This window comes from Mangrovibacterium sp., assembly GCF_041596335.1.
Taxonomy (GTDB): domain Bacteria; phylum Bacteroidota; class Bacteroidia; order Bacteroidales; family Prolixibacteraceae; genus Mangrovibacterium.
In genome coordinates this window covers 57,672-173,014 of record NZ_JBFHIT010000005.1, presented here as the reverse complement: position 1 = coordinate 173,014, position 115,343 = coordinate 57,672, and the positions used below count along the sequence as shown (strand labels likewise).

The following is a 115,343-nucleotide window of genomic DNA, read 5'->3' as shown; positions in this document are numbered from 1 at the left end:
TTGCCGCAGGAAGTAGAAAAGCGGGTCAATGTGGAAATCTTTGTTTACAATGAAGAAAACCCATCTCCAGGTGCATCGATGCCCACCTCGCCCGATAAAAACGGCTATTACGACATTCCCTACTATGTGAACTGCCGCTACAAAGTAGTTGATCAACGCGGAAACGTGATCCTGGAAGAGAACCTGGGAGTATTGGAGGGAACAGCGAAAACCAAGAAATACAAACCGGCGGCTCCGGCCACTTCCCTGAAAGGAAGTATCGGTGCAGGTTTCGCCGCAACAAAAAAAGATGCTGGAGAACAGGCACAGGCTTTAGCTTCCGGTGATCTGGAAGATGAAGTGCCAATTCACTACCAAATTGGTACCAATGCAGCCTACAACGCGGTTCGTACAGCGGTTTATGCTCGCTACGGTTTTGGACAATTCTTTGCGCCCATTAAACTGGCGGTGATCAAAGCATCAAAAGACTCGAAAAAGATGATTGAACCTACACTGGCGGCTTTCGAAGGTAAAAAAGGGTTGGTACTGACCACAGAGGAGAAAGAAGTCGTAAAAGCATTTGCCGATGAAATGGAAAAAGTGTTGCCATCGGTAGATGAAAAAGAGAGATGGGCTGCGCTGCATAACCTTTCGGTTTGTTATGCATGGCTTGAAGATGCCGCAAAAGCAGCCGATTATTACAAGCAATATACCGGGCAAATTCAGACTACTCTTGGTAAAATGGAATACTGGAATAAGTTTCTGAAAGCCGGAATGAAAGAACGGATGGAAATCCAAAAGGAAATGAAGGCCAAATTTGGTTCTTCTACGTTGGGAACTGCCGAGCTGAAACAGTACCAGGAGTACAACAATATCAAATGCTTCGTCAACTATTATCCGAATGGAGCCAATCGCTACCCGGCCATGTTAACGGCCATCAACCGCGACCTGAAACGTTTTGTTGATTTCTACGCTGTTAATGACTTGTTGTGCCAAATGTTTGAGTTTGACTACCCCTACCAATTCTTCCCGCTGAACGATTTTGCCGGATCGCCCAAAGATATGAAGGCAACTGTTGTGAAAGAAGGAATGGCTCCTATTGAGTATCGCGTCAAGTTTAATTCAAAACGCCAGATCAAAGAATTGGCGGCCGACCAGGAGGCTGTTGCCGACGACGGAACGAAAGTGAAAATGGAAACCCGAGACATCATGCCCCAGTATGATGAGAGCAACAAATACACCGGCATTTCAACCGACGCAGGTATCTGGGCCCAGATCATGTCTGAAGCTCGTTTCACCGGCATTAATTCAATCAACGATCCTTTATCCGAACAAACCTTCGGGCTAGCCAATAATATCACCAAGAATGCCGGTTTCTTTGGCAATAAAGGTTCCGACGAAAAGGTGCAATTGAAAGTTGACCTCGACGGTAACCTGTACTTTACCGGAAAAGCCGCCTACTACCGTACCAATTCCTTCTTTAAAGAAATGTTGAGTTCAGTGGGAGTAGAACCTAAGCGGGTTGATACGCACAGTAATTTCCTTGTAAAAGCAAATATCAATGAGCAAGGCGTTATGACTTCTTGGGACTGGCAAGGCGATGTAACCACCTCTTTTGGAGCGGCATTGTCAGGACGTGTTCAACGTCTGAGCGCAAAACCAATGGTACGCAGTATCAATTTTGCAGCAATGGATGACAAAGGCAACCCATCAAAGGTTGACTTCAAGTTCAATATGGATGGAAAAATTGAGCTGGAAGAAAAAACAAAGAACACCATGTCTTTTGTTGATAAGTATGTCCTTGCTTTGAATGGTCCAAAACCAACCATTTCAACCGATACGTTCAAATTCAATGTTGGTGCAGCCTGGGATTGTCAGTTTGAATACGACGATCAGGGTAACTGGGTGAAGATGAAAGTCGGCCCTTACACCGCAGAACGTACCTTTAAATATTAAGCCTTTCGGCCTATGGAGAGTGGAGCACATGGTTCTTCACTCTCTTTTTTTAATAACCATTCCTTAAATTTTATACAATGAAACGATTTGTTGTATTGATTGGCCTGCTGGTTTATGCCTTGGCTGGTTCTGCACAAATGAAAACAATTGTGACCACCCTGGCCGACGAAGCACTGAATAATCTGAAACCGTTTGTCCTGGTCGATCCGGCAACCGGTTACGTGATGGCCAAAGAACCAGTTCAGTATGATGTCGATGCCCCCATGCCAACGTGCTATTTTACCACATTGCCGACCAACGAAATTGGCTTAACGGTGGTTAGGGCAAGCCGTATTCTGGCTTTAAACACCCAAGTTGGGGGTGATGCGTTTGCCCTCAACATCAACCGCGATGAGAACGAAATATTTTTTTCGCCCCGCAAGTACCTGGCAACCTTTAAGGCCTGCTACATGTGGGAACCTTATGTGATCGAGAATCTGGTAGTGTTTCGGCACGTGGACGAACGCAACGTTTTTCTGGCTATTGATGACAGCGGTAAATATCAAAAGGCCGACGAGGCACATGCTACCCACTGGCAACTGATTTGGGCCGGAGGCAATAACTGATGTTCTCACTTCAAAAAGTATCAGACATGAAACGACTATTTTTTTTTGTACTGCTATGCCTCCCGGCAATTTTTGCGCTGGGGCAAAGCATTGAAATAACTAGCTACACGCTGAATCAGGAAAAATACCAAACCACCCCCTTTAACCGTAATTCCTATTTTTTTAAAGGGATTAGCAAGATCGGCGACACGCCCAACCCGGTGCTTGAACAGTTTATAGATAAGTACTGGAAACAACCTGCCGATCCCGAAATATCATGGCTCAGCAGGAATTGGAGCAGCCCGGTAACGAACGAAAGCGATGCCGAAATGGTGGTTGAAGGAACCTACGTCTATGAATCCGGCACTGATGTGTACGAAACCATTTACCGCGAAAGTGTTACTGCCGGCACACCTAACCTCCCCTATTTTGTTAGCGAGAAGAAAAACTTTGCCGACTTGATGGTTATACTTAACTATACATACAAAGACGGATCACCTGCAGTTGTAGATACGATCCATTTATTGAAGGAAAGTGTGTTGAAACCCGGCAAAGATTACTATAAGGTTGAGCAACTGGAGAAACAGCTTGACGACGAAATCCGCTGGACAATGGGGGGATATCGATACTTTCTCGATCGCAAAAAAGCTTTGGTGAACCTGCCCGATGTTAAAATTAAGGACAAGGTGTTGCGTGAAGAGTATAAGACCTACGCCAACCTGATGAAAGAAGGCAAATATGCCGACGCCGGCCGGATAGCGCAAAAGCTGTATGAGGCCGAAAAAACCCCTGAGCTATCGGTGGCTGTAGGCTTGTGTTACGAGCTGCTCGGGAATTTTCCGAAAGCACAGGAATATTACGATGCCAAGCCCGATTTTCACATCAAGATGCGTATGAGAAAAAACATGGAGCTGCTGGATGCCGCCCGGGCCATGGGCTATGAGCCTGTATTTGCCGATTTCTAAATACTTCTATCGATGCATTTGCATGATATAGAATAAACAAATATAGAGGCAGGCTATTTTTCACATGGCCTGCCTCTTATCGTGTAAAATTCGGTATTGGTGTTTGTTTGGCAATAAGATTGGTGGCATAAATAAACTGCCATTGCGGACAAAAAGCGGAACCTGAAAAGAGGCCTGAATTAACAGGCAATGAGGGCTTTGATTCGGAGTTCCGCAAGATCGTCACTTGTTTGCCAATGCTCACTTATTATTCTTCAGTCCAATAGTCCATTACAAAAACGTCATCCAGGAGTGGTGTTATCTTTTTACCTGCTGTTAAATGCGCTTTATGGAACACATACACCTCTCGGGCATGTACGTCGTTAAAGGAAATCGTAAAGCAATACTCGAATCCTTTGCTAAGTCCTTCTGTACTGTTGTTTAATCCCCATTCCAACTTACTTATTCCGGGCACCTCGTTTTTGAGGTTCTCGAACATCGCCAACGCTTCGCTGACTTTCTCAGGCTGAGCATCTTTTTTAAACTTAAACCCAACTACATGCCTAAGCACTTTACCCGAAGTAGCGGGATCGACAGGCCCAAGCTTATAGGCCGCAATTTTTTTAAATCCCCAATCAATGGAACCTGCAACGAGGAAATCGTCATCGCCAATTCTGAGCGACCTTAAGCCGTAATAAATCGGGAATCCGGTTTCCAGGTAATTTATCGGGCTAAGTATCCCTTGTTCATTCAGTTTGCATAGCTGGATGCTGGCATCGTCTCGTGTGCCTACTGCCAGGATCGCTTCGGTGTTGTTTACCGAGACAACTTCGATTCTGGTCTGCCCTTGCAACTTGGTCTGCTCATCGTCTTTTAAAACCGAGTGTAGGATAAGTTCTCCTTTTTTACCGACTTTAAAAACTGTAACGGCATCGCCATGATACACAAAATCAGTCTTTTTAATAAAGCCCTCTCGGGTGTAATATTTATGATGACGGTGCCCCACAACAACATAGTGATTGTTTCCAATGGTGGCTCCTGTAACAGGGTAGGTCCCGGTTAAGAACCTGTCGGTCGTGTTATCGCTGATGTTGTTGATGTTTTTGAACTTTCCATTATCATATACCCGAAAGCTACTAACTCCATTATCCTGAAATCCACCGGTGTATAAAAAGGTTTTTCCGTCAACTTGGTGGACAAACATACCAATGATGCCATCGGTATGTATGTTGTCATCATCTTTCATCGATTGCACGTGGGTAAGCTTTCCATCCTCATGGATCCGGAAACAACTTAGGCCCGGCGCGTCTTCCAAACCTCCTGCAAAAAGATAGGAAGCATCTTTCATATGGATTACCTGCAAGGTGATTCCGATACCAATGTGAATATCCTCAGTGTCGTGTATCATAAACACCTGTTCCAACGCGCCATTGTCCAGAATTTCGAATACTTCGATGGCATCTCCGTATTTGTTGGCCACAAACAGGTAGTCAGTTCCTTTAATGTTGTCGGCAACCATTCCTCTTGCCGGACCTTTCTTTTTATAAAGTTCCTGATTTTCTACATGGGTTAACTTTCCGTGTGTATCGAGGCTAAATACATCAATGTCGCCTTCACCTCCGGCATATACATAATGTTTCCCATTTTTTTCGTAACTGGTAATAGATACCGTGTTGTTGCCCGAAACATCCTTGAAATCTGTTCGGTAAACCGTAAGGTTGTCAGAATCCTGTGCGAATCCAATTTGAGACCATGCTAAAAGGACTACAAGGATTAAGCTTTTCATGCTATTCATAATCTGTTGAATTTGTTTATACGCGGTGTATTGTAACAACGAATTGGCTTATTTGTTATTCCAAAGCCCAATGCTCGCACAAGGTATCAGAATGCAGCAAGGACCGTTTGCCATTTCAGTTAATGAATGTTAACCTTTGGATTAGCCCCCCAATATTGTATTGTTTTGGCACCATTGGCAGATGGACTGTTTAGTGTCTGGGCACACAATTTAAGTGAGTGGCAGGAGCAGAACTCTTGTGCTTTGGACGCTGTATAGGGAAATGAGAGGTAGCTATTGCTGCCCGCGATTTCAGTCCATGGTTCTTACTCCTAAGGCCTTGTCATTCTTGCTCACACGTTCACTCAACCAAAAACAGCGAGCATATTGGAATTACGGTGCCTGATTTGAAGGAGGCTAAAAAGTTATATACGAAGCCACAAATCGCCCGTACAAGCCCCCCCTACCTTCCGACCAGGTAAAAGACCGGCAAACTGGTGCACGAATATATCCGGTTCAATAGACTTGTTCCGGAATACTGGCGTCGAAAGAAAAAACAAAAAAACCCACTGCATTCGGGAAAAGAGCCTTTAGGCCGAAATGCAGCGGGTAAAATCACTCACGAAAACGCAAGAAAGCCACGATGGATCTAATATCTAAACCGATGATGGATCTTCAAACAGAAACTACTTAGTTGATTTGCCTGATCAATACCAAACTCCAGGGTGACATCTCGCGATTGATAGTCAGTTTTCCTGAGGCATCAGCCTCAACAATTTCTGTATGAAGGGCGTTGGCAGCCATTTTCAACACCTTAATCTGCTCACGTGTTGGAGGTTCAGGCTTACCCATTTTTTCCCATTCATTATAAATATTTCCATGATCCTTATCCAGGGTTTCAATCGTAAACTGGGTGCCAGGCTTTAAATCAGAAAGCGTGAAGTTGAGCTGCCGGGTAGCGCCTTCCTCGTACTTCTCAATCTTTTTGATACTTGATGGCACCGCATTGTAATGATCTTCGGGGTAATTGTAAGCCAATGCGACCAACTTTTTATTGCCCGACTTCCGACTAACAAACAGATAATCGTTTTTGAATAGCTTTTCGTCGCCCAGCTCGTGAAGCATCCGGTAGGCATGGTACGAGGGTTTCACCAAACCCTGGAAGTTTATCATTCCAAAACCGCCATGGAAAATACTGGCAGCCCCGCCCTTTTCTTCAAAAATATCGGTGAATGTCCAGAATGCCAGCGAATTTGTGAGCCCAATACATTCGAGGTTAGTACGAACAATATAAGCTGCCGGAGGTAAAAAGTCGTGCATGGCATCGCGGCTGTTCGGACTGGTATTCCATTCGGTCAGGTGCAATTCGGCATTAGGGTATGCACTTTTGGCAACAACCTCGTTCAGCCATTTTATGTCGATGACCGTAGATTGTACAAAGCGTGAAAAGTCCTTTCCTTTGCCGGTGCGCGGGTCAAGCGGATAATCGGTTGGATAAGGATGACAACTGATAAAATCAACGGGAAGTTTTTCCTGTTCGCAGTAGCTTAGGAAATCTTCAATCCAGACTCCCCGCCATTGCAGCTCGTTGATGTTTTCGGCTGTAAATGTTTTGGTGAACCCCTTGGTGTCTTCGCGTTCGCCTTCATAACGATCGTCGGCCACAAAGTTACTGGTTGATGGCCCGCCTACTTTCAGCTGGCTGTCGACCGAGCGCACAGCCTGTACCGAAGCCTTATACAAAGCGAAATACTGCGATTTGGTACCATCGAAAAATGCCCGGCTCAGGTTGGGCTCATTCCACACCTCAAAATACCAGGAGCGAACTTCATCAATTCCGTATCGGTCGACACAATGCGCGGTGAAGGCTTTTACCAGGTCATGCCATTTTTCGAGGTAGTCCGATCCGGGAGTTGTTTTTGCTTTCCACCAGAATACGGTCTGCGAATCTTCGGCTGCCATGTTGGGTGGGAAAAAGCTTAACTCAACAAACGGACGCACATTCAAATCGAGCATCCGGTCGAACAGATCATCAATATATTGCCAGTTGTACACCGTTTGGCCTTTTTCCTCCAAAACGGGGAACATATCGTCGTGAAAAAGTCCGTGGAAACGAACCGTTTCAAAACCACAGGTTTGCTGTACCAACTCCAATTGTTCGAGCCAACCGGCTCGAAGTCCTTCGTTTGCTCGTCCTGCACCTACACACTTACTCCACAAGTGCTCAAATTTTTCGCCTTCCAGGTTTGCATCCACTTTTATTTCCTGAGAAAATGCTGTGAACATCACCAATAGAGAAAGTAATGTTGAAAATAGTATCTTCATAATCGTTTGTTTTAGTTTATTGGTTTTCCTCCTCAAACACCTGTTCCAACTCAACGTAATCGATGGCTAGTTGTCCTTGCGAAGGTTTCCAGTTTCTTTTAAAAATGCGAATCAGATTATCACCCGCTTTCAGTTCAACAATTCCGAAATCAATCTCGCGGAATGCTTCCGATTGTGGGAAAACAAAATCTTTGTACTGATGGCTATTGATCAAAACATCGTGATTTGATTCCCCATCGGGTGAAGCATAGCTTACTTTAAACCGATATTTTGAAGGTTTTGCTACCTGAGCCAAAATTGAAACATGGTCGTAGGGATTATCAAAGTTGGTAACATATCCTTTACCGCTGTAATCTTTTATCCAGGTATCAACAATCACATTGTATAATTCGCCACCGGCAGCAAATCCATTTTCTGCTTCTAAATGCAGGGTTGTCTTTGTGCGTTTGGCAATTCCCAACCCTTCTTTCGACGGAACGATTGGTATGATATCACCATTTTGGTCATACTTCAGGTAATCGGCCATCACACAACGGGTTTCACTTAATCCGCCCGACAGCCAGGCACTGTGGTAAAACATGATGTCTTTCCCTTTGTAAGTTACCGTACCGCCATGATTGGTTCCGCTCTGTCCGTCAAAATCGTCGATAAAGCACCCTTTAAATTCGTAAGGTCCCAACGGTTTTTCGGCAACGGCATAAAACATCTTCTCTGGCCAACGGCGTGGCGTTAATCCCGGATAAGTGAGGTAATATTTTCCGTTGTATTTGTGCACCCATGGCCCCTCAAAAACATGGGTCAACTGGGAAGTCAGGTCGACATAGGTTTCGGGTTTAATCGACATTAAATCATCATTTAACTCTGCGCCGTAACATTGGCGGTCGTGCCCCCAAAACAAATAAGGCGTTCCATCATCATCAATAAAGATAGCCGGATCCTGACCAAACTCAACGCCCTTAATATAGCCCAGATCAGTGAAGGGCCCTTCAGGAACATCGCTACGGGCAACACCTGTGCGGAACAGTCCGATCCCGGCTTCTTTCATGCAATAAATGAGGTAATAGTTGCCGCGATAATAGACGGCATCCATCGCCCAGGCATGACTTTCGGCCCACGCTACATTTTCTAAATGCAAAATCCGTCCGTGGTCTGTCCAATTCACCATATCGGTCGTCGAAAACGCATGATAGCCCGTCATCCCATAATGATTATTAGAACCGGGTTCATCATGAGAAGTATAGACCCAAAGGCGATCGTCGTCAGGCCAAACGTGCGGCGAAGGATCGGCAGTAAACACATGCGTAAAGACTGGATTCTGCGCATAAACGACAGACACCAACAAACTCAAGGCCAGAGCACCAATCAATTTCCGAATTGTAATTTGTTTCTCCAATATCATAATTCAAACCTATTTTTTCACCAGAACGATGGTTTGTCCTGCCTCTGTTGCAATATCATACAGGTACGTATCTTTCACCTCAAAACCTTTCAATTCAGCTTTTTCAGAGATTATAGGTTCTTGAATAGCGGGAACCTGATAGAAGGGGTTTTCATTATCACCATTCGCCGATGTAAGCGCTTCGCCACCTTCCAATGTCAACTCAGAATACGAACGAATCCGGCAATTTCCTCCCAATTTCGATTTGAGAACCGCTTTCACGATCGATCCGTCTTCCCATTCCAGCAATTCAATATCGAAACCACCGCGGGCGCGCAATCCGGTAACAGTTCCGGTTTTCCAAACGTCGGGCAAGGCGGGAATCAAATGTATGGCGCCATCATGACTTTGCAGCAACATCTCGGTTAAACCGGCAGTAAAACCAAAGTTGCCATCGATTTGGAAGGGAGGATGAGCATCGAACATATTGACATAAGTTCCGCCACCACCGGGAGAATCGGGACGCCCCACCAGTTTAATCTGGTCGGTCATCATTTTGTAGGCATGGTTGCCATCGAGCAAACGAGCCCATTGGTTAATTTTCCAGTTCATCGACCAGCCGGTTGACGGGTCGCCGCGATAGATCAGCACATTCCGCGCAGCCTCAGCCAGTTCGGGTGTGCGGAAGGGCGAAAACTGATTGGAAGGGTGCATTGCATATAACATCGAAATATGGCGGTGCTTATCTTCCGGATCGTCCCAGTCGTGAATCCATTCCTGAATTTGGGCATGCTGACCGATTTGGTTCGGCGCCAGCTTCGGAATGGTCGCTTCAATTTGCTGAACCAGTTCGGCGTCAATATTCAGGCGTCTGGCTGCTTCGGCGGTTTTGTAAAGCATATCGAGGAGCAACTGGTTGTCCATCGTTGCACCATAAGCGATATTTACCATGTTCGGATGGTGTGCCGGACGGTTTTCGGGCGAGGTAGATGGGCTAAAAACCAACCAGCCATGTTCAGGCTCCGGTATTAAAAAGCTCAGGCAAAATTCGGCAGAACCTTTCATGGCCGGATACACTGAGCGCAAGTATTCCAAGTCGCCGTTGTACAGGTACTTCTCCCACAAATGCTGGCTAAGCCACAAGCCGCCGCTTGGCCACATGCCCCAGGTAGCGCCATCAACCGGGCCACAAATTCGCCACAGGTCGGTGTTGTGATGACAAACCCAGCCATCGGCTCCATACATATCGGTGGCAGTTTGCTGCCCCGCCTCGGAAAGCTCTTTCACCAACTCAATCAACGGCTCGTGCGTTTCGGCAAGGTTCGTTGGTTCGGCTGGCCAGTAATTCATTTCGGTATTTATATTGACTGTATAGGCACTTTTCCAAGGTGGAGTTAGATCATTACACCAGATTCCCTGCAAATTACCGGCTTGTCCGCCGGGCTGCGAAGAACAAATCAACAGGTAACGACCAAACTGGTAATAAAGGGCTGCTAACGCAGGATCGTTCCCCTGACTAAATTGTTTGATCCGAACATCGGTGGGATTTTTAATCGAATCAGTCGCTCCTAAATCGAGCGACACCCGATTGAAATAGTTTTGGTAAAACACCGAATGATCCGATTTTAATTGCTCATAGGTTTTTGTTTCAGCCTTAGCCAAATAGTCGGTGGCGCGTTGGTGCTCATCGGCACTCACATCCTGATAGTTAACAAAGTTTGTCGCAATTGAAACATATAAGGTGGCACTATTGGCTCCGCTTAAGGTCAAGGTATTTTCAGATGCTGACAGAGAGCCTCCTTGAGGTACAATTTTCAATCTCGATTCAAAGTTGACACGTCCTTCGATTGAGGGAGCGTCTACCGGTGTCCGTTTGCTTTTCAAATCAGCCCCTTTTCCTGTCATTGAGAGGATGTTGTCGCCCTCTGTTTTCACCTCAATTACCGAAGGTTCCGGGCGATCCATTCCGGCTGAAAAACTAATCTTCCCATTTTCACTAGCTGTAAGTTTTACCACCAATACCTGATCGGGGAATGACGTAAATACCTCACGGGTATATTCGACTCCATCAACCGTATAACTGGTTTTCGCCACCGCATTCTCGATATCCAACTCACGGTAATAATCAGCGTAAGTTTCGTGCCCATCGAATTTGAGCCTCAGATTACCTACCGTTTCGTAGTTCATCCCATGCGATGTTTCTGAGATAATCTTCGCGTTTGCCAGATCGTGGGCTTCTTTATACTTACCATTAAACAAAAGCTGGCGAATTTCACTTAAAATTTCTTTTGCCTCGGGATTGTCATTTCTGTGCGGCCCCCCCGACCAAAGCGTTTCTTCGTTCAACTGAATGTTTTCCTGGTCAGGAATTCCAAAAACCATAGCGCCCAAACGCCCGTTACCGATTGGCAAAGCTTCGTTCCAGTCGGCTGCCGGAGCATCGTACCAAAGTTTGAGCTTGCTATGTTGCTTTTCCGGAGTACTGCACGACACAAAACCGACGCTAATCAGCAAGGCCATCAAAACCGGATGTCTAAAAAATCTCTTCATGTGTTTAATATTTATATATCGATTAGTTTATTTTAAGAATGAAATTACGATGATTTTACATTGCTACTTTGTTTTGAACAACGATGCAGGTAAACCTTCCCTGTTGTACAAGTTTGCCCCCTTTGGATTGGATGACCAGGCATACCTTACCTCTGTGGGGTTCGCGATTGAAGGATGCCAAACCTCCACTTGATCTTTACTAATAATTTTGGCTTCAGCCCATTTCCAAACTCCATCGACACCGCAAATCTGGAATCGCGCTAACGGCTCATCCACCGGCACAACAGGTTCCATCAGCTGTTTCCGTCCAACCATCAAACCCGATCCCACCCGATCGAAGGTGATCAACATTTTGCCGGCTTTTACTTCCGAGCATTTATAAAGTGGGCCGCAGCAAACAATGTCCTTCCCGTAAGCTTGTTTCAATGCCCACAGGGAAATACGTTTTCCGGCATCAATTTTATTTTTGGGGTGAATATCGCGTGCTTCACCAATATCGTTTAAGACTGCCAAGCCTGTGTTTTCGAGTTGAAGGATTCGGCTTTGCTGAAACTGCACAGTTGCCCAGTCATCCTGATCCGTGGGAAGATCATTCGGTTCCTTATAATTTGCCAGCTGGCAACAGTAAAAATAAAAATCATTTTGCCCCCAGGCTTCGCGCCAGGCCTCCACCATGGTAATCAGTCGTTTTCCGTACTCTTCAGGCCAATTGCCCGTGTTACTTTCGCCCTGATACCAAATAGCTCCCTTCACAGCATAGGGAATCAACGGATGCATCATCCCATTGTATAAGGTAGCCGGAACTTGCTTGTCCTGCGCCGGATGTTCCGGTTTCCGGGGTTCGTTGGGGATCTTCACTCCGACCTTCTTTGCCTCTTTGGTACATTTTTCCCATTCGGCCCTCAATTGCTGATATATTTTGTTCTCTATTTCTTCGTCATACGAAGCTAGTTTCTGATTGATACTGTTAATTTCGTTTCGGTAAAACGACTGAAGAGCACTGTCTTTATCAAAAGCGTTGATTGGCATCCAGGGTTCAATCCGCGTTCCTCCCAAGTTGCAGCTAATCAGGGCTACAGGAACGTTCAATTCACGGCGCAGTTCGCGACCAAAGAAGTAAGCCGTTCCGCAAAACTCGTTCACTTCACCCGCGATTGCCTTCGACCAGTTGCCTCTCCCCTCTGATTTGGGTTCGAAAACACTTTGCGCACGTCCTACCCGAAACTGCCGAAATAGTATATCATTGGCCGATGCCGCTTCCTGCCGCAGGTAGTCGGCAACAGGCTCATATTGTGGTTCAGCGGCCTCTCCCGTCAGCATCCGAAAGGGACGGTACATATTGGACTGCCCTCCACAAAACCAAACTTCGCCAACCAGCACATCGTCAATCGTCAATTTGACGCCATCACCGTTTAGTTTGGCAACAACGCTCATCGTTCGCGATTGTGCAGAAGCTGCCATCGGGCTTAGAATCATCTTCCAGCTCCCGTCGTTAGCTGCTACGGTGGCAAGCTGTTGACCTGCGAAAGTCAGCTCGACGGTGGCACCGGGCGCTGTTTTTCCCCACACCGGCACTTCCTGATCGCGCTGCAAAACCATCTGGTCGGCAAAAATGGCCGGCAACCACAAGTCGATTGCCCAACAACTACAGGAAATGAACAGTGAGACCAGGAAGGCTACTATTTTATACATGTTTCGTTCTTTAGATTGAAAGGAAGGATGAAGAGTTCACTTCCAAATCAGCTCCCCATCCAACCTACTCTATTTACTACTTAACTTCAATATTGAAACCTGCCGGATAAACCTTTAGGTTGTCGTCACCAACCTTAATTTTCACCGGTTTGTTGGCTGAATAATACAGTTTCCCGCTTTCCATCTTCAGCTCAGCCGACACCACTCCATCAACCGATTCGATGGAATAGTTACCCAGGCGGATTAGTTTTCCGCTACCCAAATACAGGTATTCCACAGCGCCATCTTTTTCCGAAGCAATTCCAAAAGTTCCTTTGAACGCTGTGTCATCCGACGGCTCGTACAATTTATCATCAATGGCATTCATAATTAGCTGATTGCCATAGCCATCCGAGTCCACTTCAATACAAACAAATTTTTCGCTGCCAGCCACTTTCTCAATCTTCCGAATCGCTTTTTCGCCATCAGCATACGCTTCAAACACCGCTACGTATGGATTATCCTGCGCGTTATTATTCAATTGGCGAACAATCATGGTCGGTGTAGTTTGCGGACTTTTATTCACCATGCCCGGAGTCACATCCGTCCTCAATGTTGTTGGCGGTGCATCCATCAGGTAAATTTCTCGGTTGTCCTGCCCCATCATCCACATATCGGTATTCAGGGCGGGAGAAACTTTATTAATTTTCCAGCTTACAGTAAAGTCCTTGTTGTAGTCAATCTTTTTCAGATTTTGAAAAAACGAATACGCCTTATGATGATGATTGGCAATCTCAGCAACAGGATTTAGGACTAATGGATTGTCGTTCTCGCCAACAACACGGGTTTCATCGCCCAAATTATGATGCAGGTAATCGTTGTCGGCTTGGTTGGATCGGAAGATATCCACATAATACCCGGTCGTTTCCGAGGTTCGGATCATAGCCACCAAACGTCGCTTTTCATCGGCCGAAACATCGGAAAACGAACAGTTCTCCGATGTTTCGGAGCTATTGTAAAATCCCTTTGCCGGATCAACAGCAGGATCCATCGCGTTGATTGTAATCTCGCCCACGGTATAGCCCGGCAAAATAGTGTTGGATCCGGTAATGCTACGGTGGTAGATCGCATCGCTCGACCAATACGATTCGTAAGCCGATGCATCCGGGTTTAGCGCCCAGCCTTTTCCGTAGAACTGCATCGCCAGGCCATTGTCGGTCAGGTGACCGCCCTTAGCACCACCATACAGCGTAAACATCAGTCCGTTTTGCTCGCTGTTGCCGTTTTTCATGATCAGATGGCGGTGATGCGGCGAATAGGCCGCACGCTGATAAGGCAACTCATTGCCCGAATCGGGTAACGGTTGATATTGACACAGACCTTGCCAGTCGGCTTCGCTTCGGCTGTACTGGCCCGATTCGATGCCTTTGCGGATGACGATCGCCATTTTTCGGGCATTTTCCGTATCTCCTTCCCAAGTGTAGTAAGTGAGCATTTTTTCGAACACCGAAAAGTCGGCAGGCCCCCCACGCATATCGCCAAAAACAACCAGGTTGCCACGTGCATCGAGCCATCCGAGGTTAGCCAGTGCAGCCTTTTGCAATAGCGGATTCTGCCCAATGGTATTTACTCCGTTTTGGTACAATTGCAAGCCAATGTCGAACACCAACGAGATCATACCCGAAGCATAGCCGGGAGATTCAGGCCACAGGCCTGTTTTTTCGTCGAAGTTCTTAATAAAATCAGGCAAGGCCTCGTGGTAGTCAGTTGTAATTTTTGTATAGTACGGAAGGTAATATTCCTTCCCTTTTTTGTCGGCGTAAAAATCGTTCGACTCCAGCACCAACATTGATGGAACAATATTTTTGAAGCCATTCACATTCCAGTTGCCTTTTTTTCCTCCTCTGATTAGGCCCAAATCGATAAAGCGCTTGAAAACCACACCGGCGACTTCAGTTGTATTTTTGCCAATTTGTGACAAGTGCCGGTGAGGATTTGCCTTCAAATAATCGTAAAGGAAATCGTAAGCAGCAGAGGCATGCACCTGGTGGTCGTCGTGAATTTGTTCATAATCGTAATAGCCCATGATGCCTCCCGGCGCATAACCACCCGGACCATTGGTCGATTTTTCCGGATCGAGTGGCGGGTTCATGTAGTAGGTACCCAACAGCCAAGTCCAAAGAATATCGGATGAAAACTTCGCATATTTTTCGTCCTGAGTAAGCCAATATGCAAATGCTGCCTCTTCAGCCAACGATAGAATTTCGTTGTTGTTGGCGCGAACCATGTGGCCTGTTTTTTTGTAGGGCACACGCACCGGGGTTTTGTCGTCGGTTGCCCGATCGATGGCGAGCATGTCGCCATTTTCGCTGTACGGGAGACGATCTTCCAACGGAACGTTGATGTAGCTGTTCCAGGTACGCATTCCCGGCAGGCGAACGGTTGGAATTGGCGCATTTCCTTCGCCGTAGTCCCAATTTTGGTTTTTAATGTAGCATTGTGTGAAACGCTCGCCATCTTTCCAATACATCGACATCCGTGAGACAATCCATTCGGGGTCTGACTGGTGTCGATCCACATACGGATCAATTTTGGCTTTCAGGTTTTCCCAGGCACTTTTAGCCCAATCTTCGTTTTCTATTTTGTCGAGAATGGCTTGCTTATCTTCGTTTCCGGCAATTAAAGCCGGATGTTGCTGCGCCGAAACCAGATTAAGCTGGAATATCAGCACGGCCCCCAAAAGGATCACAGCCATTTTATTTAATTGATTCATTCTTTTGCTTTTAACTATTTTCATTTTTATGCCGAAATCCTTGAATGTCGGCCATTAGCATTTAGGTAGCACAAAGGCTGCCAGCGATTATTCTACCCGAAACCAATCGAAACAAGCATAACCACTACTCTGGCTCATGTTCGGATTAAGGCAGAATACGCCGACCTTAGCGCCGATCCATACACCGACACTCGCCTGAAATTCAGTTCCAATACCTTGAAACGTATCATTATCCAAGCTATATTGGAACCGGCACATCCCCTGGTCGTTTACTGAAACACGCAGAAAAAGGCTTTCCGCCTCAACCGGAATGCTTTCAATTTCGTTGGTACCGCCATCGCACTTGTTATACTTGCCCTTGTACATGACAACCTTTACCCTATTGTCGTCATTTTCGAGCGCAATGTAGGCCCACTCGCGCCCCATGACGACCAATCCGCAGCGATCGCCAGTTAACTCTCCGTTAAACCCGACTTTAGTAGTCGCGGTAAATGAAGGAGCCGGGAATTTCTGCAACAGCAAGTTAGGCACATGCCATAAATCGCCATATTGAGTCAGGTTTTGAACGGCATTTAACCTTATTGAGCCGGGATTTTGAGACAGGGAGTACCAGTTTTCCAGTGGGTTGGCATGCCATTGCCATTGGAGGCCTAGCTTTTCAGACTCAAATTCATCGCTGGTTTGCGGAATCTTCTGCGGAACGGATTTGCCCACATTCGGTTTATTACAGACCAAAACAGGCTCGCCAATCCCATCGGCATTAACATCTTCCCCCATCAGCGGCCAGCCATCTTCCCATTTTACCGGGTTCAGGTGAACAATTCGGCCATATAAGCCCCGATCCTGAAAATGCGCAAACCACCATTCTCCCGAGTTCAACTCGACAAGCCCCCCTTGGTGCGGGCCGTTGATATCAGTACTTCCCTGGTGAAGGACTTTTTTGGTCTCGTAGGGACCGTAGATATTTTTAGAACGCAATGCGGTTTGCCAGCCGGTTGGAACTCCACCGGCCGGAGCCAGGATGTAGAAAAAGTCGTCCTTCACATAGAACTTGGGCCCCTCGATAATGGGTTGATCAGCTTTATCTCTAAAGATCAGAGTTCCGTTGTCGAGTAATTTTTTTCCATCCGGACTCATTTTATGAAGGTATAAATCGTTTCCGCACAATTTGCTACGAACCAGGTAAGCATCTCCATCTTCAGTCCAAATAGGGCACGGGTCTTCCCAATTCACCACGTTCACCACATGGGTTAGCTCCCATTCATGAGATGGGTGATCGGTACAGGCCATAAACAAGCCATCGTTGGGCGTGCAGAAAAAGACGTAAAACTTCCCGTTATGATGCCTGATAGAAGGAGCCCAGCAACCTTCGCCATGCGCAACCTTATCGTACTTCTGGAGCGGTAGTTTTTGATACACATGGTTGATAATTTCCCAATTCACCAGATCTTTTGAATGCAAGACCGGAATTCCCGGCATGCAGTTAAAGCTGGATGCCACCATGTAAAAGTCATCGCCAACCCGCAGAATGTCCGGATCGGAGTAATCGGCAAAAATGATCGGGTTTTTAAACGTTCCATCCCCCAGGTCCGGAGTCCATTGCTGGGCGTTAACAAACAGAACGAACACGAGTTGAAGCAGGAGTATTGGGATTAGGCTTTTCATAGGTCTCGGGTTTAATTTTACCCGCAAAGGCACAAAGGCGCTGTGAGTTGTCTCCTTGCGCCTCTGCGGGTTTGATTATTCAGTCTATTGAGCAAGCTCCAGTTTTATAACCGAAGCAAATTCGTCAGAAGCAGTCTCAGGCAAAACAATGGTCGCCCCGTCAAGCTTCAACTCTTGCCCGTCAGTCACCAAACTGGCCTTTTGCACCTTCAGGTTAGCGTCTATCATGAGTTTGCCATCGGCAGGCCAGTCGAACACATGCGCATAAACCACATTTCCCTTGCTGGTGTAACGTCCCCATTCGGGGCGGTCAACCGGACTTGCTTGACAGCCATAAATGGCTTCGCCGTTTACTTTTGTCCACTTGCCCATGTCGGCCAGGCGCTCAACACTTTCCTGAGGGAAAACGCCAAGTCCGTCCGGCCCGATATTCAGCAAAAAGTTTCCGCCTTTCGATACAATATCAACCAGGTTTTGAATGAGTTCCTCAGAGCTTTTCCAGTTGGTGTCTGATGGTTTGTAGCCCCACGAGCCGTTCATAGTCATACAGGCTTCCCAATCCGAATCAATTCCGGTTGCCGGGATTTCCTGCTCGGGTGTACCGAAGTCGCCGGCGAAATCACCTTCCATATCCATTCCTTCCATTCCCATGCGGCCTTTGTCAACACGGTTGTTTACAATGGTATTGGGTTGAATTTCGCGGATTGTTTTGTAAAAATCTTTTCCCATCTCGGTGGTATAGTCAGCAATCCAGTCGCCATCGAACCAAACCACACCGAGGTCGCCATAGTTGGTTAACAACTCAACCACCTGCGGTTTCAGGTAGTTTTCGTAGTATTTCGGGAATTCAGGGTTCACAACTGTTTGGTCGGCCTGCCCGGCATTGTAGTTCGGATACAAAGGAGCCTGTGCCTCCGGATGGTGCCAGTCGACAATTGAATGGTACAAACAGAAAACAATACCTTGCTTTTTACAAGCTTCGGCAAGTTCTTTCACCACATCACGTCCAAATTCAGTGCGTTTCACAATGTTGTAGTCACTCACTTTTGAATCCCACATAGCGAATCCATCGTGATGTTTTGAGGTGAGAACAATGTATTTCATACCGGCATTCTTAGCCATGGTCACCCACGCGTCGGCATCGAAGTTTACCGGATTAAAATTGCCCACCACATCTTTTTCGTAGTCTTCGATGGTGTAATCCAGTTTGTCCATAATCCACTCGGCACCACCTTTACAGATTTGTCCATCGCGTTCGCCGCCCGGAACCGCGTAAGGTCCCCAGTGAATAAACATTCCAAAACGGGCGTCGCGCCACCAGGCCATTCGTTCATCATCGCTTAGTTTCACCACTTCATCTTTTTGTTCTGTTGCTTTGGTTTTTTGATTGCAGGCTGTCGAAAGTAAGACCATCGACAGTGCAATTAGCATAAATGTGTTTCTCATTTGATTCTGATTTATTATTGATAATTAGATTGATTTCTACTAGTTTAAAATAGGTTGGTATTTTATAGAAATTGATCCGGATTGTGCTTCCTCTATAAATTCAACGCCGATCCGCACTGCATCTTTCCCGCTGCGCAGACTTTTTACCGGGATCGGTTCGGGGACGATTTTCACCGGGACATCCTCGCCGGCCACTTCACCGAAAACTTCAACTTTTACCTTCCCTTGATTTTTCACGGCGGTCAGGATGAGGGTTCTCTCATCAACCAGTTCATATTTTGAAAAAGTACTGATGGCAGTACCAAAGCTCAGCGGCTCAGTAGCTGAAAATTCGTCGGTAACCGTAATTGTACCGGGTCCTCTTTTGTCGTTGGTCATGGTACGTTGCAGTTTATTGAGCGAAGGAATTTCATAAGCCGACCGAATGTCCATCACCACTTTATTCGCATTGTCGGCAAACTCGGCATGCACGATCTCACCGGCGAACTCTTTTCCACTTGACTGCAGAGTGTTGTTGATCCTTGGCAACGGGTGTCCCCACGAGCTACGTGCCGGGTTGTCGTTGGAAAAAGCGCCAGCGGTGTACGAAGGCGCACCAATATCACCAGCCACGTAATCTTCACCCAGAACCAGCACATAACTGCCCACATCCATGTGGTTATGATTTTCGCCGTTATGCCCGGCTTTAATGGCGATAGAAAACGGAAGCTCCTGCTGTCCGCGCGAGATCATGATCCCAAAATCGTCGAAATAAGTATGTCCCGGCAGCTCCACCGGAGTATCTCCTGATGACGTATAATCTTGTTTATCCTTCCATGCGATCAACGTTTGAACGCTTTCGTCGGGAATAAAACGGGTAGGTTTTTTAGCACCGTAATGTTTGGCGGCCATAATGTAGGCAAAGTTGTCGCTTTCCGGATCCAAGGTGGTCACTCCGTCAGAGAAGGGAGCGTACATTCCGGGATGAATTTGAAAGTTGAATGGGAAATTGCCCACATTCACCATCTTTTCCCGGTTGGTAAAGTCGAAGAGGTTAATCTGACCATCGGTATAATCGGACAGAATTTCGGACAAATACATGTAATGACCAAAACCGTAGTTCCAGTAGCCTGTTCCCTCGGAGCAATAGCCATCGGTTCCGAAACCGGACAGGTAGAACACCATGCTATTCAGGGCACAGCCGATGGCTGCCACTCGCTCGTCGTAACTTTTTGCGTTCACTATGGTCGTGAAGACCGAGCCGCTGGTACAAACCGAGTTCCAGTTGCTGGTAGATCGGATCCAGGTATTGCTTTTATCCTCTTCTTTCTGACAAGAGCTCAGGTACGAATCAGTGATCCGCCATTGCAGTTGTTCGTCGATTTTTGAGCGGAGCGAAGCGGGTATTTTATCTTCCAAAAGCGCATTGGCGAGCGCCAGCACCAGACCGAATTTCCGCGCGCCCAGGTCGATGGATACGCGTCGGCCTTCCAGCACATCATTGTCGCGGTCGTGGTTTGGATGCAGCCACGATTTCATGGCCATGATGGAGTCGCTGTACACTTCGATTTGCGGCAGGAAGCGCCCTTGATTTTCGATGCACTCGGCCAGGATAAACTTTTCCAGCCGATCCATCGTGCGGTAATAGCGGGGTTTGTAAATTCCGCGATTTCCTTCCCGATTGGCCCGATAATAAATTTCATCGGTAATAGGAACTTCAGGCGCCCGATCCAATTCAGCAATAGCCAAATCCAGATAGGTTTTCCCCGCTGAAACGGAGGCAACACTGTCCCAATACAATCGATTGCTCACAGGGGGGACAGGAATAAATGCTTCTTCAGGTACAACCTTTTTCAAGAGTTCAAGTTGTTCCGAAGTTGGGTAAATCACATTCGGATCAGCGAGGTCGAGGAACAAGCTTAAATCAAAGTTCTCTTTTTTCACCGGGGTACAGCTGCCAAACAGAACAACTGTAAAAACCACGAACAGTAGTCGATATAAATTCTTCATTTCACAATAGGTTATAGTCATTTTTAGTTTAGTCTGGTTGATTGAAACCAAGAGTTCGAACGCATATAAAATTTGTCCGGACTCCTGGTTCTGTTTCTTTTATCAATTGTATTTTAGAATGTAAACCATCTGTTTAAACGTTTATCAGTTGGAGCCCGCATACCAAAAGCAAGCCCAGGAAAAGTCGACTTCGCCCCCATGCCAGTTCCACGATTCCATATCGAAGCGTAGCGATTTGTTAAACGAAATCGCATCCAGCGCACGCACCCGCGAGTTAACAGTTATTCCTCCTTGTTTCTTGCTATTGGCCTGCCCGATGGGTTGCCCAATAAACGGATGATTGAACGGGTTAGGATATTGACCTCCCCAGGCGTAGCCATAGTAATCTTCGGTTCCGGTTCCAAAGTGGTCGGGGAACGTACTTCCATCGACATAAACTTTTTCGTCGCCTTCGCCCCACCATCCCGGAACAGGCTTGTCTATTTGCAGATTATCTCCCACATAATTTCCGGCTGTTGGAATGGTGATAAAATTGAAATCCTGTCCCTGTTTTGCTATCGTGGAGTAGTTTTTCAACTCCGAATAATTCGCGTGGAAATACAGGCTGTTGCCTGCCCATTGATAATCACCGGTAGCCACGTTAAGTTTTACACCGACTTTCGTCTCTCCTTGATTTACAATCTTCACCTCGGCGCCAGTCTGAAAAGGCATGACCCAGAAGCTGGCCATGTTACCGAGTGTGTCGACCTTGCGGTACCAATCGGAAACTTCAACGAGTTGGTCGCCACTACCAAAGAAAAAACCAAGTGGCACATCCACTGTTTGGTTTCCGTCGAAGGCAATTTGAATGCGCAAGTCTTTTACGGCCTGACTCAGGCTGTCGGCAGCCAAAGAGAGGAGAATTCTTCGGATTGAAGACGCTCCTTCAAGCTCGATAGAACCTGATTCACCTTGTTCCAGACTCAGCTCAGTTGATTTCACTCCGTTCTCCGCTTCCACCTTGACTTCCGCGGGTTTCTCGTCGATCAAATCGCCCAATTTTGCATTGGCAACTTTCAATTGTTCAGCATACTTAACAACGGTTTCCCTGGTTAAGCTTTCCATCTTAACATCGCCTTTGTAAAGCCGATAGTTGATATTGTAAAACATGCCATCACCGGCTGACGGACGCGGATCGGGTCCTTCGTAAGTGATTTTTATGTGTTTTGAGAAAGGAATTGGAGCGTATAAGTTGTGTCCCAACTTACTGCTTGCTTTAGGCAGGGGCTGGTCTTTACTAACACACAAAGCCGAAAGCGGATAACCAATCATTTCGTTCTCACCCAACAGATCTCCCGCCCGCTCAGCTTCCCAGGTTGGAATGGTATCACCATCGATGTAAAAACGTAAAGTCGCCTCAAGACCGGGATTACCGCCACTCCAAAAGCGGGTAACTACACCGGGGCCATCAACATCGAGCATCACAAATTCGGTTCTTCCGTTGATGATTTCCTTGCCCTGAAAATGATTCCAGTCGTGGTTGGCATACCAACCAAGCGTATCATCCGGACTAACCGACAAGCGTTCGTAGCTGCTGGCCTGATGTTGCGACCAAATGGGTGCTTGAAGGTAGCTCAGCGTTTCCCTGTTCGTCATTTCATCCAGCAACGTTCCGAATGTCACTTTATCCTGCTTTGTTAACACTCCGCAAGCACTCGCCAGCACAAAAACTGCGACAAGGCAACCTCCCCAAACTTTTCTTTTTATCATCTATTGGTTTCTCTAAAAATTAAAGAACATGGAATATCTATTCATTTGAAACACATCGGCCACCTGCATTTCGTCAACACTCGACCTCGGGTATCGATTCCGGCTCATTCTCCTCATCTAAGCCGAATATTTCAACCGATAAATTCAATACGAAAAATTAAACCCTAAGGGAGAAAACCGGCTTCTTGGATTGAAAATCAACAGCTCGCTGATCATTTGAATACGAGCTGTTGATGAAATTAGAAGTAGTTGTTGAAATCCGAGTTTTGGTCAATTACAATTTTTCAATGTACACATAATACGCCGGATGCACGCGTTTCATCTTATCAACCAAACGCGCTTCCATATCGTATTTTCCTGCCGGAACATTCAGTTTGAATGTGACTTCATCCTGCCCTTCTTCTATGGCAGCCTCTTTGGTTTGCCCGGCAACATATAAATGTGCCTCGGTAAAATCGTTTTTCACACTGGCGGGCGCTGCTCTGTCCAGTTCAATGCGTTCTTCCTGAGCCGGGAAGGTTGCATTAATAGCATGACCGCTTTCACGAGGGAAACGTCGCAGCGTAATCGCGTATTCGCCTCCGGTGGCAAATTCAATTTTCCAGCAACCGGCACCCTGCTCTCCTTCAATGGCGCCATTTTGATGCCACACGGCTTTGTAAGCTCCAATGATCAGGTCGTGCGACATGATTTTACTGGGGTTTTCATAGGGTGTTCCAACTTTGATGTAAGCATATTTTTCATCCACTCCTTCAGCCAGGAACGATTGCCACCAGCTTTCGTACCCTTCGGCCAGGCGTGCTGCCACTTCGGGATGTTGTTCAATCACATTGTTTTGCTGACCAATATCTTCCGTTACATAATAGAGTTGGTCGCCATTCACCAGGCGCCAATTATCATCCATTACCGTGTATTTTTTATACTTAATCAGGTTTTGCTCGCGCTGAGTATCGATGTACAAAATACGGTTCGGCCACTGCGGATTTTCCTGCGTCATCAACGGAGCCAGGCTTTTTCCGTCCAACGGTTTTACCGGATTGAAATCCAGGCCAAGCAGGTCGGCGAAAGTTGGGAGCAGATCATAACTTGCTGCCAGCTTATCAATATCTTTTCCTCCGGTAATTTCTCCGTTGGGCCAGCGAACAAAAAGCGGCACACGGTGGCCCCCTTCGAATTCGCTACCTTTACCGCCTCGCATTCCGGCATTGTAAACCGAAGCGCCAGCCGAAGTTCCGTTATCGGTGGTGAAAATCAGAATCGTATTGTCGGTCAGTCCCAGTTCATCGAGTTTGTCCTCCAGCATTTTAAAATTGTCATCAATGTTGGTGATCATCCCATAGAATCTCAGCAACCGTTCGTTCAGCCCTTCATATTCCTTCTTTCCGTGATACATGTCGTAATATTCTTTTGGAACATTGTACGGCCCGTGAGGGGCGTTGGTCGACAGGTAGCAGAAGAATGGCCGGTCCTTGTTTGTTTCAATAAAATTCAGGGCTTCGGTAAAGAAAATATCGGTGCAATAACCGTCGTATTTCGTTTCCACTCCGTTGTGCCAGTAAGTATCGTCGAAATAGTCATTCATCCAGTAATCGGGTCCCTGTCCCACACCACCGGCGGCATGGCGAACGACTTCATGAAAACCACGGTCTTCGGGACGATAGGGATAATTGTCGCCCAGGTGCCATTTTCCGTACATGGCATTCACATAGCCGTTTTGAGCCAGAACCTGAGGCAGAACAACCTCATCTTCAAACAAGATAGACCGCCCCGCGATAGTATGATACACATTTACTCGATTGCAATGACGACCACTCATGATACCACTACGGGTTGGCGCACAAGTGGTTCCAACGTGGTAATTCGTAAAGCGAACCGCATCGGTATAAAACTTGTCGATGTTGGGCGTTTTGACGTACTGGTTTCCGGTACAGCCCAAATCACCCATCCCCTGATCGTCGGTGATGATAAAAATGATGTTGGGTTTCTGTTTTGATATCACGGCATCCTTAGCCAGAAGCGAACCTGTATTTAAAAGCACAAGTACCATTAAAACAGGCAACATGAACGTTACTTTCTTCATCTCTATTTGATTTTTCAATGTTTTGTTGTTTTTAATTGATTGGGAATCCGATCCCGCCACCAGGTAGCCAGCGAAGATCCGGTAATATTCATGAGCGGCCCGAAGATGGCAGGTGCCAGTCCAACAGTAGCCACTTTGCCCATTTCGAGAGCAAGACCTGAGGCCAGTCCACCGTTTTGCATGCCCACTTCGAGGGCGATGGTTCGGCAGTCCTGTTCGCTCATTCGCAGCAACTTGCTAACGGAATAGCCCAAGGTGTACCCGAGCGCATTGTGAATAAAACAGGCCACAATGAGCAGAAGTCCGACGTCGAGCAAGCTGTCGCGCCCGGCCGCGGTAATAATGGTAATGATGACTGCAATGCCGAACATGGACAGAAATGAAAGCAGGTTTTCCAGCAGTTTTCGATCACCTTTGGCAAAAAAGTTAAACAGAACAGTAGCCAGCACCGGCAAAACGGCAAAGATCAGGAAGTCGATTAGGAAGCTGACTGCAAGACTTGCAACAGCCAGCTCTGAGGTCAGGAAACTGATCATGCTCTTCACGAAAATCATGGCCACCAGCAGCAGCAATTGAGCCAATTCGGTTCTTTTCAGCCTGAAGCCACGGCTGAACAAGTTGAAAATGAGCCCGGCACAAATTGGCAGAATCACCATATTGAAAATACCGATCATCATTTGCCAAAAGTTGATTTCGACCAGTTCGCCGGCAAATATTTTCATTAAAAAGGGCGTCATGAGCGGCGACAACAAGGTGGCAAAAGCGGTGAGTGTGACCGACAAAGCCAGGTTCGCTTTTGCGATGAACGACATGACATTGGACGCCATGCCGCTGGGCGACGAACCCACCAACACGATCCCGGCTGCAATTTCGGGCGGAAAACCGAAAAAAGTTGCCACCGATATGCCTATGACGGGCATAATGGTAAACTGACAGATGACACCGGCAATCACTCCTTTGGGCATTTTGATCACTCCGGCAAAGTCGTTCAGGCTCATTTGCGATCCCATTCCAAACATGATTAGTTGAAGCAAGGGAACGATGAGCTGCTTAAACTCGAAGCTACCGGCTTTCAGGAAGAGCTCCGGGTAATACATGGAAATGGATACGGCAGAAAGGATCATCAGTGAATAAGAAAATCCCTTCAACCTTTCGCTGCCGCGAACCCCGATAGCAAAACCTACAAAGGCGGCTACCTGCAATGGTCCGGCGAAAGCTGTACAGCCAGTAAAATAGCAAAACAGAAATGCTGCCAACGCAATGCCGGCAACAACTAAAAATCCGTTATACACTCTTTTACCCAACATACACCTTATTTTATAATTCCATCCAGGTAACCTGACTCCAGTTATCTTTCACAAAGGGTTGCGGTGCTCCTGGTGTTGACCGGCCACTTGAAATGATTTTAGAGATTTCAGCTTTTAGCTGTTCCACAATTTCCGGCTGTTCGAAATACAAGTTAGTGGTTTCGCCCGGATCATTGACAATATTGTACAGTTCAAACTCGGCATCGCCCGGATTCACTTCAACAAAAACAGGTTTTAATGAGCCGCCTGACCCCCGGAGCATATTGAGTTTCCAATCACCCTTCCGGATGGCAAAATGCCCTGTAATTGAATGATGAATTACTGCCCGTTCGGCATCGTATCCTTCGGCGTTTTTCCCGGTAATAAGCGAAAGTAAGCTATGACTGTCTTCAGCCGCATTGTCGGGGATTGATGCGCCAACAATATCGGCGATCGTTGCCAGGTAGTCCGACTGACAAACCGGGTGATTCACTGTGCTTCCGGCCGCGATGACTTTTGGCCAGCGCATCAGGAACGGGACGCGATGACCGCCCTCGTAGATGTCGCGCTTACCGCCTTTGAAGTTCATACAGCTCCAGTGGTCATAGGTATCGCGTTGATAGGTATAATTAACTTCAGCACCATTATCGGATGAGAAGATAACCAATGTATTTTCTTCGAGTCCATTTTCTTTTAAAGCATCCAAAACCTGGCCAACACGATAGTCGGTTTCCTCCATGAAATCGCCATAGTTACCACAATTGCTGCGTCCCTGAAAATCGGGGTGTGTACAGTGCGGCAAATGCGGACTGGTTAACGGCAGGTATAAAAAGAACGGTTTGCCGTTTTTAGCGTCCGCTGCAACTTCGTTGATATATTCAACGGCTTTTCCGGCAAAGGTTTCCAACACCAATTCATCGTTGAAAGAAGGAGCAACTTCAACATAACCTTTGCCGCCTTCCTGTTCGTAAGGCGGAGTCATCCGGTAGGTGCGCGGCGTAACATTCAGTTTCTTTTTTGTGAATAAAACCGGAGGATCGGTAACCATATCATTTTCGAGGTAAGTAAGCACGCCATAATTCATGGATGCGGCTATTCCGAAATAGTAGTCGAATCCGTGTTCGATTGGCCCTTGGGTAAAGGGTTTCGACCAATCGCGGTCTTTTCCATTTTCGCCCACAAACTCCATTTGCAGATGCCATTTGCCCACCATGGCCGTATTGTATCCCTGTTCTTTCAGCATGGTCGCGATTGTCATTCGTCCGGGCTCAATCAAACATGGGCCGTCAGCCTCCAAAACACTTTCTTTCAGCGACGTACGCCAACTATAACGGCCAGTAAGCAACGAATAGCGCGAAGGAGTACACACCGCGTCACTGCTATGCCCGTCGGTAAAAACAACCCCTTCGTTTACCAATCGGTCCATATTAGGAGTGCGGAATTTCGCTTCCGGATTCAAAGCGCTCACATCGCCATATCCCTGGTCGTCGGTATAAATTATAACAACATTGGGTTTTTGAACTTCAGCCTGTTTATTACTGCAGGCTCCAAACACCATACCCGGAACCAAACAAGTTCCAAAAATCAACATCCTGTTATCAATTCTATTCATTATCAGCAAATTATTTCCTCATACACTTCAACATTGCTCCACTACGAAACGTCTCTACATCACCTTCTCCACTTCAGCATAGTAGGCTCCTATTTCGGTACCATCAGCCAGGGTGAACCAGGTTTGCAAATGGGTTTCCCCCTTTTTGAGGGGAATGGTAAACTCGATATATTGCTCGTTCCCTTCAACCGTTTTTGCTTGTTCAATATCCTGAAGCTGAATACGGGCTTTTTGGATAGTCAAGGCCTTTCCAAATTTACTGGCATCGACACTCGTTCCGGGCAAAGCCGGCCGAACGGCAGCTTCAGCATTTAGAGCCAAACCTGTTTCTTTGGGCCAGCGCCGCAATTTAAAGCTGTAGGTACCACTTTCCGACACCCGAACCCTCCAAAAGCCATTATTGACCATTCCTGTTCGGATGTGGTTTTGCTGCCAGGGGGTAAACTCTTCGGAATGCCAGTCGTGACAATATAAAGTTGTTGGGTTCTCCGCTTCATGACCGATAATAAAAAACGGTTTCTCGTCGAATGTGGGCGAAATTTCGGCCCACCAGGCATCGTATTCCGCCAGAAACTTCTTCATCAATTCCGGATGCTGCTCGGCCACGTTGGTGCGTTGTTCGGGGTCGGTATCCAAATCGTACAATTCAGTCCCTTCAACCAAGCGCCAATTCTGGTGCATCAACGCAGTTCGTTTCCAAGGCACCGGATCGGTAGAAAACTGGGTATTTACAAAGATGGTCCGATCAGCAAAACCGTTGGGTTCTCCATTCATCAGCGGCACCATGCTCTGCCCGTCGAACTTCAAGTCCTGTTTTAGTTCGAGCTTACACATGTCGATCAGCGTTGGCAACACATCGTAATGAGCTGTCAGTTCGTTTATGTCTTTTCCAAGATCAATTCCGCCGTTTTTCCAGTGAATATAGAACGGAACGCGGTGTCCGCCTTCGTACATGCTGGCTTTTACCCCGCGCATGCCATCGTTGAAACCCTTCGCAACAAAACCATCCAGACGGTCGCCCTCCAATTTGTTACCGGCAGCCGATCCATTGTCAGCTGTAAAAATCAGGATCGTGTTATCCATGATTTCCTGTTCTTCCAGAAAATCGACCAGTTTCCCGAGGTTTTCGTCGATGTTGGCAATCATGCCGTAGAAAGCGGCGTTCGGGATCGAATCATTGCCTTTATAAGGGTTGGAATAGTTATCGGCAACCCAATACGGCGAGTGCGCCACATTGGTAGAGAGATAACAAAAGAATGGTTCACCCTTTTTATCGCTGATGAATTTCTTCGCGTTTTCGAACCAAACATCGTTGCAATAGCCTTGGAACTGCTCGAGTTTGCCGTTGTGCAGGTATTTATCGTCGAAGTAATCGTTATCCCAGTAATCCATGGTTTGGCCAATGCCGCCACCATTGTGTACCAGCACCTCATCGAAGCCTTTGTCTTCGGGCCGGAAAGGGTAATTATCGCCCAGGTGCCACTTACCAAAAATGGCCGTGTTGTACCCGTTTTCCTTAAAAATTTGAGGCATCGTCGTTTCCTTTTCGAGAATAAGCGAACGCCCTTTGATGGTGAAGAAAACGCCTGTCCGGTAGTTGTGGTGTCCCGTCATAATCGAAGCGCGTGTTGGCGCGCAGGTTGGACTCACATGATAGTCGGTGAAACGAGCACTTACGCGGTGCAGCTGATCGATATTGGGCGTTTTGATCCAGGGATTTCCATGAGCGGCAATGTCGCCATAACCCACATCGTCCACCATGATCATGATCACGTTTGGCTTCTGCTTTATTTCGTTTTGAACCTTAGGATTGCTACATCCTGACGCGAAAAGAGCCAGGGAAAAGATTGCAGTTCTATTGGTATTTAATTTCATCGTTTACTTCAATTGTTGCGGATTGATAATTAAGCCGATTGCTGGTTTCAGCCTAAAGGAACTAAATCCCTCTCATCGAATTTTCCACTCGTATAAACTGCCCCGAAAATGAACTGAACAAGTTGAATTTTGCGTGAAATGAAATCAACATCATCTGGGCCATCCAGAGAGTTGTCGCCCCTATTGTTTTTTCATTAGCAGAGTCAAAAAAACAAGTCAACAAACTAACTTTCAATACCGTTAACTTGAAAAAAGATCTCCTCATTGGTTCAGGTTTTAAAAAGCTGAAAATTGTTTAAATACAAGCTCAAATAAAATGTTCAATCCTTTTTATTTTGTATCTAATAGAAACATCAAACGGAAGCGGGACGAATTACCGCCATGCCAACAAAAAAAACCACAAATACCTAACTCAATGACACTTAGCACAAACGGGGAATATATGACCTGATTAAGGACACGCCTGTTTTTATATAAAGAATACGCCTTACCAAATCGCTTTCTTTTTGCCTGATCAGCTTCGGTTATGGCCTGATGATTTCCATATTTCGAATTAAACAAGCTGCATATTCACCCGCTGTACCACGAATCCTGAATGCGATATGTCCTCCGCTCCATGCATTGCCATCGCTCGTCTCCAGAATTTTTTCACCATCAATTTTAAGCCAAAGCGACGCTTTATTGCGCCCCAATTCGATGGAATAGAAGACACCCGGGTACATGATATTCTGATCGGCCGAAACCAGAGCGGGATCCTGCCCTTTGGGTACAGGATACTTTCGGATAAAAGGAGTGAAATTATGTGGTGCATTGCGAAAAGCGTAGAAATAGCTTTCAACATCGTCAATCCAAAGCTTCATCGATCCATCGTAATCGGCAGGGATGGTCAGGTTGGCATCTTCTCCCGGGTTGGAAGCAGAAAGAATGGCCACCAGCACAGTAGCGGGCGTGAGGGTCATTACTTCGTACCTCACGACGACCTCTTCACCATAGCTTTCCGGACTAACAATCATTACCCCATCGCTATACGCAGGATCTTCCTTCATAAAAAACATGTTATGGCTTTCCACCATTTTGCTTCCCTGTCCGAAAAACGACCAGGAATTCAGATCCTCAGGACTCAATTTTTCTGTTTGGGCATGCAGTGCAGTCGACAGCAGCACAGCCATGCAAATAAATAGATGTCTCATACTTCTCAGTTTAAATATCTTATTTGGTTTATATTCCATTCTGTCTGCCTCAAAAAAACTACCGCCACGTTACTGAAGTTTTCAGCAGATGAGCTTCGAAAGAAATTCAATTTTGAAATAGCCGCGAACGCTCAATGACGAGATTTATAATAAACATGGCCGGTGCAAATCACTCATATCCATGATTACACCAGCTTTTCCCGATAGAAAGCAAACGCTATTTTTTTATGACTTTGAAATTGACGACTTCATTGTTATCGCGAATAAGATTCAAAATATAAAAACCCGCGTTCAATTCGGTAACATCCAATGTATGAATATTTTCACTAACAACAGCATTTTTAACGATTGCTCCCCCATGATTATAAATTCGTACGATCGTATCTTTTCCTCCATCAATTTTTAATTTATCAAGAACGGGATTGGGATAAATCCGAATTGATGAGCGATTGATTTCGTTTTGAGATGCCGTTGAAATTCCTTTAAACTGCAACCAGTTGATGTTACATAAATAGCCGGTGGCTCCTTTAAATACGAGGTAAACGTCGTGTGTTCCCGACACATCCGAGAGTTGCGTGTTTGCGGTTTCCCAGGCTTGAAATCCACCGGTGTTAGGCACGGTAACCGTGCCAATCAGGTCGCCCGTGGGGCTGTCGATTCGGATCTCAATGGTACTTGTTGAATTTGATGTAGCCAACCGTGTGTCGACACTTTTTATTCCTGTAAAATCGATTCCCGAAAACATCAACCAATCGCCCGTCTCAATCCATCCAACGTTTAAACCACCACCTTCATCAGCCGTATTTTCAGTCTGAATGCCAAGCATATTGTTGTATTCTTCAGCTTCGATCTTTGAGAAAGGATCTATTGTTACGACGGGTACTGCTTCGTGAAACTGAAACCAGTCGATATTACATACGTTCGGACTACCGCTGGTTTGGTACACCAGGTAAACATCATGTATCCCGATAACCTCTGAGATTGATCCGTTAGCCGTTTGATAGCTGTTGTAAGAGCCGGTGTTCGGCACTATGATTTTTCCCGCCAACAGGCCGTCAACCGAGTCCAAACGGACTTCGATATACGCATCATCGTATACTGTACCAACCGAGGCATCGATACTTTCCAGCCCGGTCAGATCGAGGCCGGCATACATACTCCATTCGCCCGGCTGAATGGAACCAAGACGAGTAGCCGAAGTGCTTACCCCGGACATATCGTCAAAGTCTTCCGCTTCAATTCGTGCTGTCTGATCGGTTGATTCGACAATATTGATCTGGGAAACCTGATAATAGTAGTCGTATGCATGGATCGAATTTGCTTCTATCAGTAACTCCAGAGTACTGCCCGACAAACCCTTCCGAATGATCGACTGCCATTCAAAACCACCAGTTTTATTGGCGAGTGCAACCGGGTCACCATCATCAATTTTGTAGTACATTTTCAGGTAATTGAATGAATCCAGATTACCTACTCCTTCAATTGATGTGTAAATATTAACACTCTCTGCACAGGTAATATCAATGAGTCCCGACGACCAGTTTAACTGATCCGACACGACCGTAAAACCGGCGTGTAAAGCCGGAAGTGAGCAAGGACTCACGAAACGCTTTCCCCGCAGTTTTATCCAATCGATATTCCAGCCCGAGGAATTTGCAAGAATACGCAGCGTGTGCGTTCCTTCGGCCAAATACACAATTGAATCTGTACTCACGGTGATCCATGTTCCGGCAGCTCCGGAGGCCACAAAACTTATTTCCCTTGTATCGTCACCGTCGATCACAGCCGAAAAGCTACCAGCTGTTTCACTGGCAATCCCATAGTCGATGGTGTAGATAGCTGAGAAAGGAACCTCCAGCTCATATTCCACCCAATCGCCGGCTTCAATAGCCGAAACAATACTGCCACCGCTTGAGCTCTCCGCAAGCTGGGTTTCTACACCACTCATTTGTTGATACGATTCCGCTTCGAATACAAAGCTATCCTGAACTGAAACCGTAATTATTTGTGTGCTTTGCTGTCCGCAGTCGTTTGTAACGCTAACGACATAGTCTCCGCTATCTTCAAGTTGAATGTCTCCCAACTCAATTTCCCGTTGGCCGGATGCGAATCCGTTTGGTCCGGTCCAGTTCCACACACCTCCGACAGAAGGCTCCGGCTTTATCAGCAGTGTATTTCCCTTGAAAAGATTGATAGAAGTTGACTCCGAGCTGCCAACCAAATTTCCCATTGGATTGACAATTTCATACTTTGGCTTAATCTCCAGAGCTGCGCATTCCAGGGTCAAGTCCAACCAATTTATATTCCAGCCCGAGCTGTTGGAGTTAAGTTTCACCTTTTGGGTTCCTTTGGTTAGAACGACCGGGCTGGCCGATGAAACGCTTGTCCACGTTTGAGCTCCTCCTGTGGATGAAAAAGTTACAGTTTCGAGCGTTTCTCCGTCAACAGTCACATTAAAACTGCCATTGGCCGATTCGCTGGCCACCCGATAGGTAATTTGGTAAGTACCAGTAAAAGGGACGTCAATATCGTACTCCATCCAGTCACCCGAATCAATTGAAGTCACATTTTCGCCTGCACCTTCATCGGTAGTCGTTTCGGTAGAAACACCACTCGCGTTGCTATAATTTTCAGCCTCGTATTTTCCGGCAGAGACCGCAATATGAGAGAAGTTGTTGTTCGTTCCGAAATCAGTCACCATGCCCCCGGATACTCCGGAGTTATCGTTGGTCAGGTCGTTTAATACAATGGGGAAATTGGTGTAGTTGTACAGGGTAATGTTTTTGGCTAAATAATTTTCAGTCGTCGCCAGGTCGGAGATTATTCGCCTATCGCCCCCAAATTCAATTTTTAACTCCTGATCGGGATTGGTAACTTGTGATTTTAAGGTGATGTTATGCCCGCTCCCAGTGATATATGCACAGTACTTATCACCATTGAAGGTTTCCCCTTCGTGAGGCAAAATAGTTATTTCGGCGGTAATGTTTTTGTCGCTTTCATAGTCAACCCCAAATGCTGGACCGTACTGAACATCCGAATAACAATCAACGATCGTACCCGAACCAATGGCATATCCTCTTTCAGTTCCTATTGTGGTACATCCCGACACGTATTTAGTGCCGGTAGCATGAGTCAGGGTAACTCCGGTACGCAAGTTCTTAATGTAATTGTTTATGATCGTAGGATTATCAGTTCCTCGTGAATACTCGACTCCATCGATGACTGTATTCCCGGCATTATAAGCGCGAATACCACCTTCTCCCAGACTTTTCATAAAACCGGGAGGCAGACGGTAGCCCCAAACGGTGTAGAAATCGATCAGGTCGGCCGCCGAACCGGTTCCTTCTTCAGCCAACATATCGTCAGTCGATCGCACTTCGCCAACAATATAACACCCCTCAATTTTTGGATAACTGGCTGCCTGCATAAACATAGCATGACCATATGAGTAGTGAAAAATAGTGTCGTTTAAGGCATGATTGCGTAAGCCGCGTACCAAAAAAGCACTATGCTTATAATGCTTGATGGTATAAGTTCCGCCTTTACCGAAGCAGTCGCCGTAGCCATAAGGGAACGAACCTCTGGTGGTAATATGAAAACCCTCAATGCGGTTTTCACGACCATCCATCACCACATTCAGGCAACCATACTTTGGATAGTCGTGCACCGAGCCAACATCTTCCATCGTCAGGTTCTTCAGTACGTTGTTATTCCCAACAACCTGAATTTGAAAAAAGTCTCCGGCATCGGAAGGAATGGCATTGAAAACTGCCGTTTCAATATTGATTTTAACCCCTGTAAAATCATAGGTACTGTTACTCCCTTCTACCAGCAGCAAAACATAAGTCTTGTTGCCATTTATGGTCGTAAAATCGGAAAATGTACCATTGGTAATGTCACTGGCCGTAATTGAATACGTTCCGGGAGCCAACTTCACGGATACATTGTCATCGTCGAGATATGGAAGTAACTCAGGGAGTGAGTTTACAGTGATTTGAGCATACGAGTATAAGCCACTAAAAACAAATACTGCTGCGAGTACAATAATCAGTTTCACTGAATGAAGTGATTTTTCCATCATTTATTAGGTTTAGTTATTGATCGTTTGCATCTAAAAAAGTTCAGTCGATTTTTGACTAGCTTTCAAAACTTATTGCGTTTCATTGTTCGTTTTGACGTTTACGGGTAAACATGTTCGTGCCAACCGTATTATTCAGGCACACAAGTTCCGACAAAGGAAATTTCGCCAATCGACGCTGCATTGCGGGTGTAGCCCGTAAGTCCCAGCAGTTTGAAATAACGAGCTTTCACCTTGCCGACTGAGAACGTCTGGATGTCTTCTGCATCTTTGAAAGTTCCCACTAAAAGTGGCTTTCCCCAGCTTTCGCCATCAGTTGATACAAACAACTGAAAATCTTTGATGCGCGGATGCGATGACCCCTGACGGGGAGTATATTCAAATGAATGAAGGATATAATCTTCGCCCATATCAACCACAACTTCATGCGGGAAAGCTGGCTCCATTGGTTCGAACTGTGTATGCCAAAACGTCTGTGGATCGTTGTCGATGGCCTTCTCAGCGGTATAGTCGGGCGCCGCCTCACTATCGAACGATACGATTTTCCAATTGCCATTATTGAGCAACTTTGGAATATTGCAATCGGCCGGATCGGGTAAATCCATCACAATCATTTTCTGATAGCGCCACACACTAATGGTTTTATATATCTTTTCGCCGGCTAGACGAGACATAAAGTCGTTGATGTTTTTAACTTCCTCATCGTCCATTTTAAGTACCACATCATCTTCCTGTAACTTCACCACCGAAAAAATTCCTTTGGTAAGACCTTTTTCTATTTTGGCACCATTATAATCGGGCAAACCGGCCGCTGATTTTTCACCATCGTTAACAATGTTCTTAATCACACCACCCATGTACTCAACTCCGGGAATCACCTCATCTGCTGTTAGTTCGACTGCAGGTATCTCGGGAGTTTTAGCAATAGCTTTTAAGGATGGTTTTTGTACCCCAAACTGATCCATTGGGAAATTAACCCAGCCAATTTTATTTGCCAAACAGGTATCGGCCACCGTAAAATCGCCATTGACCGGATCAACGAACAAGGGATCGCCATAAATACTATTTGGATCGGTATGATAGGACGTTTGGATTTTAGTAAGTGCCTCCTTTTGAAAAAACAAATTTGAATCCAGCAAAGACCCCCAGTGGCGCATTCCAATTGGAATATACCCATGTGTGCAGATGTTGCTTTTAATGGTGTCGCCACTGTTAGTGAGCCACACATGCAGGTTCATCGAGTTGTTGATACATACATTATTGTAGACGGTTCTGAGCATTCCGTCGCGCAGTTTGATACCACCGCTTAAACACACATTATTGTAGATCTCGTAGCAGGCAGATCCGTCGTCCAGGTCGATATCCCAGCCATGATCGCATCGGAAGCGGTTATTTCTGATAATGTTCTTATCGAGCATGTCGAGCCATACCAGGTCGTACCCATGCCTGGCCACTCTGTCGCCGGCTGCACCCCGGTTTTTGGTGTAGTAACGGTCGCGCCCCCAACTGTTGAATGCACCGTGATCGTGGGTTTCCTGTACGGTTAGAAAAACATCGTTGTATTCCAGGATATTTCCACCCCATTTCCCTTCACTGATGTTTATTCCGGCGCGTGGAACATCGTAAATACTATTCCGGCTTACAGTGATATAGGCTGCCAGGCTGATGTGAACACCGGCTGTTTGTTTTTCAACGGTACCGATATTGTGAATCAGGTTATTATCAACCTTGCAATACTGCGGATAGTTGTTGTTTTTGGGTCCACGTGTGAAAATAAGATCTTCCAATTCGGGAGCATTTCCGATGTCGTAATTTTCGTGCCATGCAGTGTTGATGTCGCCCACAAAGCAAACACCGCTTCCTCCCACATCGAAAATATGGCATCCTTCAACCGAACTGTTTTTATTATAATGGTTGAAGAAAACGGCATTCCCCCCCAGGTCGCTCAACTCACAATCTTTAATGGCACAATTCTCAGTTCCTTCAAAATGCACCACCCCGCCCCTGTAGATGGTCCAATCGCTGCGCAATAAACGATCGGCGGTTTTCATAAATGTGCGAATTGTTCGTTTCAGTGTCAGCCCTTCAATTGAAAGGTACTGGACAGGTTTTTCCACGCTGCCGGCAAAAACAAACAATTGTTCCAACGCAGCCACTTCAACTTCGGCCTTATTTAAATCGACACCTTTTTCAGGATAGAAATAAAGTTCGAACGTATGGCGGTTTAAGTACCACTCGTTCAAGGTGTCGAGTTCTTCAAAAATATTTTCAACAAAGCGATACTCGGCATGTTTGCTGCTGCCACGATTGTTTTGTGTTCCACCTTCCAGCAGCACTTCATTTTCGTTTTTCTTACCGGTAATTTGATAATGTACTCCTCCCCAGAGAGCGTTGTGCATGGCATGAAAATATCCGTAGGTTGGATCATTCCAGGTAGCCACCCGTTCTTTCGACAAGCAATCGGAAGCAATACCATTAAAGGCAGGAGCATCTTCGGTATAGTTTGGATAGCGGGCAAGCACTTGCTGCTTTCCGTTAATAAACAAGGTTTCGAATACCAGGCCTTCAGGCACTTTGCTTTTGTAGATATTGTCGTCGCATTTTTCCCATTTCAATCCCTTCAGTTTTACTCCACCCAAAATCAACGGTTCTTCGTTTTTGTAGGCTTTGTAGGCAATTGGCGCTTCTTTGCAACCGCTATCATCAGCTGTAAAAACAATGGGCTCTGACAAGTAATATTTTCCACCTTTAAGATACACTGTAACCTCATCGGCCGGATTAGCCTTTTTATACTCCCTTACTTTCAGTTGGGCAAACGCGATTGTGGCAAAAGGCTTTTCAAGCGTCCCGACACTGTTGTCGCTCCCCGAGGGCGAAACATAAAAATCCTTCGCAGAACCGGCCAGGCAACACAACGTAAGCGCAAGTAGTAGCGGAATGTAAAGTTTAAACATTCCCAAATTGTAATTCCTTTTCATAATGGTTTATTTAGTCGCTGGTTCAATTATCTCATTCTCTGTCTATTGGTTGGTACTTTCAGATCTCACCAACTCTCCGTTTACAAACTCCTTTGTTGTGACTTCAATATTTTTACGCTCGCCCTCCAATCCTACGATTGTTATTTGCTGTACTCTTCCGTCCTTCAACTCAACAACCAACTCGTTTTCGTTTTTAGCTGTCACCGATTTCACCAGCGACTCGTTTTCGTAGGGTTCAATAACGGCCAGGTAGCGGGCTTTTTTACCATGGCTGCGAACGGCCATGTTTTTCAGGCGGGCAGCCTCGTTACCCAACGGATAGTCGCCCCCAACTTTTGCGTTAAAAGACACGACATCCAGTCCGGATAGGTCGATCGTAACTCTTGCTGCCTTTTCCAGGTTTTCCGGCATGGCCGGTGTGGAATTGTTCAATAGTTCGCCCTGGATTTTAACAGGGCCACCGTAGTAGTCCCGTCCCTTTTCTTCGGGCAATAAAACGTTCTCGTATTTCACCGGCAATGAGGAAACAAAAACCTCAGAGCCATCTTTCAGAATTAGTTTGGCATCTCCCCAGAAAAGCGTGTTGTTATTCACTTTTGTCTCTGTTTTCGAGATTAGCTCCAACTGTTTTCTACCGCTAATGTCCAGTTCAATCTGCTTGCTTCCGAGAATCCAGGCTCCCGTGCTGTCATTCAGCAATGTCGTTCCATCGGCAGTTACCGTGTACCACAATTTCTTGTTCACACCAATTGTTTGGGTCGATGTACCAACCATAATTTCTTTCTCAATCGGCCAGGCATTGTAAACATCCATTTTTAAGGAGCCTTCAATTCCGTGAGGTAGGCGAAGTCCTTCATTGTCGCAGCCCTCTCCCCAACACATTTCGTATTGTGTTTTCGACGTTCCTTTCGCATTATACCAATTGCAATCGGTAATAAACTGGGCACTGCCAAGCGGGTCGGTATTCATTTGGTTTGAATGATGTGAAAACTCCAGTTTTTCAGCCGAAATATCCTTGAACCCTTTAATTTGCAACATCCAGTCGAACTGATGTTCTTCCTGCCCTTCCAGATAGTCTGCCAATACCAGGTAATCGTCCATCACAACCAACGCGCGGCGTTGCATCACCGGTTCGGTATGACCGGTTACTTCACCAAAGCCCGGTGCATTTTCCGGCATTTCAATGCTGCGGCCTTCCGACCACATTTGTTCGGCAAAGGATGAATTATCCCGGGGAATTCCTCCATAGGGAGCATACGCCCATGTTGAATTTGTTTCAACCGCTGTGGCCTGCATCATGCTACCCGAATGGAAGAGAGTGCGGGAGTTCTCTACCGGCAGCTGCATTTTTTCATCCACAACAACCATGTTTTTATTGATTGATGTCTGTTTCCAGAATTTATACATGTAGCTTGAATAGCCAAACCAGTAGGCCAGCGTTCCGTAGAAACTACGCCCGTAACGGGTCATGTTAACTAAACTGGTACGGTCGAAGTGTCCATGATATCCGCCATGCGAGCCGTAGTGTAAAGCCGCCTGTATTTGCTCGCGTTGCTCACGGTCGTTGGTTTGCGAGCGCAGCATCACCACCCCCATGTTGTCGGCGTAGGCCGATTGTTTCATTTTTTCGGAGGTAAAATCCGGTAAATCGGGGACCCCATACAGCAAGTCGCGACCACGACCACGATTAATGATGGCCGCATACTCCGGATCGCGATAGAGGTAGTATGCCAGCTCGTATGACTTGCCGGAAACCTTATCTTCCACAGCATCGTTAATGGCCGGCAAAACGCCCCTAAAATCGATGAACGGAATGGATGCGTCCCACATATCCTTTATGCTCACGTAGTTGCGCTCCATGTTGCCCCACTTTTCAAATTCCATTCCCATGATACCGCCCTGGCGCCGACTAGACAGCAAGGAAAAATGTTTTGATGTGCCCAATGGAAACTGCCGGTCTTTAAAGTTGATTCCCCAAGGTTGAAGGGCGATGGCTATTTCTGAAAACTCGGTAGCTACCCAGGTATTGTACCCAACGGCACACTCGTACCACCAGCCGTCGTTCATAATTCCATGCTCAAGATGCTTGTAAATGCCCGTTGGTCCGGCCAGGATCTGATCGATCAGATTCCAGTCCTGAAGGTTCATGGCAGAATAAAATGCAGCCGTTAATTCGGCCACATTCCAGTTACTGATGGCTCCTTTGCTGTTTCCTTTAATGGTTTGTGTAACAAACAGACGAAACATATCCTGAATCTGCCGGTGATCGGCTTCGGTAAATTGGTCGCTCTGACGAACCATGTCGTACATGCGACCGACCGCCTGCCAGAATTTGCCTTCGCCCACAAACGAGTTGCTACCTCCAACCAATGTAGCCGGATACCCCGCGTCGGGATCGGACAAACGGCGCAACAGACTTAAACACTTGGCCGCGTATGCTTCGTTTTTAGTGAGCTGGTAGGCAACGCCACAATCATAAATTTCAGCTCCATTGGTATTAAAAACCGTTTGTCCCAACGGCCTGCCTTCGATCGTTGAAAAGTCACTTCCTTCGGGCACGTTCCATTTTTCCGCCCTTTTTACATAGTCGTCATACCCTTTTTTAGCCCAGTCGTAGGTTGCAACTTTATTCCTTACTTTTTGCCAACCATCTTCGGTAAAAACAATGTTTGGCGTGGCCACACGAACCGCAGTAATAAATTCGATTTTCACCTCCGATTCGCCAAAACCATTTGCCATGGCTCGCACCACTTGTTTTTCGCGGATTCCTTCCGGCAGCTTATTCGGAATATTAACCTCCAGCTGAAGTTTCTTCACCTCACCGGGAGCCAATTCGAACGCGGTTTCGCTGAGACTTGCCGCCATTGTTTCCCAGCCCTGTTTTTGCACCATTAATTGTACGCCCTGAGCATAACCGGTGGTGTTCCCCACTTCAAAGTCATAGGTTACTTTACTTCCTGCGTCCGAAGCTTTCCCCTTTATATCCGCAACGATTGAAGTCGTGAGTCCTTTTGTCACCCGCACATTGCGCAATTGCCAGCCTTTTTCGGAGGTGGCAGTCAGCAGCACCTGCTTTACAGCGAAGAGCGTTCCGCGGCGTTGCCCCAGATCAATATCGAACCTGTCCCACGGCAAATAAACCGTATGCCAGCCCTTTCCCACCAATCGAAGTTTGGCTGTACTCACCGGATTCAACTCACTGTAGTCGCGTTCATCCACTTTTAGTATGGCCGCAACATCGGTCGCACTTTCAGTATTGAGGAAAATGTCGAACGCCAGACCGCTGTATATTGTCCAATCGGCTGCATCGCCGTAAAAGGGTCTGCTAATACCCGGAAAATAAATGCGGTTTTGATTGGAATAACTATAAACTACTGTGTCACCATTATTTAGAGAAGCGACACCTTCTTTCACTTTCGCGATTCCCGACCAATCGGAGAAATCAGATTTGCCAACCGATTTGGTTAGTTGTGCGTGAACGGTGCTTGCAAAAAACAGGATGATGACAGCGAATTTCAATTTCATTTTAGGTACTATTATCGTTCTTTTAAAAGAATTGGATCCAATCGGGAATCCTTTAGTTGCTTATAATCACCGAACTGATTGAGCTTGGTTTCAGCTCCACCGAAACAGGTGTGGCCCCCACCAGTACGTTGACCGTTTTACCGGTCTCCGCGGGATTGTTCAGCAGCAACATCACCCGTCCGTCAGCTAATTCAAAGGCCAGGTGGTTTTCACCTTCCGAAGAATGAAGCAGGCGGGCACCCGGCTGCACAAAATGAGATAGATGCTTGAACAGGTAAAACTCGTCGGTGTAGGTAATTTCTTTTTTGTCGCGATTGATTACCACCATTGAGTTTTGTGGCCATCCCCAAGCACTTTTCCCGGTCTCGTCCAACACCATGTTCCAGTACATGTACGATCCGGCTCCGTTGCTGATGTAATGCACAATATCCTTCCATGAGCGTTGCACCGAAGTCCAGTCATTTTCATGTTCGCCACATTTGTTTTCGGTTTGCATCAATTTGGTGTCTTTAAACTCTTTGTGAATGGTTGGAATTGATTTGGCTCCTCCCCATTGAAAACCGACACCGGTGAGATATTTTCCGGCAGATTTATGTTGAAGGATGGTGCGCACATATTGCGGATCGCCTGAATTAACCGTTCCTAACCAAATTTGGGCATCCAAGCTGTCTTTTTCAAACTGCGGTCCGAGGAACTCGCCGATGAAGTAGGCCATATCCTCGGGGCGCCAGGTACAGCTTGGCCAATTGGGCTGATAGGCAATTTCGTTTTGAGGCTGAATAGCAAAAAGCGGAACACCTTCATTGGCATAAGCCTGAACAAATTTTGAAAAATAGAGCGCGTAAGCTTTCAGGTAACGCTCCTGCATTTTAAAGGCTGTTGCGTTATTTAAGATTTGTGCATCGGGAACCATTTTATTCCCCTCAGAGGCATTTTCAAAATCACCACTACGCATGGCATAGTGTTCATTCACTTTCATCCAGGCCGGAGGCGACCAAGGCGATGCCCAAACCAAGAGATTCGGACGAACCTTCAAAGCTCCTTTGATGTAGGGAATAAGAATGAATTTATCGCGGTCGATGTTAAAGTCCCTCATCTCAAAGTCTTCGGGAACATCGTTACTCGAGTAGTAACTAAGCGCGTAATCGCTGGCGCCAACCGGGATTCGGCACATGGAGAAATTACAGCCCCCGGCTGAAAACAGGGAGTTGAACACCTCTTGCTGTTTTTCTGCCGGCAAAGCCTGTATGGCAGTCCAACCCAATTCGTTAAAAGCACCACCGACGCCATCAATTTCATGCAGTTTTTGGTCGACAAAAACGGTGATATCCGCGTCATCGGCCGATGTTTCAACCTTTGCCGCTTTTGTCGTTTCAACCCAGCGCTCGGTTGGCGTTGTGTAAACAACCGCTACTCGTTGGGCGTAAATCGAATTTAGAATCAGGAGTGAAATGACTGTCAGGCTGACGGATAATTTTTTCATTGGTTTATTTTACTCAGTGAATAACTTGTTTTTTTGATTCGTTGATGGAACTTACCTGCTGCCGCAAAATAGTTTCAGTTGTCGTTTCTGCTCTAAGCAACAGGTTTGTTTCATCGTATTCAGACCTCCCGTTGATCGGGCTTTTCTTCTACACGTATTAAAATTCCGAAGGTGCTGGGTTCCCGTTTGCCTTTGAAAGGCAAAACCACCAAACCGTATTGCTTACACCTCGGCTTTGGTGCAGTTGTTTTTTCGGATCAGTGCTTCGAGAAAATAGTAGTCAGCGTATACCAAGGGTACATCAATTTCGGAATTGAAGGGTTTGGAGCCGGTGGAATGTTTCAGCAAGAAACCACCGTTTTGGCCCACCTCGGCTAAAAACTCGGGAGACGACAAGCTGGCAAGCAAACCATCGGCTGTTTTGTAGTATGCTTCGTTTGAAGTGTATTGATAAAGCTCAAATAAGGCGGAAGAAATGACTGCGGCAGCTGAAGCATCGTAAGGCTCATTAGGCAGTTCGGGGGCTTCAAAATCCCAGTAAGGAATTTCCCCTTCCCGCATTCCATCAATCGTTAACAAATAGTCAGCAATTTTTCGGGCATGGTTTAAAAACTCCTGAATTCCGGTTTCGCGATACATCATGGTGTAGCCATATACTGCCCAACCTTGCCCTCTGGCCCAATCGCTTTCATCGGCGGCACCCTGGTGCGTGTTCCGGTTCAACACTTCGCCGGTTTCAGGATCATAGTCAACCACATGGTAACATGAATAGTCTTCACGAAACTGACTTTCCATAGTTGTAAGCGCATGACTGACTGCAATTTCCTTGAAACTTTCATTTCCGGTTTCGTTAGCAGCCCACAATAGCAGTTCCAGATTCATCATATTATCGATGATCACCGGATATTTCCAATGGCTGGTAACCGGGTTGTTATTCCAGGAGCGAATACAGCCCACCACCGGACTATAACGCGTAGCCAATGTTTTTGCCGATTGAATCAGGATTTCGCGATATTCCGGATCATCGACAAATTTGATCGCTCTTCCATAACTACAATACATTTTAAAACCAATATCGTGGTCGGAGCCATTCCATTGCTCGGCTTTTAACGGCGAGGTAAATTCAATTGCGCGTTGCTTCCATTCCTCTTTTCCTGTTAGTTCGTACATCATCCACAGGTTTCCGGGGAAAAAACCACTCGTCCAATCGGCCGAAGCTACCATTTTAACCTTGCCGTCCTCGAAAGTACGGGGAAACTCTCCGATGCTATCCTCCCGAATGGGCTCAATGATCTCCAAAGCTTCTTCAAATTGTTTTTCTGAATGTTTTACCAAACCGGCAAAGTCGTTGCTTTGGTTGCAACAACCCGCGAAAAGAAGAGTAATCAAACTGATTGCTATAAAATCCTTCATAATTAGGTTAATTAAAAAAGAGGCAAAAATTTAGTTTCTATAGAATTGGCACCCGATCAATTTCAAACCACCGTCAAGAGCGGTACATTTACTCACCAAAACCTACGGCACAAAATTTTTATCCTTCCCATCTTTGTGTTTTTTTACTAAAATTCGTTTTCTTTTTATTACGCATAGGTTCATATCACCAACGCGCATGTTCTCATGTACTTTTTGTCAAAATTAGTTGCCGGAGCTATCAAATAACTAGCAGACATGTTGCAAATCCTAAGATATTTGTTGCACACTGAAGCTATAATTGCATGATTGCAACACTGATAGCAGCCATAAACCTCCGCTTACAAAACAGGTCCGTTTTTTTGAAACAAAGCATACGTTAGGCGGAATGAAATCTGGCCATATTCCGATCCCCGCTGATGCAGGTTGCTGGTTAAATCTTGCCTGGAGTAAAAACGAGCTTCGCAACTCAAGCGTTTGTAGTTATAGCCTACTCCGACAAAGGATCTCGAAACATTTGAAAAACCATGCCCCTCGTCGGCATTCAACAAAATAGACGACTTGCTCAATACCACATGCGGTGCAAAAGCCAGACGGACATACAAGTGGTTGTTTTTATTGAGATGCATGTAATAATTCACCCCAAAAGGAAACTCAATGGTTTTATAATCGACCACATAGCCATCGTGATTGTCGTTTACAGAATTCTCGGAATACCCGGAGAAGTAACTGTAATAGTTTAGCTCGGAGAACAGGCCCCATTTATAGTTGTTGAAAGCAAGAATATACTCCGCTTCGGCACTAAAACCGGGGCTGTATTCATCGGAAAAATAGATCGACATTCCGGCAGTTTGCTCAGAGACACTCATCTCCATTCGGTTAAAGCTTGCACCAAGTTTGATGGAAAACCTCCCTCGCTTATGTTGTGCATACTCGGGATGTGAGTAGGAAGCTTGTTGACATTCATTATACACCTGAAAATAAGCCATGAGGGCCTTTCTGGAGTAACTCAGCGATTGGGGATCTAAGCGTTCCGGGCAAGGCAGGTAGTTCACCAACTGGTCGCGGTAGGTATTGTCGACCAGCTTTTTCTCGACTATTCCAGGCGTAATTTCGAGGCTATAAACTTTGTGACGAAGCAGCAATATTTTTGACGAATCTGTTTGAAAGTAGAATAGTTCTTCACCTTCGGTGAAATATGAATAAAGCTTGGCCGCATCGCCATCAACAAGCACTTTCAGAAACGCATGCCCCATGTCCCATTCCGGTTCCTGACTGGCTTGTTCCTCGCGTTTTATTCGTTCCGGAGTAATATCAACAGCAATCAACGCCCGGATACATTTCAGCTTGTTTTCAATTCCGAATTCGGCCACTTTTGCCAATGAAAACGGGGCAATATCGCCATCGGGATCTACTCGGTACTCGTATTTTCCGGCCGACTCTGCTGTCCCCACATTTCGGATCCAACAGGTGGTTTTACTCCCTGCATTGTCAATGTAGTATCCTTGTTCGAAACTACTTTGCGCATTCACAAACGGCACACAGCCAAATAAAAAGGCAAGTAATAAAAGCTGTCTAACATTCATTTTTCTTGTTCTTTAAATTTTGAACCGGGGTGAAAAACAAGAAGGCGCAACAAAACTGCTGCACCTTCTGATGTATTTAACAAAAACTAATGTTGTTATGAGTTTTCATTTGCGCATATTATTGGATACTGCTAGCCCAGAATTCAAATTCAGACAAAGCTGTTTGCTGGCCACCATCAAAGGTTTCCAGAACTCGGAATCGAATGTACCGAACCGGAGTATCGTTCCCAATCTCCACTTCGTAATCAGCGTTTGATCCGTTCCACGACTCATCGCAGAATTCCTCGTGAATTAGAATCCACCCTTTTGCTTCAGCATCTACATCCCAGTCCGGATCGGTTGGAGCTGCAGTTGTTTCGGCACCATCTAAATCGGCTCTACCCCAAATCTGGAAATGCTTTGGATTTCGGGTATTCCGGCTTTGACGAGGGGTAACCAGGAAGCTTGTCAATTCGGCTGTAACACCAAGATCGAGTGTGAAGTGATGAGGGACACCATCGGTGCCATCGAGAACACAATTTGAGTGATACCAGGTATCCCGGCCTCCATCCCAAAGGTTTTCGATGCTACCCCCGTAACAATCAAAGACTCCATCGGTAGGAAGAACAACTTTCTGCCACAACCCCCGATCCAATTGTAAAACCCGCAAAGGGAAAGACATTTCCATTTGCTCAGCCTCAAATACATCAACGGCAGTTTCTTCGGGCTTGTACACCGTACTGTACTTTATTGTACCTTCCGACTTCCAACTTTCAATATAAGTTTTCGTTTCGTCGGCCGGCACCATTGTTTGCACCAAATTGCCCAGGGCATCAGTGTATTCCAACATCACCCCTTGATCCAGTGAACTAAGAATGGTCCAATTTAGTAAAATCACGCTAGTAGCAGTTTCGGTATCAACCTGCTCCATCGATACCCGACGGTTCGATAACTGGGTGCGATAATTATCGCCATAAACTTTTCCAGTAACCTCGTAAGGCAGCGAAGGATTACCAAATTTATCGAAGCTCATACATTGAAAGATGTAGCTCCTCTCCTCCATGTTATCAATTACGTGAGAAAATGTACCAATTTGGTTGCCTATTGCCACATCGCTCGAATCAGTGTAGTCGTTCCAATAAATACGAACAAAATCAATTCGTTGTGATTCAATGATCAAATCAAGTTGAATCCGGTTGTCACCGGCAAGCGCTGCGGCACTGTCGACTTTGGCCGCATAAATTGTTTCGCCCTCTTCGAGATAACCTTCGTGCAAATCATTCATCTCCGTACACGAATGGATTAAAACAGAAGTTATTACTATCAAATACAGATATATTTTTTTCATCTTTTTTTCATTTTAGTTTTATGAACTAAGCTTACCTGTTATCGCCATAAAATTCGAGTTCAGTCAAGTGGAAGAAAGAACCATCAGACCAGTTACGTGTCACTTTAAAGCGGATATAACGAGTCCTTGGCAGCGTTGGCGAAAAGATAAACTCTTCACCTGCCGCAACCCAGGCGATATCTTCGGCGGAGGTCGATCCCAGTGGAAGTCCGGATGGCTTAATTGATTCGCAGTCCAATAATTTTGTCCATCCATCCCAGCTTCCGGTGAGAATATCACTGGTAAGTTCGGTGCACCCCCACACTTCGTAACTACGCGGGTTTCCGTGTCGGTATTCGTAGCCCGTACGCTGGAATACTTTCATGCGGCTAAGCTGAGCATTCACACCCAGGTCGAATGTGACATATTGAGGCCAATTTCCTGTACTACCGGTGTGGAAACCACTGTTTTTGCTAACCGTTCCATCCCAAAGGTTAGGAAGGATCCAACCGTAGGCAGCAGGTTCATCACCCGGCAAAATTACTTCACTAAACTTCAAGCGATCAAGCTGCGTTTCATAAAGCGGAGTAAGCGAATAGTATTTAATTTCACTCTGATTCGCCCAGCGATCCTGTACATAAATGGCGAAATTACCCGGGATGGTATCCAACCCACGATAAGAACCAACTCCATCCTCCATCGTGCTATAAACGGTATTCACCGGCACATATTCGCCATTGTTATCTTCCATCAGCATAACAACTGATACTTCAGCACGGAGAGTGTTTTGCCAAAAAGCACTTACACCACCAAAGTCGGTAACCATGTTCAATGTTTCGCCAACGATATGCACCGGAGGTGTGAGCGGCTCAACAGTGGTGTACACTTTTTCAGACTCGTTACGGCTGCGGTCTACTGCAACCACCGAAACCTCGTGAGTCAGCGTATCACCAAAACCTTCAATTTTCAGCGTATCGGAGTATAACGAAGCACGAACCTCGCTTTCAAGTCCATCACTTAGAGTATAAACAGCTTTTACATAAAGCAAGTCTTCATCATCGGGAAGGTCGTAGGTTAAAATAGCACCGCCCGGAATATTTTCCACGGTTATATTTGAAACCGGTCCGGGAGCGATTGCATCTGTAGGTTGCTGCCCGATAGGCTCTTCATCGCAGGCAAATGCCCAAACAGCAACGAGTAGTATATAGATATATTTTTTCATTTTCTCTGCGTTTTAATCGTTAATTGAGTCATTACTACCATCCATAATTCTGAACCAGGTTATTATTAACCGTGATATTCTCCTCTTTAATAGGCCACAAGTAGTCTTTAACTGTGAATTTAACCGGAGACTGAGCAACGGAAAGAACCTTGTAGAAGTCTTCGGTGTTTTGTCCTTGAATGTTCCATCCTTTTGGTTGTTCATTCAATTCATCAATTTTCTTCCAGCGACGGATATCCCAGAATCGTTTTCCTTCGAGCGCCAGCTCAATCGTACGTTCGCGATGAATAATTTCGCGCAGTCCTTCTTTTGTTTCGGGCTTGTTGGGATAAACCGAATAATTTAGCCACGACTCTTTTACTCCGGCCAAACCGGCACGTTCGCGAACCGCATCGATATAGGTAAATACTTCCTCAGTTGGTCCACCTACTTCGTTCAATGCTTCGGCATACAACAGGTATAAATCGGCCAAACGCATAATCGGGAACGGATAATATTCGGTTGTATAAGCCGAAGAGGTTAATGTATTTTTGAAACTGTGCATTTTCTTTGCTGTGTAGCCGGTCAAACTGTAGTTATCCGACGAGTATTTACCAGATTCGCCAAGAGCGAAGAAATTAGCAAATTTCACATTGCCCGGGAAGTCATAGTATCCGCTTCCGAAGTAAATACCCCGGTCGAAACCAATACTGGCATAGAAACGTGGTTCGCGTTCGAAATGCAGATAGGCCGTTTTCTCTCCTTCTTTCACATAGTAAATCTCTTCTCCGGCTGAAGGTTCTGTCCGAACTTTGTATCTGTTGGTATACCATCCGTTATCTTGCCAATCGATATCCTCTTCAATAGGCACACCGTTTGTTGAATAGTATTTTTCAACCAGCTTAATAGTAGGCGCCCATGAGTTACGCACCACTTTCTCGGCTTCGGCATTCAAACGAACGATCTTTGCCTGCGATTGCACCTGCAACCAGCTGGCGTCGTTATTGGTATTTCCCCAAATCAGCTCTTTATTCCATCGGTCGCAAATAGCCTGACGATAGGTTGTTTGCAACTTAAATTGGTCCGGAGCATTGGCAATAATCGGATCTACGAGGTCGTAAATGGCTTTGTTTCCCTCATGAGCTAAGTCGATGGCTTCTTTGCAGGCTTCAGCGGCCAAAACCCACTTGTTTTCGTCGTAAGATTGTGGGAACAGCTGAACGCCACGATTATCAACAATACTGGCATAGTCGGTATTGCCATTAAACAACGGACTTGCGGCAAGCATCAGAACTTCGGCACGCATAGCCGAGGCGATTGTTTTATCAGCCCGGCCGGCTTCAATACCTACCAGTACATCAGCCGATTTTGGTAAATTCTCCATTGCTTCGGCCATTAGATCAGTGATGTAAGTAACCACATCATCTACCGATTCGCGATAAACCTTTACTTCTTCAACACCAGCCGAAATAGGCAAATTCACATCAACAATCGGAATCGGGCCATAGCATTTGAACAAGTAGTAATGATAGTAGGCCTTCAGGAACTTCACTTCAGCAATCCAACGATCTTTTTCAAAATCATCCATATCCTGAACTTGTCCAATATTCTCTAAAAAGATATTACAATCGCGAATCCCTTCCCATAAAGGTTTTCCGCTGTTTTCGCCATCCCAGTAGTTAATATACGGACTGGTAGCATTCTGATAGCCACGAGCAATCCAAGTGTTTGGCCAGTTGGCCGGGTAATACAACCAGGTTTCATCGGCGCCACCCAGAGCCGGGTCGAGGTTTACACCACCGATCGTTGGGCGATAGCTGTAGCAAGTAAACAAATACTTTTCGGCAACTGTGCGGTTTCTGAAGGCATAATCAATTGTTGCCACGTTGTCCGGCACAATATTCAGGTAATCGCATGCACCAACGCTATAAAGCGTAATACATAGTATAATGAATCTATATAATTTTCTCATAATCGTTTAAGTTTTAGAATGATACTTGAACACCAAAGTTGTACACTTTTTGAATTGGATATCCTAAGCCATTACCACCCATTTCAGGATCCCATAAGTCGAATTTGCTAAAGGTTAGCAGGTTGGTACCGCTGAAATAGAGACGTAGGTTTGTCATTTTAGCTTTTGAAGCAATTCGTTCCGGGAAAGTGTATCCAAATTCAAGCGATTTTAAACGAAGGAATGAACCATCGCGCATAAACCAGTTTGAAGTAACGGTATTGTTTTCAATAATCGTTTCAGACAATCTTGGCCACAAGGCATAAACATCGCGGTTAGCTTCCGACCAGTGATTTTGGGCATAAACGTCAAGCAATGCATTTTGACGGTCGATAAATGGTGCTGTTTCTTCGGCATCAATCCAGAACGATTCGCGGGCCAGTCCCTGGAAGAAGAATGACAAATCGAAATTCTTCCATCCGCCTGATGCTCCGAAACCGTAAACGATCTCAGGGCTGGTTGGATGCCCCATCGGCACCATATCCAGTTCGCTGATTTTACCATCGTCGTTAATATCTTTGTACTTGATATCTCCCGCCATGTAATCGCCAAATTGGGTTGGTGAGTTACGAATTTCGCCTTCATCAACAAATAAGCGTTCGGCAACATACCCCCAGTTTTGATTTAAAGAATAACCTACACGCGATTTCCACGGGGTATCCTCATAATCGGGCTCTTCATAAACGGTAAACTCGCTGGTTGCATAGGTAAAGTTACCCATGGCCGAGACCCATAAACCATTGTTGAATGAATGATTGAAATTCAATGAAAGATCGATCCCTTTACTTGATGCTTCGCCCACGTTGGCACGGCTGGCTGCCTGTAACCCCATGGTTGAAGGAATCGAAGAACGGGTCATAAGAATGTTGCTGCGATCTTCGGTAAATATATCCGCCTGAATATCCAATTTGTCCCACATACCCAGTTCAATACCAATATTTAATTTCTTGGCTGTTTCCCAGGTAATTTCATCGTTCGGATAACGCGAAATTGAAACCCCGTTCAATCGGTAACCGCCCGAGTTGCCATAGGTACCAAAATCCGAACGATGGTTAGCATCATTCATATTTACATTGGCCAGGTAGAAAAAGCGGTCGCTGGAGCTACCAATCGCATCGTTACCCACCAAACCGTAGGTTCCTTTAACTTTTAATTTTGTAATCGTCCGCTTTAAACTTTCGGGGAAGAACTCCTCGTTCGATACAAACCATCCCATACCCATTGAAGGGAAGAAACCAAAACGTTCGCTTTCCGAAAAACGTTCGGAACCATTGTACCCAAAGTTTCCCTCGACAAAGTAGCGTGAGTCGTAGCCATAGGTTACACGACCTGCTAAACCAATGTTACGGTAAGGCAACGATTGTTGAAGATCACCTGCATTGGCAATTAATTCTTCGCGCATGGTGTAAACCATCAGAGCATTTGCCTCGTGTTTGTCTTCGAAAGTGCGAGTCCAGTTTAAAGCCGACTCAAAATAAGTAGTCGACGAAATATCCTTGTCACCTTCGTCGTATCCCAAATACTCGGTACCACTGAGCTCATTCAATGGATACAACGTATACTCATCCGTTGCCTTGTCGTATCGCGACACCTGGTAGTAAAACGGATTATAAAAACGTGAAACATCGAAGAATGAATACCGGTTGGTGTTAAACATGGCACGTAACGAGAGCCCTTCGGTTATAAAATCCAGTTTTTGTTTTAATTCGAACTGGGCCAGCATCTGCGAGCTGGTATAATCTTTATAACCTTTGGTCATGTCGGCATAAGGGTTGTTGTAGTTACCCTCATCGTAGTTACCAAATAAAATGTGTTGCGTGTATTGGTTTGCGGCATCGGGTAAGAAGTAGGCCGGAAACAAAACCGGGTTGGTTTGCACAACCTTTTTATAAAGCGCTGTACCACCGTCAATTGGTCCGGTATAGTCTTCAAAAGAACCAGACAACCGCACAATGGCTTCAGTGGTTTTGGTAATATTGATGTTTACGTTTGAACGCAACATGTAACGGCTAAGCTTAATGTTGTTGTTGAAGTTATTCTTCTTATCAACGTTCAACATCCCGTTGTCGTTTACAACACTACCTGCCAAATAGTAGCGGGCAATTTTTCCACCACCGCTCACACTAAAGTTAAGGCGATGATTCAAAGTATTGTCTTTAAACAGAATTTTGTACCAATCGTTTGCCGGATAAACATAAGGGTTTCCGCCGGCCATGGTGTTAGCAATTTTATTTTGCGAGTATGGTGTAGCCCCCAGCGGATCGCGTGTGAGCACTGCCTCGTTATGCAACCTCATATACGTTATCGGATCGGCCAGCTTCACCATCTCTGTAGGTTGCGAAATGGCTTTTTCGTATCGAATGTTAATCTTGGCTTTACCTTCGGCACCTTCTTTTGTGGTTACCAAAATAACACCATTTGCACCACGCGAACCATAAAGAGCAGTTGCTGTGGCATCTTTCATAATCGAGAAACTGGCAATATCATCAGGCTGCATGCGAGACAGCTCTTTCGTGGTTACCTCGTTGTTGTCGATCAAAATAAGCGGGTCTTTCTTATAACCAAAGGTGGTAACCCCGCGAATAAAGAACTCCGCATTGTCGCTACCTGGCTCACCACTCCTTTGATAGGAGATCAAACCCGACATACGTCCGGCAAGCGCAGTGGTTAAGTTACTCGAGGGAATCTTCAATTCATCCGGTTTTACCGTTGTAATGGATGCAATTACACTTTCCTTCTTTTGTTTGGCAAAAGCCACAACCGTAACATCCTCAAGCTGTTCGGTTTCTTGTTTCAAAACTATGTGAATCGCGGCTTTCGATCCAAGCTGCACTTCCTGAGTTTGAAACCCAATAAAGGAAATAACCAACGTCGCGTTTGGCTCAACATCGATGGTAAAGGCACCATCCATATTGGTTATCGTTCCCTCACTCGTTCCCTTCAACACAATGGTTGCTCCGGGAATTGGTAACCCGTCGTCGTCATAAACGGTACCGGTAACTTTGTTCTTTTGCTGATCTGAAACCAGCAAACTGTTTTTTGTATTTTCTGAATCAGACGTCCCATTCGAGCTGTGGTCAAAACCATAACTCGTTGATGGACATGTAATTACAAGAAAAACACTAAAAAACACAACATACTGAATCTTAAGGACTTTCGTTACAAATCCTTTAGCAAGTAGGATTCTTCTCATAAGTATTAATTATTTGGTGTTTAGTTCGTAGTTGTCAGCCGAACGGCTGATATTTCGATAGCGTAGTCAATCGGATTGCATTCACCTTCGGCAAGCATAGCCTTCCGAGGTGATTGTTGTCTCACGACAATTGAAGAAGTTTTATTTCGGGGAGTCAGCTGCCTGATTTGTTTGGAAAGAGTCACCCGAAGGGATGACGTGATAGGCAATCGAGCTGACATAGAGCCGTGACGGCTCAACAAATCATAGTTTTTCATCTCGCTAGGTTTAGTAAAATAGTCAGAATAAACATGAATTCTGACTATTTTCTAGTTAGTTAGTTCGTTAGTGAATTTTAAAATCAGCATTTGGTAGTTCTCAGACTCTTTTGGCCTTCTTTTAGCTTTCAACTGAATTCCAACGGTTATTCGAGTTCGTCGATTTCGCGATGGAGTTGCAAACCAGAGAATGACTTCCGGCTTCGTTCTTGCCTCATGCTGACCACAAATTTATACTTCCTGTATGCACAACAACTAACAAGCATGTTGCAGATTCTATGATCTTTGTTGCATCTAACACTGATGTTGCACGAATACAACATTCGTGTTAGGATTTAGTAATCAACGTCTAACGATTACTAATTACACCATTGGATTGGATAACTTTTCACCTCTATACTTGCAGACAGAATGCCGACAGATAGTGACGGAACAAACCCATTTGGGAACGAAAATTTGGATTAACGACAGAACATTCCATTGGTAGGAGCAAAAAATATCAGCCTCTGGGTTTTGCAAAAGATTCGATATTTGATGGAACTTTGGTGAAATGGCATGCCATTCTAGCAAGTGATCTCAATAAACAACATCGAAAAATACTACATAGCTAATTACATGCCACTTAGAAGACAACAAATTAAAACAAACAGCCATCATGACGCGGTGCCGACCAAAATTCATGTTGTAAAAATGCTCTTATGTTGCATGAATGCAACCAGGATATTAGAAAGAAAGGATCGCAAATTATATTTTTGAAAGAAAAAGCAAATGCGCGTTCGGTTTCTTCTTTTTACTTTGCTGGTTTTTTCATTTTCACGGCTATCGTCCCAAACAAACGACATCAAATTCAGAAGAGTTTCTCCACCTGGTGGATACAGCTTTCAAGCAATCAATTCATTTTGTCAGGACAAATACGGTTATTTATGGATGGGAGGTTTTAATGGGGTCATGCGATACGACTCCAAAGAAATTGAACGTTTTTCCTATCATCCCGAAAATGAAAACGGGTTGCCCAGCAATACAATTACCTCTATTGTTGTAGACCATGAGAATACAATCTGGGTGAGTACCATCCAAGGACTTTGTCGCTTTAATCATAGCACCCAGCAGTTTAACCGGGTGAATTATACCTATGAAAACGGTTCTCCTTCAAAAAACCATTTGTACTCTCTACAGTTCGACGGGAATGGAAATTTATGGATTGCCGATGAAGAATTTTTTGGCTATCTGGATCAGCAAAGCAATAAAATGATCCGCATAACCGACGGTACAACCACCCCTCCTCGCCTGCTCTATAACGATGCAAACAACCGGCTATGGCTGGGAGGCCTCGATGGCTCTGTTTTTTTAGTAGACCCGAAAGAGAAAAAAGTAGAGCTGAAGGTTAAAAGTCCCGGCTCCACGGTACGCACAATCTGCACCAGCACCAATCAAATATGGATTGGTTATCAAGGACATGGAGCGCGCATGTTCGATTTCAACGGCAACCTATTGAAACACTACACCTTCACTGAAAATACGAAATACAACATTGAATCAACCAGTATCAGAAAAATCCTGCGTGACACACGTGGGCAAATCTGGATTGGCTCCTACCATGGGTTGTTCCGATGCATCGGAAATGACATTGAGCATTTCGACCATGCCAGAAACGATGGATTGCCGCATAACTCTATCTACGATATTTTCGAAGACCGGGAAGGTGGAATCTGGATTGGCACCTGGTCGGGAGGGGTTGCCTACATGCACCATGCCGACAACAAATTCAAAAACTACAAGCACTCTAAGGAACCTGGCGCTCTTTCCGACAATATGGTCAGCTCGTTTACCCAAACACCGGATGGCGAAATTTTGGTCGGAACCGAACTATTCGGACTAAGTAAGTTCGATCAAAAAACCGAACGGTTCGTCCCCATTCAGGTAATGAAAAACAATGGCGTTCTGGATATCAAAGCAATGGAATCTGATGCCAGAGGAGGCCTGTGGATTGCATCGGCATTTGACGGCATTTTTTACAAACCGGCCGGACAAAAGAACTTCATCCATTTCGCTGAAGGACCTGAAGACGGAAGACACGTTTCATCACGCGAAGTATACTCTTTGTGCAAATGTGATTCGGGAATCTATATCGGTACCTGTTTCGGTGGAGTAAACTTTTACAGCTTTAGAACCGGGAAGATCAGCTTTTTGTCGAACAAGCCCCCCTTCGATCAGCTTTCAGACCAAATTATCACATCCTTAACCATTGACTCTCGCAACCATTTATGGCTAACAACCGGAACCGGAGTTTTCAGAATTAATTTGGAAAGTAACAATCAGACCCACTTTAACATTAACGCCATTGGAAAACACAAAACCAAGAGCCAGTCCTTCTACTTTACCGAACAACTAACCGATGGAAGGATCTGGATTGGCACTAGCGGCGACGGTGTTTACATTTACGACTACGCGACTGATTCGTTGAGTAGTTTTGATGCCAACGGACTGCTCCGGGGCAAAGATGTTTACGGGATTATTGATGGCCTTGAGCAAACCGTCTGGTTTACTTCGAACGATGGCCTCATTTTGTACAACCCCATCCAAAAAACCTCCCGCCAATTTGTAATCACCGACGGAATCCAAGGTAACTTATTCAATCCCAACGCCTTGTTTCGGGATAAAAATAACAACCTTTATTTTGGCGGGACAAACGGATTCAGTATTCTTGAGCCCAAACCGATTCACACCAATCAACGTAAGCCCAACATTCTGCTCCATAAAATTGAAGTAAACAACCAAGCAATATTCCCTACCCAGTCTGACTTTAGTCGTTTTGAAAAGATCGTGCTGGATCCGAAAGAGAATACCTTCAATTTTCATTTCTCGGCAGATAACTACCTAATGCCTGAAAAAAATAAATTCGAGTACCGCCTGATTAATTACGTAAATGAGTGGGTACAAACTGATAACCGAGGCATGGCCAGCTTTGTGAATGTACCTCCAGGCAACTACATTTTTGAAGTAAAGGCATCAAACAATGATGGAATATGGAATGATACGCCAATAAAAATACCAATGGTCGTTCAGCAGTATTGGTATAAATCAACAACAGCCATCTTATTCTATTTCGCTATAGTCCTTTTGATTACAGGCATCATATTCCGGTTCTACTACGAACGATTAAAACTAAAAAAAGCGTTGCTAATTGAAAAAATGGAACACAAGCAGGAAGAACAAATAAACGAAATGAAATTCCGCTTTTTCACCAATATTTCTCACGAATTTCGCACCCCGCTAACTCTAATCTACGGCCCGGTTAAAAATTTGCTGGAAGCCGAAAACCTGAACGAGATACAACAGAAACAGCTCGACACCGTGAAACGCAACACAGCACGACTGCTTCAGCTGGTGAATCAAATTCTCGACTTACGAAAGCTCGACTATGGCTTTGGTAAATTGGTTTTCTCCAAGATTGATGTGATTCGGTTTATCGACGAGCGGATTCAAAGTTTTTCGGAAGAAGCCCGATCCAAAAAGATCATCTTTTCGTTCAATTGCTCAACCAGTTCGTGTTTTATTGAAGCGGATGAAGAAAAACTGGATAAAATAATCTACAACCTTTTATCGAATGCCTTTAAGTTTACACCAACTTCAGGGAGCATCACCTTATCTCTGCACTACAATTTCATTGAAGAATCAAACCAATTTTCCAATCAGCTAAGTTTTGGAGAGCTAAATCAGGAAGATTTTGTAGAGATTGTGGTTCAGGATAGTGGCCGAGGAATCAGCAGTGAAGATCTACCCTATATATTTGAACGTTTTGAACAGGGAAAAAATCCGCATCCAAAAACAAACAGTACGGGTATTGGACTAAATATGATTAAAGAGTTTATCCTCATGCTCAGGGGTAAAATAGTTGTCCAAAGCACTCCCGACAAAGGCTCCCGTTTTTCGGTGCAATTACCGGTAAAGCAAAAAGCTCAACGAATTATCTATCAAAGCCATGAAAAAGTCGACAACATAAATACCACCTGGGAAACCAACCACGCTTCGGCAAGCCCGAAAACCCAACACGAAGTCAACCTATTGGTCGTCGAAGACAACAAGGATTTAAGGGAGTATCTGGGCCAACTGCTAGAGAACAGCTATTCTGTTGTATTTGCCGAAAATGGTGTCAGAGGATTGGAAATTTTAAACAGCCAGAACATCGACCTTGTAGTTTCGGATGTGATGATGCCGCAAATGGATGGGTTCCAATTTTGTCAGACCGTAAAATCGCAAATAGAAACCTGCCATATTCCGGTGATCCTTTTAACAGCCTTATCCTCTCCTGAAAATACCACCGTTGGATTGGACCAGGGAGCCGACGCCTATATCGCCAAGCCCTTTGACGAAAAAGTATTGTTCGCTCAAATCAACAACTTACTGCTTCAGCGAAAAAGGCTACAACAAGGTTACTCCCAACGCTTTATCGCAAAACAACCCATTGAAGCAGGCAACCTTGACCAGTACTTCCTAAATAAAGTAAACACTGCTATTGAGGAAAACCTGACCAATGAAAATTTCACCGTCGATATGTTGGCAAGTGAGATGAAGCTGAGCCGAAGCCAGTTACACAGGAAGTTGAAACAAATATCCGATCAATCAGCATCGGAGTATATCACAATGGTCAGGATCGGAAAGGCAACTTCGCTCCTTTCGTCGAACGATTACAATGTAGATGAAGTGGCTTACAAAGTTGGATTTAACAGTCACTCCTACTTCACAAAGTGTTTCAAAAAAATACATGGAAAAACCCCAAAAGAATATCTTAAAGGTTTGAAAAAAGTCTGACCCCGATACTGCATGAGGCCGAACCATGTTTTTCGTTTATTTACCAGCGAAGAACTATCAACGGCATTCGTTTAGATCACAAGAGGCTCAATGCAAACCGAAGGATTAGGAAGACTTTACCAAGTCCATTTCAATTTCGAAAAGCAAATCGTCGCGACAGATACTATTCTCAGTAACAACCAGCGGCATTTGGTATTGCGGATTGTCCGTTAAGAATTCATGCAAAATGGACAGACTGCTTTTATCCTTTAAATAAGCTGTTGCCCTTACCAGATTGCTAAAATTGTAGCCCTCATTGGCCACAATTTGACCAACCACCTCGAAACTATGTTGGATTTGCCGCTTCACATTGCCAATGTTTGCCGTTTCGCCCGAAGGAAGGATACTGGCTGTTCCGGAAATACTCATCCATTGGCTACCGGCTGAATTGACCCGGATTGCCCGGCTAAACGAACTTCCGTATTCGCCGGCTTCGTTTTGCATCGGCGACTTAACCTGTGCAATGGCTGCGGTTTCTTTCGCGGGTTTGAATGCCAGAAGCTCCATCGTTACCGAGCTGCCTGACTTGTTTCGCCCACTAACACCGGTACTGGCCGGAATGAAACTCTCAAAAACTCCTTTTTGCTTGAAGAAGGCGGTTCGAATGCGATTGAAACTGTCGTACCATCTCAAAATATCGTCAAGATAGTACCAGGTCCGAACCACATCGGTGTACACAAATCCGGCTTCCTGAAGAAGTTGATCTAAACGTTCCAAAACCATTTCATATTCCAAGTCTGCATTGCCCTGCGGTTCCGACAGCAGATCGCCGATAAAAAGATAATGGCCCGAATCATCGCTAAATCGACTTGTTTTCGCCTTAAAATTCGTTTCACCATAAATTACCTCGGCTTTCACAGCCCACAGTTGGATACCATTCAAAAACGAATTGGAGCAATTTTCACCCTCAACCCAGGTTAGTGGAAATTGCTTGTCGATCGCCTGTTCCAATTCAGACTCAAACCGCTCCCGGTTGGCCAATGCTCCAAAGCAAGTTGCCTTTACAACCTGGTAATCCTCTGTTTCCAGAATGTTTACTAATCGACGGCAAAAAGCAGAAACTGTTTCGTCCTGCTCCGGAACCAACTGAATGTACAACTGATTGCTATGTTCCTTTTTAATCTCGTTCATGCATACCTCCATACTCATCCGTCTCTAATGATTCGTCCTTTTCAATTTAGTCTTTTGAATTACAACAATTTTATACGTTCAATCTCACTTTGCAGCTGGTAACGCCCCTGATCGTTGCCCGGCAAGCGATTGATCGATTTTTGGTAAAGATCGATGACTTTTCCTTTGTTGCCACTTTCGAGGTAAATATTGCCCAGCAGAAAAATAGTTGCCAAGTGATCCGGATTTTCTTTTAGTGTGACCTCAAGCACTTTAATGGCTTCTGATTGCTTTTTATTTTGATTCAAAAAGTAGGCATAGGTGTAGGCAAATTTGGGATCAGCGGGAGCCGCGATCATGGCTTGTTTGCTGAATTGGCAGGCTTCACTTAAATCTCTGGACGAAACGATGATACTCAAATTATACGCCGCGGTTGCATTTTTATCGTTCACCTCCAGTACTTTCCGAAGCGCTGTTTCAGCTTTGGCCAGTTGGTTCATTTCGGCCATCAGCAGCCCGTAATTTAGGTTTGCCGCTTCGTTTGTCGGCTCTGCAGCCAACGCTTTCTCCAAATAGCTGGCAGCCTTTGCCTGATCGCCCGAAATTGACAGCAGAAAGCTGCTGTTAACCAAAGGCAATACGGCGTCAGGATATACTTTCAACGAATTTTCGAACGATTCCAATGCTTTATCCATCATTCCCATGTTTTGGAAATGATTCCCCAGGTTGTAGTGAGCACTCCAGTCGTCGGGGCGGGTAATCATCGACTCTTCATACTCCCGGTTCACTTGCTTAAAAATGCTTATTTGTTCGGCCGTAAATTCCTGGGGCGAAAACACAGCCAGCGACTGAGCTGCTGCCAGACGCACCAAGCGGTAATCATCTTTGGCTGCCCGGAAAAGCGCTTCTTTAGCTTCATTGCTTTGGTTACCGATTAATCCACGAGCCGCCGCGCTCCTCGACAAGGGAGAATCGTGCTTGAGCACATCAATCAGCACCGGCCACTTTTTTGTATCGGTGCAATTTGTCAGCAAGCGAATCAGCGAAGTTGTCACGATTTCACCATACTGATTGGTTTGAATGACATTGAGCATTTCGCCCAGCCGCCCCCAAGATTCTTTGCGCGCATCGGCAATCAAGCTGCCAAAGTACAAGGTTTCCTTTTGGTAGTCATGTTTCTTCCATGACGTTACGTTCTGATTGGCCCATTGGTCAGTTTTATCGCTATGGCAAATTGTACAGGCATTCGGCGAAGCAAACTTAATGCTCGCTGCCGGCATTGGCGGACGAAACGAATGGTCGGACCGCACCATATTTCCAAACCGGGTCATCGGCATGTGGCAATCAATACATTTCGGACTATTCTGATTAATTGGGTGATGGGTATGCACTTCATAATCCGCTTCTTTTTCCTCATGACACGAAGTACAGGCTTTATTGGCTTCAACCAAATTGTCAGATTTAAACCGGTACCGGCCTGAAGAAGTATGGCAGGTAACGCAATTCAAATCGCTCTTCTGCAGGCAGGGATTCATATACCAGCCGGTCATGGTGTAGTTTTCACCCAAGTCACGGCCATCAGGATAAAAATCATTATTATCAAGCGTAGCCAGGTCGAAGTTGTCGAAAAAACGATCGCCCGGGAAATAGGACGATGTAATAGCAGTCATTTTCGCGTGGCAACCCGCACAGCTGGCATTGTGTTGCTCGGGTGTGAACGTGGAGGTAACAACCAGCTTTATCGAGTCCAATTCAACCCCTTTTTCCTTCGCCAAACGAGCGGCCTTAATATGTTCCTGCGCGGGACCATGACAGGTTTCGCAGTTAATTCCGGCTTCTTTCCAATTGGTTTGGTAGCTATTTGACGCCAGATTGAAATTATTTTCCAACTGACTGACGTGGCAGGAATAGCAGGACGTATTGAATGTGTACTGCCGGTCTCTCCAGCTCAATGCCTCATCCTGCATTGCCTGAGCTTCCATATGGGGAAAATGGCGAACTGCCGATTCAGGATTGTTGTACCATTGCTTTGTATTTACATCGTAGGCCAACGGGAGTGTTTGCAACCGGCCTCCTTCCCAGGGCGTTAAAAAATAGTATACATTTTTACCCCCTAGAGCCCATAAAACAGAAAACTCGGTGTTGACCCCATCTTTTGTCTCCCGAATAAACAAACTGGTATCTTTTACAATCGCCTCATAGGCTGCCCCTTCCATTTCAATTGGTGGGTGCCCGATAGTCACTTCATTCTCAATAAAGCCCGCCGTAATTGGCTGCATAGCCTTTCCGTGGTGCGATGGTGCCCATAGTTTATAAAACCGCTCGTGACACTCAATACAACTCGAAGAACCGGTGTACTGATCGGATGATTGTAAATCTTTTTCGGGTGATTTGTTTACACACGATGCAAACAATAACAGGAACAGAAAAATTAGTTGGTTTTGTTTTAGACGACTCATATCGAGTATTTTAATCTCTATCTGAAATAGAGAGCTGATTCGTTTAGTTGTGGTTGAAAATTGTTTTCGGCCGTAAATTAAATGAATTTTTATTGATTCCTTCCTATTTCTCCTCTTTTGTAACGAAACCAAACACACTACAAACACAATTAAACTACTCGCTAACAACACAATAAACGGAGTTACTTATAGGAGTCTTTCAGAACCAATTATCACCCACTTTTTTCTTAGTATTCGATTCCGGGATCAATGCGATTTGCTTTTTCACAATTAATGTTGCGGGTTTGAAACTTCGGCTTCATACCATCGCCAACCGATCTCATTTGAAGTTGATGCACGACCTCTTCGTCCACTATAACACCGCCCTCCCAATTCGTAAAATGGCCATAAAAACAGGATCGAAAAGCGGTACTAAATCCGCAGGCACTCTGTTTCAGGATTCAAATAAGATCGTAAAAAAACAAAGGCACCCAACGTTGCTGTCGGATGCCCTTCTGTATAATAGCATGTTTATTTTAGTCGCCTTTTTTCAACGGAAAGAATTCACTCCCCAGGCTTCCGATTCAAAGATCGTCAGGATTTAAACACCACTCCGCTCTTTTCAATTCCCAATTCCAACCCTCTTAGTTCGGCCATTCCTCTTAATAGTCCGATAGCTGAATACCCCGGGTTGGTCTTCTTATTAAGATCATCCAAAATGGTGTGCCCATGGTCGGCACGCATTGGGATGACATCGTCGCGCCGGTTTAATGCCTGCCGCTTCCTTTGTTCTTTCAGCACCGCCACCATTACGTTATACATATCAACATTGCCTTTTAAGTGGCTTGCTTCGTGGAAGCTTCCGTCAATGCTGCGCTGCGTACTGCGCAAATGCAGAAAATTAATCTTATTTCCCATGCGTTCTACAATTCCGGGCAAATCGTTATCGGCCCGAACACCCAACGAGCCCGTGCAAATACATAAACCATTGTAAATTGAATCGACCACATTGACAATAAATTGCAGGTCGCTTTCGGTACTCACCACTCTGGGCAAGCCAAATAACGAGATTGGCGGATCGTCCGGATGGATCGCCAGCCGAACTCCCGACTCAATGGCAACCGGTACAATCTGCTCCAGGAAATATTTCAGATTTTCGCGGTATAACTGCGAATCAATGCCTTCATATTCGGCCAATCGTTCTTTAAAGTCGTCCAGGCTATAGCCTTCCTGTCCTCCGGGTAAACCAGCGATAATATTTTTCTGCAGAATATATTGCTTTTCCGAGCTCATCGATTCGAATTTCTGTCTGGCAGCTTCGATCTGTTCTTTGGAGTAGGCTTCCTCTGCATTTTTTCGTCTCAGGATAAACAAGTCGAAAGCAATATAATCGCTCATATTAAACTCTAGAGCCTTGGCTCCATCACTCAACTCCAGCTCTAGGTTAGTCCGTGTCCAATCCACCACCGGCATCCAGTTGTAGGTCAAAACGGGAATACCCGCTTTACCCACATTTCGAATCGACTCTTTATACTTTTCAATCCATTCATCGCGCGTATCCTTCCCCTGCTTAACGTCCTCGTGAACAGGAATACTCTCGATCACACTCCATGTTAATCCCCGGGGCTGCGGAGGATTAACGGCTGTATTCAGTTCAATAATTCGCTTGCGTTCTTCCAATGCGGCCAAAGTCCACACTTCTCCAATCGGTATTTCGTGTAAGGCTGTAACAATTCCTGTTGCGCCTGCTTGTCTGATATCAGTCAGTGTTACCGGATCACTAGGTCCGTACCACCGCCATGTTTGCTCCATTCCCATTGTTCTTCAGTTTTTTGATTTTTGATTTTAAGCTTTGATACTACAGCTAAATTTTCAGTCTAAACCTAATTGCTGTTCGCGCTGATAAATTCTTAATTAAAATTTGATTTTTACGCCCTCTTTTCCCCACTCGTCTATCTGGAAATTTTCAAAATGAAGACAGATTCCGGCGAATACCAATCAATTAATCAAACAAACGCGCCTTGTTCGCTTTGTCCCGAAAATGCTTCAGACTCAAAACTTACACATCGATACTTTTCACCCCTCTCGGTATTCGATTTAACACTTAATTCAGCTTTTAAAAATTTTATTGAAACCCAAAGATACAAATACGCGATATTCTGCTCTTTTTGAGTGAGATTAATCGTAGCCGACGCAAAAGGCACGAATATTTATTCTGTGTAAATTTTCAAACTTTCACGCAAAAAAGTCGATGAATATCATAAATAGATAGTCGCATTTAATGTAATTTAGCGCCGCACAACGACCGAGAGGTTACAATATAAATTCATTATTAATTTTTGAAACTATACATCATGTCAAAAAAACTTTTGATAAGAGATTTAACTCTGAGAGATGGACAGCAGTCGCTGTTTGCCACGCGTCTGCGCCAGGAGCAGATTGACAGAGTTCTCCCATTTTACAAGTCAGCTAACTTTTACGCCATGGAGGTTTGGGGTGGCGCCGTACCGGATTCGGTTATGCGCTATCTGAACGAGAACCCATGGACGAGGTTACAAACCATTAAAAAAGCCGTAGGAGATGTCAGCAAGTTGACAGCCCTTTCAAGAGGACGGAACCTGTTTGGCTACACCCCATATACCAATGAAATCATTGACGGATTTTCCCGCAATGCGATTGAGTCTGGCTTGGGTATCATGCGTATTTTCGATGCGTTGAACGATATCAACAATGTAAAATCGACCATTAAGTACGTGAAACAACATGGCGGGATTGCAGACTGCGCGGTTTGTTATACAATCGATCCTGAATACAAGAAAGCGAGCCGTTTTAAAGCTCTGATCAAAGGAAAATCGTTACCTAAACCGGTATTCACCGACGAATACTTCCTTGCTAAAGCATTGGAACTGGAAAAATTGGGTGCGGATATGATCACCATCAAAGACATGAGTGGTCTGATTCCTCCAATGCGTGTTGCCAAGTTGATCTCTGAATTCAAGAAAAACCTGAAAATTCCGGTTGACTTCCACACTCACTGTACGCCAGGTTACGGTTTGGCGGCTGTTTTATCAGCTATCATCAATGGTGTTGATATTGTGGATACCAATATCTGGAACTTCGCAGGCGGTCCTGCCGCTCCTGCAATTGAACTGATCTATCTGTTCTGCCAAAAATTAGGCATTGAATTAGACGTAAATATGGAAGCTGTTGCTGAAATCAACAAAGAATTGTTGGTTATCCGCAAAGAACTGGCTGATGTAGACGCAGGCAAACACTTCCCGAATCCGTTCAATCCACTGACAGACAAACTACCTGCAGAGATTGATGCTCATTTCGACAACGCGATTGAAGCTGCGAAAAAAGGAAATGAATCGGATCTGATGGTGGCCTGCCATGCGATTGAAAAATATTTCAACTTCCCGAAACCAAACGAATTAGTGAAAAAAGCACAGGTTCCTGGTGGTATGTATACCAACATGGTTGCCCAGCTTAAAGCATTAAAATCGGAAGACATTCTGGAAGATGCGATGAAGCTAATCCCTCAGGTGCGTTTAGACGCCGGATTGCCTCCATTGGTAACACCAACCAGCCAGATTGTAGGTGCCCAAGCAGTAAACTGCGCTATGGACATTAAAAACGGCAAACCGATGTACTCGAACGTTTCAAACCAATTTAAGAGCTTGGTAAAAGGAGAATACGGTACAACACCAATCCCCGTAAAACCGGAGTTCCGCGAACAAATTTGTGGTCATAAAGATGAACGTCCATTCGACACATCGACATATAAAATGCAACCAAATCCGACCCTTGACGAGTACGGCGGTGTGAAACTTGCAGAGACCGAAGAGGAAGTTTTGTTGCTGGAATTGTTCCCAATGGTTGCAAAAGGCTACCTGATGGGTGTGAAAAAAGCAGCTTGGGAAGCTAAGCAGGCGACTGCTCCTAAAGTTGAAAAAGTGGTTGAAACCAAAAAGGCTGAAGAGAAAAAAGTAACCGGCCAAAAAGTTACAACACCACTTCCTGGTCGTTTATTACAGTATCTGGTACAACCTGGCGACAAAGTTAAAAACGGACAAGCGGTTGCTTTAGTTGAAGCTATGAAAATGGAAAACACCATCACATCGCACTACGACGGTTATGTGAATAACTTGTTGGCTGAAGTTGGTGAAAACCTTGCTGCCGATACCGCACTGCTCGATATTACCAGCGAATCAACAGTAAAAGCGGCTCCAGCTGCAAAAGTTGCTGCTAACGCTGCTCCAAAACCAACCGGCCCAACCAAGGCTGTAACCGTACCAATGCCTGGTAAAATTATGGACATCCAGGTAAAAGAAGGTGACAATGTTAAAGCCGGACAGGTTGTTCTGGTGCTTGAAGCTATGAAGATGGAAAATAGCATAACTGCCGAATTTGGTGGTCAGGTTAATGAGATCTTCGTTCAAGTTGGTGATACTGTAGCTGCCGACACCAAAGTTTTGGATTTAGTTGAAGCTTAAGTTTTCTACGAAAACATATTCTCACAAAAATGGTTTCAGGCTCAGGTCTGGAGCCATTTTTTTTTAGATCAATCCGGATAGGTAACTGACCTGATATTCGGCCCTATTCGGGTTCATGAATTTGCGGATGAAAAAGAACAGCTTACGAAAGTTGAATACCGAACGAAAGATTCGAAATCATTCAGCCATAAATCAGTTTCAAAAAGCGAAGATTTAAGCATTCGATTTGAAGTACCGATGAATGTTGTATTTTAGCGCGATAAAATTTCAACAATGAGCCTGGATAATTTAACAGAACACGAAAAGCTATTTTTCGACGATGGGTACCGATTGGGAGAACAAGCCGCTGCAGCCAAATCGGATGAAAAAGCGTTCTTAAATTGTGTGCAAGATGCCTATCTGGCTATCGATGGACTAATTGATTCCATTCTGGCAATGGCGCAAAAGCAAGACATAAGTGTCGACTGCAAGAAAGGCTGTGCCTTTTGTTGTCACCAGGCGGTTTATGCAAACTCATACGAACTGCACTTTCTGGGGAATTTTATCAACCAAAACTTTTCAGCAGAGCAAAAAGAGCAAGCCAAAACGCTGGCTCACGAAAAAAACAAAATAACATCCGGATTATCAGATGAGGACGTGCTTCACTACAAAAGCCCTTGCCCCTTATTAAAGGAAAACGCCTGCTCTGCGTATCGTGCACGACCAATGGCTTGCCGTATTTATCTGTCGATGAAACTTGAGTCGTGCGTTGAATTTTACCGGCATCCGGACAAACCGGATAATTTCCCGCTACTGCTCGATTTTCCGTTAACGGCAGGACGAATGATGAATGAAGGATTTATTGCTGCATTAAAAAAGGCCGATATAGAAGTCGCAGAATTCCGGCTGGAAGATGGATTGGAAGGGGTACTGACCCATGGAGCCAAACTTTAATTGTTAAGTTTTGCTTCCAGGTTGACAATTTTATTGCGGCGTAGCATGGAATAGGTTGAGCTTTGGATGTCGACATATTTTAGTAAACACAAAGCCTTTTGGTAATACAATTCTTTGCGAAGCAGTGTTTGATGTTCCAGTGCATGATCGCCTAAAACATGGAAAATCTCAGCCAACTGTTCGTAATGACTTTCGGCTAACAGGCTTTCCTCTATTAGTGAGATAAACGCGGTATTTTCCATAAAAAGCATCTCTTCCAACTCCCAACCAAACTGAACAGTCAGGGCATCTTTGGCTTCAGACAGTAGTTGATCCTCTTCCTTTTGTTCATCCAAATCGCGAAGTTTTCCGAGCAGTTTAGCGATAAAAAGCCCAATCTCGTTAATCTGATCCATTAAATAATCCCGTCTTTCCATAGCGTAAAATTTTCAACCTAAAAATAGCGAACTTTCATTTTGAAGGTACGACAAAAAACCAGAAACCATCACTCATTTAACAAACCAAAACAGCCTGCCAACCGACAACAGTGAATTTATCACTAATTCCCTTCGAAAGGAATCGACCCAACTGCCAAAAACGGACTACTAGCCGATACTTTTGTTGTCATCGGCTACTATCCGACTAAAAAACTCATAGTCCCAAAAAAGTTCGAATTCCAAACAATTTCGTCCGTCGAAAACAGTTTAATTGAAAATCGCTATTTTTCGTCCATGAAACCAATTCTACTCCTGCTGCTCCTCTCCTTTATTTTGTCATCGACACTACCGGCTCAAACGCTCAATGCACTGGTGACTGGTAAAATTACCGACACCAAGGGCAAATCGCTCGAAGCGGTTAACATCAGCCTGAAAGGATTTCCGATTGGTACGACCAGCGATCGAAACGGCAAATACACACTTCGTATTCCTGCAAACCGGGAGATTACCCTTCAATTCTCGATGATCGGCTACCAAATCAGCCAAAAACGGCTAAATGCCAAAGCGGGAGAAGAAATTGAGCTGAATTTATTGTTGGACGAGAGCAGCGAACATATTCAGGAGGTGCAGGTTAGCAGTCAGGCAAGGCAGCAAAACATGACCCGCATTGATCCGCAATTCGGGCAAGTCATTCCCGATGCCTCCTCGGGGGCGGTAGAAGCCCTGATTAAAACATTACCGGGCGTTTCAACCAACAACGAACTGAGCGCCCAATACTCGGTTCGTGGGGGCAATTACGACGAAAACCTGGTTTACGTGAACGATATTGAAGTGTACCGGCCATTTCTGGTTCGCTCCGGCCAACAAGAAGGACTGAGCTTTATCAACTCAGATCTGGTTTCTTCCATTGAGTTTTCGAGTGGTGGATTCGATGCCAAATATGGCGACAAAATGGCTTCGGTGCTCGATATTCGCTATCGCAAGCCAAGCAGCTTTGGAGCATCAGCTTCTGCGAGTTTGCTGGGTGGTTCGCTTCATGTAGAAGATGCCACCAAAAACCAAAAGCTCAGTTTTATTGGAGGCGCACGATACAAAACCAATCGCTATTTACTGAACAGTTTGGATGAAGATGGTGACTACAATCCCAGGTACACCGACCTTCAGGCAATGGTCAACTATCGGGTTTCCGAATCGTGGGAAGTTTCGTTTTTGGGGAATATTGCTCAAAACGACTACCTGTTTATTCCTCAAACCCGAACCACGACCTTCGGAACCTGGACACAACCACTTGAAACCAAGGTCTATTTTGACGGGCAGGAAAAAGATCATTTTAACACGAAACTGGGAGCGCTGTCGTTCAACTTTCACCCGAATGCCCATTTGAATCTCAAACTGATTGCTTCTGCGTTTCAAACGAAAGAAGAAGTAAACTACGATATTTTGGGTGAATATTATTTAAATGAATTGGAGCAAGACTGGTCGAATGCCGGAACCGGCGACAGTGTACTCAACCTTGGAGTCGGCAGCTTTTTGAACCATGCCCGCAATAAATTGAATGCAAAAGTTTACAGCCTCACCCACAAAGGAGCCTACAATTCGGATCTTCATTTGCTGAATTGGGGTTTCAAGATCCAGCACGAAGAAATTGACGACAAAGTCAACGAGTGGGTCATGCGCGACTCAACAGGCTACTCCCTGCCCTATTCCGATTCGGAGCTTCTGCTGTATTCAACCGTTAATACCGACAACCAGTTTACAACCTGGCAAGCCTCGGCTCATGTTCAGGACACCTGGGCAGTACCGATAAATACCGGCGATTTATACCTCACCTCGGGCATTCGCGCCAATTATCGGCACTATTCCAGCGAGTTAGTGTTTAGTCCTCGTGTTTCAATCACTTACATTCCGCAATGGGAAAAGCAGTTTACCTTTCACCTGTCGGGAGGAGGATACGCGCAACCACCATTCTTTAAGGAACTTAAGGATCGTGAAGGCAATATTCATCCCGAAGTAAAAGCGCAAAAATCGTGGCAAATAGTTACAGGAAGTGAATACCTGTTTCAAGCCTGGGATCGTCCGTTTCGTTTTAAATCCGAGCTGTATTTTAAATATTTTTCGCGACTGACACCCTATCAGGTTGAAAACGTTCAGATTCGATACTTGGCCGATCAGCAAGCCAAGGGATATGCAGCGGGTCTCGATTTAAGCATCCACGGCGAATTTGTAAGCGGCATACAATCGTGGGCCAGTATTTCGCTGTTGCAAACCAAAGAAAACATTGAAGGCGACGGACATGGCTGGATTCCGCGCCCAACAGACCAGTTCCTGACTTTCAGCCTGTTTTTTCAGGATTATTTTCCCGGAAACCCAAGCTACAAAGTCCATCTGGCAGCCTTCTACGGATCGCGCCTCCCAACCGGCCCACCCAATGGCGAACGATATATGGATACATTTCGAATGCCTCCATACCGCCGCATCGATCTGGGGATCTCAAAATCAATTATTAGTGCCGAAACATCAGCTGCTAAAAAAGGATTCCTGAAACCGATAAAAGATCTCTCGCTCAGTTTAGAAGTCTTAAATCTGTTGGGAATTAAAAACACGGTTTCGTATTTTTGGGTTAGCAGCAACTATGGCGATATGTTTGGCGTACCAAATTACCTGACTGAACGTAAACTGAATCTGAAGCTTGCGATGAAGTTTTAAGTTGTCGTTTCAAACACAAAACCTGGAGTGCATGAAGTTCGGGCTGTTATCGTTTGTTCCAAAAATAGTCATGCTTCGTCCGGGGTTGAATCGCGATTAAATAATTGGTTGACACCACTAAAAACACCCGATATGAAACTTACGTTTTTTCAGGTTGACGCTTTTGCCGAGCGACTTTTCAAGGGTAATCCGGCAGCCGTAATTCCACTCACCCGATGGTTGGATGATGAAACCATGCAACTGATCGCGATGGAAAACAACTTGCCGGAAACGGCCTTTTTCGTCGCATCGGAGGACGGATTTGAGGTTCGATGGTTCACTCCAAAGGCAGAGGTTAACTTATGCGGGCATGCTACCTTAGCTAGCGCCCATGTAATTTTTACGGAACACAAGGATCCGCGCAACGAAATCACATTTCAAAGCAAAAGTGGGCCACTTCGGGTGACTAAAAAGAACGACCTGCTACAATTGGATTTTCCGGTTGATGTGGTAAGGCCGGTTGATGCTCCGAACCTGATCATTCAGGCACTGGGAAAAATTCCGGAAGCCTGCTACAAAGGTAAAACCGACTATATGCTGGTGTTTGAGACCGAGAAAGAGATTCTCGACATGAATCCCAACTTCAACACGCTGATGAAAGTTAAAACGCGTGGCACGATCGTGACTGCTCCGGGAAAAACCGTTGATTTTGTCAGCCGCTTTTTTGCTCCTGCAGTTGGTGTTGATGAAGACCCGGTAACGGGATCGTCTCACACAATGCTCACGCCATACTGGGCAAAGCGTTTGGGCAAAAGCGAACTAACGGCCCACCAACTTTCGAAACGTGGAGGCGAACTGCTTGTATCAATGAATAACAACCGGGTGCTAATTGCAGGAAAAACAAAAACCTTCCTGCGTGGTGAAATTGTCATTTAAATTTCCTTTAAAATCAACCCGTGAAAACCTTGGGTCAGAAAAGACCATCATTTAAAACTTTTGCCCCGCTCAGCTGTTCCCGGGATCACAACAAATAGAAAGCCGACACAAATGCAAACACACAAACACACCAACGAGCTCATCCACGAAACATCGCCCTACCTGTTGCAACATGCTCACAACCCGGTAAACTGGATGCCGTGGGGCGAAGCAGCTCTCGAAAAGGCAAAGACTGAGAACAAGTTACTGCTGATTAGTATTGGCTACGCGGCCTGCCATTGGTGCCACGTGATGGAGCACGAGTCGTTTGAGGATGAAACCGTTGCCGAACTCATGAACAGCCATTTTGTTTGTATAAAAGTAGACCGGGAAGAGCGCCCCGATATCGATCATATTTACATGACAGCAGTGCAACTGATGACCCAACGAGGCGGTTGGCCCCTAAATGCGGTCGCGTTGCCCGATGGGAGACCAATCTGGGGAGGCACTTACTTTACGAAGGAGGCCTGGCAACACACGCTACAACAGATAGCTGATTATCATCAAAATAATCCGGACAAAACGACGGAGTATGCTGAAAAGCTGACCGAAGGAATCAACCAAACCGCTCTGATCCCCGTGACCAACGAAGTTCACAAAATAGATACCGAGAAACTAACAACAGCCATAAAATCATGGACAACTAGTTTCGATCTGGAAGAAGGAGGCAGTCGGGGTGCGCCGAAATTTATGATGCCGGTGAACCTGAGATTCCTTTTGCGTTGGGCTCATCAGCAAAACGACACCTTAGCTGAGGCCCATGTGATAACAAGCTTGGAGAAAATGGCGCTGGGTGGCATCTACGACCAAATTGGTGGCGGATTTTCCCGCTATTCGACCGACTCGTTTTGGAAAGTTCCCCATTTTGAGAAAATGCTTTACGACAACGGACAACTGCTGAGTTTGTATGCCCAAGCCTACCGGAAGTTCAAAAATGAACTGTATCGCCAGGTGGTAAGCGAAACGACTGGCTGGTTAACACGGGAAATGCTTTCTCCCGATCATGGGTTTTATTCTTCGCTGGATGCCGATAGCGAGGGGGTGGAAGGCAAGTTTTATGTGTGGAAAAAGGAAGAGCTTCAGCAAATTATCGGCACCGATTTCAACTTATTCTCCGACTACTTCAACGTAAACGAAAAAGGCTATTGGGAAGACGGCAATTACATTTTGCTTCGCCGCCAAACCGATCAGTCGTTTGCCAAAGCCCATGCACTCGATCCGGAAATCCTTCAATTAAAAATTACGACCTGGAAAGCGAAACTGAATATGGCCCGAAACGAGCGGGTTAGGCCGGGGCTCGATGATAAAATTCTGACTTCGTGGAATGCACTGGTAATTAGCGGACTGACCGATTGCTACAAAGCATTTGGAGAGAAAAGATACCTCGAGCTTGCGGAGAATACGATGGAATTCCTGACGAAAAACCTTCAGCCCGAACCAGGAATCCTGCTGCATTCTTATAAGAACGGCATTGCCCGGATCGACGGATTTCTGGAAGATTATGCTCTGGTTATCCAGGCGTTGATTGACCTTTTTGAGCTGACGGGAAAGCCAAATTACCTGACTCAAGCCGACGGTTTGTGTACCACTTGCTTCCGGGAATTTTACAATGAGAAACGAACGATCTTTCATTTTAGCCGCGACAGCCAGAAAGACCTGATCAGCAGGAGCATTGAAGTGCAGGACAACGTGATTCCCGCTTCAAACTCGGTTATGGCGAACAACCTGAACCGATTGGGACATTTGCTTGATAAGCGGCACTACCAGATTACAGCCAAAGCCATGATGATGGTCGTAAGCGAAAGCCTGCTGCACTATCCGTCGGGGCACGCCAACTGGCTGAATTTAGCATTGAGCTTAAGTGCCCACCAATATGAAATTGCCATTGCGGGCAGCGACGCGTTAAAACTAGCCTTGGAATTACAACTACATTACCTGCCCAACTGCATGTTCTGCCCGGGAAAAGAGGAAACACTTCCGCTTTTACACAACCGAATTACAGCTGGGAAAACCCGCATTTTTGTATGCGAAAACTCCAGTTGCAAACTACCTGTCGACAGCGTACAGGAGGCATTGAAATTAATCTCGTAAAAAAAAAGATCAATAGCGTCATCGGAAATTTATCTCCGAATACGCTATTGATCTTTCTATCAATTCGTTTTTTTTTGAAACTTCCCAAACAGGTTCTCGGAAGATTTTGCAATTCTGATTTAATACCGATGAAATTACGTCGCCTGTTTCCGGCTACGAATTCTGCTCGGCATAAGCCAATCGTTTACTCAAATCCTTCCGACACGAAGCCGCCATCTCGGGGATAGCAACAGCCTCACGAAGTCTTTCAACATTGCCGCGCTCCCGCGTGAACAAGACAAAAACTTCGGCTAAGGTCATGTTGTCGGAAACAGTTTCAAGTAAAACCATCTCATCGCCTTTCTGAACGGCTCCTTCTTTAACCACCCGAACATAAACACCCGGATAAGGCGAATCCCAGAAATCGCTCACAATTTGCTGGTTGTTGGCACGAATTCCCAATTTATAGCAGGGTTGCCGCGGTTGAGTAACCTGAACAACAGCATCGCCCAATTGAAAAATATCACCGATCCGAATGGTCGACTCATCAATCCCCTCAACAGTAATATTTTCGCCGAAAAAACCCAGTTCCCAATCCGCCTCGGGATATCGTTCTTTCCACCAATTGTAGTGATCAGCCGAATATAAATAGCAAGCTTTCTCTTCGCCACCATGATATTTTCGATCCATCACCTGATCTTTCACAACGTCTTCTTTCCCCAAATAAATCGGCTCATCCACCGGATATTTGTACAAACCCGACATTTCTTTCGCGCCTTGCCATTCAATCTCAACAGCCTGCCCGATATTGGTTGCAACTACCTTCATTTGTTTCATATTTAGTCGTCAGCCAAAATAGTTTGCACCCGGCCAACCTCTCCTGTTTCGAGCCTAACTTTAATGCCATGCGGGTGGTTGGGCGACTTCGTCAGGATTTGTGCCACATAGCCCTCGGTTAATTCACCGGAGCGCTGATCTTGTTTTTGTACAATCTCAACATGGCTTTCAATTTTAATATTCGATCGTTTCCGTCCGTCCATTCGCGTCAATTTTTGCCCGAAAATACAAACAATTCAGGTGAATCGCACGTGAAAATTTCCGTTAGAGAATAAAATGAGACCGGTTGAATCGCTTGACGAGAATCAATCCGAGCTTCAAACCGACCTTATTCGCAACATCCGGCCTCAAACTGCACCTGGCTGCAACAACCAACTAACCGGCCATCTGCATCGACATTAATTTCGTTTTACTTCGAATCCGACACTTAAATGAATGTCAACAGACGAGCTTCCAACCATCACTTTAAAACTTCCCGGTTCCACCGTCCAGTTCATATTTTCATCCAGCAGTTTTAAATCGTCGGGATGCAGTGTAAACGAAAGCGTTTTTGTTTCGCCCGGTTTTAAATGCACCCGTTCGAAGCCCCGCAACTGCGATTCGTAGGTCGTTACACTGCTTACCTCATCCTTTAGATAAAGCTGAACAATTTCGTCGCCTTCCCGCTTGCCGGTATTCGTGACGTTAAACGTTACAAGCACATCATCCTGCGAATAGATCACGGTATCACTCAGCGCGAGGTTGCTGTACTCAAAGGTTGTATAACTAAGTCCGTAGCCAAACGGATAGAGCGGACCAATTACCCGCGTATTTCCGTAGCCATTTGGTCCTTCGCCCGGTTGTCCGGCTTGGGATCCCGGTTTAAAGGGGAAGTTTAAAGGAATTTGGCCAACCGCTTTGGGGAAAGTTACCGAAAGTTTTCCACCCGGATTATACGCGCCAAAAAGCGTTTCAGCAATCACAGTTCCGCCATCCGTACTTGGAAACCAAGCTTCCAGGATTGCCGGTATGAATTTGTTCTCCCAGTTAATCGTCAGTGGTTGTCCGTTAATCAGCACCAGCACAACCGGTTTTCCGGTGGCATGCAAGGCTTGCAACAGCTGAAACTGCCTTCCGGGCAAGCCCAAGCTGGTGCGCGATTTAGTTTCGCCAACCCGTTCTTCATCTTCGCCAACCACCGCAATAATTACATCCGATTGTTTGGCTTTTTCAACAGCAGCAGCAATATCGGCTTGCTCGTTATCGGAAAGTGGCACCGGAATAATCTCACTTCCAGGCCAATCGGGATCAACAACATCGCACCCTTTTTCGTAAACGACCTGTGCCTTGTCACCGACATAATTTTTGATTCCCTGATACACCGAAGTCGACGGGTTATCGGCCGGACCATACCTGCTAAAAGTATAATTGAGTTCGTCGGCCAAGGGGCCTGTAACCAATATTTTCTGCATCTTCTCAATCTCTAAGGGAAGGAGATTGTTTTCGTTTTTCAGCAATACCAGCGATTGCTGATTGATTTTTTTCGACAAAGCCGCATCAGCATCGGTATGTACCAATTGGTCGGCCGCAGCTGTATTTTCAACATAAGGCTGATCGAACAAGCCCAGTTCAAATTTCACCCTCAACACATCGGCAACGCGCGAGTCAAGCGTTTTCATCGACAGTTTTCCCTCGTGAACCAATTCGCGCAACGGCTCGATAAACGATTCGGGTGTGCGAAAAGTTGTCCGCACATTCAATCCGGCTTCAATCACCTGCCGCACAGCCTCTTTGTAGTCGGCAGCCACATGGTGTTTCTCTGACACATACTCAACGGCTTCGCTGTCGGAAACCACATAGCCCTTAAATCCATATTGTTGCCGCAACAGTTCGGTTAAAAAATAGTAGCTCGAAGTAACCGGAACACCGTCGTAGTCGTTGTAACTACTCATAACGCCCATTGGATTGGCCTCCTGAATTACCCGTCGGAACGGATACATGTATAGCTGATGCATTTCGCGCGGTGCTACATGCGGATCGGTACGGGCATCGCCATCGCGAGCTCCTTTGGGGATGCTGTAAACCGCGAAATGTTTTATGGTTGAAGCCACACCTTGGGATTGAATACCCAGCGTCATCTGTTTCCCCATTTCGGCAATGTGATAGGGTTCTTCCCCGTAACACTCCAAAACACGCCCCCAGCGCTGGTCGGTTGCCACATCCAATATCGGCGCGTAAACATTGGTGTAGCCCAACGCTTTGGCTTCTCGTCCGACCATCTCTCCGGCCTGGCGCACTAAATCGGTGTTCCAGGTTGATCCAATCCCAATTGGAGCCGGCAGCGGTGTGGCTTTTTTATGACACAACCCATGAATGCCCTCATTGGTAAAATCAACCGGAATACCCATTCGGGTTTCTTCGACAAACCACTTTTGTACGGTATTAATCGCTTCGGCGTGTTTACTGTACGGGTAAGCAAATTCAGTATCGGTTGAAGCGCGACCGGCGATCGTATTCAGGTGTTCATCAATATTACCGATACCGTCTTTCCAGACGCGGCTCTTCCATTTTTCGTTGGGCATTTCATCCTCCAACACCCGCGAATATCCGTAGAGAGTTGTCAGCTGACAGGTTTTCTCATCCACATTCATCAGCGAAATCAGATTATTCACCCGATCGTCCACCTTCTGTGTTGGATCTTCAAAAACATCCTTCACACCATTTTTATTAAAATCGATCCACCCATTCTTGTAGATCGAATCATTCTTGCTTTTCATGCCTGAACTAGCGGTCAGAATTATGGCGATAACAGCCAGTTGACTCAGGCGACGTTTCAATATTCTTTGGTTTGAACTATGCATATCGTTTATTTTTTCAATACAATTACGGCTCTTTCAAAAGGCTTCTCAAATCGAAAGTCCACCCGATCCGGATTGTTCCGGTTTCTAACTCCTTTACGAGTTTCAATGAGTTTACCATCAGCATATAATTCCACAAAATCGGGATTAATCGTTTCAGGCATTCCAATTAAAACAGCCTCATCGTTTTGAATTTCGAACCCACGATCACACTTTTCGATCGATAGGGTAACGGGCTCTCGAACGCTGAGAAACTCCCAACCATTCCGCGAGTAACGAGTCACACCGGCTGCAAAAATAAATTCAGGGTCACTCGCGTTTTCACGGGTAATGCTCAATAGTCCTTTTTGATAAAAATCGTCGGTTTTCACAATGTCGTTCTCCGATGATGTAGCCACGATAAAATCAACCGTGCTTTCTTTCTCGTGAGTAACCCGAACAAGCTGTGCTGACGGATTAGAAACAAGTTTGGGATAAGCAACCATCGAAATCACTTGCTTTTCTCCTTCCAGCACCGGATTGTAAACGGCAACAAAAGGATTGTTCCAGGCCTCCCCGTTTTTGCGGATAACCATTGTCGGGACTTTTGCATCAAGCATTTCTACGGGAGCCGTTCCTTTCTCAATCGCGTTCGACTTTGGTCCGTTCACCGAAAAATAGTGGCGGTTCTCTCCCCCTTTGATCCACACATTCATCAAACTGGCAGCATTTCCTTTACTTTCGAGTTTAAATTGAGCGTTTACATTTTCGGTGGAGGCGAACGACTTTTCGTCGGTAAAATAGTCGTAAGCTTTTAAATTGCCGGCAGTGTTTAATTGTGCTGACGGTTTTAGCGAAAGCGGCCTGCCATCTTCATAAAAGAAGTTCAGCGATTGTCCGAGGCTATGGAAAAAGTATTCGTGCTTTTGCTCTTCTCTTCCCGGCCTTTCGGAACGAAACACATCGAACACATATGCTTTCCCTGATTCACTGTTTATAATTGCCGTTAAGCGTTGTTGGTTGGCCAGTGTGGTTGGTTCGACAAACGAAACCTTTGAAAACGTTACCTGCCTGAAAACGTTATTACGGTCGCCCGACTCCGGGAAATGATTGTCCAATGTAAACGGATGCTCCACGCGCATGGCCTCGCTGTCGGAAATTCCGTCGACCACAACCGTATTGTGTGCCGGATAACGCGAGTAATAGTTCCGGTGATCTTCGTGCCAGTAACTGGGGCCTTTGCCCATTTCGGGTGCAAGCACATAATTGTTGGCATACAGTTCCAAAGCAACACCATTTGCATGGGCATGATTTCCGAAACCCCCAACAGTTGAAACCACTGTAGCGTCCGACCCGGTTCCCATTCGCTGCATGAACCAACTCACATTGGGCGCATAAAAAGTTGGCGACGTTAAGTTCGCAATCAGTTCGTCGGTTTTTATTTCGCCGGGCTGAACCAGCTCATCGACATAAAAAAACAGTTCAAATAAATCCTTCCCTCTGGTTTTTTCGCCCGGATTATACAAGGCTGTAATTTGCTTTTCCTGTTCCTTCTTTCCGTACTTCCGGTAGTTTGCAATCAAAAATTCGAAACTCTCCGCAGGGATCGTCAGGTGGCGCGAATCGCCAAAACCAACCACATATCCATTGGGAAATAAATATTGAAAAGCAGCTAACGTAGCTTTCTCAACAATCGGGAAATTTTCGAACTCGTTCACATTAGTGACATTATCGAGCACCGTTAGAATTTCAAGCAAAGTTGAAGTTACATGCATTGAATACGAAGCACATTCGGGCCACATTCCGTTCTGCTGGTCGTAATTAAGAATCGCCTCTTTCAGGGCAATTTGGCGGTCGGTAGAAACAGTAAATGTGTGGTCGAGGTAATATTGCTGGCCTTTTCCATTCTCGTAATAAGAGTTATCGTCGAGTGCCAGCGCAATATAAGTTAGGAAACGAGCTTGAAAAAAGTTCCAGTTGTTATCCGGAATCCCGTTTTTGATAATCTGGTCGCCCCATTTTTGAAAAACAGCTGCCGACATGTCCAAATCATACCCTTTGTCGGTCAAATAGTTGAACAGGAAATCGTAGCTCACGGCAAGTTCAGTGACAATTTGCTCGTGAATGACTTCGAAGGTCGCAAGGCCAGAGATATTTTGCTGACTTGAATTCTCGAGATCAACAGGAGCCTCGCGATAGTACATTCCTTTCATGTAAGTATCGTAAACCGGGAAGGCAAAATCGGCATATTTGGTGTCGCCCGTCAGCCAGTACAAAAAGGCAGCATCCTCAACCAGCCCCATTATCCGGGCATTGATTCCTTCGATAATATGTCCGGTTTCTGAGGGGTGCACCCATTCCATTTCATTGGTTTTACGGTTTTTCAGGTACATTCCGCGCGGGTCATCAAAATACGGTTGAATATCTTCGAGCGAAGGCGACGCGTAGTTGCTTGCCCAATCGCGGGTACCCGAAAAACGAACGGTAGGAACAGGCGCTTCACCTTCGGAATGGGAGAACTTGCCACCTTTCAGAAACACTCTATCATGCTTTGTGTTCCAATTCATTTGCAAGCGGGAAACCAACCATTCCGGATCCGACGCACAGAGATCGATATATTTATCAATCGTTTCTTTTTTCTTTTCAACTATCTGCTTTTTCCATTCAACCTGGTCGGTAGTCGCAGCAAATTCTGCTTGCATCTCACTGGTTCCGTAGATGCGCGGGTGATTTCCCCGATCGCCTGTTGAGTTTTTTTGGGCATGTACGCCGCACGAAAAGCAAAACAAAACAGTTAAAAATAGGTAGGTATATTTAATCATTCGAATTTATTTTTCGGTTTGTTGCAGCGCCTTTTCAATGGCTTTTTTCACTAACGTTTCCATCACGTTATAACCTTCAACATTTGGGTGAACGCTATCGCGACCATACTCTTTGATCAGCCCTTTGCTGTCGTTCACCATCGCCGAATAGTAGTCCAGATAAACGATGTCGTTCTTTTCTGCATACGATTTGATCATGTTATTCAGCTCGATAATTTTATCGGCCGGATTAATGGCGGGGCGCCACGAATAGCTGGACGCCGGAAGAGTTGACGACAACACCACTTTTATTCCGTTCGCCTTAGCCAACTCGGCCATTGAGAAGATATTTCCGGCAATTTGATCCAAGGTTTGCTGGCCACGATTGGCGGCAATATCGTTTGTTCCGGCAAGAATTACGACCACTTTAGGTTTCAGGTTAATGACGTCGGGACGAAAGCGAATCAACATTTGCGCAGTCGTTTGTCCGCTTATTCCGCGTCCGACATACGGATTCTCATCAAAAAATTCAGGATGATACTTTACCCATCCTTCAGTAATTGAGTTGCCCATAAACACCACCCGGTTTTCGTTGGCGGCAGGTGCCGGCAAATTGGCGTTTGCTTTACCATATTTTGTCAGATTAGCCCAGTCTTCCGACGGAATCACTTCAATTTTAATAACCGACGCGATCGTATCCGGAGCAACTTCCGGCAACAGAATATAATCACCTTGGGCTGACTCTTTAATTTCGAGCAACTTGTCAGGATCTGCCAACAAATAAGCCTTTGTAACTTTCAGGCTATTATCAATTTGAATCTGTTTATCCGTTGGCCAATCAAAAATATGGGCAAAAAGCACCCCCCGTTTACTGGTGAAGCGGCCCCATTTGGGGCGTTCGAACGGGCTGGCTTTCGCGCCATAGATAGCCTCGCCGTTCGCTTTTGTCCATTCGCCAATAGCAGCCAAGCGTTCAACACTTTCGGCCGGGAACAGTCCTTGCGCATCGGGCCCGACATTCAGCAAGAAATTTCCACCTTTCGAAACAATATCCACCAAATGTTGAATGAGCATTTCGCTGCTCTTCCAATTTGTATCCGATGGTTTGTACCCCCACGATCCATTCATGGTCATGCAAGCTTCCCAGTCCGAATCTATTCCGGTTGCCGGGATTTCTTGTTCGGGTGTTCCGAAGTCACCGGCAAAATCTCCTTCTTTGTCCATTCCTTCCATTCCCATGCGACCTTTGTCAACGCGATTGTTCACAATGGTATTGGGTTGAATTTCACGAATAAAATTGTAGAATTCCTTCCCCATTTCGGTTGTATAATCGGCAATCCAATCGCCATCGAACCAAACCACGCCAATATCGCCATAGTTGGTCAGCAATTCTTTTACCTGAGGTTTCAGGTAGTTTTCGAAATACTTCGGAAACTCCGGATTTACGACCGACTGATCTTTTTGGCCGGCATTATAGTTGGGGTACAACGGCGCTTGTGCTTGCGGATGGTGCCAGTCGACGATGGAATGATACAAACAAAACCGGATTCCCTGCTTTGCACATGCCTCGGCCAGTTCTTTTACAATGTCGCGCTTAAAAGGCGATGCTTCCATCACATCGTAATCGGTTATTTTTGAGTCCCACAAACAAAATCCGTCGTGGTGCTTTGAGGTTAGCACAATGTATTTCATCCCGGCATTTTTGGCCATGCTCACCCATGCATCAGCATCAAACTGAACCGGGTTAAACTTTGCAACCACTTCTTTTTCGTAGTCTTCAATGGTGTAATCCAGTTTATCCATGATCCATTCGGCTCCGCCTCCGCAGACCTTACCGTTACGTTCGCCACCAGGAATTGCATAGGCTCCCCAATGGATAAACATGCCAAAACCGGCATCGCGCCACCAGGCCATTCGCTGGTTATCATCCAATTTTACGGGCTCGGATGGCTTTTGTGAATATCCTGTGTTTACCGCGAGAATAAATAACAGGATGACCGATAATAGTTTCTTAAGTTGGTTCATTATATTGTTTTTTAGGTTTCTACTTAAAAGTACAATTTGTTTGTTTAAATCATCATTCCCCGACTGATGAACCGAATCCTTCACCAGCAACAGAGCGATCTAATCTATGGCGTAGTGTAACTTCTCTTTAGCTTTTCAAAATCAAGCGAAAGAGTGTCGTTCTGAAACGAGAACAGCAAACGTTCGGCTTTCGCGTCGGCCACGATGTAGGGCGAGTCGAAGCGCCTGTAATTCGTCTCTACCAACTGAGTATTTTTTGTCAGGCCTTCGTTAAAAGCATACAGATACTCCTCGTCCCCAAGCCGGAAACGCAGCTCGCTTTTCCTTTCATTGAAGACCACCTCGCTGCTTTTCACTTTTCGGATGAACGATCCAAAGCTGCCATCCTGTTTTTTTGAACCCGCCAAAGTAACCCAAAACACCTGGTTGCCCGGTTGAATTAACTCGCTGGTATCGTTTCCGGTGAACCCGAAATTATTTTTTCCGATAAAGGCACAATAGGTATCACCTTTTTGCCCAAAAGCGTAATTCCCGTCCACCAGAGCAGAGTCGAATTTTTCAACAGGAAAATAAGCATAGGTAAACTGCAGGAGTTCTTTTTCCATCCATCCCTTGCGCTTTGGTAGCCGGTAAATGGAGAGGTTCACGTTTTTATCCTGAACCGATGCCGGCAGGTAACCATATCCTACGGTATAGTCGGGTGAATCGGTTTTTGCCCCTTTAGAGGCAGCCGGATGGGTATGATACACCGCAAAATGGTCGTCGATATTTACCCCAAAAATGTGGTGCTGACTGCCAAAATCGCCCGGCTGATGGTGCTGTACCGTATACATGCTGTAATCAGCGGTTTTGTAGGTATAGGTATTTCCGCGTTGGATGACCGTTCCCTTTGCCTGCAAGTTCAGAAGCTTCATCAGCAAAGGTTCAAGGTGCAACCATCTGATTAAGGCAAAATCAAGCTTTCGGAAATCTTTCAAGAAATGATTGGAAAACATACGGTTTGCACGAATATGGTTGAGTGAACTCCGCACCACCGAGGGGTTGACAAATGCTTCCATTCCCCATTGCATCATCATTGAGCGGTTGTCGGTTCCTTTAAAATCTTCGGACTTCAGTTCTGTCAGGTTTAGCCCATTGCTTTGTTTAATAATGACGGTACTTGTATCGTTGCCAATGGCTTTTAAAACCGGAGGCAATTGGTACCCGGTTTTCTTAAAACCATACATCATGGCCGATTTCAAATTGCTTGCATTGCCCCACAAGAAATCGGTTAACCCATCGAAATTACCCGATTCCCCTCCCTTCCGATTTCGTTCGTACGCCCTTCCACTGGCAGAAATAAACATGGAATTGCATTTTTGCGAAGCGATATCGTAAAGAATCAAATCCATAATTATTTCACTCTTGATACGCACTTCTTCGTCCTCCGAGAAATCGATTAAATTGAGCAGAGCCGCAATATCTTCTTTGTAATAAACACTTGAGTAGAATTCCGAAAATCCGTAATCCCATCGCATCTTTAGCCAATCTAAAACCCGTTGGCGTGCCTTATCGCGATGTTCCATTCCTTTAAAACCGGAGTTTCCGAAAATGGTATCGGGGTATTTTTGCCCAATCAGGTATTCAGCCGAAGCGAATAAAATCTGATGATTTTCGCTCCAATAGCACATGCTGTTGCCTCCGGGCTCATCCCACCAGTATCGAAACCCAAACAAAACCGTTTCAATCTTCTGTTTGGATTCACTGGGAATTTCATTTTCGAATTGGTATAAAATGCGGATCAGATTCACCAATCGAAAATCGGAACAGTCGTATTCCGACTGAATAAACTTCAATGAACCTTCCAGCTGATCCCAATCAATAGCAGGTTCGCCATTTACCAGCTTAGAATAAATCAGGTTCTCCGATGCAGGAACTGCTACACCTGGTTTTAGCGGATAGGTCTCGTGCTTTTTTGCCTGTGCCAGACCAATTGCCGTAGTCAACAGCAGAACTAAAGCCGCCAAAAGGACAACCTGATTTATTTTCACACTGATTTTCAAGTTAGTTAGTCTTGTGATTTATCACCCTACCTCCATGCTGTACCCGATACATTTCATCCTGAAATTGTTACCGGTTTAGGCTTTGTTTTACATATTTGGCCAGGAGGAATTTTGTTATTACCGAAGTGTATTCACCTTAGTATCTGCATGATTACCAATGTGCCGTTTATAGTCCTGCGTGTATAAAGTAGCCACTGATTGATACTCTTCCGGAAGCTTATTGTATTGCTCCCAGGCTTTGTCGTAGGCTTTGATCCATTTCTGAACCCCCTTTTTATCGCCCTGACTATCGGCATACGACATATAAACCAGCGTACGATAAATTTTAAACAACCCCAGCCCGTATTCAGCTGATGCTATGGCATGCTCACGGTTTTTGGGGCTATCCCATTTAATCGATTTTGCGAGCTTAACAATCTCCTTCCATTTGGCAATCGACTCGTCCTTTTGGTTCAGATTTCTCAGTTGTCCTTCGGCATCGGCAGGTGTTGGAGGCCAACCAATTCCCTGGTCTCTGGTCCACCATGGGTTTATGTCTCTGTGAGTGGTGTTTCGTCCACGCACCACCGCTTCTTCGGAAAGCAAACAAAGCCTCCTGAAGTTCGCAATGTCTTTACCGGTTAAGTTTAAACGCTCTGTGGCATACCGATTGAAGACAGCCTCCTCGCTTTGGGATGGATCCTTTGCCCATTGAGCCATCACCCAGGCATTGATATCGCACCACATTTCATTTTTTATATACGGGCCGTCCCATCCGCCACCACGCGTCCATGTCCAGATTCCGGCATATAAGCCGGGGGTTTTCTCAACAAATTCGCCAATGCTGTTGATTTCGTCTTCAGGCATTCGGGCATGCTCTTCAAATCCGTTGATAACACCATTGGGAATGTAATTTGGATAGGCCCCTTTTCCTTCGTACTCGCGGGCACATTGCACTTCAATAATCTGCGGATGTCTTCCTTGCCCGATGACCTTACTAAAAGCATTTGCCCGATGGAAATCACCTTCGCAATGTTTCACACTGATGATCAAATTATCGTGTGGTTCAATGGCATCACTAACGGCCAGATAATCATCCAAATTGACATCAAACGAACCCCAGGTGCGAAAAATTAGTTGTTTATCCCGCTTCACACAAATCTCTTCGCGCAAAATCTGAATGAGGGGAACAATAGTTTTTTCCGGATTATTTTTGTCATCAATCGCCCCTTTATGAAAGGGTGCATCGTGCAAATAGGTTTCGCCAATACGCACCACCAAGCCATCCAAATCGGGAAACTGATCGAACATTTCATTTATTTGAGCACGTACAAAGCGTTCGGTTTGCGGATTTTTAGGGTCTCCAAACGTTTCTTGCAAACCATATTTCTCAATCAGCCGGTTCGGAAACAAAACCAGATCCGACATGGCATAGATACTCATTTGCTGATCTTTACAGGCCGCATGCATCGTTCTAATCTGAGCCGCCTTTTCGTCCACCCAACGCCGATCCGGCGATCCTTTAGGCAAAATATCAGGATCGACCGATTCCCAATTGATTGCCAGCGCAGGCGACTCGAACAGAAAATAGACTTTCCCGTTGTAGCCCATTTCTTTAATCACCACCGGATTGTTGTACACCGACTTATAGGGTTCCTCACCGGGATTATGGTGGACCATATCCAGAATTAAAGGAGCTTTTGCTTTATCCTGAGCATTCAAAAAACAATTACAGCTTCCGCCAACAATTAACACGACGATTAAAAAAGCTGTATTATAAATTAGTCGATTCATAGTCAATTCATTATTTCATCATTCATCCAATATTCCTATACGTTCCAATTGAGTTGCGACCGAATAAACAGCCATGCAACAAGGCAGAAACCACCCCCTCGCCGTGGCAACAAACAGGCACTAAAAACAGCGTCTCTGCCACGAAAACCGATCTTTTTCGCTCTTTATTTTACATTCCTGGTTTTCCTTTGAGATACTTTAACGACTTCAAAAACAAGTCGGCTTCGTGGACTGTTTTCTTGAAAAACTCACCTTCGTATTTGTCGTTATTAAAAAAACCATGTCCTGCTCCATCGTACAAAAACAAGTCGCAACGACTACCAACTTCCTCCATTTTTTGCTTATAATTTTCGGCAACAGAGGCAGGGATAAGGTGATCTTCGCGACCTAAAAACACAATCGTTGGCGGTGTTCCCTTTTTGATGTTGTGGGCAGGCGAAATTTCCATCCACCGGTCGCCCATGCGCTTATGTTCGAACCCATCGGGCCCATTGTCAAACACCGGGTTAAACAACACCAACGCATTCGCTCTTGAGCTCACTGCTAAATCCTCTCCGTGCTCATCCAAGCCGGGACAAACGCCACAAGTCGCAGCCAAATGTCCACCTGCTGAACCACCTGATGCCGCTATTTTTTCCGGATTGATATTCAATTCATCAGCGTGCTGACGTAAAAATCGGATTGCAGATTTGGCATCGGCCACCGCTTCGTAGGGGGATGTTTTATGCCGTGATTTTACCCGATAGTCGGCTAGTACAGTTATCATTCCCCGTTCTGCGAAATACTCCGCCTGAGGTTTAAATTGATCTACTGTTCCTCCATTCCAGCCACCTCCAAAAAAGAAGATGATGGTTGGGTAGGTTTTCGATTGTTTGAACTTAGGCGGATACCTTAAAATCAAATCAAGCGTGTCGCTATTAACCACCTTGTAGGTCAACTCAATGGGTTGGCGGCGATCACCGTCGAGTTTGTCACAATTTATTTTCTGGGCTTGCATACTACCTGCTGCAACCATCATTAAAATGATTCCTGTCAAAAATTTCTTCATATTACTTTCCTTTTTCTCCGATCGCTACTACTATTTTTTTTCAAAGCTTCGGAACTTGCACCTTAAACTTCTTTGATTTGTAATCTCTTACGGCAGTGACTGTTATAATCTGTCCCTGCAACGTTAATATCATCTGATTTAAATCGGCTATACGTTGCACTTTTTCACCATTCACCTGCTGAATCACCCAGTCAGTCTCTAGCCCGGCATCCACCCACATGGTTGCCTTCCCTGCCGCAAATGATTTGATGTAACAACCGAAGTTGTAGCCGCCGGTAGCATCTATCAAATCCGGATCATCGGCAATATTCACCAGAAGAGCTCCATGCACGTCCATTTCGAGTGCTTTGGTTGACGCTTCGCCCGTTGTAACCTGAAATTTTCCGGCTATTAGAGTGTTGTACCAACTCGGGGAAATTACCTTTTTTACTTTCGTAAACCTTGCTTCGGCAGTAAATCCCACCGGAAGATTATTGGCATCGAACGTTTGTGCTTTAATCAGCGTTGAATTTTTAAGTTGAATGGCGTCGGTATATTCCGGTGAAAAAACGGTAGGTTCCGAACCATCAACTGTAAAATAAATCCTTGCTCCATCGCCTGCGCGCCTGTCAGCCTTCAAGGTCACTTTTTGTTCTTCGGCAAACTCTCCGCCAAACGGAATGATACGAGTCATCTGATGCCCAAACTCATCCATTGGGAAGTTTTTGAACCCTAATTTCAGGGCCGGTGAACTTTCACGAACCTGATAATTTCCATTCGCGGGATCAACAAACAGAGGGTCAGCAACAACCGAATTCACATCATAGCCTTCCTGTTTCCAGTCTTCCATGTCCAATTTTTCAGTCACTAAAAAATCATCGGGATGATTGATGTTCCAATACAAGTTTCGATCGTAGTTTGTACTCCATTTCGTTTCGGTTGGCAGGGCAACAGGGCGAATGAAATTTCGTGTCGATTCAGCTTTTCCGGGTACGGCTCCCGATATGACAAAGATGTTCTGATAAATTTCATCCTGCGATTCTTTGGGCCACACATGCCAGCCCAGCGGAACGGCGCTCACTGTAATATTGTTAAAAACTTTGCGGGCCATTCCATCGCGCAATTTGATGGTAGACCCGAGATTCAGGTTGTTATAAATTTCGAAGTAGCTCGAACCGTCATCCAAATCGATTGTCCAGTTTCCGGCACTAATGGATTTACGATAGTTGGCAATGCGGTTATTTCTGACAATCACATAATCGATGGCATCGAGTTTTGTTAGTTCCTTTAGAAACTGTTCGTCGGTTCCACGCGAACCGTTCCATTGTCGCTCGCGCCCCCACGAATTGAACGGGCCGTGTTCGCCCGTTTCGCGAACGGTTTCCCAAATGTCGCAATGCTCAATGATATGTCCACCCCAGGTTCCGTCGTTAATACAAATTCCGGCACGCGGACAGTTGAAAATGGTATTGTGCGATGCCCTGATTTTGTGACTCATGGAAATATAAACTCCGGCTACTTGTTTCCCAACATCGCCAAAGTCGTGCATAATACAGTTCTCAACGACACAATCCTTCGGATAATCAGGCGTTTTGGGTCCCGGCTCAAGATCCATTCCTTCGCGCATGGCGTTCCAGTCTTTGCCGAGAATCTCTTTGTCGTCCCAGGTTTGATAAAAACGTACGGCCGAAGGAGAACCAACAAAGCAAACGGCACTTTCGCCGGTATGCACAAACCGACAACCTTTAACCTGGTTATTCCGGTTATACGAACTCATAAAAACACCATTTCCACCGAGCTGTTCAAAACTGCAATTTTCAACAATGCAATTTTCAGCTCCTTCCATAAAAATGGCTCCTCCCCGATGAATGGCCCAGTCGCCACGAGCTACCGGTTCGTATTCATCCATGAATGTGTAGGCCGATTGGGTAAACGTAAATCCTTTAAGTTGAATGTTTTTCACCGGTGAGTCACTGCTTCCACGGAGTTGAATGAGGTCTTTAACCACCGGAACTTCGACTCTAACTTCATTCAAATTAATACCGGTTGAAGGGCAATAGTAAAGCAAATTCGATTCAACATCTAAAAACCATTCTCCGGGAACATCCAGCTCCTCAAAAATATTTTCTATGAAAAAGGCCGATGCACCATGGCCCTTTCCACCAATGCCGTAGTTCCGCTGCAACTGCCAGCCACCTTCAGCAAGTAGTATTTTATTTTCTGTTCGATCGACCGCTTTCACACGATACTGCATATTTCCCCAATTGTGGCTCTGAAACGCGTGAACAATCCCTGTTTCGGGCTTCTGCCATGTTCTGCCCGAAAAGGTCTCCGGATCGAATGAAAACCAGCTATCGTAGCGGTTGTTTGTTCCACCGGTTACGGTTGCATAACCTTTACCGCCACGAATTGGGTTTTGATAGTCGAAATTTGGAAAGCGCGCCCGTATTTGCCTTTCGCCGTCGATAAACAGCTGGTCGAACTGCAAGCCGGCCGGAACTTTGGCTACAAAAACCCCCTCCTTGTATTCGCTCCAAATTAGCTGATCGATCACCTGCGAACCTTTAACAACAACCCTGGCGCCCGGCACAGCGGAGAAAACAACCGGGTTCTCAGCTGTTCCCGACCATTCATTTCCAAGTTCGATGGTTTCATTCAGGTAGTATGTTCCCTCTTTAAACCAAACTGAAACAGCCTCTTTTCCCGCAAATTTACGGGCTTCGGAAACGGCTCGTTCAAAGCTGGCAAACGGGTTCGTTTTTGAGCCATCGCCGGTGTCGTCACCCAAAGGCGAAACGTAAATATCTTTCGCAAGCAGTACGTTTGTTACAAACAAAAAAGCAAATAGAATTTTCGACTTCATATGAATTCACCTTAAGCTATTCTTCCTTTCGTTCCCAAATAAAACTGCCATCCAGCAAATTGGCATATTCCGACTTTAATTGTGTTTTCATTTGTTCGAAAACTTCGGGATATTTTTCAGCTACATTTTCAGCTTCGCTAATGTCTTCGTTCATATTATACAACTCGAAATCGACCAAATCGGCTTCTTTTACAAACGCTTCATTTCCTTTATACAAGTTGTTGATCATCGGGAGGTAAGTGGTGTCGTTTTTCAGACGGCACAGTATTTTCCAGTCGTCGGTGCGCATGGCAACCCGGTGTTCATTCAAGGCGTTGTAGAAAGCCCAGGTTAATGGCTTCGCCCTTTTCATTGTACCGGTTTCAATCAACGATGTCATCGACTGCCCGTCCAATTCCCGATCCGGCAGTGTTGCTCCGGATATTTCGGCAAAAGTAGGCATAAAGTCGAGCGATGAAACCACCGCATCCGTTGTACCGGAATAGCTTTCTTTTCCCATCCAATACAAGATGCCCGGCACGCGGAATCCGGCTTCGGTAGTCCAAAGTTTCATCCCTTTCAGTTCGCCTGGCGACCCATAAGAGCGTTTTGCCCTGTAATATCGATTCAGGGTTTCAGGGCCATTGTCGGAGCTAAAAACGATGAGTGTATTTTCGCCATAATTTTCTTGCAGATACTCCACCAAACGCCCCACTGCCTTGTCCATATTCGCTACATTGGCAAAGTATTGCGCCTGATCTTCGTTCTCTGCTAAAGGATGATATCTCTGCACCAGATCCTGCGGCGATGCTATCGGCTCGTGCGGCTCGTGAAAACAAACCTGAAGGTAAAATGGATTATCGGAGTTTTTGTTTTGTAACCAACTCAAGGCTTCATCAACTACAATTTGGCAGCTGAACCCCTTTATTTCGCCAACTTCTTCGCCGTTGCGAATAAAATTATCCGGGTTTTCGTGACTTGGCGCCGCGTTGTTATGAGTCGCGAACCAATGGTCGAAGCCTAATTTTCCGGGCGTTGGTTGCGCGTCGCTGTTGAATCGGGAACTGCAATGCCATTTTCCCGACAAACAAGTTGAATAGCCAACTGTTTTCAACATAGCCGGAATGGTTTGTTCACCGGCCTGCAGATGCACCATATCCCGGCAGTCTTCACTTTTTTTCGTTCCGGGGATGAAATCGTAAATCCCGGCACGATTGGGATTTCTCCCGGTGAGCAATCCGGCACGCGAAGGAGAACAAACAGGAGCAGCCGAATAAAAGCTAGTCATTTTCAGCCCATTAGCAGCCAACTTATCCAGATTTGGTGTTTGAATAACCGGGTGTCCGAATGAGGACAGATCGCCGTATCCCAAGTCATCACAAAGAATTACAACGATATTGGGTTGGGTTTCGTTTTTTGCGCATGACGGCAACAAAGAAACAGCTGCCAATGCGGAAAGAGTCAAAAAGCGGGTCTTCATAGTTTCAAGTTTTATTCAAGCTAAAAATGTTCAATTCCGGAAACAGACAAAATGTTCAGCACCGGTCATTTTGTATCTATTGCAAACATCATATTTGCTCAACCAACCAGCTTATTCAATCGCTATTATTTTGGTCTGTTCGATGTCAGTGTGTAACTAATTGGTTCAATGGTACCATCTTCGCGGAATGTCATTCGATCGAAACAGGCCGACCGGCAATGAAAACTGCCGTTATTGACATCTCCCCGATGGTAGAAGAAATACCACGCTCCATTAAATTCGATTGCTGAAGCATGATTTGGAGCCTGCGGCGCATCAGTCGCCAAAAGTCCTTTTGGGCTTGCAAACTGCGGTAGCGGCGAATCGGCCATCCAGTAGTTGGTGACTCTGCCAACCCGAGCATGAAAGTAGTAAACACCATGACGTTTAAAGACATGTACCGCCTCATTGACAGGCTCCTCAGTGAGGCGAACCCACGGCCCATCCAATTCAACCATGTTGTCTTTCAGTTTGGCGCCGTAGATATGAGATTCCCCTTCGGCAAAACGCACCTTGTGATCATTGCCATAAATATAGGCCTGTCCATCGTCGTCGACAAAAACCGTCGGATCGAAAATCGTCGCGATTTTATTGGTGACAGCTTCTTCCCACGGGCCGACGGGCGATTTACTTTTCGCCACGCCGATGTGCGTTTTGTCGAAGGGGAAATAGAAATAATACCATCCATTTTTATACGCTACGTCCGGAGCATTCATCTGGCCGTCGGCCCATGAGTATTCGCGTGGTTTTAACACGACCCCGTGATTGATCCAAGTTTTCAAATCCGATGATTCCAACACCAGGTAATCCTGCATGCCCGAAAAGTTAGTCGATCCGGCTTGATCATGCGAACAGTATACATAGACTTTCCCATTGTACACCTCAGCTGCCGGATCGGCTGCATAAAGAAAACCGGGATCACTGTTTTTAAGAATCGGATTCTGCGACCAGCCCAACTGGCTGATCGAGATGGCAATCACAAAGATTAGTATTTGTATCTTCCTCATGGGTCGTCGGTCGTATAAAAAAATAGTTCGTTTATTTAGATGATTTGCTCCGTTATGCTATTGTTTCTGATCCCACAAACGGTAGGGATCATCATGGATTTCCATTTGTTCCAACAGCAAAGCTTCCATTTCTTTTCGTTTTTCGGCATACTTAGGATTGTCTGCAAGGTTGGTTTCCATCTCGCCCGTTTTGCCATGTTCCGGCAAATACTCGTTCGGGTTTTCAGCCAAATTGAAGAGTTGGGTTTCCTGAACCGCTCCATCCATAACATCGTATTTAATCAACTTCCAATCGCCTTTCTTCACGCTGCGCATTCCCGGTTTCGTTCCACCGCAATACACCCCGTACATGACATCTCTAATGGTAGTTTCGGTACCCTCGAGCACCGGTTTAAAGCTTTTCCCCTCAACGGTCGCCGGAATCTCGATACCTGCAAGGTCGCATACTGTAGGCAGAACATCCAATAGGTAGACATTCCCTTCGACACGTGTTCCCGCCTTTATGCCGGGGCCATTTACGATAAAGGGAACTCTCCAGGTGTGTTCGTATAAATTTTGTTTTCCTTGCAAACCATGACGTCCGATTGCAATTCCGTGGTCGGCGGTGTAGATGATGTAGGTATTATCAAGCTCGCCCATTTCTTCCAGTTTTTTCAGCACCTTGCCCAACTGGATGTCGATATTTTCGTCGCAGGCAAACTCACGGCCAACTTCATTCCGAATTGTTTGTTCGTCGCGGTTTTTCCAAACTCCGCTAACTTTCTCTTCATCGCGTAAACCAGGGTGTCCGTGAAAAAACGGATGCGCTGGAAGATAATTGGCAGGCAATGGCGGTTGTTTCGGATTTACCGGAGGCAAGCTACTGGTATCAGTGTGATTCACTGCACCGTATTTTTCGAGCAACTCAGGCGTCCCGTTGCGTGTGTCGTGAGGATGTGAAAAGCCAAAATAGATGAAGAAAGGTTGTTTCTCGGTCAGTTTTTCGCGTTCGCCCAGGTAATTCAACACCTGTTTGGCATGCCATGCACTACCCGATTCTTCGGTACCGCCACGTTTGGTTGCATCGTGCACCACTGCAAATTGGTTGTTAGCATCGGCGTATGAGTTTCCTTTCTTGCAGGTGCGCATGGTAGCGTAACCTGCCCGGTTAAACACAGCACCAATCGTCTGCAGCTCGAGGCTGTCGGGGCAAATTATCTCAGGTGTCTTTCCCGCGCTGGCCGGCAAGTGCCAAACAGTTCGTCCGCTCATAATCTGGTGCCGCGATGGGGTGCAAACCGCTCCATTCATTGAGCCCATGTGCCGGGCACCTTCGAAAACCATTCCTCCTTGCGCCAGTTTATCGATATTTGGCGTCTCGAGAATGGAATTTGGATCGTATGCTTTTAAATCGAACGGACTTTGGTCATCAACCAGTACGAACAAAAAATTGGGTTGTTTTGGTGGCTCTTTCTCGCAGGAGCTCAATAGTACGACACCGCTTAACGCGACAATAAATGATTTGATAATTGACTTCATATTCAATATTTTTTAATTTTCACACACAATAGCAACAATAGCCCGTGCAGGTAATATAAACTTGTTTTCTTTCCCATTAATTGTGACCGAGTAGGCTTCTTCTTTTTCCGATTCGTTCTGTACAACTAGTTTAATCGTTCCGTCCGGTGCGACCACGGATAGAAGTCCGTTGCCGCCTCCGGTTGAAGCCACGCGAATATCGCCAGGCCGAATAAATTTACTCACCAGATAAATGACATTATAATCGGGGTTGTACTTCACGGTTTTCTTTTCCCGGTCGATATTTATCAATGAGTTCTGTGCCCAGCCCCACCCGCTTTGGGTAGTTTCATTTAAAATCATGTTCCAATAGCAATAATTTGTGCAATTGGCATTCACATAACTACAGATTTCCTCCAACCGGCTTTGGCCCTGCTCAACGGTATTCTTACCGTCGAAACATTTCCCTTCGGTATGCATAAACTTTATTGCCGGAAACTTGGACTGTACTTCCATCAACTTGCTCGAACTGGTGTATTGCACGCCAATTCCATCCAACTCCGACGCACGATCCAGCAACAAATATTTGTGCATGACCATTTCCCCGGCAATTCGAAATGTACCGGCATACACTTCAGTTGAACTATTTTCCCGTGCAAATTCAGGCTGTATATATTCTGTGGCTAACTCCAGCAATTGAGCCGGTGGCATGATACAACTCGGGTACTTTGTGGAAATATCGGTTTCATTCTGGACACAAATCCGGCTAATATTGACGCCATTCTCCCGATAGGCTTTTACATAGTTCGAGAAATATCGGGCATAGGCCTGATAGACCTTCTTTTCGGAACGAAGTCGGCTGTGTTCGGGGTCAACACCGGCCATCTGTCCATTTTCCTTCATCCATGCCGGAGGGCTCCATGGCGAACCGAAAACTTTCAGCTCGGGGTTAATTTCAATTGCTAATTTCAGGTACGGAAGGACGAATTTTTTATCCCGATCAATTGAGAATTTGGTCATTTCATAGTCTTCCGGAACTTCGCTATAGCTGTACGCATCAATTCCAAAATCGCTTGCACCAATCGAGGTACGGCAAAAACTAAATCCGGCATTCGCGATGTCAAACATGTTGGCCATCACTTCGCGTTGCTGTTTTGGATCGAGGCTAAGCAATGCTTCTCCACCGATCTCGTTAAACGCGCCACCAATTCCTTCAATTGTTTGAAAGCGAAATTCGGGGATCACCTCAATATTCCCCCCTCCTTTTACTCTTCCCTCAAACTCCTGATACTGAAATTCGCGAACAGGAGAGGCTTCTGCCGAGTCTAATGGCGCGTAAAAAATCTGAACCGGGTTTGAATTCTGCGCTCCAACAATGGAGAACCCAAGTAACCCAATTACAACGATGAACAATTTTTTCATTTTAGTTTGCTTTATAATTACGGTGTTTAGTGAAGGTCTTACAAAAGTGTTTTATGAATGCTGCATTGTCCACATCTCGTTCCTCTTTCGTTGAGCTCGATCGCAACCAATTGATGAATGACAAAGCTCGAATATTGAATATCAGCTATAAACCAGACACCAGGTTCTAAATCGTCAGAAAAACTAGAATGATATTGGGTTGGTATACTTCGGTGTAAAAAGCGGTAGTAGCGCGGCAACTGCCAATGCGAAAATCGGCAAAAAGAAAGTTTTCATAGTTTCAGGTTTTATTCAATCTAAAAATGTTTCAAAAAAAATAGATACAAAATGTTCAGCACTGTTCATTTTGTATCTATTGCAAACATTCAATCGATTCTCATTATAAGTTGACTATTCGGCTCTCTCCTTCTTCAAATTTCAGTTCTTTATTATCAAACGAAATACTCACCGGAACATCATTATGCAATAAATAATTGTCCTGTTTTCGTTCCAGTACAACATTTCCTTTTTTGGTGGAAGAAATAGTAATCCCTTTCGCCTTCAGCTGGGTTCCGTTTCCAAGAAACAGGACAAAATCGCCATTTGTCTCCGTTCCAACCAACGCGTAAACAGCTTCTGCCAACATGTTTTGAAAGCCTGCCGCTTTGCCATCAACCGATGAGAAAACAAAATCTTCGCGGCCGGATTTATGGGTGATATGCAGACCGGCAAAGTCTTTATTCCCCTTTTCATCGTCGAAACCGGCAATGGAAGCAATGCTCTTCCCTTCAGCCGAAGTAAACGGTTCATACACCGAGATAAACGGATGTTCCCACGCTTCGCCATGCTGACGGGCCGCCAAGGTTAAGTAAGGCTCGTTGTCGAGGTCGTACGGTATTTTACCCTTGTGGTGGAACGATTTACAAGGTGGCGCTTTAATGCTAAACACTTCCCGGCCTTCGGTTCCTTTCATCCAGAGGTTCATAAATACATCCGGCTCACCTTCGGGCATATCAATTTTCCATTCCGCCTGGTAATCGGCAGAAGTGCGTATCGATTTCTTGTCCCACATATAATCCAGCGCATAAAGATGTCCGCCGGCAAAGGCCATTTCTTCGCTTGTCTTCAGATCCAGCGGCTTGCCTTCGGTATCGCTTACTTGCATGCTTTGGCCAAGGTTGTGGTAGAAATAGTCGTGGAATTTGTCGCCTTTCCGTTGCTTTTTTGAGCGGAATACATCCACATAATAACCTGTTGTTTCACCTGTTTTTACAATGCTCACCAAACGGCTCTGATCGGCTTGAGTTTCCGGTTCAAGAAAGTAAACATCCGAGTAGGTAACATTCGGGTAAAACCCTTGTTTTTGCTCCGATTTTGGATACTCGCCCATTAAATCGAAAGCATGGTTGCTCAGCATTTCGGTATAGGACGAAACACCATCGACCATGACGGTATTGTGTGCCGGAAACTGCGAGTAATACTCCAGATAAATGGGTTGAAGGTAATTGGCGCCTTTCCCCGGGTCGGCTCCCTGTACGAAACCTTTTCCGTACAATTCCATGTTAATTCCGTTGGCATGCATGTGATTTCCCAACGAAGCATTGAGTGAAACCATCATCCCATTGGCGCCCTGCCCCATGCGCTGTACATGCCAGCTAACATTTGGCGCGTTAAAAGTTTGGGTGATGTAATCGCTTAGCTGTCCGGCATTAAAGTCGGCGTTTAACACCAGAGGTTTGCTGGCGAAAAACGATGAAATGTCGGCCCGAGGTTTTCGGTGTTCTTCCTTTTTATCAGCATCCGGCTCAAACAAGCGGTACAAAGCCGTGAATTCCTTTTCCATTTCACTTTCGCCATATTTTTGAGCGATCCGAATCATATCGCCCATGGGTTCGGTTGAAACCCCATCGTAGTAGGAATCGCCAAAAGCGACAATCTGCCCGTTGGGGAACAAATACTGGGGCAACATTTTCACCGCCTCGTTCATCACCGGCGTGTAGGGTAAAATGTTATGATCGAAGGTATTGTCGAAATCGTAGATAAAGCTCATCAATTCCTTTGTAACGCTCATGGAATACCCCGGACACTCGGCCCATACACCATTGTTTTCGTCGTAGCCGTAATCAATAAGTTTTGTTAGCGACCATTGGCGCGGCGTTGTAACATTCAGAATATGGTTGATGTAGTATTCGCGGCCTTTCCCATCCTCGTAATCAACATTATCTTTCAGTACCATAGCCGCTTTCAGGATAATGTTGGCCTGATGCAGGTTCCAGTTGTTTTGAGGCACCCCGTTTTTAATCACCAAGTCGGTCCATTTTTTAATGGTTGTGTCGTAGTCTGCAATATTTGCAGCGTGGTTTTCTTCGAGGTAAGCATGCAAGAAATCGTAAAGCTCGGCAATGTCCTTCAAAGTACTTTCATGAATCACCTGAAAACAGGTAAGCCCAACCAAGGTTTGAATGTGTCCGTGCAACAGGTCGATAGGCTCGCTGCGGTAGTACATTCCAGCCATGTAGGTATTGAAAACATCGTGAGCAAATTTCGCGAAGCGCTCATCGCCCTCGAGCCAATAAACAAAGGCAGCATCGCGGGCCAGACCTATAATTTCGCGGTTAATGTTTTCGATGATCGTTCCAACCTTCGATTGTTCGGCCCATTCAAATTGTCCGTCTTTGGTTTTATTTGGAAGATAAAGGCCGCGAGGGTCGTCCATATAGGGTAGAATGTCGTTCAGTTTTGGCCGTCCGTAAGGCGTGGTTCCATCGCGCGAGCCGGCAAAACGAACGGTGGCGACAGGCGCTTCGCCATCGGCATGCGAGTAATTAATACCATTGATATACACATTGGTAGCCTTTGTTTTCCAATACATTTGCAGCCGCGATGGCATCCACTCGGGCGAATCAACGTGCTGCTCCACATAGCTGTCGATGCGTTTGTGAATGCCTGCCAGCACCTCCTGTGCCCACTCTTCATTTTGAATGGTTTTTTCCAAATCAGCTTTCTCTGCTTGAGTAATGTAAATACGGGGATACCCCTGCTCCAGATTCTCCGGCAGTGGAATCGGCTTGGATTCCTGAGCTTTCACCCATCCCCCCAGGGTGAATAGAATAATGACAACCGCTAGTTTTTTGATCATGACTTTTATGTTTTATTAGATTGATTACTCCAGTTTACTTCTTCGCCAGCCGATACAACTCTTCAGTCCGCATCCGTAAATTCATCAGAATTTCAGCGTGTTCCGGATCACTCGCCAAATTGTTCTGCTCCAGCGGATCGTTTTCCAGATCGTAAAGCTCTTCAATTTTAGGACTGTGTTCGTAGTACACGAAATACTTGTAACGATTGGTAGCGACACCATGACTGCGATAAGATCGGTTTGCTTTAACCATGTCCGCATTGATCTCATCCGCGTTCTCTTTATTTTTCGCATTGAACATTTCGACAATGAAAAGGTCTTCCATGAAAACAGCATCCCGCCATTTCGACATGTCCTGTGTCCTATTCAATATCCCGCTAAAATCGCTGCCCTGCATACTTTCGGGCAGTTCGAAACCTGCAAGTGAAAGAATGGTTGGCGCTATATCAACCGAAGAAATAAGCGCATCGGTCCGAAATCCACGTTCGGATTCGGGCACCCTTCCGTCATAAACAATCAATGGCGCTTTAATCGATTCTTCGTAGAGCAGGCACTTGTCGAAAAGGCCGTGCGATCCCTGGAATCGGCCGTTGTCGCTGGTGTAAATGATGATGGTATTTTCCAGCATTCCTTTCTCCTTCAGTTTTTCCACCAGCAAACCAACTTGCTGATCGACACTGTAGCCTTGGGTTGCAAAGCGTCGCACCAGCCGTTGGTATTGTTCGGGTGTTGATGAGCGCTCGCGATGAAGACGCACACCACGCGCATTTTCTTTCACCACAGCAGGCAGCTTTTCATTTTCCACCACCCAGTTTTCGGGCACCGACATGGAGTAATTTTCATATTGCTCGTAATGAGGCCAATAAATATCGCTGTTGCTATCGTGTTTCACCGCATAAAAGCTAACTGACAAGCAAAATGGTTGGTCATCGGGCTGGGTTTCAATAAACCGCAACATCGCTTCTCCCGTCCTCAGGGTTCTACCCGAGTTTTGTCGCCCTTCTTTATAAATTTCCTTTAAGCCCGGATCGTCTTCCGGCCAGGTTATCACGCCATTTCGGTCGTGCGTTTCGCTGCCGGCGAAGAAATCGAAAACTCCGCCCATGTTTTCTTTGTAGAAATGCTCGCCGGGTGTACTCGGCTGTGTCGCTTTTTCGCTAACCGTGTATCCAACCTTGCCAATAAATCCGGTGCGATAGCCTGCATTTTTAAGTATGGCAGGGTAGCCTTTAGCAAAATCGGCCTGCGATAAGGTATAATTGTCGGGGGCAACAAATCCCACCCGATGGTTTGAATTGAAACGGCCTGTCACCATGGTTACCCGACTGGGCATACAAATTGCGACGGCATAGTAAGCTTTATCAAAGGTAACGCCCTGTTCTGAAAGGCGGTCGATATTTGGGGTATTGAATTCCGGTTTGCCATAACAGCCCATATTGTCCCAACGCTGATCGTCGGTCATCAGGAAGATGATGTTTGGCTTGCCTTTGGAATCGGCAATAAGGTTGTGTGAAAATGCAACTAACAACAAGGTAAGTATCGTTTGAATTCGATTCATCTTTTAGTTTTTAGGTTTATCTATTCTATAATTCGCTTATTTGTTTTCGGGAAAAATCAGGACATAACTCTTCCCTTTTTCAGTTCCAAACAATATCGATTCAGCATCCACACGTCTAAAATTCGTACTCTCTCCGTTCCGGCCGTATAGCGCAGCATTTTCAATTCCCGGGTATTTCAACCTGCACTCGCCACCACTGCGCGACAGAACTTCGATAGAAGATGCTTGGCCATCTTTCCACACAACCGATAGCTCAAAATTACCTCTGGCCACTAAACCACTGTACTCACCAGTACTCCAGGCTTTCGGCAGGGCTGCAAGCGGCTCTATGTACCCTTCGTGGCTCTGAAGCAGCATTTCGGCTACGCCTGCCATACATCCAAAATTACCATCAATCTGAAATGGCGGATGGGTAGTCCAAAGGTTCGGTAAAGTCCGTTCTTTTATAAATTTAGAATATACCTCGTGTGCTTTTTCGCCGTCTTTAGTCCGGGCCCGTGCGTTCATTCGGTGCGCCATAGCCCAGCCGGTTGTATTATTTCCTCTTAAATTGAGGGTTACGATCGATGCATCCATCCAATCTTGTGTTGACGAATTGATGAGTGTTCCGGGGTAAAGCGCACAAAGGTGTGAGATGTGCCGATGCTGTTTTTCGCCAATTTCACCATAGTGTTCTTCTTCTCTAAATTCTTTTATCTGACCCGATTTTCCAACCAGAATTGGATCCAGTCTGGTAATCTCCGTTTGAACCATTTCAATAAAGTCATTCGTTAAATCCAGAATTTTCGACGCTTTTAGCAGGTCGTTGTGGTTTTCCCAAACCAGCTCCTGATCGAAGGTCGTCCCGGCGGTGATGTAGTTTTCACCATTGTGCTTTTGCTCTGGCGATGCTGATGGATTAACAAGCAAAAGACTGTCACCGGCAGGAACAAGAGTCTTCGACAGAAATTTGCTCATTCCCAGAATCGCCGGATAGGCCTTTTCGCGAAGAAAGCTGGTATCCATTGTAAATTCGTAGTAATCCCAAAACATCTTGGTAGTAAGAGCACCAGTTCCGGGGCCGGAATGGCCACCGGGACCAACTATTTTATGAGGTGTTGTTCCTGTTCCTATCGTCCAGCCGTTATCGAGGCTATCGGTAGCCAACGCTTGTGGATTATGTTTCTTCAAGTATTCAGTGGCCAAACTTTTAGCCTTCGGAAGATAAGCATCGAAAAACTCCACATAAGGCGTAAACGTTTCGGCTAAATTGGTGTTGAAAGCTCCCCAATAGTTCATCTGAACATTGATATTGTGCCAAAAACCACCCGTAAAAGGAGTGACCTCATATTGGCTCCACACGCCTTGCAACCCACACGGAAGCGTACCTTTTCGGGAAGTTGAGATCAACAAATATCGTCCGTAATGGAACATTAATTCTTCCAGGAAATGGTTGGTGGTGTCCGCTTTGTAATTCTCCAACAACTCTTTGGTTGACACTTTCGGAATTTCGCTGGTTAATGTTAGCCGAACTCTTGAAAACAGATTTTGGTAATCCTGAAGATGCGTTTTTTTCAGGTTCTCATATCCTTTCGCTACTGCCGCATTAATCAAGCTGCTTACTTTTTCGTGAGGCAAGCTCTCCGGGTCGAGTTTCTTGCTGTGGACATCTTCCAGAAAGAGCTCGTTACTCAATTTGTAGTTCGTTCCGGCTGCAATTACCAGAACGACACTGTTGGCTTTTGAAACGGTTATTTCTGCTTTATCGCCATTTTGAGCCGACGATAGCTTTCCGCCATCCGGAATTACTTTTATCTGCCCTTTGTAGTTTACGCTGAAGTGTTCGATAAAACCCGACATGGTAATCAAGTCTTCATGAACTTCCATTTTTCCGGTTCGTGTATTTTTTTGAGTCGAATCCCGGAGATACGGAATTTCCGGTTTCAGCGTGAAGGAAACGCCTCCATCCCTACTGGAAGTCAACCTTATAACCAACACATTATCGGGATAACTAATAAAATGCTCTCTGGTATATTCTACGCCATCAGAAACATAATTCACATACGAAATGGCCTCATTGATGTTAATTGATCGGCTGTAATTTGTTGGATTAGTGTGATTGAATTCAAAATTAAGTTCAGCGAAACTTGTCAATCCGCCAATCCCATAAAGGCCCTCGTTGGCCAATGTTTTTTCGGTAAGCTGTATACGTTCCGTATCGGTTCTTCCAAATAAATTGGCTCCCATGTAGCCGTTGCCAATCGGATACGAACGCAGCTCCCAATCTTCGTCGTACGGATATCCGCGTGCTTTTGTGATATTGAAATCGCCGCCTCTGTTGGGCGCAGGCTCATCGTCCCACACGGTATAAATTCGTTCGGACTTAAGCCTGGAAAAAGTTCCCTGCGCATAACCCGATTGTACCGAATTAATTACCAGACAAATTAATAAGCAAGCTGTTATAAACACATTGGAAAAATTCATAGTATTCGATTTGTTTGGTATTTTAAAGTTGCTACTGCTGCACTTTTATTTCTCTTTTAGCACCACATCGTCCCAATAGCAGACGCCATCGAAATCGGGAGAAATCGTGCAGCGCAAGGTCACTTCAGCCGACTCGCCACTGTTAAATATTCCTTTAAACACGAGCCACTCACCAGCCTTGGCATCAGCATCCAACTCAAATTTACAGCTTCCGTCAAAAGCTCCCTTGGTATCAAAAATGACCGTTCCCTTCGTGCCTGCCTCAACTTTTAACTGAATGCTCAGTTCGTAATCTGCATTTGGTTTTATCGCTACATTCTGACTTAAATCACTTGGCTTTCCATTTGCTTGCCCTTTGTATTGAAGAGAATAGTACCCCAGGTTTGTATGATCCAAAACTCGGGCAAAAGGCTTGGGGCTACGATTGTACCAATATTTAACCAGCGATTGTGTTGCAAGCTCAAACGACGCATTCTTTGCCAGGTTTCCCGATTCCGATTTAGAAATCTTTAGTGAAGAAATTACATTGTCGCAGCCAATGGCTTCCAGGTCAATCCGATCTTCCTTAAACGTCCAGGATTTCCCCTTAAAATCATCGTCTTCAAAACATTCAACCACAAACCCTTCAGGAATTTGAATCGAAGATATTGCGTCAGCTTCGACACCCTGCTTTTTCAGGTCAGCCTGTTTATAGTTGCCAGGCGGCAAGCTGCTGAACATTTTATTGAAGTTAATTTCGTTATGAAATGTTGGTAAATCAACCCCAAGCGTTTGCTTTACCATTTGTATCGAACCATCTTCGTTGAAATAAACCGGATCGAAGCAAACGGAACGATTGGTTGCTACGCCTCCTGACAGGCTCCCATTGTGATAAAACAAATACCACTGACCTTTATACTCAACAACAGAACCGTGCATGGTAATTATTCCGGTGTGTTCAACAAACACCCCTTTGGGCTCCCATGGCCCTAATGGGCTATCGCTCACGGAATACTGCATTTCGTTATAGGGCCGATGGTGATCAGGATAGATCATGTAGTATTTTCCGTTTCGCTTGAATACAAACGGTCCTTCGCGGTGTTCGTCGATACCGACCTGCTGAACCATTTCCCCTTCAATCTCCATCATATTATCCTCAAGCTTAGCCGTATAGCACTTCGCCTTAACAACGGCATAAAGATAGGCCTGCCCGTCATCGTCGATAAAAACACATGGATCGCAGAATGTCTCACCACCTTTCACATAGCCCTTCAACTTAAAACCTGAGGCCGGATTTTTACTGGTTGCAACGCCCAACTCCCAAACCATCTCTTTATTCTTATGTGGAAAATAGAAGTAATAGGTTCCATCTTTGTAAACACAATCAGGAGCCCACATATACCCTCCTTGTTCACATCCCCAGGGAACATCCCTCGAATGAAGAATTTCGCCATGATCCTTAAAGGTAATCATGTCATCGGTCGAAAATACATGGTAGCCATCCATGGTCGCATACCCTTTTGAAGGAGCCACATCGGTTGATGGATAAACATACAAGCGTCCATCGGCCCATACGCGTGCCGTTGCATCGGCAGTAAACATGTGGCTAACAATTGGGTTTGAACGACGTTTCTGAGCATCGACCATTGTTACTGATGCCAGAAGCATCAATGAGATAAGGAATGTTGTCTGTATTTTCAACTTCATCATAATTCAATTTACACGTCACAACTTATTGAGAGAAAACGCCTCAAAGTCGCTACGTTTATTTCCAGGTAATCTTTGCCTTTTTTGTCTCCGTGTTCACCCAAACACTTGCATGTTCAAATTCGCGGGTAAATTCCCAACCATCGGGGCTTACACGCTTGAAGGCTGCTTTTGGCGCGCCAAGAGGTTTTTGTAGTGCCGGATAATCGACCAGGTTTCCATCGCTTAAATTCCATCCCCAGTTCCATTGAAAATAAGAAAACGGTTGTGCACCAATAAGAAAACAGGCATGGTAATATTCCAATTGTTCCTTTGACCGTTCAACCATTCCGTTGGTATTTGTTTCCCCAATGGTTATGTCTGTTCTACCTTTACCTTTTGCTCCAAAACGATAAATCGAAAATTTTCCCGCCTTAGCAATTCGTTCCATATCGCCCCATTCTTTAAGAAGGTGTTCTTTACTGGTAACGGTATTATTATAATGCTCGAAAAAGAATCCATCGCAATGCGGAAAAACCTCTTTGGTGTCGGCAGCGTTGTTTCCAATCAATAGTTTATCAGTCCCCATTTTCTCCTTTAATCCAGCCATCATTTCGCCTTTGGCCTTTGCTATTTCAGCGATCTTATCATTCGGATAATCCATATTTAGCCCCACATTCATGCGGTCAATAAAAATTCCATCAGCACCCGATATTTTAACACCTTCAGCAGCCGACTCGACCCACCATTTGCGGAAGTCAGGATTTAAGGCATCAAAATAATACGAAAATGCCGGCTTGGTTTTTTCCCTTAATTCTCCTGTCTTTGGATTGACAAATAGAAATTTGGCTAATTCGGGGTTTTTAGCGATGCCCTCTGGTGTAAAATCTTTATTAAACCGAGGAAATGGCCATGCCAAATACGAATTATAATAGAACAGGACTTTAGACTCTGGCTTAATTTTATGAAACGCTTCCACTTCGTGCTTTGTGCCCAACACCTGGTCACCAAGCTGGTTGAAGGCATGTGATTTTTCAATGCAAATGAAATCGGTTCGTTCAGCGATAAACTTCACTTCTTCGGGTTCCAGCACCCGATCGATATCTCCGAAATGATAGTACATGGGGGTGGTTTCCCAACTGAATCTTGGGAAACTTGGCTTCGGTTCAAAAACAGTTCCGTCGCTAATCAACAACGATGATTTTTCGGTTCCGCAGGAATACAGCACAAACATAAAGCCTACTACGCTTAGTGTTTTAAAGATTCTGCTAAAAGTCATTTTCAAATTGACCCTTTCGGATCTTCTTCCAATTTTGATCAATTTCATACGATTGGTGTTTATTTTATTTCTCATTGAACGAATAAAGAATCTCATACTAAATCGGGGTTGAAAGCACTCCTGATATCAGGTCTGCATTCGATCGTTAATTCAGAACGTAAATTGTCATTTTTTGCATTATCAGACGCTTGTTAACGATCGACTTGCTTCATTGAATCCAATCCTTGTATTTTCTTATTCCAGACGGCCACATCATTTGTCTTTTCCTAAATGGGAAAGAATAAAATTGGAGCAAGAATCAGCGATCTCCTCAAACGATGGAGAGATGTTACCTCCGGAAAAACTGTGACCTCCGTTTTTGACAACCAATAATTCTACATCCGCATTTTTTTCCTTCGCCACCTTCAACATGTAATGAGAGTTGATTATAGGAAGCGTTAAATCTTTATCGCCGTGTAATAATAAAATAGAAGGGCTATTGGCTTCTAAAAATTCGGTTGGGCTTAGCAAACGCGCCAATTCCGGTTTTTCTTCTAAAGTTCCACCCAAAAGCCGTGTAAAAAGAGTCCCATTTTCAAAGATCGACCCAGGCCTTAACTCCGGATTTAAACAGGAGGTAAACGGAAAAAAAGAAGCGATACATTTAAATTCCGGGTGAATATCCGACAATTGTTCATCACCGGGGAAATATGAATCTGGGACTAAGGCGGTCACTAAACTAAGATGTCCTCCCGCCGAGCCGCCCCAAATACCATACTTATTCTCATCTAATTTAAACTGTTCCGCATTTTTCAAGAGAAACCTGGCGGCGTCTTTACAGTCGACCACCGATTCGTAAGTGGTCACAGGTGATCTCGCCAGACGATAATCGATTGTAACACACACAACCCCCTTATCTATAAGTTTTTGAAGAGTACCTAGATGCGCCTTTTTAAATATATTCTCTTTATTGCCACCGGCCCATCCACCACCATGCACAAATACCATCCAAGGTGCTTTTCCTGACCGACTTTCGGGCTTTGGATAGAAAATATCCATCACCAACCGCTTTCCATCTATCGTTTTATAAACCACATTTTTTTTGTAGTTGACTCCATCTACAAATCCATTTTCAGCGGCGGTTTGACCATAGAGCAAAGTTAGACTGGAAAGGAAAAAGACAAAGGAGAATGTCCAAAGCCGATAGCTTTTGAATACGATAATTGATTTCATGTATTTATAATTTGTTTTTTAATTTCCAGAAGCCCGCCAGTCAGGAGGAAATCTTCCTTCGTATTTCCGGTGTCATCCCAACAAACACCCAATGTTGTTCTTCAAGGCCTGAATGTGCCGGTATCGTCAATAGTCCGTTTTTTAACCAGTGAATTTCCCATCATGACAATTTCAATGACTGCCCCGTTTCCGAACGCCTGAAAAACAAGAAAAATGAGTGACAGCGTTTTCTTTTCCATCAGTTTGATGCGAATTGTTCGATTATTTTTAACTGGTTTATTCTCTGAAACCGGAAACTACCTCTTTAACACTTTATGTGAAAACTGCTTGTCGCCCTGCCGGATCTGAATAAAATACATTCCGTTTTCGAGAGAAGACAGGTCGAATGGAACAGTATTCGAATGGATTGAATCGATTTCATCTATTTTAACACCAAGCGAATTAAACAAGCTCGCGGTAAATCCATCGGCAGATGAATCGTAATCGGAAAGGGAAACATACACGATTCCGCTAGCCGGATTTGGATAAACACTACTTGACGAATTTTGAACCGTTTCGACAGCGGTGGGGCTTCCGTTGTAACAAGTCACCACTAACTCCGGAGCATTGCTACCAAACTCTTTGGAGTAAAAATCGATACCAGCCGTACTGGAAGCGCTAGGGTTTATCACCACCATTGTTATCACTTTGTCGTTATTGTACTCCTGCGCCACGTAAGATGAAACATCCCACTCGTTCCAGGTTGCTTTGCTGGTCGAAATTGTGGCACGCTCATTTTCATAGGCAGGTTTGTTGTTCCAGATAATTTCAGTTTCTGTCCAACTGTCGTCAGCAACATCGTACACACTGCGTTCTTCAATATAAGAAGTTCGCTGGTACAGCCTAAGTTTTGCCGACACCACCGGCCCGGTTAAGGAACTTAGGTCGAACTTAAAGTAGGCATATCGTCCGGTAGCGCCACCTTTCGTCACCAGCGAGGTAGCAGCTCCGTAGTTGGTTGAAGTAGAACCGCCATTCACATAAGTATCGGCAACGGTTGGCAGGGAAACAGAAGCCGTATTGTTGGCCACAACAGTTAAAACTCGTGTAGCGTTCGGAGCAGCAAAATAGGATTCGTTTCCAGCCTGCGACGCGGTAATCGTTGTCGTGCCGACTCCTACCACATGCACTTTTCCGTCCACAATGGTGGCAACAGAAGTGTTTGAACTGGCATAACTCACCGCCAAACCGGAACTTGCAGTCGCTGCCGGATCAAAGTCGTCGCTACCTACCACTTTATAAGGAATTGTGAAAAAATTGATTGTTTGCTCTTGTTTCGCGATGCCCGACTTCACCAGACTAAAATTATTGACTTTAAACGCGTTGGAAACACCGCCAAAAGAAACTTTCAAACTCTGAACCCCTTTATAAAGCACGGCATTGCTTGTGATGGTCGCAGTTTGCCAATCCGATTCGCCGGTTGAATTGGGCGAACCAAATGGAACTGCCACCTCACTTGTTGTTTCTTCGCCGGCAAAACTCAGCTTTACAGTTCCTCCGGCCTGAGAAGCCGCATAACGCATGGATATGGCATACTCCGCAGTCTCCGGAACATAGAGCGTATAAGTCACCCATTCACCACTCTCGATGTCCGTCAGGTTATACCCCCCTTCGGTGCAGGTTTCAATATCAACATCCTCAGCTGTACGGTATGCTCCGCCGGTATTCACGGCGTTTACATCGTGATACACACGCCCCTCTCTGCTCAGTTCAGCATAGTCGAAATTTTCAGCCTCAATGGTTGGCAACAAATTCATCGCGTACATGGGCAAGCCATTTGAGTCGAACCCGCTAATCGGATCGCCATAACAATAATCAGGGCGTCTTGCGGTAAGTCCACCCCAGCCAATGGCATCGTTCGACCATCCGGCTAGTTCGTATCCGCTAAGTTCGATTGCTTTATCACGCGCCCGGGTAATCCACTTTACCTCTTCGGCAGTTTTTAAACCACGCCCGTAGAAGTGAGCAACCGGCATTTCGAAGACAGGACGAGTGCTGCTAAAATCGCCCCTTCCATCCGGGCTAATTGCTTTGGAAAACCAACGGCCTGTGCGGTCGAAACGTTGGATAAACTCGCCCGAAGCAACGGTTGGCTCCCAGGCTGAAGGTTGATCATCGTAGCTTTGAATAGCCGATACATTATAGCGCATGTTATATTCCAATCCCAACAATAGCCGGTCATCTGAGTGCGCGTAAAGATCCTCGCCCTGATTCCAGGCCATTTCGGCCATTGAGGTCAGCAGGCCGATCCCAAAGGCGGTGTGCTGCTGGTCGCGCGAACTCTCCTGACATTGACCATTTTCCCAGATGTAATTGGTCATCACTTCATCGAATCCATAATCTTCAATTGAAGTTCCTGCAGTAAAGCTGTAAGTATCAGCATACTCAGTAGATGAAAGCAATGCAACACTTGTGTTTGGCCCGGAAGGATAAGGCAAATCATCCGAGCGGTGCGGCAATCCTTTAATGTACCTCAACGCACGTTCATACATGATTTCATTGTCGAGAAAAATGCCCATCGCCATCACCGTTCTCCAGGCCGAAAGTCCCTGATTACCATGGCGTGCAGCATCTCCCTTGTACGAATTCCAATAGAATGTTTTGGTCCCCGTAGGTATTGTTGTAGTCGAATAGCCCGGATAAACCAGCATGGCTTTAAAAGCATCAATATCGGCAGTGGCCCAGCCACTATAGGTGCTTTTAATGATTTCTGCGGCTTCAATCATAATATAGCCGATACCACCACTTAATGCATAAGTACCTCCACTGGTTACATTGGTTAAATTTTTCCAGGCATTGAAAATCTCGACGGCTTTGTCGGCATGACGGGTATCGCCGGTCACATACCAACAAATAGCATTGTAGTAGGCAGCACGTATATCGCTGTTCCATGCACTGTAATTCGTGCCGTCATCACGCCCTAGCTCGGTAAATGAAACATCTCCCTGCACCACGTAATCATAACTTGATTTTGAATCGGCAACCATCGTCTGGTAGGACGAATACCAAGGATCAATTTGAGCTTCTACCATGTATTTCATCCGGTCGAGGTCGGATTTTTTGTGGGTGATTCCCGGGTGCACAAACTGAGCATTTGCCGATGAAAAACCGCCCAAAAGGACCAATAGAATAAGCGACACGGAACAGAATAGGCGCGTCACGAGTAACAAATTGTGTTGAACTGATTTCAACTGTTGGCCAACCAGTTTTGACCGTTGATAGGTAATCCGTTTCATTTTAAATTAATTAGATTGAAGTTGTTGGTTTATCACTTCACCGTTGCTCTCGACCATAGGATTTGTCGTTCCGGGAAAAAGCAACACGTTGGTATTTGTTTGGTTATCCAGCTTAATATTTGCAGCAGCCACACCCGAACGTTGATAGTACGCATAGCCATTTCTGGTTGACAGTTCTATTACAAATGATTCCGGTATAAAAGATGGATTAGACGTTTTTATCACCACATGATGTCCTGTGCCGTTTATCGCTGCCAACAGATTGTTTGCCATTCCATTTCGGCTATCCAGGATGTCCATTTCGATGTAGGCATTTTTAGTATTTCGGTTCGTTACACAAAAAGCTTCGGCATATTTGGCATCGGCACTGCAATTAATTATCGTATCGTTGTTTCCTACATTAAAACCGGCGGCTACACAACTAGTTGCCCGGCAGTTCATTACTTTATCCGCGGAGGAGCCAAGTCCAGTACAAATGCCCCGACGCATCTGAAATACGGTACAGTTTTTCACTGTCGTATTCTGTGTTGAATGTCCTTTGTACTCGGGATAGATTCGAATACCGTCTTCGCTCAACGAAATAATTTCTCCGGGAAGGATTTTTCCATCATCAGCAACCGTTGTTCCTTCAATATAGCCGCCCTTTCCGGCGAAAAAATCCCGATCGAAACCATAGCCCGAAGTTTCTGCCAAAATAGCCTCCGTTGTGCGAAGCAAGCCATCCACATGGCAGTCATCAATGAGCGTATTTTCGGCTCCCTGCAAGAAGATGGCATGTCCCATAGCACGCATATGCACTTTGCAGCCAATAAGCTTGGTATTCTTTGCCGGATATCCGACCCGAATTCCGTTCATTTTGCGCACATCGCCGCCACCCAATCCATACAAATAACCATATCCCCAAGGGCTTGAGCCTGCAGTTCGGAGTTCAACGTTTTTCAAGGTAATATCGGTTCCGGCAATATTGAAGATTTTGTTTTTGCTCTGACGTCCGGCCTGGTCGCCATAGGTTTCAATGTATAAACCTTCGAGGGTAACATTGCTACCCGAAATTTCGATGACGCAGTACATCGAATTTCCGTCCCCGGCAGCTTGCAGGTCGGTGCGGCCGAATAGCTTGGTGTCCACCATGAACCGGCAGCCTGTTAAATCGAAATAAGAATTATTGCCGGTGATCTGCACAAAGCGGATGTTTTCCGCCTGGTCAATTTGATAGTTGCCCGGCTTTAGTTTGACCGTTACATTGTCCCGGCCGATGTAGTTTTTGAAATCATCCAGAGTTTCTATTTCAATTACGCTACTCTCAGCCGTTGAGTCGGGCTGAGCTTTCGTTTCGCAGGAAGAGCAAACGGCCAAAAAGATAACCGCGCTCCAAATAATTAGATGATAAGTTAGTTTAGATTTCATCAGACAATTAGTTTAGCTTTTGAATGTGCATGGTAAAACCATTGTTGGCTTTCAAATCAAAGGTTATTGAAGAGCCAGCTGTTAACTCCGTTTCCTCTATCCGGACGTGTGTTCGTGTGTTAACCGATTCATCGTCGGTATAAATTTTGGCTGAATAGCTTGCGCCTTCGGTCAGGAATGAAAAATCAAGGTCAACCTGCCGGGCAGTTTTCCCATTTATGCCGCCAATCCACCAATCGTTGCCTTTGCGGCGGGCAATTACGCCAATCTCACCAATTTCGGCAGTCAGCACTTTTGTTTCGTCCCAAACGGTAGGTACGTTATTGAAGAATTCCAACTCCGGTTCGTTGCCAATGGTGTTTGTATTGCCCCAAAGCGCATCGTCCTTAACCGGAGCTGCCGGTGCTTTATCGTACCAGTACAAAAACTGAAGCGGGCTAAAAATGCAAACCGTTTTGGCCAACTGCGATGCGTGTGAACCCATTGTTTCGACCCGCTTGTTGTAGTAACAAACCGTATTGTCGGCTGCGCCTGCCAACGAACGGGTAAACATGGTAATTAGCGTATGGCTGTTCGGAACGGTTTCTTCATCGCCACGTATTCCTTCCTGAGTAAGCAGGTTTGGATAGGTCCTGGAAAAACCGGTGGGCCGGTATTCATCATGCACATCGACCACCATTTTGTGTTCAGCAGTTTTTTTTATGGCCTCGTGCATCCAGGCAGTGGCGTGTTGGTCGCCCACACGCACAAAACCATATTTTATACCGGCAATGCCCCATTCCTGAAACAATGGCAAAATATCATCTAACTGTTTTTCGAGAGCGCGACGATTGACATACAACATTACTTTTACCCCTTTTTCCTTAGCGTAAGCTGAAACTGCTTCGATATCGAAAGGACCTTTCGAGCGTTTTGGGTCCAGGGTAACGGTAGTTGCATCCGAAGCGTTGTCCATTTCGTTGCCATACCAGCCGGCATCGAAATGCACGTATTGCATGTTATGACTCGCCACAAAGTCGATAGCAGCCAAACCACCCTGGGTTGTTAGTGTTCCCTCGCGCAAAACCTTTCCCGGCGTTATCCACGAATCATCTTCTATGGCACTCGGGTCGTTCAGGTTTTGAATGAGGTAGTTGTTTTCCAGTAATTCGCCGTAGCTGTCAGCCATCATTACAACACGCCATGGCGATTGAAAAGGTAACTTCATTTCTACCTTAGCCTCCTCGCTGCGTATGTTTTCAACCGCGCCGCTTACCAGGTCTTGTTTGGTATCTTCAATTTTTCCGTCGAGAGTTGAGACAATACTATTTTCTACCTCCTTGTTTGCGTTGAAGCTTAAGCGGGCATAATCAACCAACCGAGCTTCGGCCAAAGCAATTTTTATATCGTTGGCAACTTCAACCAACAAAGGGCGTTCACAGCCTTCCTTCAATTCCGACAACGGGATTTTATTGATTTCGCCTTGGGCAGTTAGCCTTCTTGGTTTACGTTCCGGGGTCGACCACACCATGTGGTCACTGGCAAACTGATAGCTAATCCGTTCATCGTCAACTTTAATCTCGGCGAGCTCGTTTTGAGCCGGAATTTCGTAGGCAAAAGCGACCCCTTCGTTGTAGGCACGGCAAATAAGATTAAGCTTCGCGCTTGAACTTTCCAGGTAGATTTTCACCTGATTGTAGTTGTCGGGGATTGTGCTTCGTTCGCCAAAATTTGTTGTCCATTCATTTTGAACCAATTTCTCTTCCACATTTTTTACGGCAAACGCTTGGCTAAAATCAATGTCCTTCGATCTGATTTCGAGAACGGAAGGCAGAATAATTTCGCTGTGTTTGTATTTTACAGTGAATGTGATTTGCCCATTTTCTGTAAGTTCAGATGTTGGAAAGACGGACAGTGTATTTTGTCCGTCGGGCGATTGGACCACTATTTCGTTTTGCTTGGAGCAGGCAAAAAACAAGATCGTAATTGCCAGTAGGTAGACTAATTTTCTTTTAAACATCGCACTGATTGATTAAGCTGATTTAATATTATTCTTGGGTTGTAAAAACGGCTGCAGGCAATCCACTTTGGTTGTAAAGGTTTGCCCCTTCGGGGTTTGATGACCAGGCATAGCGAACGGCCTGAGGGTGTTCCACCTCCGGATGAAAGACTTCAACTTGATTGGTGCCAATAATTTTAGCTTCAGCATTTTTCCAGATTCCGTCCGGGCCACATATCTGAAACCACTTCAAGGGTTCGTCCACAAGCAGGGCGTCGGCCATCAGTTCCTTTTTACCCACCATCAAACCAGAACCAACCTCTAAAAATTCGATGACCATTTTGTTGCCAGCCACGCTGGATGATTTATAAAGCGGCCCGCTGACAACGGGAATGTCGAACCCGTAGCAGTCTTTCAGTGCCCAAAGCGACAGCCGCTTGCCGGCATCCATTTTGTTGTGCGGATGCACATCTTTTGCTTCGCCAATGTCGTGCAAAACGGCCATGCCTGTGTTTGGCAGGTCCAAGCCCCGGCGCAGGTAGTCGTTCACCATGGCCCAGCCCAAATCCGATCGCTCATCGGGAACCTCATATCCGGCCAATTGAGTCCAGTAGAATGGGATATCGCCCAGCCCCCACTCTTCGCGCCAACTGGTTATTAATAGTTTGAAGTATTTTTCGTATTCATTCTCGAGGAAATGAGAATTGCTCTCGCCCTGATACCACAGCACCCCTTTGATGGCGTAAGGAACAATAGCCGAAATCATGGCATTGTGCAGGGTGGCCGGAATCTGCTTGTTTTTAAGAGGATGCTCAATCGGATACGGGCGGCTTGTGTTTTGTCCGCTTTCCTTCCATTTGTCAAACCGTCGTTGGAACGAAGTATCCACATAGCTTTCCGGATCGCCCATCGTAGCAACTTGCTCTGCGATCTCGTACCGGCTGTGTTCGAAATATTCCTTCAAGCCCTCATCTGTTTGATAGACCTTTTCCGAAAGCCAGGGTTGAATTCGGGTTCCGCCCCACGAGCATTCAACCAGGGCAACCGGAACATTCAACTTTTCACGAAGCTCTTTGGCAAAGAAATAACCGGTAGCCGTAATTTTACCGATATCCGCGGGGGTTGCACTAACCCAATTGCCTTCAAAATTTTTCTTTTGGCCGTAAACCGAAGTCGTTTGGGGAACTTCGATATGACGTAACCAGGGATCGTTGGCGGTAGCCACCTCGTTGCGAAAATATTCAACCAGTGGCTGATATTTCTCTTCGCGGGCATCACCTAAAAACTTTTCCATGGCAAAATCCATGTTCGATTGACCGGTACACAGCCACACTTCGCCGGACAACACATCGTTGATTACCAACCGGTTTTCGCCGGCAATAGTGATTTGGAAAGGCCCCCCGGCGTCGGGTGTTTTCAGGCTCACACGCCAGCTGCTGTCGGCCAGAGCAACGGTTTCGGCTTTCTCACCCCAGCTGGTTTCGATCGTAATTTTTTCATCGGGATCAGCCCATCCCCACACCGGAATTGTGCTATTTCGCTGCACTACCATACCATCAGAAAACAAGGCATTGGGACGAACAATCGATTGCGCAAACAGAGGCAAAAGAAGAGTTACAAGCGATAGAAAAGATTTGAAGTTCATAGTTGGTTTGATGTTTGGTTATGAAATATTCACCGGCCTCGAGCTCTTCGGATCACGAAGCCGGTGAATGACTCGTTACAGCTTCACAGTCAGCTCAGTTCCGTTAAACGTTACCGGCTCTTGCTTGTCTGTGCCTATTTTTTCGATAATAAAATTCATTGGTGTACTGCCGAAATCGACAAAACTTCCTTCACCCACACTCAATCTCAGTTCGTTGGCAGCTTCAACATAACTGAAAACGATTTCGGAATACTCTCCGTTTTCGTAATCGTACGTTTCGTTATCGTCGAGGTAGAGAGTGTATTGG

63 protein-coding genes (2 of these 63 cut by a window edge) are annotated in these 115,343 nt (G+C 45.5%); 9 read left to right on the top strand and 54 right to left on the bottom strand.

The window, feature by feature from the left end:
* The 3 genes from ABZD21_RS03620 to ABZD21_RS03610 form a co-directional block, all read left to right on the top strand.
* Positions 1–1,935, top strand: partial view of a hypothetical protein gene (locus tag ABZD21_RS03620; protein ID WP_372772964.1) — the 3' portion only. Its footprint begins 354 nt before the window's first position; the window shows 1,935 of its 2,289 coding nt (coding positions 355–2,289); its start codon lies beyond the left edge, outside the window; it ends in the stop codon at positions 1,933–1,935.
* A 77-nt stretch (positions 1,936–2,012) separates the two neighbouring features.
* Entirely contained in the window at positions 2,013–2,540 is a 528-nt protein-coding gene (locus ABZD21_RS03615) for a hypothetical protein (protein WP_372772963.1), read from the top strand.
* Between the two features lie 26 nt (positions 2,541–2,566).
* Positions 2,567–3,484 (top strand): hypothetical protein, encoded by a 918-nt coding sequence (locus ABZD21_RS03610; RefSeq protein WP_372772962.1) that lies wholly within the window; start codon positions 2,567–2,569, stop codon positions 3,482–3,484.
* Between the two features lie 247 nt (positions 3,485–3,731).
* Here the strand turns inward: ABZD21_RS03610 and ABZD21_RS03605 are convergent, their stop codons facing one another.
* The 26 genes from ABZD21_RS03605 to ABZD21_RS03480 all read right to left on the bottom strand — a co-directional run bounded on the left by ABZD21_RS03605 (position 3,732) and on the right by ABZD21_RS03480 (position 53,854).
* Positions 3,732–5,258, bottom strand: coding sequence for a Dabb family protein (locus ABZD21_RS03605; RefSeq protein WP_372772961.1), 1,527 nt, complete (start codon positions 5,256–5,258; stop codon positions 3,732–3,734).
* A gap of 669 nt (positions 5,259–5,927) precedes the next feature.
* Entirely contained in the window at positions 5,928–7,562 is a 1,635-nt protein-coding gene (locus tag ABZD21_RS03600; RefSeq protein ID WP_372772960.1) for a hypothetical protein, read from the bottom strand.
* A gap of 16 nt (positions 7,563–7,578) precedes the next feature.
* Entirely contained in the window at positions 7,579–8,961 is a 1,383-nt protein-coding gene (locus tag ABZD21_RS03595) for a family 43 glycosylhydrolase (protein ID WP_372772959.1), read from the bottom strand.
* 9 nt (positions 8,962–8,970) lie between these two features.
* A complete protein-coding gene (locus tag ABZD21_RS03590) occupies positions 8,971–11,490 on the bottom strand; it encodes a glycoside hydrolase N-terminal domain-containing protein (protein ID WP_372772958.1) in 2,520 nt (839 codons plus the stop codon).
* A gap of 63 nt (positions 11,491–11,553) precedes the next feature.
* Positions 11,554–13,182, bottom strand: a complete 1,629-nt coding sequence (locus ABZD21_RS03585) for a sialate O-acetylesterase (protein WP_372772957.1) — start codon at positions 13,180–13,182, stop codon at positions 11,554–11,556.
* 76 nt (positions 13,183–13,258) lie between these two features.
* Positions 13,259–15,934 carry a hypothetical protein gene (locus ABZD21_RS03580; RefSeq protein WP_372772956.1) on the bottom strand — a complete coding sequence of 892 codons (2,676 nt, stop codon included), beginning with the start codon at positions 15,932–15,934 and terminating at the stop codon, positions 13,259–13,261.
* An 87-nt stretch (positions 15,935–16,021) separates the two neighbouring features.
* Positions 16,022–17,599, bottom strand: a complete 1,578-nt coding sequence (locus ABZD21_RS03575; protein ID WP_372772955.1) for a glycoside hydrolase 43 family protein — start codon at positions 17,597–17,599, stop codon at positions 16,022–16,024.
* A gap of 84 nt (positions 17,600–17,683) precedes the next feature.
* Entirely contained in the window at positions 17,684–19,045 is a 1,362-nt protein-coding gene (locus ABZD21_RS03570) for an alpha-L-fucosidase (RefSeq protein ID WP_372772954.1), read from the bottom strand.
* Between the two features lie 39 nt (positions 19,046–19,084).
* On the bottom strand, positions 19,085–21,034 hold the full coding sequence (locus ABZD21_RS03565; RefSeq protein ID WP_372772953.1) for a hypothetical protein: 1,950 nt from the start codon (positions 21,032–21,034) through the stop codon (positions 19,085–19,087).
* 144 nt (positions 21,035–21,178) lie between these two features.
* Positions 21,179–22,783: a glycoside hydrolase family 172 protein gene (locus ABZD21_RS03560; RefSeq protein WP_372772952.1), complete on the bottom strand. Its 1,605-nt coding sequence runs from the start codon at positions 22,781–22,783 to the stop codon at positions 21,179–21,181.
* A 274-nt stretch (positions 22,784–23,057) separates the two neighbouring features.
* Positions 23,058–24,863, bottom strand: coding sequence for an arylsulfatase (locus ABZD21_RS03555; RefSeq protein WP_372772951.1), 1,806 nt, complete (start codon positions 24,861–24,863; stop codon positions 23,058–23,060).
* Between the two features lie 14 nt (positions 24,864–24,877).
* Positions 24,878–26,170, bottom strand: coding sequence for a bile acid:sodium symporter family protein (locus tag ABZD21_RS03550; protein ID WP_372772950.1), 1,293 nt, complete (start codon positions 26,168–26,170; stop codon positions 24,878–24,880).
* A gap of 10 nt (positions 26,171–26,180) precedes the next feature.
* Positions 26,181–27,761 carry an arylsulfatase gene (locus ABZD21_RS03545; protein ID WP_372772949.1) on the bottom strand — a complete coding sequence of 527 codons (1,581 nt, stop codon included), beginning with the start codon at positions 27,759–27,761 and terminating at the stop codon, positions 26,181–26,183.
* A gap of 54 nt (positions 27,762–27,815) precedes the next feature.
* Positions 27,816–29,636, bottom strand: coding sequence for an arylsulfatase (locus ABZD21_RS03540; protein WP_372772948.1), 1,821 nt, complete (start codon positions 29,634–29,636; stop codon positions 27,816–27,818).
* A 524-nt stretch (positions 29,637–30,160) separates the two neighbouring features.
* Entirely contained in the window at positions 30,161–30,826 is a 666-nt protein-coding gene (locus tag ABZD21_RS03535; protein ID WP_372772947.1) for a hypothetical protein, read from the bottom strand.
* Between the two features lie 217 nt (positions 30,827–31,043).
* Complete coding sequence (locus tag ABZD21_RS03530) at positions 31,044–34,907, bottom strand: carbohydrate-binding protein (protein ID WP_372772946.1); 3,864 nt, start codon at positions 34,905–34,907, stop codon at positions 31,044–31,046.
* Positions 34,908–35,035: 128 nt separating this feature from the next.
* Positions 35,036–37,882 carry a discoidin domain-containing protein gene (locus ABZD21_RS03525; protein ID WP_372772945.1) on the bottom strand — a complete coding sequence of 949 codons (2,847 nt, stop codon included), beginning with the start codon at positions 37,880–37,882 and terminating at the stop codon, positions 35,036–35,038.
* A gap of 42 nt (positions 37,883–37,924) precedes the next feature.
* Positions 37,925–41,407, bottom strand: a complete 3,483-nt coding sequence (locus tag ABZD21_RS03520; RefSeq protein WP_372772944.1) for a hypothetical protein — start codon at positions 41,405–41,407, stop codon at positions 37,925–37,927.
* A 52-nt stretch (positions 41,408–41,459) separates the two neighbouring features.
* Positions 41,460–42,890, bottom strand: a complete 1,431-nt coding sequence (locus ABZD21_RS03515; RefSeq protein WP_372772943.1) for a hypothetical protein — start codon at positions 42,888–42,890, stop codon at positions 41,460–41,462.
* Positions 42,891–43,112: 222 nt separating this feature from the next.
* Complete coding sequence (locus ABZD21_RS03510; RefSeq protein ID WP_372772942.1) at positions 43,113–44,303, bottom strand: glycoside hydrolase family 88 protein; 1,191 nt, start codon at positions 44,301–44,303, stop codon at positions 43,113–43,115.
* A 338-nt stretch (positions 44,304–44,641) separates the two neighbouring features.
* Positions 44,642–45,886, bottom strand: coding sequence for a hypothetical protein (locus ABZD21_RS03505; protein ID WP_372772941.1), 1,245 nt, complete (start codon positions 45,884–45,886; stop codon positions 44,642–44,644).
* 118 nt (positions 45,887–46,004) lie between these two features.
* Positions 46,005–47,213, bottom strand: a complete 1,209-nt coding sequence (locus ABZD21_RS03500; protein ID WP_372772940.1) for a DUF4998 domain-containing protein — start codon at positions 47,211–47,213, stop codon at positions 46,005–46,007.
* A 31-nt stretch (positions 47,214–47,244) separates the two neighbouring features.
* A complete protein-coding gene (locus ABZD21_RS03495) occupies positions 47,245–48,414 on the bottom strand; it encodes a DUF5000 domain-containing lipoprotein (protein ID WP_372772939.1) in 1,170 nt (389 codons plus the stop codon).
* Positions 48,415–48,448: 34 nt separating this feature from the next.
* On the bottom strand, positions 48,449–50,365 hold the full coding sequence (locus ABZD21_RS03490; RefSeq protein ID WP_372772938.1) for a RagB/SusD family nutrient uptake outer membrane protein: 1,917 nt from the start codon (positions 50,363–50,365) through the stop codon (positions 48,449–48,451).
* Positions 50,366–50,378: 13 nt separating this feature from the next.
* Positions 50,379–53,597 (bottom strand): SusC/RagA family TonB-linked outer membrane protein, encoded by a 3,219-nt coding sequence (locus ABZD21_RS03485; RefSeq protein WP_372772937.1) that lies wholly within the window; start codon positions 53,595–53,597, stop codon positions 50,379–50,381.
* Positions 53,598–53,617: 20 nt separating this feature from the next.
* Entirely contained in the window at positions 53,618–53,854 is a 237-nt protein-coding gene (locus ABZD21_RS03480) for a hypothetical protein (RefSeq protein WP_372772936.1), read from the bottom strand.
* Between the two features lie 768 nt (positions 53,855–54,622).
* Here ABZD21_RS03480 and ABZD21_RS03475 point away from each other — a divergent pair.
* Positions 54,623–58,666 (top strand): two-component regulator propeller domain-containing protein, encoded by a 4,044-nt coding sequence (locus ABZD21_RS03475; RefSeq protein ID WP_372772935.1) that lies wholly within the window; start codon positions 54,623–54,625, stop codon positions 58,664–58,666.
* A 105-nt stretch (positions 58,667–58,771) separates the two neighbouring features.
* Here ABZD21_RS03475 and ABZD21_RS03470 read toward each other — a convergent pair whose 3' ends face one another.
* The 3 genes from ABZD21_RS03470 to uxuA form a co-directional block, all read right to left on the bottom strand.
* Entirely contained in the window at positions 58,772–59,854 is a 1,083-nt protein-coding gene (locus tag ABZD21_RS03470) for a RidA family protein (protein WP_372772934.1), read from the bottom strand.
* A 41-nt stretch (positions 59,855–59,895) separates the two neighbouring features.
* On the bottom strand, positions 59,896–62,274 hold the full coding sequence (locus ABZD21_RS03465; protein WP_372772933.1) for an ammonia-forming cytochrome c nitrite reductase subunit c552: 2,379 nt from the start codon (positions 62,272–62,274) through the stop codon (positions 59,896–59,898).
* Positions 62,275–62,847: 573 nt separating this feature from the next.
* Positions 62,848–64,071, bottom strand: a complete 1,224-nt coding sequence (gene uxuA / locus ABZD21_RS03460; protein ID WP_372772932.1) for a mannonate dehydratase — start codon at positions 64,069–64,071, stop codon at positions 62,848–62,850.
* Positions 64,072–64,607: 536 nt separating this feature from the next.
* Between uxuA and ABZD21_RS03455 the strand changes: the two genes are divergently transcribed.
* Together ABZD21_RS03455 and ABZD21_RS03450 are read left to right on the top strand one after the other, a co-directional pair.
* Positions 64,608–66,749: a biotin/lipoyl-containing protein gene (locus ABZD21_RS03455; RefSeq protein ID WP_372772931.1), complete on the top strand. Its 2,142-nt coding sequence runs from the start codon at positions 64,608–64,610 to the stop codon at positions 66,747–66,749.
* A 273-nt stretch (positions 66,750–67,022) separates the two neighbouring features.
* Positions 67,023–67,682, top strand: a complete 660-nt coding sequence (locus tag ABZD21_RS03450) for a YkgJ family cysteine cluster protein (protein WP_372772930.1) — start codon at positions 67,023–67,025, stop codon at positions 67,680–67,682.
* On the opposite strand, the gene ABZD21_RS03445 is transcribed toward ABZD21_RS03450, so the two are convergent.
* Complete coding sequence (locus ABZD21_RS03445; RefSeq protein ID WP_372772929.1) at positions 67,679–68,098, bottom strand: hypothetical protein; 420 nt, start codon at positions 68,096–68,098, stop codon at positions 67,679–67,681. The genes ABZD21_RS03450 and ABZD21_RS03445 overlap by 4 nt on opposite strands.
* 294 nt (positions 68,099–68,392) lie before the next feature.
* On the opposite strand from ABZD21_RS03445, the gene ABZD21_RS03440 reads away from it, so the two are divergent.
* The 3 genes from ABZD21_RS03440 to ABZD21_RS03430 all read left to right on the top strand — a co-directional run bounded on the left by ABZD21_RS03440 (position 68,393) and on the right by ABZD21_RS03430 (position 73,849).
* Positions 68,393–70,804 (top strand): carboxypeptidase-like regulatory domain-containing protein, encoded by a 2,412-nt coding sequence (locus ABZD21_RS03440; protein WP_372772928.1) that lies wholly within the window; start codon positions 68,393–68,395, stop codon positions 70,802–70,804.
* Between the two features lie 132 nt (positions 70,805–70,936).
* Complete coding sequence (locus tag ABZD21_RS03435; RefSeq protein ID WP_372772927.1) at positions 70,937–71,719, top strand: PhzF family phenazine biosynthesis protein; 783 nt, start codon at positions 70,937–70,939, stop codon at positions 71,717–71,719.
* A gap of 111 nt (positions 71,720–71,830) precedes the next feature.
* The gene (locus ABZD21_RS03430; RefSeq protein ID WP_372772926.1) at positions 71,831–73,849 is read left to right on the top strand and encodes a thioredoxin domain-containing protein; all 2,019 of its coding nucleotides are present in this window, start codon (positions 71,831–71,833) and stop codon (positions 73,847–73,849) included.
* Positions 73,850–74,002: 153 nt separating this feature from the next.
* Here the strand turns inward: ABZD21_RS03430 and ABZD21_RS03425 are convergent, their stop codons facing one another.
* From ABZD21_RS03425 to ABZD21_RS03310, 24 genes are all read right to left on the bottom strand, one after another.
* Positions 74,003–74,656 carry an MOSC domain-containing protein gene (locus tag ABZD21_RS03425; RefSeq protein ID WP_372772925.1) on the bottom strand — a complete coding sequence of 218 codons (654 nt, stop codon included), beginning with the start codon at positions 74,654–74,656 and terminating at the stop codon, positions 74,003–74,005.
* 11 nt (positions 74,657–74,667) lie between these two features.
* The gene (locus ABZD21_RS03420; RefSeq protein WP_372772924.1) at positions 74,668–74,868 is read right to left on the bottom strand and encodes a YwbE family protein; all 201 of its coding nucleotides are present in this window, start codon (positions 74,866–74,868) and stop codon (positions 74,668–74,670) included.
* Positions 74,869–75,063: 195 nt separating this feature from the next.
* Positions 75,064–77,505 carry a glycoside hydrolase family 3 N-terminal domain-containing protein gene (locus ABZD21_RS03415; protein ID WP_372772923.1) on the bottom strand — a complete coding sequence of 814 codons (2,442 nt, stop codon included), beginning with the start codon at positions 77,503–77,505 and terminating at the stop codon, positions 75,064–75,066.
* A 5-nt stretch (positions 77,506–77,510) separates the two neighbouring features.
* Positions 77,511–80,303: a heparinase II/III family protein gene (locus tag ABZD21_RS03410; protein WP_372772922.1), complete on the bottom strand. Its 2,793-nt coding sequence runs from the start codon at positions 80,301–80,303 to the stop codon at positions 77,511–77,513.
* Between the two features lie 6 nt (positions 80,304–80,309).
* A complete protein-coding gene (locus ABZD21_RS03405) occupies positions 80,310–82,307 on the bottom strand; it encodes an alpha-L-fucosidase (RefSeq protein ID WP_372772921.1) in 1,998 nt (665 codons plus the stop codon).
* A 104-nt stretch (positions 82,308–82,411) separates the two neighbouring features.
* Complete coding sequence (locus ABZD21_RS03400; protein WP_372772920.1) at positions 82,412–84,337, bottom strand: hypothetical protein; 1,926 nt, start codon at positions 84,335–84,337, stop codon at positions 82,412–82,414.
* Positions 84,338–84,466: 129 nt separating this feature from the next.
* Positions 84,467–86,122, bottom strand: a complete 1,656-nt coding sequence (locus ABZD21_RS03395; protein WP_372772918.1) for a hypothetical protein — start codon at positions 86,120–86,122, stop codon at positions 84,467–84,469.
* A gap of 169 nt (positions 86,123–86,291) precedes the next feature.
* The gene (locus tag ABZD21_RS03390) at positions 86,292–87,170 is read right to left on the bottom strand and encodes an alpha/beta hydrolase (RefSeq protein WP_372772916.1); all 879 of its coding nucleotides are present in this window, start codon (positions 87,168–87,170) and stop codon (positions 86,292–86,294) included.
* A gap of 40 nt (positions 87,171–87,210) precedes the next feature.
* Positions 87,211–90,012 carry a chitobiase/beta-hexosaminidase C-terminal domain-containing protein gene (locus tag ABZD21_RS03385; RefSeq protein WP_372772914.1) on the bottom strand — a complete coding sequence of 934 codons (2,802 nt, stop codon included), beginning with the start codon at positions 90,010–90,012 and terminating at the stop codon, positions 87,211–87,213.
* A gap of 16 nt (positions 90,013–90,028) precedes the next feature.
* Positions 90,029–91,471 carry a sulfatase gene (locus ABZD21_RS03380; protein ID WP_372772913.1) on the bottom strand — a complete coding sequence of 481 codons (1,443 nt, stop codon included), beginning with the start codon at positions 91,469–91,471 and terminating at the stop codon, positions 90,029–90,031.
* Between the two features lie 125 nt (positions 91,472–91,596).
* Complete coding sequence (locus tag ABZD21_RS03375; RefSeq protein ID WP_372772912.1) at positions 91,597–92,517, bottom strand: family 43 glycosylhydrolase; 921 nt, start codon at positions 92,515–92,517, stop codon at positions 91,597–91,599.
* A 57-nt stretch (positions 92,518–92,574) separates the two neighbouring features.
* Entirely contained in the window at positions 92,575–94,035 is a 1,461-nt protein-coding gene (locus ABZD21_RS03370) for a sulfatase-like hydrolase/transferase (RefSeq protein ID WP_372772911.1), read from the bottom strand.
* Positions 94,036–94,047: 12 nt separating this feature from the next.
* Positions 94,048–95,436: a glycoside hydrolase family 30 beta sandwich domain-containing protein gene (locus tag ABZD21_RS03365; RefSeq protein WP_372772910.1), complete on the bottom strand. Its 1,389-nt coding sequence runs from the start codon at positions 95,434–95,436 to the stop codon at positions 94,048–94,050.
* Between the two features lie 379 nt (positions 95,437–95,815).
* Positions 95,816–98,554: a six-hairpin glycosidase gene (locus ABZD21_RS03360; protein ID WP_372772909.1), complete on the bottom strand. Its 2,739-nt coding sequence runs from the start codon at positions 98,552–98,554 to the stop codon at positions 95,816–95,818.
* 34 nt (positions 98,555–98,588) lie between these two features.
* A complete protein-coding gene (locus ABZD21_RS03355; protein WP_372772908.1) occupies positions 98,589–100,112 on the bottom strand; it encodes a sulfatase-like hydrolase/transferase in 1,524 nt (507 codons plus the stop codon).
* 36 nt (positions 100,113–100,148) lie between these two features.
* Entirely contained in the window at positions 100,149–102,575 is a 2,427-nt protein-coding gene (locus tag ABZD21_RS03350) for a glycoside hydrolase N-terminal domain-containing protein (protein WP_372772907.1), read from the bottom strand.
* A gap of 45 nt (positions 102,576–102,620) precedes the next feature.
* Positions 102,621–104,261, bottom strand: coding sequence for a family 43 glycosylhydrolase (locus ABZD21_RS03345; RefSeq protein WP_372772905.1), 1,641 nt, complete (start codon positions 104,259–104,261; stop codon positions 102,621–102,623).
* Between the two features lie 58 nt (positions 104,262–104,319).
* Positions 104,320–105,567: a putative glycoside hydrolase gene (locus ABZD21_RS03340; protein WP_372772904.1), complete on the bottom strand. Its 1,248-nt coding sequence runs from the start codon at positions 105,565–105,567 to the stop codon at positions 104,320–104,322.
* 204 nt (positions 105,568–105,771) lie between these two features.
* Positions 105,772–106,731, bottom strand: a complete 960-nt coding sequence (locus ABZD21_RS03335) for an alpha/beta hydrolase fold domain-containing protein (protein ID WP_372772902.1) — start codon at positions 106,729–106,731, stop codon at positions 105,772–105,774.
* Positions 106,732–107,027: 296 nt separating this feature from the next.
* A complete protein-coding gene (locus ABZD21_RS03330) occupies positions 107,028–110,006 on the bottom strand; it encodes a DNRLRE domain-containing protein (RefSeq protein ID WP_372772900.1) in 2,979 nt (992 codons plus the stop codon).
* A gap of 6 nt (positions 110,007–110,012) precedes the next feature.
* Positions 110,013–111,413 (bottom strand): hypothetical protein, encoded by a 1,401-nt coding sequence (locus ABZD21_RS03325; protein ID WP_372772898.1) that lies wholly within the window; start codon positions 111,411–111,413, stop codon positions 110,013–110,015.
* Between the two features lie 7 nt (positions 111,414–111,420).
* Entirely contained in the window at positions 111,421–113,412 is a 1,992-nt protein-coding gene (locus ABZD21_RS03320) for a glycoside hydrolase family 97 N-terminal domain-containing protein (protein ID WP_372772897.1), read from the bottom strand.
* A 28-nt stretch (positions 113,413–113,440) separates the two neighbouring features.
* On the bottom strand, positions 113,441–115,036 hold the full coding sequence (locus ABZD21_RS03315; RefSeq protein WP_372772895.1) for a sialate O-acetylesterase: 1,596 nt from the start codon (positions 115,034–115,036) through the stop codon (positions 113,441–113,443).
* Between the two features lie 75 nt (positions 115,037–115,111).
* Positions 115,112–115,343, bottom strand: partial view of a TIM-barrel domain-containing protein gene (locus ABZD21_RS03310; protein WP_372772894.1) — the final stretch only. The gene runs 2,402 nt beyond the window's last position; the window shows 232 of its 2,634 coding nt (coding positions 2,403–2,634); the start codon falls outside the window, past its right edge; it ends in the stop codon at positions 115,112–115,114.

Coding starts and splice junctions, on each gene's coding strand:
- ABZD21_RS03615 (WP_372772963.1), top strand. CDS start 2,013: ATGAAACGATTTGTTGTATTGATTGGCCTGCTGGTTTATGCCTTGGCT.
- ABZD21_RS03610 (WP_372772962.1), top strand. CDS start 2,567: ATGAAACGACTATTTTTTTTTGTACTGCTATGCCTCCCGGCAATTTTT.
- ABZD21_RS03605 (WP_372772961.1), bottom strand. CDS start 5,258: ATGAATAGCATGAAAAGCTTAATCCTTGTAGTCCTTTTAGCATGGTCT.
- ABZD21_RS03600 (WP_372772960.1), bottom strand. CDS start 7,562: ATGAAGATACTATTTTCAACATTACTTTCTCTATTGGTGATGTTCACA.
- ABZD21_RS03595 (WP_372772959.1), bottom strand. CDS start 8,961: ATGATATTGGAGAAACAAATTACAATTCGGAAATTGATTGGTGCTCTG.
- ABZD21_RS03590 (WP_372772958.1), bottom strand. CDS start 11,490: ATGAAGAGATTTTTTAGACATCCGGTTTTGATGGCCTTGCTGATTAGC.
- ABZD21_RS03585 (WP_372772957.1), bottom strand. CDS start 13,182: ATGTATAAAATAGTAGCCTTCCTGGTCTCACTGTTCATTTCCTGTAGT.
- ABZD21_RS03580 (WP_372772956.1), bottom strand. CDS start 15,934: ATGAATCAATTAAATAAAATGGCTGTGATCCTTTTGGGGGCCGTGCTG.
- ABZD21_RS03575 (WP_372772955.1), bottom strand. CDS start 17,599: ATGAAAAGCCTAATCCCAATACTCCTGCTTCAACTCGTGTTCGTTCTG.
- ABZD21_RS03570 (WP_372772954.1), bottom strand. CDS start 19,045: ATGAGAAACACATTTATGCTAATTGCACTGTCGATGGTCTTACTTTCG.
- ABZD21_RS03565 (WP_372772953.1), bottom strand. CDS start 21,034: ATGAAGAATTTATATCGACTACTGTTCGTGGTTTTTACAGTTGTTCTG.
- ABZD21_RS03560 (WP_372772952.1), bottom strand. CDS start 22,783: ATGATAAAAAGAAAAGTTTGGGGAGGTTGCCTTGTCGCAGTTTTTGTG.
- ABZD21_RS03555 (WP_372772951.1), bottom strand. CDS start 24,863: ATGAAGAAAGTAACGTTCATGTTGCCTGTTTTAATGGTACTTGTGCTT.
- ABZD21_RS03550 (WP_372772950.1), bottom strand. CDS start 26,170: ATGTTGGGTAAAAGAGTGTATAACGGATTTTTAGTTGTTGCCGGCATT.
- ABZD21_RS03545 (WP_372772949.1), bottom strand. CDS start 27,761: ATGAATAGAATTGATAACAGGATGTTGATTTTTGGAACTTGTTTGGTT.
- ABZD21_RS03540 (WP_372772948.1), bottom strand. CDS start 29,636: ATGAAATTAAATACCAATAGAACTGCAATCTTTTCCCTGGCTCTTTTC.
- ABZD21_RS03535 (WP_372772947.1), bottom strand. CDS start 30,826: ATGAGACATCTATTTATTTGCATGGCTGTGCTGCTGTCGACTGCACTG.
- ABZD21_RS03530 (WP_372772946.1), bottom strand. CDS start 34,907: ATGATGGAAAAATCACTTCATTCAGTGAAACTGATTATTGTACTCGCA.
- ABZD21_RS03525 (WP_372772945.1), bottom strand. CDS start 37,882: ATGAAAAGGAATTACAATTTGGGAATGTTTAAACTTTACATTCCGCTA.
- ABZD21_RS03520 (WP_372772944.1), bottom strand. CDS start 41,407: ATGAAATTGAAATTCGCTGTCATCATCCTGTTTTTTGCAAGCACCGTT.
- ABZD21_RS03515 (WP_372772943.1), bottom strand. CDS start 42,890: ATGAAAAAATTATCCGTCAGCCTGACAGTCATTTCACTCCTGATTCTA.
- ABZD21_RS03510 (WP_372772942.1), bottom strand. CDS start 44,303: ATGAAGGATTTTATAGCAATCAGTTTGATTACTCTTCTTTTCGCGGGT.
- ABZD21_RS03505 (WP_372772941.1), bottom strand. CDS start 45,886: ATGAATGTTAGACAGCTTTTATTACTTGCCTTTTTATTTGGCTGTGTG.
- ABZD21_RS03500 (WP_372772940.1), bottom strand. CDS start 47,213: ATGAAAAAAATATATCTGTATTTGATAGTAATAACTTCTGTTTTAATC.
- ABZD21_RS03495 (WP_372772939.1), bottom strand. CDS start 48,414: ATGAAAAAATATATCTATATACTACTCGTTGCTGTTTGGGCATTTGCC.
- ABZD21_RS03490 (WP_372772938.1), bottom strand. CDS start 50,365: ATGAGAAAATTATATAGATTCATTATACTATGTATTACGCTTTATAGC.
- ABZD21_RS03485 (WP_372772937.1), bottom strand. CDS start 53,597: ATGAGAAGAATCCTACTTGCTAAAGGATTTGTAACGAAAGTCCTTAAG.
- ABZD21_RS03480 (WP_372772936.1), bottom strand. CDS start 53,854: ATGAAAAACTATGATTTGTTGAGCCGTCACGGCTCTATGTCAGCTCGA.
- ABZD21_RS03475 (WP_372772935.1), top strand. CDS start 54,623: ATGCGCGTTCGGTTTCTTCTTTTTACTTTGCTGGTTTTTTCATTTTCA.
- ABZD21_RS03470 (WP_372772934.1), bottom strand. CDS start 59,854: ATGAGTATGGAGGTATGCATGAACGAGATTAAAAAGGAACATAGCAAT.
- ABZD21_RS03465 (WP_372772933.1), bottom strand. CDS start 62,274: ATGAGTCGTCTAAAACAAAACCAACTAATTTTTCTGTTCCTGTTATTG.
- uxuA (WP_372772932.1), bottom strand. CDS start 64,071: ATGGGAATGGAGCAAACATGGCGGTGGTACGGACCTAGTGATCCGGTA.
- ABZD21_RS03455 (WP_372772931.1), top strand. CDS start 64,608: ATGTCAAAAAAACTTTTGATAAGAGATTTAACTCTGAGAGATGGACAG.
- ABZD21_RS03450 (WP_372772930.1), top strand. CDS start 67,023: ATGAGCCTGGATAATTTAACAGAACACGAAAAGCTATTTTTCGACGAT.
- ABZD21_RS03445 (WP_372772929.1), bottom strand. CDS start 68,098: ATGGAAAGACGGGATTATTTAATGGATCAGATTAACGAGATTGGGCTT.
- ABZD21_RS03440 (WP_372772928.1), top strand. CDS start 68,393: ATGAAACCAATTCTACTCCTGCTGCTCCTCTCCTTTATTTTGTCATCG.
- ABZD21_RS03435 (WP_372772927.1), top strand. CDS start 70,937: ATGAAACTTACGTTTTTTCAGGTTGACGCTTTTGCCGAGCGACTTTTC.
- ABZD21_RS03430 (WP_372772926.1), top strand. CDS start 71,831: ATGCAAACACACAAACACACCAACGAGCTCATCCACGAAACATCGCCC.
- ABZD21_RS03425 (WP_372772925.1), bottom strand. CDS start 74,656: ATGAAGGTAGTTGCAACCAATATCGGGCAGGCTGTTGAGATTGAATGG.
- ABZD21_RS03420 (WP_372772924.1), bottom strand. CDS start 74,868: ATGGACGGACGGAAACGATCGAATATTAAAATTGAAAGCCATGTTGAG.
- ABZD21_RS03415 (WP_372772923.1), bottom strand. CDS start 77,505: ATGCATAGTTCAAACCAAAGAATATTGAAACGTCGCCTGAGTCAACTG.
- ABZD21_RS03410 (WP_372772922.1), bottom strand. CDS start 80,303: ATGATTAAATATACCTACCTATTTTTAACTGTTTTGTTTTGCTTTTCG.
- ABZD21_RS03405 (WP_372772921.1), bottom strand. CDS start 82,307: ATGAACCAACTTAAGAAACTATTATCGGTCATCCTGTTATTTATTCTC.
- ABZD21_RS03395 (WP_372772918.1), bottom strand. CDS start 86,122: ATGAATCGACTAATTTATAATACAGCTTTTTTAATCGTCGTGTTAATT.
- ABZD21_RS03390 (WP_372772916.1), bottom strand. CDS start 87,170: ATGAAGAAATTTTTGACAGGAATCATTTTAATGATGGTTGCAGCAGGT.
- ABZD21_RS03385 (WP_372772914.1), bottom strand. CDS start 90,012: ATGAAGTCGAAAATTCTATTTGCTTTTTTGTTTGTAACAAACGTACTG.
- ABZD21_RS03380 (WP_372772913.1), bottom strand. CDS start 91,471: ATGAAGACCCGCTTTTTGACTCTTTCCGCATTGGCAGCTGTTTCTTTG.
- ABZD21_RS03375 (WP_372772912.1), bottom strand. CDS start 92,517: ATGAGGAAGATACAAATACTAATCTTTGTGATTGCCATCTCGATCAGC.
- ABZD21_RS03370 (WP_372772911.1), bottom strand. CDS start 94,035: ATGAAGTCAATTATCAAATCATTTATTGTCGCGTTAAGCGGTGTCGTA.
- ABZD21_RS03365 (WP_372772910.1), bottom strand. CDS start 95,436: ATGAAAAAATTGTTCATCGTTGTAATTGGGTTACTTGGGTTCTCCATT.
- ABZD21_RS03360 (WP_372772909.1), bottom strand. CDS start 98,554: ATGATCAAAAAACTAGCGGTTGTCATTATTCTATTCACCCTGGGGGGA.
- ABZD21_RS03355 (WP_372772908.1), bottom strand. CDS start 100,112: ATGAATCGAATTCAAACGATACTTACCTTGTTGTTAGTTGCATTTTCA.
- ABZD21_RS03350 (WP_372772907.1), bottom strand. CDS start 102,575: ATGAATTTTTCCAATGTGTTTATAACAGCTTGCTTATTAATTTGTCTG.
- ABZD21_RS03345 (WP_372772905.1), bottom strand. CDS start 104,261: ATGAAGTTGAAAATACAGACAACATTCCTTATCTCATTGATGCTTCTG.
- ABZD21_RS03340 (WP_372772904.1), bottom strand. CDS start 105,567: ATGAAATTGATCAAAATTGGAAGAAGATCCGAAAGGGTCAATTTGAAA.
- ABZD21_RS03335 (WP_372772902.1), bottom strand. CDS start 106,731: ATGAAATCAATTATCGTATTCAAAAGCTATCGGCTTTGGACATTCTCC.
- ABZD21_RS03330 (WP_372772900.1), bottom strand. CDS start 110,006: ATGAAACGGATTACCTATCAACGGTCAAAACTGGTTGGCCAACAGTTG.
- ABZD21_RS03325 (WP_372772898.1), bottom strand. CDS start 111,413: ATGAAATCTAAACTAACTTATCATCTAATTATTTGGAGCGCGGTTATC.
- ABZD21_RS03320 (WP_372772897.1), bottom strand. CDS start 113,412: ATGTTTAAAAGAAAATTAGTCTACCTACTGGCAATTACGATCTTGTTT.
- ABZD21_RS03315 (WP_372772895.1), bottom strand. CDS start 115,036: ATGAACTTCAAATCTTTTCTATCGCTTGTAACTCTTCTTTTGCCTCTG.